The following is a 113,621-nucleotide window of genomic DNA, read 5'->3' on the forward strand; positions in this document are numbered from 1 at the left end:
GGGGTGCCGGTGCAGCGCCGCCACCCGCCCCGGCATCCGCTCGATGACCAGCGTGCAGTTGTCCGGGTCCGCCGCGATCAGCCTCGGCACCCGCACGGGCGGGCGGTGCCGGACGAACGACCGGTACGCCGCTATTTCGTGGCGGATCCGCTCGGCCCACGCGGGGGAGTGGTCCAGTAAACACTTGGCGACGGCCGTGCTGCGTCCGGTCGTACCGACCAGGAGCACGGATCGTCCGCTGCGGCGCAGCACCTGTACCGGAGCGAACTCCGGGCAGATCCGGTGCACCGACGCGATCGCGGTGCGCAGCTGGGCGCCCTGGGGGCCGGACAAGTCGAGTCTCCCGCTGAGCGGTTGGGTGCCGGGCCCCGGCGCCCGCCGCGTCCTGGCTGCGCCGAGCGCGGGGGCCGCCGGACGTGCCGCGGGTTCGAGGTAGGGGCCGCTGCCTGCCGGGCGGGAGTACAGCGACCGGGGTGGGGCGGACACGGAGGACGATGCTGCGTACATGGGCGAAACAGATCCCTTCGTGTGCCTGCGACGACAGTGCGCTGCCCGGCCCGGCACCTCGGGTGCACCCTGGGGAGTGTCCCTCGGGAACCGGGTCGGGGTGGCGCGTTCCTACCTGACACCCGATGCCCAGTGGCACACCATCTGGCGAACCCTGGCGAACCCTGGCGAATAGTCGCCCGGCAACTTGCACCGGGCTACTGTCAACTCAGCCGAGAACCTGGGGGCTTGACGTGAGCGGACAACCCAACACCCGACTTTCGGACCTGTTCGGCCTGGCCGGCTGGTCCAAGGGTGAACTCGCGAGGCTGGTCAACCGGCAGGCGGCGGCCATGGGCCACCCCCAGCTTTCGACCGACACCTCACGGGTGCGGCGTTGGATCGACATGGGAGAGATCCCGCGCGATCCGGTTCCGCGGGTGTTGGCGGCCCTGTTCACCGAGCGTCTCGGCCGTGTCGTGACCATCGAGGACCTCGGTCTGGTCCGGCACGGGCGTACGGGGAAACGGCAGGACGCCGGGAGTGTGGAACATCCCGACGGTGTGCCGTGGGCGCCCGAACGGACCGCGGCGGTCCTCACCGAATTCACGGGAATGGACCTCATGCTCAACCGACGCGGCTTGGTGGGTGCGGGCGTCGCGCTCACCGCAGGATCCGCACTCAGCAGCGCCATGTACGACTGGCTGCACACCGATCCCACCCTCTCCGCCGACGCTCCCGACTACGACAATCCCCTGCATGCCGACCCCGCTGGGTTCGACCGCTACGAGGCAGCCCCCATCGGGTCGCAGGAGATCGAGGAACTGGAGCGCTCGGTCGAGGTGTTCCGGGCCTGGGACGCCGCCCGCGGCGGCGGGCTGCAGCGCAAGGCAGTCGTGGGCCAGCTCAACGAGGTGGGCGGCATGCTCGCCTACCGTCACCCCGACCATCTCCAGCGGCGCCTGTGGGGCGTCGCCGCCAACCTCGCCGTTCTCGCGGGCTGGATGTCGCACGACGTCGGCCTCGAGCCCACGGCCCAGAAGTACTTCGTCATCGCCGCCCACGCGGCCCGTGAGGGCGGCGACCGGCCACGCGCCGGGGAGGCGCTCTCCCGAGCGGCTCGCCAGATGGTGCACCTCGGCCGGCCCGACGACGCACTCGACCTGATGAAGCTCGCCCAGTCCGGTTCCGGTGAAGAGGTGCTGCCGCGCACCCAGGCGATGCTCTACACCATCGAGGCCTGGGCACAGGCGTCGATGGGCAAGGGGCAGGCGATGCGCCGCACCCTCGGCCAGGCGGAGGACCTCTTCGTCTCCGACCGGGGCGACGTGCCGCCGCCGAGCTGGATGCAGATGTTCAGGGAGGAGGACCTGTACGGCATGCAGGCCCTCGCCTACCGCACGCTGGCCGAGCACGAGCCGGGAGCGGCCGCACACGCCCAGCACTACGCGGAGAAGGCCCTGGCTCTCAGGGTCGACGGCAGGCATCGGTCGAAGATCTTCGACTTCCTGTCCATGGCCTCCGCCTGCTTCATCGCCGACGACCCCGAACAGGCGGACCGGTACGCACGCCTGGCCCTGATGTCGATGGGAACCAACTCCTCCCACCGCACCTGGGACCGGCTGCGCCAGATGTACCGGCTCACCGCCGAGTTCTCCAGCTATCCGAAGATCCACGAGCTGCGGGAGGAGATCAAACTGGCCCTGCCGAGGACGTCGAAGGGCGGCAACAGCGCACGGGCATAGGGGGTCCGTGCAGTTGGCGCTGATTCACATCACCGGCTGACTCACCTGTCCGGCCGACTCACGTCAGGCGACGAGGCCGACTCACGTCACCTTGGCGACGAGTACGCACGCGTCGTCCTCGCGTTCGGTCTCGCCGAACTCCTCCACGACCATCCGTACGCAGTCCTGTGCGGTCCGGGCCTCGCCGAAGCGGGGGGCCAGGTCGAGGAGGCGGTTCACGGTGTCCGTACCGGTGCGCCTGGGCACCAGCCCGTCGGTGTGCAGCAGGAGCAGGTCGCCCGTTTCGAGGGTCTCTTCGACCTGCTCGTACGAGGCACCCGAGGTCGCGCCGAGCAGGACGCCGTCCGGTGCGTGCAGACTGCGCCCCGTCCCGCCGCGGAACAGCAGCGGGGCGGGGTGTCCTGCCTGCGCCCAGGTCAGCGTGCGGGTCTCGGGGCGGTAGCGGCAGCAGACGGCGCTGCCGAGCGCGGGTTGCACGGTGGCGTCGAGTAACTGGTTGAGCCAGGACATCAGTTGACCGGGTTCGGTGCCGGCCATCGCCATGCCGCGCACGGCGCCCAGCAGCGTCGCCATGCCCGAGGTGACGGCGACGCCGTGTCCGGTGAGGTCGCCGACGCTCAACAGCGTCTGGCCGTCGGGCAGTTCGAGCGCGTCGTACCAGTCGCCGCCGATCAGCGCGCTGGTCGAGGACGGCAGATAGTGCGCCGCCAGATCCAGTGACTCGGGTCCTTGGTGCGGGAGCCGCAGGGAGCCACGCCACGGCGGCAGCACGGCCTCCTGCAGCTCGACCGCGAGCCGGTGCTCGGTCTGCGCGCGGTGCTGGTGGTGCTGCAGCGAGTCACGGGTCTCGCTCACCACCCTCTGGTTGCGGCGCAGTTCACTGACGTCCCGCAGTACGGCCCACATCGAGGCGGTGCTGCCGTCGGTGTCGAGCACGGGCTCGCCCATCATGTGCACCGTGCGCAGTTCGCCGTCCGGGCGCACGACGCGGAACTCGCCGTCGATGGGCTTGGCGTCGACGAGGCAGTCCGTGACCATCGCGGTCAGCTTCGCGCGGTCCTCGTCCAGTACCAGGGACGGCAGTTCGTCGAGGGTGAGCGGCGCAGCGGCGGGGTCGCGGCCCAGGATCTGGTACAGCTCCCCGGACCAACTCGCCTCGTCCGTCAGCAGGTTCCACTCGGCGCTGCCGACCCGGCTGAGCAGCGAGCCGCGCCGGGCGGGGCGCGGCACGGCGCGGGCGACGTGCACGTCCTCCGCGTCCGGGGCCACGGGTGGCGGACCGTCCCGCAACTGCCCCAAGTGGGCGTCCAGGTCGGTGAGTTGGTGCAGCGCCAGATCGCACAGCGCGCGCTGCCACCGCTCCTGCGGGTCCGAACCGTCGCCGTGCGCGTCCCGCCGTACGGCGTCCACGTCACCCTTGAGCCGCCGCGTCTGCGATATCAGCGCGTCGACCGAGCCGCGTCCTGGCGGCTGGGCGGCTGGGTGATCCGCAGAGAGATGGGACGGCATGAGCACTCCGATGCGGGGACGGTTCGACCGGGGCTGACGGCTTGAAGGACCGTTACGACTGTTGCACAGCCCGCGACGCCCTGTAAGGGATTTGGCAACACACGATACGGTGGTGCTTCTGGCATATGCCACAGTCTTCACGGAGTGATCGTGCGGTGCAAAGCGTGTACGTCGCCGCGCAGGTCAAGTCGTAGGCAGCGTACGTGATTTGGCGGACTGTCGAGGGGTTTGGGCGCCCACTCAGTCGCGCGTTCGACGGCTGCTTGTTCTAGGGCGTCTGGCATGCGCGGATCGGCCCGATCGAGGGGTTGTCGACGGGGTTGGAAAGTGACGCAGGTCACACAAACTCGCAAGCGCTTCCACGTAATGCAAACGGCATCTGGGAGGTCGTACAAGCACACCGGCAAATCCGGCCGACCTCCTACCGCAGTGGAGACCGACCATGGACATCAACCTCGAGCAGCCGACCCGCGGCCGGCTGATCACCGCCGAGGAGCAGGAGCTCCCCGTCTCCGCCACGTTGCGCTACAGCTCCACGGATCCCCTGGCCGTGCACCTCGACTTCCCGCCCGAGATCTCCCTCGACGGCACGGAGGTCACCTGGACCTTCGGCCGCGCCTTGCTGGAGGAGGGGCTGCGCGGCCCTTCCGGCTGCGGCGACGTGCACATCTGGCCGTGCGGACGGGGCCGCACGGTCGTGGAGTTCCACTCGTCCTACGGCCTCGCCCTGCTCCGGTTCGACACCGCCGCCCTGCGCCGGTTCCTGCTGCGCACGTACGCCGTGGTGGCCGCCGGCCAGGAGGATCTCGGCGCGGCGGTCGACCAGGGGCTGAGTTCGCTGTTCGGCAACGTCTGAGCACAACGCGCCCCGAAGGGAGCGCCGTTGGGGGGATCAGTACCGCAGGATGCCCGCGATCCCATGGGCGTCCCCCAGCATGCCGTCCGGTACGAAGCGGACGTCCGCGCCCGTCTCCAGGCACTGTTCGACGATCTCGTCCACGATGTCCTCGCGGGAGTCGAGTTCGCCGCTCTCGGCCGGCATCAGGTGGTCGCCGAGGGCGTCGCGCACCGTCACGCGGTAGTTCTCCTCGACGGCGAGCAGTCGTACGCGGCCCTCGCGGGCGCTCTGCCACACCTCGTCGACACCGGCCGCGAACGCCTTGCGGCCACGGGCCGTTTCGAGCTCCCGGGCCACGGTGTCGCTGCTCCTGCGGGCCTCGGCGGCGACCATCGGCCGTACCGCCTGCCACACGGCGTCGGGAGTGCCGTGCGCGAGACCGCCGTGCGGTACGTGCACCGCCTCCTTGGTGACGCTGCCGACCTCGTCCAGCACGGACAGCGCCGCCGGCTCGCCGGTGATGTACAAGGGCCGCGCATGGTCGCGCAGGACCATGCCCATCGCGGCGTCGGCCTCCCGCAGGAAGTGGCGGGTGCCCTCGTCGCGGAAGGTGCTCGGCATGTCGCCGATCCGCTCCTGCCGCTCGGCGTCGAAGTTCTCGAGCCGCCTGGTCAGGGGGAACCCGCCGGTCCGGTCCTCCGCGACGCGATCCGTGCCGCCGCTCCACAGGGTGACCCGGTCGGGGGAGACCGACAGCACCCAGAACGGCCGCTCCGCGGCCTGCGCGGAGACGAGGTTGCGGGTCAGGAAGGTGTCCGAGAGGACCACGCGCTCCGGCACGGCACGGGCCAGCGACCACACCTGGTGCTCGCCCGGAGCCGCGAAGATCACCAGACCGTCCTCGGCGTGTGCCAGATCCACCTCCGCGAGGGCCTGGTCGAGCTGACGGACCACGTCGGAGCGCCGTTCCCGGGTCACCGCGGGATCGGACTCCAGCTGTTTTTTGGCCTCGGCCACGACATTGCGCAGCCGGACCGGATCCTGGGCGTTTTCGGGCTCCCGGCGGTGTGTCGGCGTCAGCACGGACACGGCCGGATAGGCGCGCGGGCGCCGGAGCTCGGACAGGGTTGAAGGACTCAGGTCGTGCTCCATAACAAGCACGATAGGACCGTTTCGCCGATCGGGCATTAGGGGCAGCCGCGCCGGGCAATCGGGACAATCGTGTACGGCCGCCGGGAACAGGGTCTACGGCTGTTCTCGGCGCGCGAACTCGTCGTCCTGGCCGTCTTGGAGGTCGGCAGGCCGCGCAAGGTGCTCGTCTGTGCACCCGGGCTCGCCCACTGCGGGCTGACTCCGACCGACTCCGACGACCTGCTCTTGTGCGTGAACGCGACGTCGATGTGGCCGAGTTGCACGACCTGCCGGCCCGGCTAGCGGGACCCGTCCGCCGAGTCGATCACCGCGATGTTCCCTTGCGCCACCGCGCACAGGGTCTCCGTACCGGCGCCGTCGATCGTGATCAGGTCGCAGCGGGTGACGACGCGGGTGCGGCCGGCCCGTACCACCTGGGCGTGCGCGCGCAGGGTCTCGCCGGTGGCCGGACGCAGGTAGTCGATGGTGAACCCGGACGTGATCAGTCCCGTCCCGACGACGGTGCCCGCGGCGAGTGTCAGCGTGTTGTCGGCCGCGTAGGAGAGCACCCCGCCGTGGACGAAGCCGTACTGCTGGAGCAACTCCTCGCGGATGTCCAGTTCGAGTGTGGCCTCGCCGTCCCCGAACTCCGTCACGCGGGCGCCCAGCAGCCTGCTGAAGGGCTGCTGGGCGAGGACCTTCCTGGCAAGCTCGAGATCCATCGTCCCGCTCACGTCCTCACCTCACTTCACTGGTGAAGTGAGGGTGGCGCGGGCCGGTGCCGTCTGTCAAGATCGGCCCATGTCCGAGCCCGATCAGCGCTTTTACTTCCTGCTGCAGCGGGCGGCACACCGGCTGCGCACCACGGTCGACCGGCGCTGCCTGGCCGCCGCCGGCGTCACCACGGCCCAGGTCGGCGCGCTGTTCGCCGTACAGGACCAGCCCGGGATCACCCAGCAGGAGCTGGCCCGCACCCTCGATCTGCGGGAATCGGCCATCACCGCGCTGGTGGGTCGCCTCACCGCGGCGGGCCTGCTCCTGAAGCAGGCGCACCCGTGTGAACACCGGGCCGTGGTGCTGGAGTTGACCGAGGCCGGGGCCGCCGCCCTGGATGCCGCGCAGCCGGAGGTCGACCGCCTCAACGCGGACCTGCGGGAGTTGCTGGGAGACGACGGGTTCGTACGGACGGCGGGGGCTCTGCACCGGCTCGCGTACGGGGAGATCTGAGACGCCGAGCCGCTCAGTCGTCGTCCTCCTCCGGCCCGCACGAGCTGCCGGTCGGCGGCAGGGTGCCGTAGAGAAGGAAGTCGTCGACCTTGCCGTGGACGCACTTGGAGGACGCGTAACCGGTGTGGCCCTCGCCCTTGTTGTCGAGCACCACGGCCGAGGAGCCGAGCCGCTTCGCGGTCTCCACGGTCCAGCGGTACGGCGTCGCCGGGTCGCCGCGGGTGCCGACCAGGAGCATCTTCGGGCTGTGGACATCACGCACGTCCTCGCGGATGAAGTCGGTGCCCTTGGGGCGGCCGTAACACATCAGCAGCTCGGTGAGGCGGTAGCGGCCGAAGACGGGTGACGCCTGCTCGTACTCGGCGCGCAGTCGGCCGAGGTCCTTGATGATCCTTTCGGCGCTCGGTCGATCGGGATCGTCCGCGCAGTTGATCGCCATCAGTGCCGCCGGGAGGTTGTCGAGCGGGACGTCGTTCTCGTCGACCAGTCCGCCGCCGGCCGGCTGCCGGGTGGGAAGCACGGCTCCGCCGGACGCGAAGCCCATGACTCCGCGTGTGTCGCCGTCCTCGACCAGTTGGGCGAGCGCGCGCTCCAGGGACGGCCACAACTCCTGGCTGTAGAGCGCCTGGCTGATGGCGCCCACGAGATCCTGCCCGGTGAACTCCTGGCCGAAGTCCGTCGGCACCGGGTCCTCGTCGAGCGAGTCGACGAGCTGTACGACCTGTTCCCGGGCGTCGCGCGGATCCTGGCCGAACGGGCAGGCGATGTCCTTGGTGCACCAGTTGACGAAGTCCTCCAGCGCCGTCTGCTGTCCCTCGGCACCCGCCACGCCCTGCTCGGACATCGGCTCGGTCAGCGTGTCCACTCCGTCGAGGACCAACCGGCCGACCTTCTTGGGGAATTGGGCCGCGTACACCGCGCCGAGACGGGTCCCGTAGGAGAAACCGAGATAGTTGAGCTTCTTGTCGCCCAGCGCCTGGCGCATCACGTCCAGGTCGCGCGAGGCGTTCACCGTGCCTATGTGGGGGAGTACCGGACCCGAGTGCTTCGCGCACTCGGCGGCCGCCTTCTTCAACTGCGCGAGTACGGCCTGCGGATCGCCGGTCGCCGCGCTGTCGTCGGTCGCGGCCGAAGCGTCGCCGGCACCGTCTCCGCAGCTGACCGGTGAGGACCGGCCGACTCCGCGCGGGTCGAAGGTCACCACGTCGTAGGCGTTCGTGAGACCCATGAAGTCGTGGCCGCCGGCGCCGAGTTCGCTGACGCCCGCGCCGCCGGGGCCACCGAAGTTCAGCAGCACCGAGCCGCGCTTCTTGCCCGTCGCCCGGTAGCGGGCGAGCGCCAGGTCGAGCGTGCCCGCCTTGGGGCTGGCGTAGTCGAGGGGGACGGTGACCTTGCCGCACTGAAGGTCCTCGGGCATGTCGTCGCCCTCGCACTTGGACCACGTGACCTTCTGCTCGTAGAACCGCGTCAGGTCGGGCTCGGTACCGTCCGAGGCCACGGCGGGCAGTCCTGCGGCCACCAGGGCCAGACCCACTGCCCCGGTGACGGTGCAGCGTCGGACGGCGGGCCGCGATGACAGCTTGGCCAGCATCAATGCCTCCATGGGCGCCCGCCGGGGACCGGTGGAACGGCGCCCTCGATCACGATAAGCGGACCCCGCGGGCCCCGCCTCCGCACGAGCGGGACCGTGCGGAGTGCCCTACCCTGCGCACGCTCCGTGCGTATAGGGCAGTTTTGCTGCTAGTTCGATAACCGTGCCGCTCGATGGGGTGAAAGACCGATAAGCCATAACCCGGATGGTTCGCCCGCGTTTTATCCCGTGCGGGTGAGTGCCCGCTTCTCCGGCGCGGGTATGTGCCCGCGACCATGTCTGGAAGGCAGGGAACCTATGAGAAGGGTTACCCGAAATGGTGTGATCGCTGTTGCCGCCGCCTCGGGCGCGATGGCTCTGGCGGCTCCGGCGTTTGCCGACTCCGCTGCGGACGGTGCCGCTGCCGACTCGGCCGGCGTGCTCTCCGGCAACACCATCCAGGTCCCGGTGCACGTCCCGGTGAACGTGTGCGGGAACACCGTGAACGTGGTGGGGCTCCTCAACCCGGCCGCGGGCAACAGCTGCGTCAACAAGAGTGCAGGGGGCAAGAAGGCGGCGGGCAGCGCCGCTCACGGTCGCGGAAAGGATTCGCCGGGCGTGATCTCCGGCAACGACGTCCAGCTCCCGGTCGACCTCCCGGTGAACGTCAGCGGGAACACGGCGAACGTGGTCGGCGTCGGCAACGCGGCCGTCGGCAACGAGTCCACGAACACCTCCGGCCACCACCGCCACGCCAGGCCGGCGCCGAAGCCGTCCGCCCCGTCCCGGGCCCATCCGCAGCCGGTGACCGCCCAGCACGCCACCCCGAGCAGGCCCCTGGCCTCGCTCGCCCACACCGGCAGCGACCAGACCGTGCCCGCCGCCGTGGCGAGCGCCGCGCTGATCCTGGGCGGAGTCGCGGTCCAACGGCGCTTCCGTCCACGGGCGGAGCGCTGACCGCGCTCACACGGCGCAGGACGCAAGGCCCTGCCGGGCGGGTGACCGGCAGGGCCTGAGTCGCCGCGGCCCGCTCGGCCAACGGCTTGATCACACCTGTGACGCGCCCGGCAAGATCCGCGAGGATGCTGCGGGCGCGGTCGATCACCGCGCACCGAATCCGCCGTACCACCACGGAATGGAGCGCACGCATGACCTCCGCGGCCCTCGAAGACCTCGTCGTCACCCAGGCCGGCCCCGACGACTGGCCGCTCATCAGCGGATGGGCCGCGGACGAGGGATGGAATCCGGGAGCGGCCGACGGGCCGGCGTTCTTCGCGCAGGATCCCGAGGGCTTCTTCCTGGGCCGGATCGACGGCGAACCGGTGTCAGCGATCTCCGTCGTCAACTACGGCTCCGCATACGCCTTCCTGGGCTGCTACCTCGTACGGCCCGACCTGCGCGGCCGCGGCCACGGCCTCATGACCTGGAAGACCGCGCTGGCCCACGCGGGCACCCGTACCGTCGGCCTCGACGGAGTGGTCGCCCAGCAGGACAACTACCGACGCTCCGGCTTCGAACTCGCCCACCGCACCGTCCGGTTCACCGGAACCGCACCCGCGGTCGCGGCACCCGCGGACGTCCACGCCGTGCGGGAGACCGACCTCGCTGACATCACCGCCTACGACAGCGCCTGCTACCCGGCCGACCGCCCCCGCTTCCTGGCCCACTGGCTCACCGGCACCGGACACCGTGCCGTCGTCCGCCGCACCGACGGCCGCGTCACCGGCTACGGAGTGATCCGCCCCGGCCACGACTCGCTCCGCATCGGCCCGCTCTTCGCCGACACCTTCGAGGACGCGAAGGCCGTGTTCGCGGCCCTGACCGCCGACACGGCCGGCAGCGAGGTCGCCGTGGACGTGCCCGAGACGAACGCGGCGGGCATCGCCCTCGCCGAGGGGGCCGGCTTCACCCCTTCCTTCGAGACGGCCCGCATGTACACGGGCCCGGTCCGGCCCCACGCCCACGACCGAGTCTTCGGCGTCACGACCTTGGAGCTCGGCTAACGGGCAACCGCAGTCAGCAGCACCATGCCGGAATCCTCCTGGTCCGGCAGGGCCGGATCGGTGTCGATGCGGGTGACCGACAGGTCGCGGGTCATGCGGGCGAACACCTTGGTGACGATCTCCGGGTCCACCGGGCAGCCCGGCCAGTGGGATGTCGGCCCGATGCGGTAGGTGGGCATGTTCTCGATGAAGGCGGCCACCAGGTGGCCGCCGGGGACCACGCAGCGGACGAACGCGCGGCAGAAGTCGGTGAACTCCGTGTAGTCCTCGGTGGCGCCCTCGGCGACGAAATGCATGGAGGCCAGGTCGTATCCGGCGGGTTCCAGCTCCCTGACGTCGGCGTGGACGACGTCGACGTGGGCCAGCGCCCCGGCCGGCGTGGCGGGCAGGTCGGGGTTCAGGCGCCGGCACAGCGCGTGGAACGGCAGCCAGCTGGCGTCGGGGCCGCGGAGGATCTGGCGCTCCAGATAGGCGATGTTCCCCGCCCCCGCCTCGACGGCCTCGATATTGCGGCTCGCGGCCGCCGCGAGGATCAGGGGATACAGGTTGGGGCCGGCCCCGAACTCCACCGAGCGGTCGATGGAGCCCGGCGCGAACCGGCGGTAGAACGTGGAGTGGTGGGCGATCACCGCGGCGTCGGACCGGTGCAGGTCCCGGTACTTCTCCGCGAGGTAGTCGGCGACCGGCCAACTGTCCCAGTCGACATCGTCGTTGTGCGTCGTCATGGCCGCCTCGCTTCTTCGCCTTCAGCGGGAAACGCGCGGACAGCCGGGGCGGTGTGCCGTGCTGCCGGTTGAGGTCGAGGTCGTGGTCCGGGTCCGTGACCCGGCCCCGGAAGCCCTTCCGGTCGCGCGAGCGGTTGGGCGGCCGGCGTCACGTGGATGCCCTCCTCCGACAGGAACGCCGCGACCGCGTGGAGCTCGTCCGCGTTCGCCTGCGGGATCTCGATGATCGGCAGCCGCTGTGCGGTCGAGAGCGCGGACGGCGTGCCCGGCGAGGTGATCAAACGTCCGGAGGTCCTGCGGTACAGGAGACCGGGCCGCCCACCTGGTCTGGTTCTTCCACGATCGTAGGCATCCGGGCCGGACGGCTGCATCTCGGGAGGAGAGGACCGGAGCCGGGGGCGTCAGGCGCCTCGGCCGTGGAAGCGCCGGTGCAGGGCCCGCACCTCCTCCGTCAGCTCGGGCACCGGGCCGTCCACCACCACGTCCGGCGCGATCTCGTTGACCGACAGGGTTCGCACCGGCGGCGCGGGCACCCCCAACTCGCCCAGCCAGGAGGACAGTTGCTGCGACGACGCCACGTACACGATCCGTCCGAGGCCCACCCAGGCGTGCGCGGCGGCGCACATCGGGCAGTGCTCGCCGGACGTGTACACCGTCGCGGCCGCCCGCTCCTCGGGCGTCAGACGAGCCGCGGACCAGCGTGCCAGCTCGAACTCCGGATGCCGGGTGCGGTCGCCGGAGGCCACCCGGTTGTGGTCCTCGGCGAGCACGGTGCCGTCCTCGCCCACCAGGACCGACCCGAACGGCTCGTCGCCGGCCTCCAACGCCTCCGTGGCCAGCTCGACGCACCGACGCAGATACGGCAGTTCGACGTCCTTCACCACCATGTCGTACGGCCCTCCTCGCGACGCGATCTTCGTCGTGCAGCCTATGCGCGCCCACGGTCAGTCGGAAAGGCGTACCGGCGGGCGAGGGCCACCGTGGTGAGGGCGGCCGTGACCAGGGGGAGCGCGGTCCAGGGCAGCGCCCCGGGGCCCAGGTTCTCCAGGACCACACCACCGGTCAGCGAACCGGCGGCGATGCCCGCGTTGTACACGGTGGTCTGCAAGGACGTGGCCACGTCCGCGTGGGCGGGGCCCGAGGCGTCGACCAGCGCGGTCTGGATCAGCGTGGGCGCCCCGCCGAAGGCCACGCCCCACAGCGCGACCGAGCCGAGGAGCACCGCGGGCGCCCGGGCGAACAGGCCGAGGGCGAGCATGACGGCCGCGCACAGCGCGAGCGCGCCCAGCAGGGTGGCCCGCAGATGACGGTCGACGAGGACACCGGTGATCCAGATGCCGACCACCGTGGCCACCCCGAACACCAGCAGCACCACATCCGTACGACCGAAACCGGCGTGCGCCGCGAACGGGGCGACGTACGTGTACAGCGCCTGGTGCCCGAGGAGCAGGAACAGCGTGACGGACAGGACGGCGGGCAGACCCGGCAGCACGGCCACCCTCGCGAGCGGCACGCGCGCGTGCGATGCCTCGCCCGGAAACCCGGGCACCCACCACCGCACCCAGCCGACGAGCAGTACCGCGAGCCCGGCGAGCACCCCGAAGGCCGCCCGCCAGCCCACCGCGCCGGCCAGCGCGGCCCCCGCCGGCACACCCAGGGACAGGGCCAGCGTGATCCCGGCGAGCACGATCGCGATCGCCCGGCCGCGCCGCTCGGCCGGCACCATCCGGGCCGCGTACCCGACGAGCATCGCCCACAGCAGCCCGCCCATGCACCCGGCGACGAGCCGCGCCGCAAAGGTGAGGGCGTACGACGACGACAGCGCCACCACCGTGTTGCTCACCGTGAACCCCAGCAGCGCGCCGACCAGCACCGGCCGCCGCGGCAGCCCCCGCAGCAGCGCGGTGAGCGGGATCGCGGCCGCGAAGGAGGCCACCGCGTACCCGGTGACCAGGAATCCGACGCGCGCCTCGGAGACGCCCAGGTCCGGTGCCATCCTGGGGAGCAACCCGGCGGGGAGCAGCTCGGTCATGACGGCGGTGAAGGCGGCCGTGGACAGGGCGAGCAGCCCCGGCCACGGCAGCGGAACGGGCATGTCTGTGCCCTTGGCCATGGATGTGGTGGACATGCGACCATGCTCGGACCTTCACATCAGTGTGAAGGCAAGGGCGACTCTCGGAGGCGGTCATGAGGATCGGTGAACTGTCCCGCCGCACCGGCGTCCCCACCAGGCTGCTGCGCTACTACGAGGAGCAGGATCTGCTCGGCCCCGACCGCTCCGAGAACGGCTACCGCGACTACGGCGAGTCCGCGGTCCGGGACGTCCAGCAGATCCGCGGCCTGCTGGACTCCGGCCTGACCACGGAGATGATCCGGGTGATCCTGCCCTACCTGTCCGGCCCGGACGAGATCCTGCTGCCCGCCGACCGCCTGACCCCTCAGACCGCCGCGCTCCTGCAGGCCCACATCGACCGCATCCAGGCCCGCATCGACTGCCTGGCCCGCAACCGCGACCGATTGAGCGCGTACCTGGGGGCGGTGCGGCCGGAGGTCACCTCGTAAAGCTGTTGCCCCGGCCGCCCCTGGGTGCTGGAGTGAGCCCATGGATCATGCCGGGGTGCTAGCCCTCTTCGACCGTGACATGCGCGAAGGCGCCCAGCCGGACGGCCCCGACGCACTCGTCGAGCGGGTCGGCGGCGTGGTCCGCCACGTCGCCTCGGAGCGCGGGTGGAACGGCGTGGTCTGGTCCGACCTGGACGAGACGGGCGCGGACGCGGCGATCGCCGAGCAGATCGCGTACTTCTCCGGGCTGGGCCGCGAGTTCGAGTGGAAGCTGTACGGGCACGACCTGCCGGTGGATCTGGGCGGGCGGCTCAGGGCCGCCGGTTTCGAGCCCGAGCCCGAGGAGACGCTGATGATCGCCGAGGTCGCCAACCTCGACCTCGACGCCGGGCCGCCCGAGGGCATACGTCTGATGCCGGTCACCGACGCGGCGGGCGTCGACCTGGTGGCGGACGTGCACGAGAAGGCGTTCGGCACCGACGGATCCCGGCTGCGGCACCAACTGCTGGCCCAGCTGACGGGGGAATCGGACACGGTCGTCGCCACCGTCGCCCTCGCCGGCGACGTGCCGGTGAGCGCTGCCCGAATGGAGCTGGTGCCCGGCACCCGGTTCGCCGGCCTGTGGGGCGGCGGCACCGTCGAGGCCTGGCGCGGCCGCGGGGTCTACCGCGCCCTGGTCGCCCACCGGGCCCGCGCCGCCGTGGAGCGCGGCTACCGCTACCTCCAGGTCGACGCCTCCAGCCAGAGCCGCCCCATCCTCGAACGCCTCGGCTTCGAGCCGCTGACCACGACGACGCCGTACACCTACGTGCCGTAGAGAGACGTTGTACAGGGACGTGCCGTCGAGACCTGCCGGGTCGGTCCAGACCGAACGCGTCCGCCAGTGAGTCGATCCGGGCCGTGAACAGGGTGCCCCCGTCGTGGCCCATGCCTTCGAACCGGCCGGACATCTCCAGGCCGATCGCCCCATGCAGGTGTGCCCGGGCGAGCACGGGCCAGGCCAGTGCGACCCCGTCCGATCCGCCGGACGCATGCGTCCGCGACCACTGCACCGACGCCGCTCGCCGCGACCGTGGGCGCCACCCTGAACCGGTACGGAGAGTGGCTCGCGCAGCGGTGACGCCGGCCACGCCCGCCGGGATGTCACATCCGCGGCCATCCGATCCGTCGCATCGTCATGACGACGAATCCGAAGAACCAGAGCATCCTCCTCGCGGGGGCGAGCGGCATCCTCGGCGGTCACATCACCCGCGCTCTGACCGAGGCCGGCCACAAGGTCACCGGCCTCGGCCGGGGGCAGGGGAACGACGTCCGTGCCGACCTGATGGATCGCGACGCGCTGCTGCGCGCCGTCGACGGACGGCACTTCGACACCGTCATCCACGCCGCGACCGCCCTGCGCAAGGCGCCCATGCGCCACCGCGACATGCACGCCACCGACGCGCTGCGCATCGCCGGCACCGCCCACCTCGTGGAGGCCGCGCAGGCCACCGGCGCCGACCGTTTCGTGAGCGAGTCGATGGTCTTCGGCTACGGCTACGGAGACTTCGGCGACCGAGTGATCACCGAGAACGACCTCTTCGGCCCGCACGGCACCACGGCGGAGCTGGAACGGCACGTCGAGGGCATGCGCGTCAAGGAACAACTCACCTTCGAGGCAACCGGGTTGGCGGGCATCTCGCTGCGCTTCGGCCTGTTCTACGGCCCGGGCGGCACCGAGGCCGTCCTGGCCATGCTGCGCAAGCGGCAGCTGCCCGCCCCCGACGACCAAGGCCGGGTCCTGCCGTGGATCGAGCTCACCGACGCGGCGCGTGCGGTGGCCGCCGCGGTCGAACACGGCCGCCCCGGCCAGGCGTACAACATCGCGGACCGGACGCCGCTCGGGTTCCGGGGCCATGTCCTGTGCGTGGCCGAGGAGTTCGGCCTGCCCAGGCCGATGACCGTGCCACGGTGGATGACGAAGCCGATGTCGTACGCGCACACGATCATGGCGACGAACCTGCGGGTGTCGACGGAGAAGGCGGAGCGGGAACTCGGCTGGACGCCCCGCTACCCCTCCAGCAGCGACGGTCTCGCGGCGCTGGCGGCCCCGGCGCTGAAGGCCTGACCGCGGCCGGGCGAGGCGCTCGTGCGCCCCGCCCAGGCCCGAAACGGTTGCTGTGTCACCAGGGTTGTTGCGTTACCAGGATTGTTGAGTCATCACGGCCGCTGTGTCAGCGGCGCGCCTTCGACCGGTCCAGCGCGGTGACGCCGAGCGCGGCGAGACCGATCTGGATGAGCCACTCGATCCAGTCGACGCCGTTGGTGTCGGCCACGTCGAACGCGTTGGCGATCGCCGAGCCGATCAGCGCGGCCACGATGCCGACGAGGATCGTCAACAGGATGCCGATGCGCTGTCGCCCCGGGACGACGAGCCGGCCCAGCAGACCGATGACGATGCCGATCACGATGGCACTGATGATGCCTGAGATCTCCATCTCCGCCCCTCTTTGTCAAGGCCCCCGCACTAACCGGATGCCCCCTGGAGACGGGGACAGTCCGTTCCGCTTCAACCACGGGCAAATGCCGGGTCAATCTCGGGTTCGGTGGGCCCATTGATGCCTGTTCACGCCTCCTTCTGCCATGTACGGTTCAACCGATCGGCCGCACGGCACTCGTCCGGTCGAATGTCTACGCGCGCAGATGTCCTGTGTCTACGCGCGTAGTAACAGGTCCCGCACGCACCGCACCGCTCTTCCCCCACCCCACACGGAACACGGAGGTACGCCGGATGCGTGGACTCACCAGATCCCGCCACAGACTCACCACCGCCCTGGCCGCGTTCGGGCTGCTCGCCACGGGCGCGGCAGCTCAGGCCACCGCCACGGCCACACCCGCCCACGCGGCCACGACGCACCGCGTCCTCTTCGACGACGGTCACGCCGAGGAGGCCGGCAACGCCGACTGGATCATCTCCACCAGCAAGCCCGACCCGCTCTCCCAGGATTCCTCCCCGTCCGCCGAGACGGACTGGACCGGCGCGCTCTCGTCGTGGGGCGTCGCCCTCCAGAAGACCGGCGACTACAGCCTCAAGACCGCCACGAGTGCCCTCACTTACGGCGGCTCGTCCACGACCGACCTGTCGAACTTCGACACCCTCGTCCTGCCGGAGCCCAACACCCTCTTCACCACCGCCGAGAAGACGGCGATCATGACCTTCGTCAAGAACGGCGGCGGACTGTTCATGATCTCCGATCACACCGGAGCGGACCGCAACAACGACGGTGAGGACGCGGTCGAGATCCTCAACGACCTGATGACCAACAACAGCGTCGACTCGACCGACCCGTTCGGCTTCTCCATCGACACACTGGACGTCAACTCCGGCTACCCGGCCGCGATCAGTGACAGCAGCGACCCCGTGCTGCACGGCTCCTTCGGCACCGTCACCAAGAGCCTCATCGCCGACGGCACGACAGCCACCCTCAAGCCGTCCGACAACTCGGCCGTCAAGGGCCTGGTGTACCGCAGCGGTTACTCGGGCAACACCGGCGCCTTCTTCGCCACCAGCACCTTCGGCAGCGGCCGCGTGGCCTTCTGGGGCGACAGCTCGCCGATCGACGACGGCACCGGACAGTCCGGCAACACCCTCTACGACGGCTGGAACGACACCGGCGCCACCAACGCCGCCCTCGCCCTCAACGCCACCGCCTGGCTCGCCGGCGACGGCACCAGCGGCGGCGGCGACGGCGGCGGTTCCGGCACCTGCACCGCCGCCCAGCTCCTCGGCAACAACGGCTTCGAGTCGGGCAACACCACCTGGAGCGCCTCCAGCGGCGTCATCACCAACTCCAGCAGCCAGTCGGCCCGTACGGGCTCCTACTACGCCTGGCTGGACGGCTACGGCTCCGCCACCACCGACACGCTCTCCCAGTCGGTGACCATCCCGTCCGACTGCACCACCGCCGCCCTGAGCTTCTACCTGCACATCGACACGGCGGAGACCACCACCAGCACGGCCTACGACACGCTCAAGGTCCAGGTCCTCAACAGTTCGGGCACCGTGCTCGGGACGCTGGCGACCTACTCCAACCTGAACGCCGCCGGCGGCTACACCCAGCGCAGCTTCAGCCTGGCGAGCTATGCCGGCCAGACGGTCACCCTCAAGTTCACCGGTACCGAGGGATCCACCCTGCAGACGTCCTTCGTCGTCGACGACACGGCACTCAACGTCAGCTGACGCTCTGGGGCCCGGTTTCGGCCGGGCCCCAGGCGGTCATCCCGCCGGGACCGTCTGTTCCGGCGTGTTCCAGCCGGAGACCCGCACCCGCGGCACCGACCCGTGCAGATCCGCCGTCCGGTACGTGGCGGTCAACGTGGCCGTCTCGCCGGGCCAGAGACCGACCTCGTTGTCCGACCACTGGACGGGCAGCACGGGCTTCCCCTGCGCGTCGACGAGATGTACGTCCGTGAGCAGGGACGGCGTCTTCCCGCTTCCCGTGTTGCGCACCGTCACCGTCGTGGTGGCCGTCCCGCCCGACGAGTCCGTCGACGCCGTCGCCGACACCGGCACCTGCGCCATCGCACTCAGTCCCTTGAGATCGGCGTAGCTCGTCGTCGGCGTGTAGTACCAGTCGGTGTTGGCCCAGTCGAGCGTGTCCGGTTTGGTGGACAGCCAGTAGACGTTCCGGCTGACCTCCTTGCCGGAGGCGTCGGTCAGGGTCAGGCGTGCCAGATACGTCGTCGACAGCCCGGTCACCGACGCCGGCAGGGTGAGCGCGGTGCTGTGCGCGCCGTCGCCGCTCACCTTCACCCCGGTGACGGTCTTGTCGTACTTCTGCGTGCCGTCGGGGTTGAACAGCGTGGCCCGGGCCGTGAGTCCGGAGGCGGCCGAGTGCCGGTTGTTGACGACGGCCACGGAGCGGTCGTCGTACGAATACTGCACGTGCAGCGGCTCGTTCGCCTTCTTGGCCCCGAAGTAGGCGCCGCCCTGGTCGAGGTAACGGTCCATCAGCTGCCAGTGCAGCGAGGTCCAGCCGCTGTTGAACATCCAGTAGACGACGCCGGTCGAGGGCTTCGAGGAGTCGGTGGCGTTGCGCTCGTACGCCTCGAACTGGGCGCGCACGTTCTCGTACTGCGCGAGCTGCGCCTTCCTGACGTAGTCGGCCAGGCTCGTGGGGGCGCCGTAGCGGCCGTTGAGGGCGTCGTCGTAGAGCTTGAGGGTGCCGAAGGTCGACGACGGTGAGCGGTGGTACTGCTTGGCGTCGGGGTTCTTCCAGAGGGTGTCGAGTTCGGCCGGGGTCATCATGCGGCGCAGGGTGTCGAAGGTGGGGATGTCGGGGCCCGCGCTGGTCTCGGAGTTGAAGCCGGTGGCGCCGCCCTCGCGTTTGGCGTACCAGTAGTTGGGCGGGATCCAGTCGTACGGGCCCGTCATCTTCATGCCCGAACTGCCCAGCTGTGGCGAGGAGTTGTCGGATGCGGCGGCCACCACCGGGGTGGGCCAGTCGGCCGCCTTCAGGGCGTCGAGGTAGTTCTTCTCGATCGTCGCGTCGGGTGCGAAGTCGCTGCCGATGAGGAAGGAGATCACGCTCGGGTGGTCGCGCAGCCGGGCGGCCTCGGCGGCCATCGACGCCTTGGCGACCGGGTAGTCGGCGGCGGTCCACTTGTCGCCGGTCTCACTGCCGTTGACCTGGCCCTCCCACTTGTCGCAGCACTCCCAGCCGGGCAGCGTGAGGATGCCGTAGCGGTCGGCGAGGTCGAAGAACTCGTCCGGTTCGAGGTGGCCTTCGAGGCGGATGGTGTTCAGGCCCAGGTCGAGGGCGTACTTCAGCCGGTCCTCGACGTACGACCGGTCCCAGCGCAGGAACTCGTCCGGCGACCAACCGCCGCCCTTGATCAGCAACTTGCGGCCGTTGATGCGGTATTGGCGCGCCCCGTCGGAGTTCAACGGCGCCTGCACGTCCCGGATGCCGAAGGTCTGGTGTGCGGTGTCCGAGACGGATCCGGAGACGGAGGCGCTGAGCTTCAGGTCGTACAGGGGCTGTCCGCCCATGCCGGCCGGCCACCACACCTTCGGCGCGGCCAGGTGCAGGCCGGAGACGTCCGACGGGGTGAACGTGACGGTCTTCGTCTCGTGGGCGGCCAGCGTGACGTTCTTCTCGAACGTCGTCGTGCCGATGCTGCCGGAGACCGTGGTCGTCGCCGGGGTGCCGGAGTCGTTGCGGGCCTGGGCCTTCACCGTCAGGTCGGCCGAGGCCAGCGAGGGCACGTCCAGCTTGGTCACGACATGTGCGTCGCGCAGGGCGACCGGGCCGCCGCGGCGGACGAGGACGTCGCGGACGATGCCCATGTTCTCGTCGGGCGGCGGCTGGAGCCAGTCGATCCAGCCCATGGTGAGGTTCTTGTTCGGATCGTTCGGCTGGATCCGGAAGGCGACGGTGTTGGCGCCGGAGCGGACGAGGGAGGTGACGTCCAGCTCGTGGTCGGTGTAGGCGCCGGTGACGTCCGTCGTCGTGGCGACCTGCTTGCCGTTGACGTAGACGTCGGCCGCCGAGATCACACCGCTGAAGTCGAGGTAGGTGCGCTCGGAGGTGTCGGCGACCGTGAAGTCCGAGCGGTACCACCAGGGGACCTCGAAGTCGGCCCTGGGGATCTTCTGCTGGTTCGTCGAGTAGAACGGGTCGGCGTAGACGCCGTTCGCCAGCAGGGCCGCGAGGACGGTGGAGCGGGGCCCGGCCGAGTACCAGCCGGTCGCCGGATAGCCGGAGGAGGAGACGTCGGACGCCGGGGCGGAGACCTTGGCGGTCGACTGGATCGTGTAGCCGGACAAGGCGGTCGTGGCGCCCGGCGCGGAGGCGACCCTGGTGGGCCGGTGCGCCGGGGCGGCACGGTGGTCGTGGTGGGGATCGGGGTCGGCCCAGGCGCTGGTCGTCAGCGAACCCAGCAGACCCAGAACTACGGCGGCCGTGGCGAGACGGTGTCCGTTCACGGAGGCTCCAGCCCCTTCGTAAAGTTAGGAAACTTTACTAACGGCGGTCACGGTAGGGCGCCGAGTGAGCGGTGTCAATCACCGCGGCCCCTGCGCGAGTTGGTCAGGACGCGGCCGACCGGCGCTCGAACACCAGGTCCCGCGCGGTCCCGAGCGCCGTGGCCACCGCGCCCAGCAGCACCGCGTCCTCGCCGAGCCGGCTGGGCACCACCTTGGGCCGCAGCGGGGTGAGCGCCCGGAGGTTGTCGCGCACCGGGTGGAGCAGCAGGTCCACGCTGTGGCCCACCCCGCCGCCCAGGACCACGAGGTCCGGGTCGAGCACGGCCGCGGCGGCCGCCACGGTGTGCGCGATGCGCTCGCCCTCCAGCTGAACCGCCTTGACCGCGGCGTCATTTCCGTGCCGGGCCGCGTCGAACACGGCCTTGGCGGTGAGCTGCCCGCGCATGCCGAACCTGCGCGCCGCCTCGACGACGGCCACCCCCGACACGGCGTCCTCCAGCCGCTCGGGCTTCTGCTGCCCCGGCCACGGCAGGAACCCGATCTCCCCGGCCAGGCCGTGCGCCCCCGTGAACAGCCGTCCGTCACTGACCACGCCCATGCCGAGACCGGTGCCGATCAGGATGTACGCGAAGAGCCGACTGCCCGCGCCGACGCCGTACGTGTACTCGCCGAGCGCCGCGAGATTGGCGTCGTTGTGCACCTCCAGCGGGACGCCCAGTTCCTCGCGCATCCGGTCGAAGAGCCCGGCGCGCCCCCAGCCCGGCAGGTGCATCGCGTAGCGCACCCGGCGCTGCTTCTCGTCGTACACGCCGGGTGTGCCCACCACCGCGTGCACCACCTCGTCCGCTGCCAGGCCCGAGCCGCCGACCACCTGTCGGGCCGTGGTCACCACCAGGTCGGCGATCGCGCCCGAGCTGCGGGCCCGGTTGCGTACGTCGGACCGGGCGACGACGGTGCCGTCCAGGTCGGCGACGGCGACCCGCAGCCAGCTGCGCCCGACGTCGATGCCGAGGACGTGACCGGCCGCCGGATCCGGCGCGTACAGGACGGCGGTGCGGCCGCGCTCGGGTGCGAGGGTGCCTACCTCGTGGACCAGCCCGGCCGTCTCCAGTGCGGCCAGTGCGCTGGAGACGGTCGGCTTGGACAGGCCGGTCTCGCGGGCCAGTTGGGCGCGCGACGCGGCGCCCCCGGTGCGCAGCCGGTCGAGCAGCAGCCGTTCGTTGGTGCTGCGCAGTCGCCGGCGGTTCCAGGGCTGTTGCTGCTGGTCTGTGGCGTCACTGGCGGGCATCGCACCATTCTCACGTATCGGTCTCACGTATCGGATGGGACCTCTTGACGCATCAAGTAAGGCTCCTTAACTTTATCGCCCAACAGCCTCGCCGGGCGAGCCAACGGCTGGCCGGCGCCGCCCGGTGCTTCAGGAGTCCCCATGTCCGGTAGTCCGCCACCCAACGGTGGTTTCGTCCGTCGCGTCGGCCTGTTCCAGGCCACCGCCATCAACATGAGCCAGATGTGCGGCATCGGCCCGTTCGTCACGATCCCGCTCATGGTCGCCGCGTTCGGCGGCCCGCAGGCGGTGATCGGCTTCGTCGCCGGCGCGGTGCTCGCGCTCGCCGACGGACTGGTGTGGGCCGAGATGGGCGCGGCGATGCCCGGTTCCGGCGGCAGTTACGTCTATTTGCGCCAGGCCTTCCAGTACCGCACCGGCCGGCTCATGCCGTTCCTCTTCGTGTGGACGGCGATGCTGTTCATTCCGCTGATCATGTCGACCGGTGTGGTCGGTTTCGTCCAGTACCTCGGGTATCTGGCCCCCGACCTCGGCCAGACGTCCGGCGACCTGATCGGCCTCGGCATCATCGTCCTGGTCGTAGTCCTGCTGTGGCGGGGAATCGAGCACATCGCCCGGATCACCGCCGTGATGTGGGCGGTCATGATCACCTCGGTCGTGCTGGTCATCCTGGCCGCGGCCACCGACTTCAGCGCGCACCTCGCCTTCACCTACCCGGCGCACGCCTTCGACCTGGGCAGCGACCACTTCTGGCTCGGCTTCGCCGGCGGCCTGACCATCGGCATCTACGACTATCTCGGCTACAACACGACGGCCTACATGGGCGCCGAGATCAAGGACCCCGGACGTACGCTGCCGCGCTCGATCATCTTCTCGATCGTCGGCATCATGGCGATCTACCTGCTGTTGCAGATAGGCACGCTCGGCGTGATCGACTGGCACCGCATGACGGACGCGAAGGACATCGCGTCCACCTCGGTGGCCTCGGCCGTGCTGGAGAAGACCTGGGGCAAGGGCGCGGCCGACACGGTCACCGTCCTCATCCTGATCACGGCCTTCGCCTCGGTCTTCACCGGTCTGCTGGGCGGTTCGCGGGTGCCGTACGACGCGGCCCGCGAGCGGGTCTTCTTCCGCCCCTTCGCCAAGCTGCACCCCAAACACCGCTTCCCGATGCTGGGTCTGGCGACGATGGGCGTGATCACGGCGGTGGGCTTCCTGATCGGCCGGCACACGGACCTCGCGACACTGATCCAGCTGCTGACCACGGTGATGGTGATCGTCCAGGCGCTGGCCCAGATCGTCGCCCTGACGGTGCTGCGCAGGCGCCAGCCGACACTGCGTCGGCCGTACCGCATGTGGCTCTACCCGGTGCCGAGCATCGTCGCCTTCGTCGGCTGGTGCGTGATCTACGGCTACGCGGACAAGAACTCGCCGGGCCGCCATCCCATCGAATGGTCGCTGGCCTGGCTGGCCCTGGGCTGCGTGGCGTACGTGCTCTGGGCACGCTTCGAGAAGGTGTGGCCGTTCGGCCCGAAGGAGATCACCGAGGAGTACCTGCACCCGGCGGAGGCGGACCCGGAGCCGGCGGGCACGTGAACCGGCCGCCTCAACCGCCGTACGTGCGCTAGAGTCTCGTCATCCGTGAAGCCTTCCCGGCCGGACGCATGTCCGCCCGGGGAGGCTTTTCTCATGCCCGGAAATCGATCGATCTCTTGCGGGGGAGCCCCCATGTCCGACATGTTCGTCCGTCTCGCGACCGCCGAAGACCGCCCCACGGTGGAGCGACTGTGGCTGATGTTCCGTCATGACCTGTCGGGATTCATGGGTCAACTGCCCAACCCCGACGGGACGTTCCGTAGCGAGCGGGTCGACGCGGCCTTCACGGAGGCCGGTTGGGTGCCGTACCTGTTCGTCCGCGAGACACGGCCCCTCGGGTTCGCGTTCGTCCGCGGGCTCACCGGGCCGACACGCGTGCTGAACAGCTTCTTCGTGGTGCGCGGCGCGCGCCGCGAGGGTATCGGCATCCGGGCGGTGCGCGAGGTGGTGCACCGGCACCCCGGGTCTTGGGAGATCGCCTTCCAGTACGACAACGAGCCCGCGGTCCGTTTCTGGCGCCGTGTCGCCGCCGAACTCGCCCCGGACGCCTGGTCGGAGGAGGCGCGGCAGGTCCCCGACCGTCCCGATCTCCCGCCGGACGCGTGGATCTCGTTCCGGCAGGACCCTCGGACCGGTGCCGACCTACCAGCACAACCCAGCTAGGTGGTGCGGAGGCTCCACGTCTGCAGCGCGACCGTGCGTCCCCGCGACTCGCGCCGTATCCGCGGATCGTCCGTGATCGCGAACCCGGCGGTCCGGGCGACCGCCCGGCTCGCCGCGTTCTCGGCGTCGATGCACAACACCACGCGCCGGGGCCCGAGTTCCCGGACGACGTAGTCGGAGATCAGGCGCACCGCCCGTCCTGCCAGGCCTTGTCCGCGGTTAGCGGCCCCGACGCCGTACGCCAGTTCCACGTCCCGTGTGTCGGCCGCACTGCGGAACAGGAGCACTTCGCCCAGCGGTCGGATGCCGTCCGTGGTGATGGCCAACTGCAGTTTGTTTCCAGTCGACTTGCCCTCCTTGGCGGAGGCGAGGTAGGCGCGGGCGGCCTCCGTGTCGAAGGGGGATGCCACCGGCGTCCAGCGGGCGATCTCGGGGTCGTCGTAGAGCGCGACCAGTCGGGGGACGTCGTCGTCCGACCAGTCGCGCAGGTGGATGCCGTACCCCTCCAGTCGAAACACCGACGGAAAGACGAAACTCCCGTTGCTGTCCATGAGTTGATCCTGCCTCGGGTACGGCATCGGGCCAAGCGGACGGCCGCGCCGGTGGGCGTGGGGGCGATGGGCGGTAGGCGGAGTGCGGGGAGCGCGCGTTCCCGCTCAACCGCCCCCCGTGGGGGACAAAGAGCAGCTCGTGCGCCGTCGGCCTTGACATGCAGGCAATTGCCTGCATAACGTTGAGTGTGCAATCAGGGAGTGACTCCGGGATGGACAAGGTCTTCAAGGCGCTGGCCGACGAGACGCGCAGACGACTGCTGGACCGGCTGCACGAGCAGAGCGGTCAGACGCTGGGCGAGCTGTGCGGGCACATCGCCATGACCCGCCAGTCGGTGACCCAGCATCTGGGCGTCCTGGAGGACGCCAACCTGGTCAGCACGGTGCGGCGGGGGAGGGAGAAGCTGCACTACCTCAATCCGGTCCCGCTCCACGAGATCCAGGAGCGGTGGATCGACAAGTTCGAGCGCCCGCGTCTGAGCGCGCTCAGCGCCGTGAAACGACGAGCCGAGGAAGCCACCATGAGCGACAAGCCCGCATTCGTCTACGTCACCTACATCCAGAGCACGCCCGACCAGGTCTGGGAGGCGCTCACCGACGCGGACCTGACCGCCGCCTACTGGGGCCACCGCAACGTCTCGGACTGGCAGCAGGGCTCACGCTGGGAGCACGTCCGCACGGACGGATCCGGCATCGCCGATGTCGTCGGCACCGTCGTCGAGAGCGAGCGCCCGACCCGCCTGGTCACCACCTGGGTCGATCCCGAGAACGAGGGACAGGAGGACAAGTACTCCCGGGTCACCTTCGACGTCACGCCGCACGAGGACATCGTCCGCCTCACCGTCACCCACGAGGACCTCTGGGACGAGGGCGCGCTGGCCGACGTCTCCGGCGGCTGGCCGGCGGTGCTGTCGAACCTCAAGTCGCTGCTGGAGACGGGCAGTCCACTGCCGCAGCAGCCCTGGTCGGTTCCCGGTCACTGAGGGACGGCGGAGCAGGGAAGGGCCGGTCCGCGCGGTGTGCAGACCGGCCCTCGTGTCGTCCTTTCCCGGCGTGGTCCTACGGCTTGGGGGTGCTCCTGGCCGCCGTCATGGCGCACATCAGCCCCAGGATCACGGCGAGCGCACCGATGATGATGTTGTTGAGGATGACCCCGGCGTCCGGGCTGTCACCGACGACCCAGGGCGCGACGATCATCCAGATGCCCACCGCGCAGAACGCCCAGCTGAGGCCGTACATGCGCTCGGGAGCCCGGGTGAATCCGAGGGCCAGCAGGCCGATCGCGATGCCGACGATCAGGTTGTGCGTGACGAGCGCCGGCTGGCTCGTCGTGTAGTGGAGTATCCACGGGGATACGGCGCAGTACAGACCGAGAAGGAACACCGGTCCGTCCACGAGCGCCACATCGCGACCGCCGAGCATACGGGCGTACCGCTCCCGCATTTCGGACGCATCGGGATGGGTGGTTATGTCACCTCTGGTGGGCGAGACGTTGGCCATGACTCGTCTCCTTTGACTCGCAGGCCTGACCGCGTCTGGTGCGGTATGCGGGTAAGCGCCGCGTACGTACATTCTGCGCTTATTTCATCTTTATGTGTAGAGGTGGCGGGGTTCCGTGCGGCTGAAGGGCGCCCGCGGGACCGTCGTCGGTCGAGCCCCCGCGCACGCCTGAACCGGGCAAGGCCGTCCGAGAGGTCGACGACCGGGTCCGGGTAGTCGATGGCGGTACGGCCTGGGCGCCGGAGCCGCCAGGGCCGGCGCACGGCGACGTGACATGTCTCGTGCGATCGAGGGCAGACGAGTCCTACCGGAGTCGTATCGACAAGTCGCTGGTGGAGGTGCTGCCGCTATGGGCGCGAAGGTGTTGGAGCGGTTTCCTGCGGGAGCTCCGCGCGGATCGTGGCCGGCGGAGGAGTACGCGGCCAGGCGCCGCGCCGAGGGTCAGCCCGCGACGGTGATCATGGACCTCAAGTCGGACGCGTTCCTCGTGGTGGTCCCGGTCGACGACGACTGACCGGATACGCCATCACGTCAGCGTTCCGCCCAACTCCCGTGCCCGGCGCACGAACACCTCGTACAGGTCCTGCGCCGCCCGCGGCACCGACTCGGCCCTGCGGCGCTGCAGCATCAGCAGCACCCGTGTCGTGTCGCCGGCGATCGGCCGGTGGGTGATCGTGCCCTGCCGCTCCAGCGGATCCCCGATGACGCTGAAGTCCGGCAGGACCGTCGCCCCGAGTCCCTCGGCGACCATCAGTTTGCCCATCTCGGCGCCGTCGGTGGAGTACGAGAAGGACGGGCCGCGGCCGTGCAGCAGCCGGTGCACGTAGCGGTGCATGACGTAGCCGGAGCGCATCGCGATCACGGGCTGGGCGAGCAGGTCGTCCACCGTCACGGCGGTCAGCGAAGCGAGCGAGCTGTCGGGGCGGACGCACACCACCGGCCGCCCGCGCAGCAGTTCCGTGGACTCGAAGCCGGCGGGCACGTCGTCGCCGTCCAGGTGATTGACCAGCCCCAGGTCGAACCCGCCCTCCGACAGGGCCCGGTGGATCTCCGTCTGCTGCGCGGCGACCACCTCGACCTGCGTGAGCGGATGCGCGGCGCGGAAGTCCCGGACGACCGGAATGAGCAGCGGCACGGTCGCCGCGTTCACCGTGCCCACGCGCACCATGCGGCTGATGCGGTGCTGTTCGCCCGCCGCCGACCGCAACCGGTCCACCGCGTCCAGCACATTGACGATGTGCGGCAGCAGTTCCCGGCCCTCCGCGCTCATCGTCGCCCCGGACCGCTTGCGTTCCAGGAGGTCGACTCCCAGCTCGCGTTCCAGATTCCGCACCGTCTCGCTCAACGCGGGCTGGGAAAGCCGCAGTTCCTCCGCGGCCCGGCGCAGCGATCCGAGCCGGGTCACGGCCGCGATGTATTCCAGTTGTTCTGTCCGCACGACCAGCAGAATGCGTCCGATTTCGCGAGCGGTTCAAGGGTTTCCCTGTCACACGTTCGTGAAATTCAATGGTCCGCGATACGAGACCGGTCGGGTTTTCCTTGACGGTCCTCGACGTCGGCTGCCACGATCTACGACATGAAGATGCGACTGGACCTCACGCGGCGACGCCATGTCGACCTCGCGCGCGTCTCCAGTGCCTCCTGTTGCCCCGCGGCCTGATCCCCTCCCGATCCGCCGCGCACCTCTCCCACGCCACGCCTGTCGTCGTCCTGCAGCCGTGCGCCGTGATGTCACCTGTCCGCCCGAATTCCGAGCGTTGTCGCGCCCGTTGAATTCGGCGTTCCCGAGAGCATTCCGCAACAGGAGTTCCGCATGTCCCGAGCGCCCGTGAAATTCGCCTACTGGGTTCCCAACGTGAGTGGGGGACTCGTCACCAGCAGGATCGAGCAGCGCACCGACTGGGGGTACGAGTACAACCGCGAACTCGCCGTCCTCGCCGAGAACAACGGCTTCGACTACGCCCTCAGCCAGGTCCGCTACATGGCCAGCTACGGCGCCGAGTACCAGCACGAGTCGACCAGTTTCAGCCTCGCCCTCCTCCTCGCCACTCAGCGCCTGAAGGTCATCGCAGCCGTCCACCCCGGCCTGTGGCACCCCGGCGTCCTCGCCAAGCTCGGCGCCACAGCCGACCACCTCTCGAACGGCCGCTTCGCCGTCAACGTCGTATCCGGCTGGTTCAAGGGCGAGTTCACCGCCCTGGGCGAGCCCTGGCTGGAACACGACGAGCGCTACCGCCGCTCCGAGGAGTTCATCCAGGCGCTGCGCCAGATCTGGACCGAGGACCACACCGAACTCGCCGGTGACTTCTACCGGTTGCGCGACTTCTCCCTCAAGCCCAAGCCCCTCAACACCCCCGAACGCCCGCACCCGGAGATCTTCCAGGGCGGCAACTCCACCGCCGCCCGCGCCATGGCCGGCCGGGTCTCCGACTGGTACTTCTCCAACGGCAAGGACTTCGACGGAGTCGTCGAGCAGATCGACGACGTACGGGCAGCGGCGGCCCAAGTCGGCCGCAGCGCACCGAAGTTCGGCCTCAACGGCTTCCTCATCGCCCGCGACACCGAGGCCGAGGCACGCGACACCCTCCGGGAGATCGTCGCGAAGGCCGACACCGAGGCCGTCGAGGGCTTCGGCGCGGCGGTCAAGCAGGCCGGCCAGTCCACCGGCGACAAGAAGGGCATGTGGCAGGACTCCTCCTTCGAGGATCTCGTCCAGTACAACGACGGCTTCCGTACGGGGCTCATCGGCACCCCCGAGCAGATCGCGGAACGCATCGTCGCCTACAAGAAGCTCGGCGTCGACCTCCTTCTCCTCGGCTTCCTGCACTACCACGAGGAGGTCGAGTACTTCGGCAAGCGGGTGCTGCCGCTGGTGCGTGAACTGGAAGCCCAACTCCCGGACTCCGAGGCCGAGTCCGTCCCCGTTCACGCCTGACCGCGCCGCGCCACGAGAGAGGTCGACACGCATGAGCACCGCAACGCCCACCGACTGGCAGACCCGCCCCGCCCCGCAGACCGCCCAGGACTGGATCGCCCGCGCCGCCGAGATCGCGGCCGTCCTCGCCACCGACGCCGCCGAGCGCGACCGCGCCGGAGCCACCCCGTACGCCGAGGTCCAGCTCCTCAAGGACGCCGGCCTCGTCACCCTGCTCGGCCCCACGGAGCACGGCGGCGCGGGCCAGGACTGGCCCACCGCCTACCGCGTCGTCCGCGAGGTCGCCAAGGCCGACGGTTCCATCGGCCAGCTCCTCGGCTACCACTACCTCTGGTTCTGGGCCGCCCGACTGGTCGGCACCCGCGAACAGTGGGAGCAGGTGGAGGCCGAGGCGAGCCGCAACCGCTGGTTCTTCGGCGGAGCGGTCAACCCCCGCGACAAGGACGTGGTCGTCACCGAGGACGGCGACGACCTCGTCTTCACCGGCCGCAAGTCCTTCTCCACCGGCAGCAAGGTCTCCGACGTCACCGTCCTCGAAGGCGTCCTGGAAGGCACCGACCAGCACGTCTTCGCGATCGTGCCGTCCGGCAGCGAGGGCCTGACCTTCCACGACGACTGGGACAACATCGGCCAGCGGCTCACCGAGAGTGGCGGCGTCACCCTCGACGGGGTGCGCACGCCGTGGTCGTCGGCGGCCGGCTACATCGACAAGGTCTTCCAGCCGCGCGTCTACAACACCCTCAACGTCCCCACCATCCAACTGGTCTTCGTCAACTTCTACTTGGGCATTGCGGGCGGAGCCCTGGAGGCGGCCGCCGGCTACACCCGCACCAAGGCGCGGTCCTGGCTGCACGGCGGCTACGAGCGCGCGGTCGACGAGCCGTACGTCATTGACACCTACGGCGACCTCACCGCCAAGCTCTGGGCGGCCGAGGCCCTCGCCGACGCCGTGGCCGCCGAGGGGCAGAAGCTGCACGACGACCCGGACGCGGTCACGCCCGAGACCCGTGGCGCCTTCGAGGTCCGGGTCGCGGCGATCAAGGCCCGTGCCACCGACGTCGCCCTGGAGATCGGAAACCGCATCTTCGAGGTGACCGGCGCTCGTTCCACCGCCACGGCCGAGGGCCTCGACCGCTTCTGGCGCAACGTCCGCACCCACACCCTGCACGACCCCGTCGCCTACAAGCGGCGCGAGGTCGGCCGCTGGGTCCTCGAGGGCGAACTGCCCGAACCCACCTGGTACTCCTGACGCTTCCTTCGGGGCGCCCGCCTGGCGCGGGCGCCCCGCCTCCCTGAAAGAGGACCCATGGCCACCGTCCTGTCCGTCTCCGGCAGCCCCTCCGCCTCCTCCCGCACCAACCGCCTGCTGCGCCACCTGGACAAGAGGCTGATCGCACAGGGCCACGAGGTGATCCCGCTCGACGTGCGCACCATCCCCGCCGAGGCCCTGCTCGGCGCGGACTTCAAGCACCCCGCGATCGTCGAGGCCACCGAGCTCTTCGCGCGGGCCGACGGCGTCGTCGTCGGCACCCCCGTCTACAAGGCGTCGTACTCCGGCGTCCTCAAGGCGTTGCTCGACCTCCTCCCGCAGTACGCGCTGAGCGGCAAGACCGTGCTGCCACTGGCCACCGGCGGCTCCACCGCCCATGTCCTGGCCATCGACTACGCGTTGCGCCCGGTCCTCAGCTCCATGGGAGCCGGCCACATCGTGCAGGGCTGGTTCACCCTCGACAAGGACATCACCGTGCACGAGGACGGCTCCCTGGGCGTCGCGCCGGGAGCCACCGAGGCCCTCACCCAGGTGGTCGACCAGTTCTCGACGGCCCTGGGCCGCACCCCGCTGCTGGCCGCGGCGAGCTGAGCGCGGTGTCCGCCCATGTCATCGCCGACGACGCGGAGGCCCTCGCGGTGGCGGCCGCCCTGGCCGAGGGCTTCCGCGCCGGCGCCTCCGCCCGGGACGCCGAACGCAGGCTTCCGCGCGAGGAGTTGGACCGGCTCTCGGCCTCCGGACTGCTCGCGGTCACCGTCCCCGCCGAACACGGCGGCGCGGACGTCGGCGCGCTGACCCTCGCCGAGATCTTCCGGCTGCTCGCCTCGGCCGACGGCAGCCTCGCCCAGATCCCGCAGAGCCACTTCGCCTACGTCAATGTGATCCGCCGTCAGGGCACCGAGGAGCAACGGAAGTTCTTCTTCGCCGAACTGCTCGCAGGTCGCCGTTTCGGCAACGCCCAGTCCGAGGCGGGCACCAAACACGTCCAGGACATCCGCACCCGCCTGGAACCGCAGCCGGACGGCTCCTACCTCCTCACCGGAGTCAAGCACTACTCCACCGGGGCCCTGTTCGCCGACTGGATCCCCGTGCTGGCCCGCGCCGAGGACGACAAACTGCATGTCGCCTACGTTCCCGCGGGCGCCCCCGGTCTCACGGTGATCGACGACTGGGACGGCCTGGGCCAGCGGACGACGGCCAGCGGCACCGTCCGCCTCGACGGCGTCCCGGTGCCGGGCGACCGAGTGCTGCCGCATCACTTGACCTTCGAGGGGCCACAACTCCACGGCGCCGTGGCCCAGTTGCTGCACGCCGCCATCGACGCGGGGATCGCGGCGGGCGCGCTCGCCGAGGCTGCGGAGTTCGTGCGGACGAAGAGCCGGCCGTGGTTCGAGAGCGGTGTCGAGACGGCCGCCGAGGACCCGCTGCTGATCCAACGCTTCGGTGAACTCGCCCTGCGGACAAGGGCGTCGGAGGCGCTGCTGCGCGAGGCCGCCCGTGCGGTCGACACGGCGCGCGCCGACCTCACCGACGACACGGCGGCCGAGGCGTCCATCGCGGTCGCCGCGGCGAAGGTGCAGGCCGCGCAGACGGCGGTCGAGGTGGCGAGTGCCCTGTTCGAGGTGTCCGGCACCCGGGCCGCGCTCAACTCCCTGAATCTGCACCGGCATTGGCGCGACGCCCGCACGCACACGCTGCACGATCCGGCCCGCTGGAAGATCCAGCACATCGGCCGGTACGTGCTGAACGGCACCCGCCCACCCCGCCACGGCCTCCTCTAGCGACACAGCAACACAGCGATACAGCGACACCTCGGATCGGAGACCCCACGTGTCCCTCACCTTCCACTGGTTCCTCCCCACCAACGGCGACAGCCGCCACGTGGTCGGCGGCGGCCACGGCACCCCGGCCACCGCATCCGGACGGGACCGGCCACCGACGGTGGCCTACCTGAGCCAGATCGCCCGCGCCGCCGAGGACCTGGGCTTCGTGGGGGCGCTCACCCCGACCGGCGCCTGGTGCGAGGACGCCTGGCTGACCACCGCCATGGTCAGCCAGAACACCGAACGCCTGAAGTTCCTGGTCGCCTTCCGTCCCGGCTTCGTCTCGCCGACGCTCGCCGCCCAGATGGCGTCCACCTTCCAGCGGCAGAGCGGTGGAAGGCTGCTCCTCAACGTCGTCACGGGCGGGGAGAGTCACGAGCAGCGGGCGTACGGCGACTTCCTCGACAAGGACGCCCGGTACCGCCGTACCGGCGAATTCCTGCAGATCGTCAGGGAGTTGTGGGAGGGCAAGACCGTCGACCTGCACGGCGAGCACCTCCGGGTCGAGGACGCGAAGCTGGCCCGGGTGCCCGACCCGGTCCCCGAGGTGTACTTCGGCGGGTCCTCGCCCGTAGCCGGTGAGGTCGCCGCCAAGTACGTCGACAGTTACCTCACGTGGGGTGAGCCGCCCGCCCAGGTCGCCGAGAAGATCGCCTGGATCCGGGGGCTCGCGGCCAAGGAGGGGCGCACCTTGCGCTTCGGTATCCGGCTGCACGTCATCACCCGCGACACGTCCGAGCAGGCGTGGGCGGAGGCGAACCGCCTCCTCGACGGCTTCGACCCGCAGACCGTGAAGTCCGTACAGGCCGGACTCGCCCGCAGCGAGTCCGCGGGGCAGCAGCGGATGCTCGCCCTGCACGGCGGCGGCAACCTCCCCCACTCTCGGCTTCGCTCGAGCGGGGGGACCCCCACCGGCCTCGAGATCCACCCCAACCTCTGGGCAGGCATCGGCCTGGTGCGCGGCGGCGCGGGCACCGCCCTGGTCGGAAGCCACGACGAGGTCGCCGAGCGGATCAAGGAGTACCACGCCCTCGGCATCGACGAGTTCGTGCTCTCCGGCTATCCGCACCTGGAGGAGGCGTACTGGTTCGGCGAGGGCGTCCTGCCGCGCCTCGCCGCGCAGGGACTGTGGAAGCACCCGTTCGGCACGCAGGCCGCGTCCTCGGCGCAGGTGCCGTTCGCGAGCTAGGGGCCCGTCACACCTTGCCACCGAAGAAGACCTGCACCTCCCGGATGAGTCCGTCCCGGACGGTGATTGCCTCGACATTGCGGTACCGGCCGCCCGTGGTCAGCTCGTACTCGTAGTAGACGAGTACGAGCTCCTCGTCGGCGGGGGTGACGTGCAGCAGCTGCTGCTCCTTGAACCGGTCCGCGGTCGGGAAACACCGCTCGAAGAAGGCTGCCTTGTCGATGCGATCGTCCCGCGGACTGGTGAAGGAGAAATCATCGGCGTAGAGAGCGAAGGCCGCCTCGCGGTCCTGCGAGCGGTAGTACCGAAACGCCGCTTCGACGACGTCCGTAGGACTGTTGATCATGAGGGCTCCTGGATCTCCGCGAGCGCGTCGAGGTGTGCCCGCCGTACCACCGACGTCTGCCCCTGTACCAGCAGGAACATCCCCTCACGGGCCAACCGCTGGGCAGGATGGCGTACGTCCATGGTGCGGCCGCCCCCGGCCACGACCGCCGCGGTCGTGGCCGCGCGCATGAGGTCGTACGACCGTGTCCTGAGCGCCAATCGCCCCTCGACACGCTCGTGCGGTACGGAATGATCGGCAAGTTCGTACGCCTGCCGCCGCACCTCGTCGAGACGGCCGCGCAGCCCCCGAGCCGTCTTGGCCTCCCCGGCGTCCTCCAGGACGCGCAGCGCGGCGTACGCCACCCCGAAGACGGCCGGGGACGTGTTCGTGCTCCGGGGCAGGTCGACGAGGGCGAACTTCTCCTGCGGGGTACGCAGCACCACGGCCTCCTCGGGCAGCCACAGGCCGCCCAGCTCCAGGGAGACCGTGCGGGCGGCCGTGAGGGCCGCCAGCCGCATCGGCTCCGAGGCGCGCAGTCCCGGCTGCTCGCGCGCGTCGGCGAACGCGAACACGATCTCGTCCGAGTCGGTCACGCCCGCGAGAAGCATCACGTCGTTGAGACCCCAGCCCGTGTACCAGGGCACGGTGCCCTCGAACCGCCAGCCGTCCCGCTCCGCCGTGGCCCGCACGGGGACGCGGGGGAAGGCGCGGACATGGGCGTAGGCGATGCCCGCCAGCAGCTCGCCGGTCGCCAGCGGCCGCAACAGCCGCTCCCGCACGGGGAGTTCGGACTTCGCGAGCAGTCGCACCGGAGTGTGGTGCTGGGTCTGCACGAACCAGGTCGAGCAGCACGCCCCGGCCAGGATCTCCTGGATCTCCCGGGCCACCGAGTCGGGCGCGCCCGCCCCGCCGTACTCCTCGGGTGCACTCACCCCCAGCAGTCCCGACCGCCTGATGGCCTCGATGTGGCTCAGGGGCACGCCCTCCTGGTCGACCCGCGCCGCGTTCGGGGCGAGAAGGTCGTCGGCGAGAGCCTGGGCGGTGGGGACCAACGGGTGCGATGCGGCGGTCATGAAAAAGATTCTCCCGATCTCGTCGTGCGCGGTGTCGATCCGGGGGTGCGCCGTTCGTGTAGGAGGTGAGAGAACGACACGATGCCAAGGAGGACGACATGCAGTACTACCTGCTCAGCGTGGTCACGCCGAGCGACGGAACGCCGCCCGAGCCCGAGGCCATGGCGGAGATCGTCCGCAACCTCGACACCTTCCACGCGGAACTGCGCCAGGCCGGCGCCTGGGTCTTCGCCGGCGGTCTGCACGGCCCCGACACGGCCACCATGCTGCGGCCCGGCGACGGCGACGTGCTGATCACCGACGGGCCGTACGCCGAGGGCAAGGAGTACCTGGGAGGCATCTGCCTGATCAAGGCGGCCGACCTGGACGCCGCCCTGGAATGGGGCAGGAAGGCGGCCCGGGCGACCACGCTGCCCATCGAGGTCCGCCCGTTCGTGCACCAGGCCGAAGCCTGATGCCTGCACCCGTCGACGTCGCGGCCGTCTTCCGGGCGGAGTACGGCCGCGCCGTCGCCGTCCTCGTCCGCTTCCTCGGCGACATCGACCTCGCCGAGGAAGCGGTGCAGGACGCCTTCACCACGGCCGTGCAGCGCTGGCCGGAGACCGGTGTGCCGCCGAGCCCGGCCGGCTGGATCATCACCACCGCGCGCAACCGCGCGATCGACCGGCTGCGCCGCGAGTCCTCCCGCGAGGCCCGCCACGCCGAGGCCGACCTGCTGCGCACCCCCGACGCACCGGCAGAGGAGGGCCCCGTGCGCGACGACCGGCTCCGCCTGATCTTCACCTGCTGCCACCCGGCGCTCGCCCCCCAGGCCCAGGTCGCCCTGACCCTGCGCCTGCTCGGCGGCCTCACCACGCCCCGGATCGCCCGCGCCTTCCTCGTGCCCGAACCGACCATGGCCCAGCGCCTCGTCCGCGCCAAGGCGAAGATCCGCGACGCCCGGATCCCATACCGGGTGCCCCGCGACGCCGACCTGCCGGACCGGCTGAAGGGCGTCCTGGCCGTCGTCTACCTGATCTTCAACGAGGGCTACGCAGGCACCCCCGAGCTGTGCGCGGAGGCCGTACGCCTCGGCCGCCTCCTGTCCGAGCTCATGCCGGACGAGCCCGAGGCCACCGGCCTGCTCGCGCTGATGCTCCTCGTCGACTCGCGCAGCCCCGCACGGCTGGACGAGCACGGCGGACTGGTGCCGCTGCCGCAGCAGGACCGCGACCGCTGGGACCCAGCACTGATCGCCGAAGGCCAGTCACTGGTCCGCCGCTGCCTGCGCCGGGACCGGCCGGGGCCGTACCAGATCCAGGCCGCCATCCAGGCCGTCCACAGCGACGCGCCCACCGCGGCCGCCACCGACTGGAGCCAGATCCGGCAGCTGTACGACCAGCTCATGGCCCTCGCACCGAGCCCGGTCGTGGCCCTGAACCGCGCGGTCGCCGTCGCCGAGACCGAAGGGCCCCGACCGGCCCTGGACCTCGTCGACACGCTCGACCTCAATGGCTACCACGTGTTCCACGCCGTCCGTGCAGACCTGCTGCGCCGCCTGGGTCGCGACACCGAGGCGGTACGGGCGTACGAGGCGGCCATCGCCCGTACGGAGAGCGCGGCGGAGCGTGCCTTCTTGGAGAGGCGGCGGCAGGAGCTCGTCCGCTCGTGACGGGGCGACAGCGGAAAGTAGTCCGACCGGCACCGGAATTTATTTTGGTGTATGAAAGGTTGGCATATACACCCGACCGTCGGGACCGAGACCGCACCCGTGCGCCGCAAGGCCGTAGATCCGCAGCGAGGCATCGTGAACCACCCCGCCCCCGAGCAGCCCGCCGACATCGTGGCCCGGTTGCGCGCCACCTTCCGTACCGGTCGCACCAAGCCCGTCGAGTGGCGCACCACCCAACTGCGCCGACTGCGCGAGCTGCTCACGGAGAAGGGGCCCGACCTGGCCGCGGCCCTCCACGCCGACCTGGGCAAGAGCTCCACCGAGGCCCACCGCACCGAGATCGACTTCACGGTCCGCGAGATCGACCACACCCTCGACCACCTCGCCGACTGGCTGCGCCCCGAACCCGCCCCGGTCCCGGCCCATCTCGGCGCCGACGCGAGCGCCTGGACGCAGTACGACCCCCTCGGCGTCGTCCTCGTCATCGCCCCCTGGAACTACCCCGCCCAGCTCCTGCTCGCCCCGCTGGTCGGCGCACTCGCCGCGGGCAACGCGGTGGTCGTCAAGCCCAGCGAGATGGCCCCCGCCACCTCCGCCGCGATCGCCCGCCTGCTGCCCGCCTACCTCGACACCGACGCGGTCGCCGTCGTCGAGGGCGGCATCCCGGAGACCACGGCCCTGCTGGCCGAGCGCTTCGACCACATCTTCTACACCGGCAACGGCACCGTCGGCCGCATCGTCATGCGCGCCGCCGCCGAGCACCTCACCTCGGTCACCCTCGAACTCGGCGGCAAGTCCCCGGTGTTCGTCGACCGGGACGCCGACCTCGACGTCGTCGCGGACCGGCTGGCGCGCGGCAAGTTCCTCAACGCCGGCCAGACCTGTGTCGCCCCCGACTATGTCCTGACCGACCCGGCCACCGCCGCCGCCCTGGAGCCCGCGTTCACCCGCGCCGTCGAGGCCCTGTTCGGCACCGACCCGTCGGCCTCCGGCGAGTACGGCCGGATCATCAACGAGCGGCACTTCGACCGGCTCGCCGGCCTGCTCGACTCGGGCCGCGTGGTCGTCGGCGGCGGCAGTGACCGTACGACGAAGTACATCGCGCCGACCGTCCTGGCCGACGTCGACCCGAAGTCGCCGGTCATGCGGGAGGAGATCTTCGGCCCGATCCTGCCGGTCGTCACCGTGCCCGACCTGGACGCGGCGATCGACTTCATCAACGACCGCGACAAGCCCCTCGCGCTGTACGTCTTCTCCGAGTCCGACGAGACGCGCGGCCGGATCGCCGCCGAGACCTCCTCGGGCGGCCTCGGCCACGGCCTGCCGCTGGCCCATCTCACTGTCTCCGACCTGCCGTTCGGCGGCGTGGGGGAGAGCGGCATGGGCAGCTACCACGGCCGCTACTCGATCGAGACGTTCAGCCACCGCAAGGCGGTGCTGGAGAAGCCTCTGAGCTGAATGAGGCGAAGTGAATGCCCGGTCGTGCTCGCGGCCGGGCATTTTTCGCACCACAATATCGTCCTCCGCTTATATAAGTGGTAGCTGATACAGTGCTCACATGCACGCTTTCGATGTGCTCGGAGACCCGATACGACGACGGATCCTGGAGCTGCTGGCCGACGGGGAGATGACCTCGGGCGCGGTCTGCGAGGTCATCGGGGAGGAGTTCGGGATCTCGCAGCCCGGGGTGTCGCAGCATCTGAAGGTGCTGCGGGAGAACGGGTTCGCGACCGTGCGCCCCGAAGGAACCCGGCGGCTGTACGCGGTCAATGCCGAACCGTTGCAGGACATCGACGCCTGGCTCGACCGCTTCCGCCGCTTCTGGACCCCGCACCTGGACGCGCTGGTCACCGAACTGGCCCGCGGCAAGCGCGCGCGCCGACTCCGCGACGCCGACGAAACCCCGAGGAGCACCCCATGACCGACGTGACCCATGACATCAGCGACGTACGCCGGCAGGTCGGCACGCGCACCTTCAAAGCGGGCGAGGCACGTGTGGTGACCGTGACCAGGTCCTACGACGCCCCGCTCGACGACGTGTGGGACGCGTGCACGAACCCCGAGCGCATTCCCCGCTGGCTCCTCCCGGTGTCGGGGGAACTGCGGCTGGGTGGCCGCTATCAGCTGGAGGGCAACGCCGGTGGCGTGGTCGAGCGCTGCGAGCCACCCACGAGCTTCTCCGCGACATGGGAGTACGGCGGCGAGACCAGCTGGATCGAGCTCAACCTGACGGCCGAGGAGGGCGGCACACGCTTCGAGTTGCAGCACATCGCCCACGTCGACGACACGAAGTGGGCGGAGTTCGGCCCGGGCGCGGTCGGCGTCGGATGGGACCTGATGGTCAGGGGGCTATCCCTGCACCTCGCCAGCGGCGCCGCCGTCGACGCGAAGAAGTTCATGGCCTGGATGGGCTCGGACGAGGGCCGACGGTTCATGACATCCAGCAGCGAGGCCTGGTACGCGGCGAACGTCGCGGGTGGCGAGGACGAGAAGACGGCGCGCGAAGCGGCGGACCGGACCACGGCCGCGTACACGGCAGCGGACGAAGGTGAGGGCCCCGGCCAGGGCGACGCGGGCTAGCACGGGACATCCGGCTGCCGCAGGCGATCCCACCAGTCACGGGACACTCGGCTGTTCGCAGGTCATCCCGCAGATCATCCAGCTGGTCACAAGACATCCGGTACGGGCGGGACTTCGGTCCCGGAGGCGCCCGGCGCGCAGTGCGCGCCGGGCGCCTCTGTGCAACTTCCCGTTCGGGAACGTCGATTGACTGGTCTACACCCTTGACTGGTACAGACCAACGCGGTTGAGTGTGGCTCCACACCCCCCACCACGGCCGCCCCCACGCCGTGGCCGGTATCACCGGCGCGTGCGCTCAAGGTCGGGCGCCGGCCCGACCTTGTCCGGGTGCGGCCGTGCTCCGCAAAGGAGTTGATCCCCTGATGAGGCGCCGCATCACCGCAGCCCTGTCCTCACTCGCTCTCGGTGGCGCCGTCCTGGCGCTCCAGCCGGCCCCCACCGCATCCGCCGCCGGATTCGTCGTCAGCGAGGCGCAGTTCAACCAGATGTTCCCGAGCCGGAACTCCTTCTACACCTACAGCGGTCTCACCGACGCGCTCAACGCGTACCCCGGCTTCGCCAACACCGGCAGCGACACCGTCAAGAAGCAGGAGGCCGCGGCCTTCCTCGCCAACGTCAACCACGAAACCGGCGGTCTGGTCTACGTCGTCGAGCAGAACACCGCCAACTACCCCACGTACTGCGACTGGAGCCAGTCCTACGGCTGTCCGGCCGGCCAGGCCGCCTACTACGGACGCGGCCCCATCCAGCTGTCCTGGAACTTCAACTACAAGGCCGCCGGCGACGCCCTCGGCATCGACCTCCTCAACAATCCCAACCTGGTCCAGAACGACGCCTCCGTCGCCTGGAAAACCGGCCTGTGGTACTGGAACACCCAGTCCGGCCCCGGCACCATGACCCCCCACAACGCCATGGTCAACAGCGCCGGCTTCGGCCAGACCATCCGCTCCATCAACGGCTCCCTCGAATGCGACGGCAAAAACCCCGCCCAGGTACAGAGCCGCGTCGACGCCTACCAGCGCTTCAGCCAGATCCTCGGAGTGTCACCGGGCGACAACCTCTACTGCTGAAGGCCCCAGACAGCGGGGCGCGGGCGCAGGGTGTCATGCACCTGATCATCCGGGACGTGACGCGGACGAAGGTCACCACCCTGCGCACCCCCCACGCCCCGCTCGCCACGACCGCGGCTCTGACCACCGCGGTCGTGGCACCCCCGGCCAACGCGACGCCAGTTGTGCGAGACTCCGCCGATGACCTCCGAAACGATCACCGCGGACGCCGCGGGCACGTGGAAACTCGCCGATCTGACCGTCAACCGCATCGGCTTCGGAGCGATGCGACTGACGGGCAGCGCCGCTTTCCATCTCGGGACGCCGAGCGACCGCGAGCGCTCGATCACCGTGCTCCACAAGGCGATCGACCTCGGCGTCAACCACATCGACACGGCCGCCTTCTACTTCTCGCAGCTGCGCTCCGCCAACGAACTCATCAACAGCGCCCTGGCCCCGTACCCGGACGACCTCCTCATCGCCACCAAGGTCGGCCCCTACCGCGACTACCACGGTGAGTGGGGCACCTCGGCCCGCCCCGACCAGCTGCGCGGGCACGTCGAGGAGAACCTGCGCCAACTCGGCCGGGATCACCTGGACCTGGTCTATCTGCGCCGTATGCGCCAGGACTCCGTGGCCGAGCACTTCGGCGCGCTGGCCGAGCTGCGCGAGGCGGGCCTGATCCGCCACCTGGGCCTCTCCGACGTGGAGCCCCAGCACCTCGCCGAGGCGCAGGCGATCGCGCCGGTGGTGGCCGTGGAGAACCGCTACGGTCTGGACTCCCACAACCCGGCCACGGACGAACTCCTGCGTCTCTGCGGCGAGCAGGGCATAGCCTTCGTGCCGTTCTACGCAGTGGCGGGACAGAGGGGGCCGCAGGCCGCGGCCGTCACCGACGGCGAAGAGGTGCTCGCCGTCGCCCGCGCCCACGACGCGAGCCCCACCCAGATCCGGATCGCCTGGACGCTGCACCAGGGCCCGCACGTCCTCGCCATCCCCGGCACCGGCAACCCCGACCACCTCGCCGAGAACGTGGCCGCCGGCGCGCTCCGTCTCACGGACGACGAGCTGACCCGGCTCAACGCGCTGCATCGGGCGGCGGATTGACGATCCGGGTACGGCGGGGGCGGCCGCCTCAGACCGCCCACACGCCGTCCCGCATCACATGCCGCCCGCGCAGCTCGTGCTCACCGTGCCACGCCTGCACCGCGCGCGGCCGCACCCGGAAGAACGCGTACGCCGCGCTGATCCTGATGGGATCCCACCCGGTCTTCGCGACGAACGCGGCGGCCGCCGCGGCCGGCAGGTCCCGGCCCTCCTGCCCGTCGAAGCACTCCACGTCCCCGTCGACGAGCACCACGTCCTGCGTGTCCCCGAACGCCAGCCGGGTGCGCCCGCCGTCGCGCAGATTGCGGCCCGTGGGATTGGTGACCCGGGTGGACATCCAGACGGACTCCCCGTCCCAGACGAACCACAGCGCGACCAGACACGGCAGCCCGTCACCGTCGGCGGTGGCGACCCAGATGTCCAACTCCCGTTCCAGTCGGGCCAGTACGTCGCGCTTGCGCTGCGCAGGACTGCGGGGCGGCTCGGTGATCTTCATGACGGGGACGCTACCGGCCCGTCGGTGATCGCACCTCGGGCCGCGGCCCTAGGCCTCCCGGCCTCCTCCGTCAGTTGCCGTGCCCGACGTTTTACGTATAACCTCTCCCGTCAATCGCCCCCTCCGAAAGGCCACGATGAGACGCATCGCCCTGGTCACCCTCGTCGTCGACGACTACGACGAGGCGATCCGCTTCTACACCGAGGCCCTCGGATTCCGGCTCGTCGAGGACACGCCTCGCCCGGACGGCTCCCGCTGGGTCGTCGTCGAGCCGGGCACCGGGGCGCAGGCCACCGGGCTGCTGCTCGCCAGGGCCAAGGACGAGGCGCAGCGCGGCCGGGTCGGGGACCAGACCGGCGGGCGCGTCGGCTTCTTCCTGCACACCGACGACTTCGCCCGCGACCACGCCCGCATGCTCGCCGCCGGCGTGATCTTCCTGGAGGAGCCGCGCCACGAGCCGTACGGCTCGGTCGCCGTCTTCCAGGACCTGTACGGAAACCGCTGGGACCTGCTCCAGCCCGCGACCGACTGAGAGCCGGTGGCAGACCCCGCCCGGGCGCGCGTCGTCCGGCCGGGGCCCCACCACCCGCTCTCCGCCACCACCCCGCCCCACCTGCCGAGGAAACACCGCCATGACCGCGCCCCGCATCGACATCGACACCCTCCGCCGCCTGCCCAAGGCCGTCCTGCACGACCACCTCGACGGCGGCCTGCGCCCCGCCACCGTGGTGGAGCTCGCGGACGCGGTCGGCCACACCCTGCCCACCACCGACCCGGACGAGCTGGCCGCCTGGTACTTCGAGGCCGCCAACTCCGGTGACCTGGTGCGCTACATAGCCACCTTCGAGCACACCCTCGCCGTGATGCAGACCCGCGAGGGCCTGCTGCGCACCGCCGAGGAGTACGTCCTCGACCTGGCCGCCGACGGTGTCGTCTACGCCGAGGTGCGCTACGCCCCCGAGCTGAACACCAACGGCGGGCTGACCCTCGCCGAGGTCGTCGAGACCGTCCAGGAAGGTCTTGCGGCGGGCATGGCCAAGGCGGCGGCCGCCGGCACCCCGGTCCGCGTCGGCACCCTACTGTGCGGCATGCGGATGTTCGACCGCGTCCGGGAGGCCGCCGACCTGGCCGTCGCCTTCCGCGACGCCGGTGTCGTCGGCTTCGACATCGCCGGCGCCGAGGACGGCTTCCCGCCCGCCGACCACCTCGACGCCTTCGAGCACCTGCGCCGCGAGAGCGTCCCGTTCACCATCCACGCCGGTGAGGCGCACGGCCTGCCCAGCATCCACCAGGCCCTTCAGATGTGCGGCGCCCAGCGCATCGGCCACGGCGTGCGCATCACCGAGGACATCGTGGACGGCAAACTCGGCCGTCTCGCGGGCTGGGTCCGGGACCGCCGTATCGCCCTGGAGATGTGCCCGACGTCCAACCTCCAGACGGGCGCGGCCACTTCGATCGCCGAGCACCCGATCACGGCCCTGAAGGACCTCGGCTTCCGCGTCACCCTCAACACCGACAACCGCCTGGTCTCGGGCACCACCATGACCCGCGAGATGTCCCTGCTGGTGGAGCAGGCGGGCTGGACGGTCGAGGACCTGCGCACCGTCACGGTGAACGCCCTGAAGAGCGCGTTCATCCCGTTCGACGAGCGCAAGGCCCTCATCGAGGACGTCGTCCTGCCGGGCTACGAAGCAGCGCTCTGAAGCAGCCCCCGTACATAGCCGGCCTGTCCGACGTGCTGCAGATCGTCGGACAGGACGCTGATGAGCCGCACGCCCAGCGTGACCGGCGGATCCCAGCGTTCGTCGACGACGCGCTCGAAGTCCTTCGCGGCCAGCGCGCGCAGAGCTTCGAGGCTCTGCGCGTGTACGGCGTCGTAGTAGCCCGTCAGAAGGTCGCCGGAGTCGACCCGCACCTTGGCGACCTTGGCGGGGCTGTGCCCGTATCCGGTGTCGCGGCGCGGCAGGTCAAGACCGAAGCGCTTCTCCCAGTCCTGGGTGAGCCACACCTGATCGAGCCCGAAGGCGTCGGCGACGTGGTCGTCCTGGACGCGGGTGAGGTGCCAGACCAGCCAGGCGATGGAGTTGGCCTCGTCGGAGGGGCGGGCGCCGAGGGCGTCCGGGTCGAGGCCCTCGACCACGGCGTGGACTTCTTCCTGGATGCGGTTGTACGCGTCGATGAGGATGTCCTTGGCATGCATGCATCCACCATCGCGCATCACGGACCGTCGTGCGTGCCCTGTTCCAGAAGCGCCATCAGCGCGCGGGCCGCCGGGCTGGTCGCCTGCGGCGGCGGCAGCAGGGCCACGGTCTCGTAGACCGTCTCGCCGGTGCCCTTCACGGGCAGGGCGGTGAGCGTTTCCCGCTTGTGCCGGAAGTGCCGGGGCACGACGGCGACGCCGAGGTTCTCGTCCACCAGGTCGAGGAGGCTGTGCACGTCGTTCACCTCCAGCGCGACGGTGCGCCGTACGCCCGCTGCGGCGAAGGCCGTGTCCGTGGTGCGGCGCGGACCCCAGTCCGGGTGGAAGTCGACGAACACCTCACCGCCGAGGTCGTCCGGCGTGACGGCCGCGCCGCCGGTCGCCAGCCGGTGGGTGGGGTGGCACAGCACCGTCATCGGCTCGGCGGTCAGCGAGACCGAGCGCAGCTGGTCGGTGTCCGCCTGCGTCCGGTAGGCGAAGGCCAGGTCGAGGCGCCCGGCCGCGACCTCCTCCGCCAGCGCGCCCGAGCCCGTCTGCCGCAGCCGTATCTCCACATCCGGATGAAGGCGGCGGAACGCGGCCAGCAGCCCCGCCACATGCACCCCCGCGATGCACTGCTCGGTGCCCAGCGCGAGCGTGCCGCGCAGCACGCCCTGCACGGCGGCGACAGCCTCGTGCGCGGACCGCACCTGCGCGAGGATCCGCTCCGCCTCGCCCAGCAGCGCCCGCCCGGCCTCCGTGAGCGTGACCCGGCGGGTCGTCCGTACGAACAGGGGGGTCTGCAACTCCCGCTCCAGCGCCCGGATCGAGGCCGACAGGCCCGACTGGGACACCATCAGCCGTTCCGCGGCCCGGGTGAAGTGCTGGTCCTCGGCGACCGCGACGAAATGCTGAAGATGGCGTAGTTCCACGATTGAGAAGACTATCCGCTGAGTTCCATCGGATTCTCCTGTTGGACCACTGCCCGCAGGTCGCGAAAGATGGGGTACCGGTTTCCTCAACCGTCATTCGTGTGCCAACCCCTCTGGAGTCGCGTTGTACACCGCACACCCCGACCGCTACGCGGACCTGCCCTACCGGCGCACCGGACGCAGCGGCCTCAAGCTCCCCGCGATCTCGCTCGGCCTGTGGCACAACTTCGGTCCCGACCGTGCGGTCGAGACCCAGCGGGCCATCCTGCGCCGCGCCTTCGACCTCGGCGTCACGCACTTCGACCTGGCCAACAACTACGGCCCGCCGCCCGGCGCCGCCGAGTCCGCGCTCGGTGGGTTCCTGAAGTCGGACTTCGCGCGCTACCGCGACGAGCTGGTGATCTCCACCAAGGCCGGCTACCTGATGTGGCCCGGCCCGTACGGCGAGTGGGGCTCCCGCAAGTACCTGCTGTCCTCGCTGGACCAGAGCCTGACCCGCATGGGCCTGGACTACGTCGACATCTTCTACTCGCACCGCCCCGACCCGGAGACTCCGCTCGAGGAGACGATGGGCGCCCTGCACTCGGCGGTCCAGCAGGGCAAGGCGCTGTACGTCGGCATCTCCAACTACTCGGCAGAGCAGACCCGCGAGGCCGCCCGCATCCTCGGCGAGCTGGGCACCCCGCTGCTGATCCACCAGCCGCGCTACTCGATGCTCGACCGCCGCCCCGAGGACGGGGGCCTGCTCGACGCCCTCGACGAGCTGCAGGTCGGCTCCATCGTCTTCTCCCCGCTGGAGCAGGGCCTGCTCTCCTCCCGCTACCTGGACGGCATCCCGGAGGGTTCGCGGGCGGCGAGCGACAGCCCCTTCCTGAACTCGGACGCGGTCACCGAGGACCTGGTGGGCCGGCTGCGCGCCCTCGACGAGGTCGCCAAGGGCCGCGGCCAGACCCTGGCCCAGCTGGCGCTGGCCTGGGTGCTGCGCGGCGGCCGGGTGACCTCCGCGCTGGTCGGTGCGAGCAGCGCGCAGCAGATCGAAGACAGTGTCGCGGCCACCCGCAACCTGGACTTCGACGCCGACGAGCTGGCCCGCATCGACGCGATCGTCAAGCCGTAAGCCGCTCGCTGACCTCCCAGAGGCGGGCCGCCGCCTCTGGGTCGACGACGTACGGGAGGACGCCCGGCGTCTCCGCACCCGCGCGCCAGGCGGCCTCGTCCGCCTCGGCCACCAGCGGGCTGACGTCGCAGTTCTCGCAGTAGACCCCGCCCAGTCCGGCCAGTCGGGGGCTGGTGGCGCACCAGACGCTCGTGGCCGCTCCCTGCGGGACGGTCTTGAGCTGGCGGGCGGGGTCGCGTACGGGCCGGCCGTGCTCGTCGAGGACGCCGGCCGCCCGGACCACCTCCGCGGAGACGTGCTTGGCGAGACCGGTGTCGACGATCGTGCCCGGGTGCACGGAGAAGGACCGCACCCCCTCGGCCCGCCCGCGCCGGTCCAGTTCCACGGCGAAGAGCGCGTTGGCCGTCTTCGACTGGCCGTAGGCGGCGAACGGCTCGTAGGGCCGGTGCTCGAAGTGCAGGTCGTCGAAGTCGACGCCGCCGAAGCGGAATCCGCGCGAGGACACGGCCACGACCCGTGCCTCGCCGGCCGCGACCAGCGCGGGCCACAGCCGGTCGACCAGCTGGAAGTGCCCCAGGTGGTTGGTGGCGAACTGCGCCTCGTACCCGCGCGCGTCCCGGGTCAGCGGGGTCGCCATGATCCCAGCGCTGTTGACCTGGATGTGCAGCGGACGGCCGGAGGCCAGGAACTTCTCGGCGAAGGCGTCGATCGACGCTGGGTCCATCAGGTCGAGATACTCGACCTCGGCGCCGGGCACGTCCTTCAGTGCGGCTCGTGCCCGCTCCAGGTCCCGCGCCGGTACGACGACCTCGGCGCCGGCGGAACGCAGCACCCGGGCCGTCTCCAGTCCGATGCCCGAGTAGCCGCCGGTGACGACGGCGACCTTGCCGGTCAGGTCGACCCCCTTGATCACCTCCTCGGCGGTGGACGCGGCGCCGAAGCCGGAGGACAGGGGGCGCTGTGCGGTGGTCATGGTGCGTATCTCCTCAATGTGAGCCGACTCAGCCACCGTAAAGTCGCGGATCCGTACGATGAATACTTGAGAGTTCGCACTACTTGCGTGATAGTTCGAGCATGTCCGCAGACCCCCTGTCCGACGCCCTCGCCGTCGCCGACGCCCGCAGCGTGTTCTCCGGTGGCTTCACCGCCGGCGGCTCCTGGGCGATCCGGCTGCGCGGCCGCGACAGGCTCAAGGTGAACGCCGTGGTGCGGGGCGGCTGTCTGCTGGTCCGCGAGGGCGGCGGGGAGCCGTTGAAGCTGTCCGAGGGTGACGTGGTGGTCTCCGACGGGCGGCAGCCGTACGTCCTGTGCAGCGCGCTCGGCGTCGAGCCGCTGGACTCCGACGAGGTCACCGTGGACCCCGTCACCTGCACGGCCCGGCTCGGTGACGGCACGGACGAGGACGTCGTCTGCGTCTCCGGGCACATCGACCTGAGCCGGGACAGCGGCGAACTGCTGCGCCGGGCGCTGCCGGAGCTGATCCACGTACGGTCCCACGCGGCCGAGGCGCCGGTGCTGGGCTGGTTGATCGGGCAGCTGGCCGAGGAGATGACGGCGCGCCGGGCCGGCGTCGAGTTCGCCTCGGACCAGCTGGCCCAGCTGATGTTCGTGCAGGTGCTGCGGGTCTGCCTCGCCGAGTCGGAGGGGTTGCCGCCGGGCTGGCTGCGCGCCCTCGCCGACGAACGGCTCGCGCCGGCCCTGCGTCTGATGCACGGCGACCCGGGCCACCCCTGGCAGCTGGAGGAGCTCGCCAGGGCAGCCGCGATGTCCCGGACGACCTTCGCCGTACGGTTCAAGGAGGCGTCCGGCGTGCCACCGCTGACGTATCTGCTGAACTGGCGCATGAGCCTGGCCGCCCGTGCCCTCAGACAGGACGCGACCCCCGTCGCGGCCCTCGCGCGCTCGGTCGGCTACACCTCAGAGAGCGCCTTCAGCAACGCCTTCAAACGCACGGTCGGCGTGGCGCCCCGGCGCTACCGGGAGGCGGCTAGGAGCTGATCCGCTCCTCCAGGCGCACGGTGACCGTGTCGCCCTCCGCCTTGCCGATGGCCTTGCGGATGTCGGCCTTCACCGGCAGCTTGTGCGTGCCGTCCCCGAGGGCCATGAACGAGCTGCGGAAAGGGTGTCCGTCGATGGTGCCGCGGACCTTGACGAGCCCGCGGGTGCCGAAGAACTCCGCGCTCTTCGGCCAGACGAGGTAGGTCCAGCCGCCCTCGTTCGGGCTCTTGCGCAGGACGGCCGTGAACTCCTCGTCCAGCTTGGCGGTCGTGGTCATGGTGGTTCCTCCGCTCGCGGTGGTCAGGTACTGAAGAGACCACCGCGAGCGCGGAAACTCATCGCGGAACTCAGGCCCCGGCGGGCACCCGGTCCAGAAAACCGAGCACGGACCGGATACGGCCCTCCGCGTCGAGCGTGATCACGTCGAAGCCGGCCACGGGAGCCGAACCGTCGGCCTCGCTGACCAGCTCCCAGGAGAAGCGCGCCGTGTCGTGGTGGCCGTCGACGGCACCGCTCGCCCTGAAGGCGAACCCCGGGAACTGTGCGTGCGCCGCCGCGATCACGGCCGCGATCTGTTCGTGCCCGCTGACGTCGGCGAGGGGGTCGGTGTAGCTGCCGTTCGTCGTCCAGGCGGCGGCCACCGCCTTCGCCAGCTCCTCCGGCTCACCCGCGTTCCAGGCCTCGAAGTAACGGGCGACGGCGTTCTCGTATCGGTCGGTGTTCACGGGCATGGGAAATCAGCCTCCGTCGAGGTGGTGTCTGCTGGTCAGGACGCGGAATCACGCTTTCGGCGACCCGGTAGGGCAACCATGCCCGCAGTGCCCGATGCCGTCGATTACCCCTCGGGTAATGACCGAACTCGCAGGGTTCCGGCCAACTATGCCTGTGAATATGCCAGGAGACTGGCCGGAAAGTCGTGGTGACAGTGATTCAGTAGTGAACATACTCAACAGTTGAGGGACTTCACGGCGAGCGAAGACGCCGTCACGCACAGCACACGAGCCGCATCGAAAGCGAGGACAGCCGGCAGGCGAACGAGCAGCGGGGGAGCGAAACGTGCACGACGAGTTCTTATGCCACGTCACGGCCTACGGCACCTGTGGAGGCGAGCGGATCGGAGTGCCTTTAGGCACCTATCGAGCCCCTACCCTCGCCCTCGCGCTGTGGTGGATGCGTGACCGTGCGAACTGGATGGCCGACCGCCTCGATCCGCAGCCGGAGGCGGAGCACTTCCCGCCGAGCTCGCTCGTCCCCGTCGCCGACACCGTGCCGGACGTGCCGGCCGTGCTGCGGGCGTGGTGCAGCGATGTCGCCCAACAGGAGCTGGCCGCCGACGAGTTGGCCGCCGGACACCTGGTGCGGATCGCCATGAGGGACGAGACCACCGAGTACGAGCTGATGGCGGAGTCCATCGACGCCCTGCGCATGCAGCGGACCCTCCCGGGACTCGTCCTCCCCGTCGGCTGATCGTCGGTGGAGTCGGCCGCGCCGGGCGCATATGGGGGCGAATCGGTAGAATTCTCGGCATGGCAGAGCGGCCGGTCGCGCCGACCGCGCCCGAACTCGTCGTGGAGACGGAGGCGGGCTCCACGGTGATGAGTCCGGGACGCGACTACCTCGTCGGACGTGACCCGTTGAGCGACATCGTCATCGACGACTCACGGGTCTCGTGGCACCACGCGGTGCTGCGCCATCACGCCGACCACTGGACCCTCGAGGATGCGAACAGCACCAACGGCACCTTCGCCGACGGCCGCCGCGTCCAGGAGTGGGGCGTGGGTCCCGGGAGCGTCATCCGCTTCGGCAACCCGGCGGACGGCCCGTGCGCGGTACTCGTCGACCGGTCGCCCCCGGCTCCGGAGCGCCCGTCCGCCGTCGCGGCGGTCTCGATGCCCGGCCTGACCGGCACCTTCCGGCAGCCCACCAACGTACGGCCACTGCCCGCGCGCACCGTGCGCATCGGCCGCGGCGCCGACAACGACCTCGTGATCGACGATCTGGGCGTCTCCCGCCGGCACGCCGAGCTGCGCGCCCTGCCCGACGGCACGTACGAGATCGCCGACCTCGGCAGCCACAACGGCACGTTCCTCAACGGCTCTCCCGTCACCGTCGCCCCGATCGGCCCCGGTGACATCGTCGGCATCGGGCACTCCGCGTTCTGCCTCGTCGGCGACCAGCTGCAGGAGTACGTCGACACCGGCGAGGTCTCGCTCGACGTGCAGGACCTCACGGTGGCCGTCGACCGCGGCCGCAAGACCCTGCTCGACCACGTGTCGTTCCCGGTGGGGGAGAAGTGCCTGCTCGCGGTCGTCGGGCCGAGCGGCGCCGGCAAGTCCACCCTGCTCAACGCGCTCACCGGCCAGCGTCCCGCCGACCACGGCACCGTGCTGTACGACGGTCGTGACCTCTACCGCGACTACGCCGAGCTGCGTCAGCGCATCGGCCTCGTCCCGCAGGACGACATCCTGCACGCCCAGCTGACCGTCCGCAGCGCCCTGTCGTACGCGGCCGAACTGCGCTTCCCGCAGGACACCGCGAAGGCCGAGCGCCGGGCCCGGGTCGACGAGGTCATCCGCGAACTGGGCCTGGAACAGCGCGCCGACCAGCACGTGCACAGCCTGTCCGGCGGGCAGCGCAAGCGGGTCAGCGTGGCCCTGGAGCTGCTGACCAAGCCGTCGCTGCTCTTCCTGGACGAGCCGACCTCGGGCCTGGACCCCGGTATGGACCGCTCGGTGATGCACATGCTGCGCGGCCTCGCCGACGACGGCCGGACCGTCATCGTGGTCACCCACAGCGTGCTGAGCCTCGACGTGTGCGACCGGCTCCTGGTGCTCGCACCCGGCGGCAGGATCGCCTACTACGGCCCGCCCGACGACGCCCTCGCGTTCTTCGGTTTCGAGCAGTGGCCGGAGGCCTTCGAGTCCTTCGAACGGGACCACGACCGCGACTGGGCGGGCGACTTCCGCTACTCGCCCTTCCATCGGCACTACGTCACCGAAGCGACGGCACAGCCCCCCGTGCCCCGCTCGGACCCGGTCGTGATCACCCCGCCGCCCCGGCCGCGCAGCCGGGGCGCCCAACTCGGCACGCTGGTGCGCCGCTACACCGCGGCGCTCGCAGCCGACCGCACCTTCCTCGCCATCATGATCGCCCTGCCGTTCGTGATGGGCGCCATGGCCCGCGCTCTGGCCGGCAGCAAGCTGACGCAGGAGACGGCCATGAACGCGCTGCTCATCCTCTGCGTCGGCGGAGTCCTCACCGGTGCGGCGAATGCCGTGCGCGAGCTCGTCAAGGAGCGCACCATCTACCAGCGCGAGCGGGCGGTCGGCCTGTCCAGATCGGCGTACCTGATGTCGAAGGTCGTCGTGCTGGGCACGATCACCGTGCTGCAGGCCGTGGTCCTGACTCTCGTCGCCCTCCTCGGCGTCGACCTCAACGCGCCCGGCGGCGAAGGCGTGTTGATGCCGCCCCTTGTCGAGATCACCGTCGCCGTCGCCCTGTTGGCGTTCACGGCGATGATGCTCGGCCTGCTGGTGTCCGCGCTGGTGCGCAAGGAGGAGGTGACGATGCCGCTGCTGGTGCTGCTCGCCATTGTCCAAGTCGTGTTCTGCGGCGCCCTGCTGAAACTCCACGGCGTGCCCGGCCTCGAGCAGCTGTCCTGGCTGGTGCCCGCCCGATGGGCGCTCGGCGCGATGGCGGGCACGGTCGGGCTGGCGCGGATCGTGCCCGGTGAGCTGACCGGCGATCCCCTGTTCAAGCACTCGGCCGGGGTGTGGCTGCTGAACATCGCCATGCTGCTGGTGCTCTCGGCCGTCTTCGGGTTCCTGGTGTCCCGGCTGCTGCGCCGGCACGAACCCGCCGTGATGCGGAAGTAGGGGCCGCGATGACGACCCCCGGCTTCCGGCCCACGCACGTCGTCCCCCAGCGCGGCATGCCCGCCTGGGAGGCCCCCGACCCCGGCCGTCCCACCGTGCCCCTCGACCCGCTCCTGCCGGTCCAGCTCGTCGAGCGGCGCGGCGACTGGGGGCACGTCCTGTGCGCCAACGGCTGGTCCGCCTGGGTCGACGGCCGCTTCCTGGTCGCCGTACCCCAGGACCCGCCCGCCACCGGCGGCCCCCAGGCCCGCACCGCCGACCCGCGCCCCTTGCTCGCCGGCGCCGAACAAGCCCTGGCCCGCTACCGGGCCGCGGTCGAGGAACTGGCCCGCGGCGGCCTCGACGGCGAGTCCTTCCGCGGCCGTACGCAGGGACTGCGGATCGGGATCGTCGTCGACGGCGAGTCCGTGTGGCTGTACGACACCGAGCAGGGGCGGTGGGTGTACGGCGATGGGGCGCGCCTGAGCACGTACGCCACGGACGAGGATCCCCGCGCCGCAGGGGCGGACCACGGCCACGCCCCCACCCAGGTGGTGACACCCGATGGCCCGTGACGCGAGCCTCTTCTCGGGCCGGCCCTCCGAACTGGTCGGCAGGCAGGTCGCGAGCTACCGCATCGAGCGCGAGATCGGCCGCGGCGGCATGGCCGTCGTCTACCGCGCCCGCGATCTGCGCCTGGACCGCACCGTCGCCCTCAAACTGCTCGCCCCGGAACTCGCCCGCAACGACACCTTCCGCCTCCGCTTCACCCACGAGTCCCGGGCGGCCGCCGCGATCGACCACCCGCACATCGTGCCGGTCTTCGAGGCGGGCGAGACGGACGGCGTCCTGTACATCGCCATGCGTTATGTCGAGGGCAGCGACCTGCGTCATCTCCTCGACCGGCGGGGCCCGTTGGCGCCCGCCGTCGCCCTGCGCATCGCCGCGCAGGTCGCCTCCGCGCTCGACGCGGCCCACGAGCACGGGCTGGTCCACCGGGACGTGAAACCCGGCAACATCCTGGTCGCCCGCGGCACCGACAGCGACCATCCCGAGCACGCCTACCTCACCGACTTCGGCCTGACGAAGAAGTCGCTGTCCCTGACCGGCTTCACCACGGTCGGCCAGTTCGTCGGCACCCTCGACTACGTGGCTCCGGAGCAGATCTCCGGCCGGCCCGTCGACGGACGCTGCGACGTCTACGGCTTCGCCTGTGTCGTCTACGAGTGTCTGGCGGGCCGTCCGCCCTTCCGGCGCGACGACGACATGGCCCTGCTGTGGGCCCACCAGTACGCCGAACCGCCCCCACTGAGCGAGTCCCGCCCCGACCTCGGCGCTCGGGTCGACGCCGTGTTCGCCCAGGCGCTCGCCAAGAGCCCGGACGACCGGCACGACTCGTGTCTCGCGTTCGTGGCCGCCCTACGCACGGCTGTCACCGGCACGCCGGTGTCCGACCATCCGCCCACGGAGGTGGACCTGCGGGTGGCTGCCGCCGGAGAGGAGCGGCTGGAGCCGCCGCCCCGGTGGGCCCAGCCGGTCTTCCGGAGCCGGAGTTGAGGGTTTTGTTGGACGGGCAGTAGCCAATCCGCCGGCCGGTGGGGGCTTGTCGCGTCCACGCGGCGGACCGTTCAGACCTCCTGGCCCAGCCCTCCGAGCGGCACCCGCCGTGCCACCACCTTGCGGCGGCAGATGCGCCAGCCTGTCTCGGTGCGTCGCACCACGTCCTCGTACGTGACCGATCCGCACGAGCCGTCCGCCATGATTCCCAGCCCCTTGGAGCGGGCGCGGAGATTGCCGTCGGTGGTCTCCTCGATCACCACGTTGGTCACGTGATGTGCCAGGGGGTTCTTCGCGCCCAGGGCCAGCGCGGCTTCCTTGAGGGCGGTGAGCCCGGTGAGCTCGCCCTGGCCGAAGTCCGACACGTCGTAGACGACGTCCGCGGTGAACACCTCGTCCGTGCGGTCCAGTTCCCCGCCGTCGACCAGATGGCCGTGCAGTGCGATCAACTCGGTGACGGCCAGACGGTCTTCGAGAGCCAACGCCATGTCGTGCCCTTCTCTTGGCTGATCGCACACTCCCACGGACCGCCTCACCGCTCCTACCCCTTTTCCGTTTCCGTCTCGCCACGCCGCCGCACCGGCCTGGCCAGCAGTGCGCCGAGGAAGCCGGTCACCAGCCCCCACACCAGGGCGAACCCCAGGGCGGTCCACACCTTGGGCTTCAGGAACAGTTCCCCGGACAGATCCCCGCCCAGGTCTCCGATGCCGAGCACCGACAGCCCGTAGTGCGCGGAGATCCGGCCCACCAGGCAGATCATGAGCACCGTCAGCGCGAGCGCGACCGCCATGTGCAGGGCGTGCTGCCAGGGCCGCATCCGGGCGGGGGAGCGGGCCGCCATGACGAACGCGGCGGCCAGCAGCAGTACCGCGTCGACCGCCACGAGCCACCACACCCGGCCGTCGTAGTCGGAGAGGGTGCTCAGGTTGAGCGTGGAGACGTCCTTGGTGCGCAGCACCTCGTCGAGCACGTGCGGCATGGGCAGCCCGAAGGGCCCTTGCACCCGGCCGGTCCAGGTGGCACCGAGACCGAGCGTGAGCGCGAGCCAGGCCAGGTTCGGCATGCCCAGCAGGATCACGGCGAGCGTCTCGACCCGGTGACCGCGGGTCGCCGCGACGATCAGGCCGACGACGATGCCCAGGGCGACGAACGCGAGCAGCAGGACGACCATGGCGTACGCGGCCGGCCGTACCGACTCCTGGAAGCGCAGCAGCCGCCCCGGCAGCGGCGCCCCGCGCGACACGAGCAGCGCCAGCACCAGCACGCCCGCCAGCCACAGCACACCGAAGACCAGGGTCAGCGGCACGTCCGTCGTGAAGCCCACCTTCGGCGACACCCCGAACAGGTCGCCGAGGTCGCCGGCGGCCCCGTCGCCGAGGGAGAGCGTGAAGGTCTGGCGGGCGCCGAGGGCCAGGCCGATGAGCGCGAGCAGCCACAGGACGGCGACCCGGGCGGCCCAACCGGCCAGTTCCGGGGCGCCGGCGACCGCCCGGTGCCGGAGCGGACGCAGGAAACCCGCGGCGAGGACGAGGGCCCCGGCCAGCGTGACGGACAGCGGGATCACGGTGAGTCCGGCCGCTGACTCGGCCAGCGCGCCGGCGTTCCCCGAGAGCTCGATCGTGCCGCCGACGGCCGTGACGACGGTCGCCGCGACGACCCGGGGGAACGCGCCGTCCGGGAGATCCCCGGCCCCGGCCGCCCACAACCCCAGGGCCGCGACCACCCCCATGACGATCAGCGGGGCCAGCACCGCTGCCAGGGCCTGTACCCAGCCGTGGCGGGCGCCGGCCGGGGCGGAGGGGGATCGCGGGGTCACTCTCGCCACGCTAAGCAGCACCCGCGTGCCCCGCCCGCCGGGAGGGCCGTCCGCGTCCGCTTGCGGGCAGCGCGGGACCGGGGCACACAATAGGTTCGCGATGTCAGAAAGCGGCGTAAATCGGGGCAGGCCGCAAGGAAACCGCGTCGGGAAGAAGAGCTCGTGAGCGTCGAACCGCCGTCCTCCGGCCGCCCCACAGGACCTCCCTCGGGCCCGCTCTCGGGCCCCTCCCAACCTCCCTCGGGCCCGCCCTCGCAGCCACCGGACAGCGGCGGCGGCACGCCGTCGCCCGAACCCCGCCGCCCCTGGTGGAAGTCCGCGCCCCGGGTCGCGGTGCTCACCACGGTGGTGGTCGCCGCCGTGGTCCTGGGCCTCGTGTTCAGCCGGTCCGACGGCAGCGGCTCGGGCAAGGGCGGGGAGGTCTTCCTGCAGGCCGCGGGCAAGACCGGCCCCGACCCGTTCACGGAGTCCACGGCCAAGGACAGCTCGGCCCCGCCGGTCTCCGCCTCCCCGGCCACCGAGTCGGCACCGTCGAACGCGGTACGGGGCGTCGACGGAGGGGCGCCCGGACTGTACGGCGGCAGCCGCAACGTCTCCAGCTGCGACGTCGAGAAGCAGGTCAAGGCGCTCCAGGCGACCCCCGCGAAGAACAAGGCGTTCGCCTCGGTCGCCGGCGTCGGCCCGTCCCAGGTCCCGGCCTACCTGCGCGCGCTCACCCCCGTGCAACTGCGCATGGACACCCGTGTCACCAACCACGGCTACCGCAACGGCGCCGCCACCAGCTACCAGGCCGTCCTGCAGGCGGGCACAGCCGTCCTCGTCGACGGCCACGGCGTGCCCCGCGTGCGCTGCGCCTGCGGCAACCCGCTGACGCCGCCCGTCGCCCTGCAGACCACGCCGAAGCCGACCGGCGGCACCTGGCCGTCGTACCGCTCCTCGAACGTCGTCGTGGTCACCCCCGCACCGCAGATCATCAACATCTTCGTCATCTACGACCCCGACCGCCACGAATGGATCGCGCGGCAGAGGGGCGACACGGGCCACCACGACCACAAGACCGAGCCGCCGGTGAAGCCCTCGCCGTCGGTGAGCGTGTCCACGCCGACGGGACCCTCGTCCCCGTGCGTGTCCTCGCCCGACGCGAGCAAGGGCACACCCACCCCTTCCACGAGCCTCTGCCCGCCGACGTCGACCGCCCCGTCCTCGTCGTCGCCGTCCTCCTCCTCGCCGAGCTCCGAACCGCCCTCCAGCGAGCCTGAAACGAGTCAGCCGGAGTCGGCCTCGTCCTCGGCTCCCGGGGCGCCGCTCGCCTCCGGCACGACAACCACGGAGACCACCTCGACCTAGGCCGCTGCCCCGTACAGTGCTGAGGAGTCGACCACCACATCACCGGCGGAGTGAGTCGAAGCGGACACATCGGCCGACAAGGGGGACTGCGGCGCGCGGCTCGGGGTAGCAGCACTGATGCAGCAGCGTCCGGCCAGGCCGGCTTCCGAGAGAGAAATGCATGATCGAGCACGTGGGCGGGGCAGTGATACCGACTGGTTTCGACGTGCCCGTGGAACCGCTACGGCGGGCGGCGCACTACACCGGCGAACCGGGATGCATCGCCGAGGCACGCTCCTTCGCCGCGCACTTCGTGGACCAGCTCAGGACCGAGTGGTGCGCCAAGATCGACGACCGCGCCGAGGACGGTGTGCTGCTGGTGGTGAGCGAACTCGTCACCAACGCGGACCGGCACAGCAACGGACCGTACATCCTGGAACTCGAGGGCACCTACGGCTCGGTGACGGTGTGCGTCTACGACAGCAGCGCTGCCCTGCCGCGCCGCTTCCCGAGGGACCCCGAGCGGGTCGGCCGACACGGTCTGGAGATCGTCCACGCACTGGCTACGCGCGTCACCGTCGAGCGGGTGCCGGTCGGCAAGCGGGTGTGCGCCGTGGTGGTCCTGAACGGCGAATGACCGCCGAAGTCGCCTCAGCCTGCGACTTCGGCGGTCACGGACGCGTAGGTCAGTCCCTGTCGCTCACGTCCTCAAGCTTCCTCACGCGCAGCCGAGTTCGCCCAGCATGCCTTCGCGCAGTCGCGCGATGATCCGCTTGATCAGCCGGGACACATGCATCTGCGAGCAGCCCAGCCGTTCGCCGATCTCCGCCTGCGTGGCCTCCTCCACGAACCGCATATGGATGATCTGCCGGTCGCGCTCGCCGAGTTCCGCCATGAGCGGAGCGAGCGACTGGAAGTCCTCGACGAGCCGCAGCCCGTCCTCCTCCACGCCGATGAAGTCCGCGAGCACCGCCTCGCCGCTCTCCTGCCCGTCGCCGGTGAGGGCGGCGTCCAGGGACGAGGAGTTGTAGCCGTTGGAGGCGATCTGTGCCTCGACGACCTCGTTCTCGGGGATGTTCATCAAGGTGGCGAGCTCGGGAACCGTCGGCTCCCGGTCCAGCCGGCTGGCCAGTTCCTCGCGCGCCTTGGCCAGCTCGACACGCAGCTCCTGCAGCCGGCGCGGTACGTGCACCGCCCAGGTGGTGTCACGGAAGAAGCGCTTGATCTCGCCGACGATGTACGGCAGCGCGAACGAGGTGAACTCGACCTCGCGGGACACCTCGAACCGGTCGATCGCCTTGATCAGGCCGATCATCCCGGTCTGGACTAGGTCCTCCATGTCGTCGCCGCGCCCCCGGAAGCGCCCGGCGGCGAACCGCACAAGCGAGATGTTCATCTCGATGAGCGTGTTGCGCGCGTACTGGAATTCGTGCGTGCCCTCCTCGAGTTCCGAGAGGCGCTGGAAGAACTGACGGGACAGCTCCCGTGCGTCACGAGGGGCCACGGAGCGCGGCTCCTCGATCCCCGGCAGTGGTCCATCACCCGTGCTGGTCCCGGCGGTCCTCTCGACGACCTTTGCCTCCGACCGTTCCACGGCGGTGTCCATTTCTCCCTCTCCCACGAAGTCAGGGTTCGACATCTGTCTACGTCCGGTCTTCTGGATGCGGGTACCCGCCCTGAGCCGGTGCATGCCCGTCGCAGGCGAGGCGGCGCAAATTGCCGCACCCGCGTGATTCACCCAGGGCAGAACGCCGATCTCTTCCCATCGGGGCGAGGGAATCTAGTCTGAACAGGTGAGCAGCCAAGCGCCGAACGAAGCCCGAGTCATTGAGCTGCGCCGCCCGCAGGGCGTGCGCCCCGTCGCGTCTCCTCCCGCGCGCCAGGCACCCACGGCCCCCGCGCCCCCTCCGCCCAAGGAACCCCTGTGGCGTGATCTGGTCGGCGACGTGCTGCGGCGCGAGCGGCTGGCCCAGGAGCGCACCCTCAAGGACGTGGCCGACGAGGCCCGGATCTCGATGCCGTACCTCTCCGAGGTGGAGCGCGGCCGCAAGGAGGCCTCCTCGGAGGTCCTCGCGGCCGCCGCCCAGGCCCTGGGACTCGGGCTCGGCGACCTGCTGTCGCTGGCGCAGGGCGAGCTCACCCGGATCAGCAGCCGGCGGCCCCAGAGCAGCCGCCGGACGTCCAGCTCGCCGTACAACGGACTGTGCCTGGTCGCCTGACCGTGTCGTCCGCCGCCGGACCGGCGCCTCAGACCCCTACGAGGCGTCGGCTCAGCACCTCGTCGGCCAGGCCGTACGTCACCGCCTCCTCGGCGGTGAACACCTTGTCGCGGTCCATGTCCGCGCGCAGCGTCGCGATGTCGTGGTGGGTGTGGCGCGACAGCACCTCCTCGACCTGCGAGCGGATCCGGACCATCTCCTTGGCCTGGAGGGCCAGGTCGGAGAGCGCGCCCTGCCGGCCGCCGCTGGCCGGCTGCCCGAGCAGCACACGCGCGTGCTCCAGCACGAACCGTCGCCCGGGATCCCCGCCCGCCAGCAGTACGGCCGCGGTGGAGGAGGCCTGGCCTACGCAGAACGTCGAGATCGGCGCCTGCACGAACGTCATCGTGTCGTAGATCGCCATGAGTGAAGTGAACGAGCCGCCGGGCGAGTTGATGTAGATCGCGATCTCGTTGTCCGGGGCCGACGACTCCAGATGGAGGAGTTGCGCGATGACGACGTTGGCCACGCCGTCGTCGATCTCGGTGCCGAGGAAGATGATCCGCTCGGACAGCAGCCGGCTGAACACATCGGAGGAACGCTCGCCGTGCGCGGTGCGCTCGACGACGTACGGAATCGTGTAGTTCCCCATGTCACAGCCCCATCCGTCGCTTCGAGCCGGCCGGGCGTACGTCCGCGAGGGACTCCACGACCCGGTCCACGATGCCGTACTCCCTTGCCTCCTCGGCCGTGAACCAGCGGTCGCGGTCGCCGTCCCGGGAGATGGTCTCCGGCGTCTGGCCGGTGTGTTCGGCGATGAGCCGTTCCATGGTCCGCTTGGAGTGCTCCAGGTTCTCCGCCTGGATCTCGATGTCGGCGGTGGTGCCGCCGATGCCCGCCGACCCCTGGTGCATCATGATCCGGGCGTTCGGCAGGGCGTACCGCTTGCCGGGCGCTCCGCCGCAGAGCAGGAACTGGCCCATGCTGGCCGCGAAGCCCATGGCGAGCGTCGAGACGTCGTTGGGGATGAGCCGCATGGTGTCGTAGATCGCGAGGCCGGCGTGCACCGAGCCGCCCGGGCTGGTGATGTACAGGCTGATGTCGGTGCGCGGGTCCTCCGCGGACAGGATCAGCAGCTGGGAACAGACCCGGTTCGCGGAGACCTCGTCGACCTGGGTGCCGAGGAACACGATGCGCTGGCCGAGGAGTTGGGCCGCGAGATGGTCGTCGAACCGGCTGGGTGCGGTGTCGCCCTCCTCCGCGCGGGGCCAGAGCGGGGTGAGTGGAGTCATGGTTTCTCCTGTCGCTGTCGAGCGGTGATGCCTCGACTCCACTCTTGGCCCAGGTCCGCCCGCCGATGCGGTTTCTCTGCCCGCGGCAGATTCGCCAGCGGCAGAGCCCGCCCTCAGCCTTTCTCGCGCAGCTGCCGGAAGAACTCCCGTACGTCGTCGACCAGCAGGTCCGGCTCCTCCATCGCCGCGAAGTGGCCGCCCCGGTCGAGCTCCGTCCAGCGCACGATGTTCTCCGTCCGCTCCGCCTTGTGGCGGAGCGGGATCTGCGGGTCACCGGGGAAGGACGCGACCGCGGTCGGGGCGGTCGAGGGTTCGTGCGGGGCGGCGATGCGGTCGCCCTTGGCGTGGGCGCGTTCGTAGTAGACGCGGGCGGACGAACCCGCCGTGCCCGTCAGCCAGTACAGCATCACGTTCGTGAGCATCTGGTCCCGGTCGACGGCCTCCTCGGGCAGTTCCTCGGAGTCCGTCCACTCCTGGAACTTCTCGACGATCCAGGCGAGTTGGCCGACCGGCGAGTCCGTGAGGGCGTACGACAGGGTCTGCGGCCGGGTGGACTGCACATGGAAGTAGCCCGTCCCGTTCCGGGACCACGTGGACCACCGGTGCCACGAGGTGAGGGTGCGCTCCCGCTCCTCGGGGCTCAGCGCTGCCAGCTCCTCGGGAGTCGGCTCGGTGGTCGCCTGCCCGCCGGGCAGCAGGTTGAGGTGGATGCCGATGACTCGGTCGCAGTGGACGCGGCCCAGCTCACGGGAGATCCCCGCGCCCCAGTCGCCGCCCTGGGCGCCGAACCGGTCGTAGCCCAGGCGCGCCATCAGCTCGAAGACGTCATGACCGCGATGCTAGTTCCGAACGGTGTAGCGGCCACCTGGATTAATCCGCCGCCCGACCGATGAGTTCCGCGGCGAGGATCGGTCGACACAGGTGACCGCATTCCACGCCCCAGGAGGTACGCATGACCACCGATGGATTCACCACGTGTCTCTGGTTCGACGGCCAGGCGGAGGAGGCCGCCCACTTCTACGTCTCGGTCTTCAAGAACTCCAGCGTCGGAAGGGTGTCCCACTACACCGAGGGCGCCATGCAACCGGCCGGCACGGTGCTGACCGTCGAGTTCACCGCCAACGGCCACAGGTTCGTCGCGCTGAACGGCGGCCCCCAGTTCAAGTTCACCGAGGCGATCTCCTTCCAGCTCTTCTGCGCGAACCAGGAGGAGATCGACTACTACTGGACCAAGCTCACCGAGGGCGGCGGCGAGCCCGGTCCCTGCGGCTGGCTGAAGGATCGCTACGGCGTGTCCTGGCAGGTCATTCCGGAGCGCCTCGACGAGATGATCAGCGACCCGGACACGGCGAAGTCGTCCCGCGCGATGCAGGCGATGCTGAAGATGCACAAGCTCGACATCGCCGCCCTGGAGAAGGCCTACGCGGGCGAGTGACCGTTTTCGACCCACCCTCCGTGTGACGGCCGGTCCGCCCTCCGCAGGGGAGAGGGCGGACCGGCCGCACCCGCTCGTCCGTTACGCGGATGAGGCCTGCGCCAGTTCCGCCACCTCGGCGGCGCTCAGCGCCCTGCCGTACACCCGGAAGTCGTCGACCGTACCCTTGAGGTACGGATCGGCGTACTGCGACCTGCCGAGATATCCGGTGCGGATGTGGTTGCCGAAGTGCCGCGGCTCGACGGTGACGGTCGCGTTCCGGCCGACTTCGGCGCCGTCGACGTACAGGACGGCAGTCCCGTCGCCGTAGGCCACCGCCACGTGCACCCAGCGGTCGGCGGGCAGCGGGTCGGCGTCGATGCGCTGCTCGGCGCCACCGCCGCCGGCGGTGATCGCGTACCGCAGGGTGCCGTCGCCGCTGAGCGGGGTCAGGAACATGTTCGCCGTGACGCCGGTGCCGAGGTCGAAGATCCGGCTCCAGGCCCCCGGTTGCCCGTCCAGCCGTACCCATGCGGCGAGGGAGTACGCGGAGGCACCGGCCAACAGGTCCTCGGCGAGGGCGACATGGCCATCCGTGCCGTCCAGGGCCACCGCCCCGCCGAGCCGCCCGGACGTCAACCATGAGGCCCCGCCGACCAGTTGGGCCGCCTTGCCGTTGCCGGTCGCGTCGGCCGCGGCGGTGCCCGACGTCTCGTCGAAACGGTGCCAGGCGGCGAACTCCGGGGGAGGGGGCGGGGGTTGGCCGGTGAGCCAGTACACCGAGTAGTGCTGGTGGTGGACGCGGGCGATCGGCAGCAGAGTGACGTCCTCGCCGTCGGCGCGGGCGGTGAAGCGCAGCGGGTTCGACGACTCCTGCCGTACGGAATCGATGTCGAGGCGCGGCAGCCAGGCGTTCGCGCTGTCGCCGTACGCCCCCGCCAGGACCACCGGGCCGTGCAGCACCGCCTGGACGTCGGGATCGTCGGGGGTCGCCTCGACGACCGTGCGCATCGGCAGGGACACCTCGACCCGGTCGCCGGTGCGCCACGCGCGCTCCAGGGTGAGCCAGGTGCCGGGCTTCGGGCGGTCGGGCAGCGTACGGCCGTTGAGGGTGGCGCGGGCGCCGGAGGCCCAGGTCGGGACGCGGACCCGCAGCCGGTGCGTGGCGCTCCCGGCGGTCACCGTCAGCGTGGTGGTGGAGCTGTCGGGGAAGCCGGTGGTCTGCCGCCAGGTGATGCCCTGCTCGCGCCAGACGACCTGCGACGGTACGAAGAGGTTGACCAGCAGGTCGCGGTCGTCGTGCGTGTAGATCGTGTCGGCGAACTTGGCCTGCGTCTCCATGCCCGTGCCGTGGTCGCAGGAGAAGTTGTCGTAGTCGGTCGAGTAGACGTCCGGGTCCGTGCCCATGAAGGACGGCTGGCGCTTGAACGAACCGGGCGCCAGGCCGGTGTAGTAGATGTTGAAACCGTGCGCGGAGTCCGGGTCCTGCTCGCCCAGCATCTGGTTGAACAGCGCGCGCTCGTAGTAGTCGAGCAGTTCGGTGCGTTCGGGCGTGTGGAAGTGCAGCAGCCGGGTCAGCTTCAGCATGTTGTAGCTGTTGCAGTTCTCGCAGGTGTTGTCGGACAACTGCCCGGCGACGACGTCCGGTTCGTGGAAGGCCTCGCCGTTGCTGTTGCCGCCGATGACGTACGAGTGGTGGTCGGTGACGATCTGCCAGAAGTTCGCGGCGATGGTGCGGTAGCGGTCGGGCAGGCCCTCCTCCCACAGCCGCAGGGCGCCCACCATCTTCGGGATCTGCGTGTTGGCGTGCAGCCCGGCGAGCCGGTCCTCGTTGCGTGCCAGCGGGTCGAAGACGCGGGCGTGGGTGAAGCGCTCGGCGACGTCGAGCCACTTGCTGTCGCGGGTGAGGGCGTGCAGATCGGCGAGCACGTCGTTCATGCCGCCGAACTCGGTCTCCAGCACCCGCTGCATCTGCTCGTACGACAGCTTCGCGGTGCGCGCGTCGACCCAGCGGGCCTGTTGGAGCACCACGTCCAGGGCCTGGTCGTTCCCGGCCAGCCGGTACTGCTCGACCAGCCCGGCCATGATCTTGTGGATCGTGTAGTACGGCGCCCACACCCCGGTCCCGGCCTCCAGCCGGTCGAAGAAGCTCTCCGGGTAGGCGGACAGGTACCCCTTGCCGTAGCCGGCGGCAGGTGAGGCGGCCTGGCACTTGGCGAGTTCCGCGACGAGGGTGCGGCCCTTGTCGCGCAGGGCCGTCTCGCCGGTGCCCGCGTGGGCGAGGGCGAGTCCGGAGAGCAGATGGCCGGTGGAGTGGCCGCGCAGCTCGACGCTCGGCCCCTCCCAGCCGCCGCAGGGCTGGGCCGTGCTGGGCAGACCGACGTTGGTGCGGAACGTGTGGAGCAGCCGGTCGAGGTCGACGAAGCGCAGATAGGCCGAGTTGCGGCGCTGGTTGTCCCGTAAGGGACCGTCCAGCAGGGTCACCGCGGTGAGCGGGAAGGGCCGCGCCTGGGCCACGGCGGCCGGGGCGGCTCCGGTGGCGGCGTGCGCCGTCCCTGTGCCGGCGAGGGCGAGGGCCGTCGAGGCGGTACCGGTGGCGGCGAGGAACTGACGTCTGCCGAGGGGTGGGGTCATCACCAATGTCCTTCGCATGTCGAAGAGTTGGGGCGGCGGTGTCCCTCCACCACTCCACTCTGGTTCGAAATACCGAATGTTGTGCGACATGCTGTGCGCGGGACACGCTATGCGTCCGCTGTGTGATGTCAACAGTGCCCGGAGGGGCGGAAGTGGCCCGCGGTGGGATCAGGTCTCGCCGCCGTGGCCTCGCGAAGTCGCCGGCTCGCCGGGCCCGGACGCCCGTCACTCGTAACCGCTGCGTTTCCGACGTTAATTTCCGCGCCCGAAGGGTTGGCGTGAAACCGTCTGCTGGTTATCGTTCACGCACTTCACTCAATCGTTCCGCTGAACGAATAGCGAGAGGGGCGGTCGGTCCATGTCCGACATCCACCACCCGGGGCGCCGGTCGGTGCTCGCGGCGGGCGCCGCCTCCGTGGCCTCGCTCGGCGCCTCCTGGCTGCTGTCCGGCTGTACGGGCGCCTCGGCCGCTCCCGTGCTGCCGGCCGCCGCCGTGCGGGGCGCACCCGACCGTGGCGGCACCCTGCGGATCGCCCGTCCGCCGGCCTCCGACGCCGAGACCCTCGACCCGGCGAGCGCCCTGTCCGCGTACGAATACCTGGGCGCCCTGTACAACCGGCTCGTCCGCGTCGGCGCCGACGGTGAGCTCGCTCCTGACCTCGCCGAGTCCTGGGAGTCGGACAGCAAGGCGCGCACCTGGACCTTCCGGCTCCGCAAGGGCGTCACCTTCCACGACGGCCGCGCCTTCACCTCCGCCGACGCCGCGTACACGCTGCGCCACATCCTCGACAAGGCGACGGCGTCCCCGCAGGCGGCCGTGCTCGCCCCGCTCGTGGCTCCGGACAAGCTCCGCACCCCCGACGCGCACACCCTCGTCGTCCCGCTGAAGACCCCGAACGCCGAGTTCCCGAGCCTGCTGACGCACTACAACTGCTACGTCATCCCCGACGGGAGCGCGAAGGGGATCGGCCGCACCGGCATCGGCACCGGCCCCTTCAAGCTGGAGTCGTTCGCACCGGCCGGCCCCGGCCGCATCACCGCGTACGCCGACCACTGGGCGGGCCGCCCCGTCCTCGACGCGATCGCCTTCTACTCGGTCGCCGACATGTCCGCCCGCTCAAATGCCTTGTTGGCAGGGCAGGTTGACTTGCCCTCCCAGACCAACCTCGACTTCGCCACCGCCCGCGTCGTCGCCGCCTCGGACCGCGCCACCATCACCCGCGTCAAGGACGCGCAGTGGTACGTGCTGCCGATGCTCACCACCGAGAAGCCCTTCACCGACGTCCGCGTCCGCCAGGCGATGAAGCTCGCCTACGACCCCGAGCACGTGGTGCAGGTCGCGCTGCAGGGCGCGGGTACGGCCGGCTGGGACAACCCGGTGCCGCCGAGAGACCCGGCGTACATCTCCGCGCACCCGAAGCACGACCCGGACAAGGCACGGTTCCTGCTGAAGAAGGCAGGGCACGAGGGGCTGGCCGTCGACCTGTACACCTCCTCGTACGACCCCCTCTTCACACCGATGGCGCTCGCCTACCAGGACTCGGCGAAGCGTGCCGGCATCCGCATCCGCGTCAAGACGGCGTCCGCGGACTCGTACTACACACAGATCTGGATGAAGAAGCCGCTGATGGCCACTTACTGGTTCACCGGGCGGCCCGTCGACCAGCTCTTCACCCAGATCTTCCGCAGCGGCTCCTCGTACAACGAGACCGCCTGGTCCGACAAGAACTTCGACGCCGTCCTGGACCGGGCGCGCGCCGAGACGGACGACTCGAAGCGCCGTGAACTGTACGGCGAGGCACAGACGTTGGTGATCGAGAGGGGCGGGGCGATGACCCCGATGTTCGCCGACCGGCTCGTCGGCATCTCGCGCAAGGTACGCGGATACGCCGAGCACGGCTTCGAGTTCGACTACCTCGGCATCGGCCTGAAGGGGGCGTGAGCATGCTTTCCTTCGTCGCCCGCCGGATCGCGGCCGCCCTCGGCACGCTCGTCCTCTCCTCCGTGCTGGTCTTCCTCTCCGTCCAGGCGCTGCCCGGCGACGTCGCCACCCAGGTCCTCGGCAAGGACGCGACCCCGGCCGCCGTCGCCGACCTGCGCGGCAAGCTCGGACTCGACCAGCCCGCCTGGGAACGGTACTTCGACTGGATCAAGGGCGCCCTGCACGGCGACTTCGGCACCTCCCTCGTCTCCGCGAAGCCCGTCGGCGCCGAAGTCGCCCAGTATCTGGGCAACTCCGCGCTCATCGCCCTGATCACCATCCTGTTCGCGGTGACCGGCTCGGTGCTCCTGGGCATCTTCGCCGGGCTGTACCGCGACCGCTGGCCCGACCACGTCATCTCGACCGTCAGCCTCGTCGGCATGAGCGTCCCCGAGTTCGTCGTGGCCACCGTCCTCGTCCTGTGCTTCTCGGTCGCCCTGCCCTGGTTCCCCGCAGTCGTCCTCTACGGCCCGGACGCCACCGTCGGCCAACTCCTGCCCGCCGTATGGCTGCCGGCCCTCGCGCTCGCCGTGGTGATGGCCGCCTACATCGTCCGCATGGCCCGCACCTCGGTGATCGACGTGATGGCCGGCGAGTACGTCACCACCGCCCGCCTCAAGGGCCTGTCCACCTGGCGGGTCGTCACCCGGCACGCCCTGCCCAGCGCCCTGCTGCCCACCCTGCACGTGATCGCGCTCAACGTCGCCTGGCTCGCGGGCGGCGTCGCCGTCGTCGAGAACGTCTTCAACTACCCGGGCATCGGCAAGCTGATGCTCTCCTCGGTGCAGAACCGGGACCTGCCCGTCATCCAGGCCATCGCCCTGATCAGCGCCGTCGTCTACGTGGTGTGCAACCTCGCCGCCGACGTCGGCGCCATGGCCCTCAATCCCAGGCTCCGCACCCGAGGGAGGACCCGATGACCACGCTCGACACCACCCCGGTCGCCGTCCCGGCCCCGCGCGCCGCCCGCGCCTGGCGCACCCTGCGCTCCTCACGCACCGCGGTCGTCGGCCTCGCGATCGTCGCCGTCCACGTCGTGATCGCGCTGCTGGCCCCACTGCTCACCTCCTACGACCCCATCGCGGGCGACGCCTCGCACGCTCTGCTCGGCCCCAGCTGGTCGCACTGGGCGGGCACCGACCAGTACGGGCGCGACGTCCTCGCCCGCGTGCTCTACGGCGGCCGGTACGCGCTCGGCGTCTCCGTCGCAGCCACCGTCCTGACCGTCGCCCTCGGCACGGTCGTCGGCTGCGCGGCCGCCCTGCGCGGCGGCTGGTTCGACGACGTGCTGGGACGGGTGCTGGACGCGGTGCTGTCCGTGCCGTCGATCCTGGCGCTGCTCGTCGTCGTGACCGCGCTCGGCACCGGCCCGGCGGTCATCGTCCTCGCCATCGCCATCGTGTCCGTCCCCCAGGTCGTGCGGGTCGTGCGCGGCGCCGCCCTCGCGGTGGTGCCCGCCGACTACGTCACCGCGGCCCGCGCCCGCGGGGAACGCACCTGGTCGATCCTGCGCCGCGAGATCCTGCCGAACATCACCGACATCGTGTGCGTCGAGTTCGCGATGCGTACCTCCTGGGTCGTCCTGCTGATCTCCTCGCTGTCCTTCCTCGGCTTCGGTGCCGACCCGCCGACCCCCGACTGGGGCCTGATGGTCGCCGAGAACCGCACCGCCATCACCGTCGTCCCGATGGCGAGCCTCGCGCCGATCATCGCCCTGGCCACGTTCGTGGTCGGGCTCAACCTCGCGGCCGACGGCCTGTCCAAGGCGTGGGGCGTCGACCGGATCAGGGAGGGCTCCTGATGACCCCGATCGTCTCCGTCAACTCCCTGTCCGTGGCCTACCGATCGGGCGGCCTGGACATACCCGTCGTGCACGACGTGTCGCTGGAGGTCGCCGCCGGGCGCACGCTCGCGCTGGTCGGGGAGTCCGGCAGCGGCAAGTCGACCCTCGCCGCGACCCTGCTCGGGCATCTGCGGCACGGCTCCCGGATCACCGGCGGCTCCGTGCGGGTGGACGGCCACGACGTCTTCGCCCTGCCCGCGCGGGAGTTGCGGCGGCTGCGCGGCGGGACGGTCGCCATGGTCGCCCAGAACGCGGGCCACGCGCTGACGCCCTCCATGCGGATCGGCCGGCAGATCGAGGAGGCGGGCGGCGACCTCCCCGTCGTCGACCTGCTCGAACAGGTCCGGCTGCCCCGCCCCGCCGAGCTGGCCCGCCGCTACCCGCACGAGCTGTCAGGCGGCCAGCAGCAGCGCGTCGCCATCGCCATGGCCATCGCCGCCCGCCCCAAGGTGCTGGTCCTCGACGAGCCGACGACCGGCCTGGACGTCGTCACCCAGCGGGGCGTGCTCGACCTGATCGCCGCCCTGCGCGACGAACTCGACCTGGCGGCCGTGCTGGTGAGCCACGACCTCGGCGTCGTCGCGCACCTGGCCGACGAGGTGTGCGTGCTGCAGTCGGGCCGGGTGGTGGAGTCGGCGCCCACGCGGACACTGTTCGCGACGCCGCAACAGCCGTACACCAAGCGGCTGTTGGCGAGCGTGCCGCGGCTGGACGACTCCGGACTCGCGGTCGTGGGGGAGACGGGGGAGCGCGAGATCCGCCCGAAGGCCCTCGTGCCCGACGACTCGCCCGTCGCCGTGTCCGCCCGTGATGTCACCGTCGACTACGGCACCTCCCGTGCCGTGGACGGCGTCTCCTTCGAGGTGCGGCGCGGCGAAGTCCTCGCCCTCGTCGGCGAGTCGGGCAGCGGCAAGTCGACCCTGGCCTGGGCCCTGGCCGGCCTGCGCACCCCGTCCGGCGGCACGATGACCCACGAGGCGGGCGACCTGGCCCGGCCCGCCCAGCGGCGGCCGATGCCCCTGCGGCGCCGGGTGCAGCTCGTCTTCCAGAACGCGGACACCTCGCTCAACCCCCGCCGCTCCGTGGGGGACGCGGTCCGGCGTCCGCTGCGCTTCTTCGGCACGGTGGCAGGCCGCGGCGAGGCGGCCGAGCGAGCCCGGCGGCTCATCGCCGACGTACGCCTCGACCCCGCTCTCGCCGACCGGCTGCCCGCCCAGCTCTCCGGCGGACAACGTCAACGCATCGGCATAGCAAGGGCGTTGGCGGGTGAACCGGACGTACTGATCGCCGACGAGATCACCACCGCCCTGGACGTGTCCGTGCAGGCCGACGTCCTGCGCCTCCTGGACGACCTGCGCCGGGAACGCGACCTGGCCTGCTTGTTCATCAGCCATGACCTGGCGGTGGTCCGCGGCATCGCGGACCGAGTCGTCGTCCTGCGGGACGGCGTGGTGGTCGAGGAGGGAACGACGGAGGCCGTCTTCGCCGCCCCCGGACACCCCTACACCCGTCAGCTGATGGCGGCGGCCCTCGAACCCGACCCGGACGCACAGCCGTTGACGGAGGAGGTCCACGACTGGGCCGACGCGGCGGAGCCGGACGACCTGTGGACCGACCACGGTCATGGTCACCGCGTCCGGCGCTGGCGCCCCGTCGACACCCCGACCGACTCGACTGCCTCGAACACCTCGATCGCCGAAGGAGTTTTGTGAAGTACCGCGACCGGTTCGAGCGCCAGGTCGTCCGTGAGGACGTGTGGATCCCCACCCGGGACGGCCGGACCCGGCTGCACGCGCGCATCTGGCGCCCGGCCGACGCCGGGACCGACCCCGTGCCCGCACTGCTCGAATACCTCCCGTACCGCAAGAGCGACTGGACCGCACCGCGCGACGCCCAGCGCCACCCCTGGTACGCAGGCCACGGCTATGCCTCCGTCCGCGTCGACATCCGCGGCCACGGCGACAGCGAGGGCACACCCGGCGACGAGTACGACGCACAGGAGCTCGCGGACGGCGTGGACGTCGTCAACTGGCTTGCCGCACAACCCTGGTGCACGGGCAAGGTCGGCATGTTCGGCATCTCATGGGGCGGCTTCAACTCCCTCCAGATCGCCGCCCTCGCTCCCGAACCGCTGAAGGCGATCGTGACGGTCTGCTCCACCGACGACCGCTACGACAACGACGTCCACTACACGGGCGGCGCCGTCCTCGGCATCGACATGCCCGCCTGGGCCGGCACCATGCTCGCCTTCGCCGCCCGCCCGCCGGACCCGGCGAGCGTCGGCGCCGACCGCTGGCTGCCCATGTGGCGCGAGCGCCTCGACGCCCTCGAACCCTTCCTGCACACCTGGCTGGAGCACCAGCAGCGCGACGACTACTGGAAACACGGCAGCGTCTGCGAGGACTACGCGGCGATCGACGCGGCCGTCCTCGCGGTCGGCGGCTGGAACGACCCGTACCGGGACACCGTGCTGCGGCTCGTGGAACACCTCCCCGGCGACCGGGTGCGCGGGATCGTCGGCCCCTGGTCGCACCAGTACCCCGACCGCGGCCTGCCGCCCGGCCCGGCGATCGGCTTCCTCCAGGAGACACTGCGCTGGTGGGACCAGCACCTCAAGGGCATCGACACGGGCGTCATGGACGAGCCGCTGTTGCGTGCCTGGCTCAACGACCCCGTCCCGCCCGCGCCTTCGCACGAGGAGATGCCGGGCCGCTGGGTGAGCGATGACAAGTGGCCCAGCCCCAAGGTCACTTGGGACGCGCGGCCGCTCGGCGAAAGCCGTGATCCCGTCCTCGTACGCTCCCCCCAGCACACCGGCCTCGACGCCGGCCGCTTCTTCCCCTTCGGCAACGCGGCCGACCTGCCGCCCGACCAGCGCGAGGAGGACGGGCGTTCCGTCTGCTTCGACTCCGCGCCGCTCACCGAGCGCGTCGAGATCCTCGGCCGACCGCGCGTCCGGCTCCGGCTCGACAGCACCACCCCGCGGGCTCATGTCATCGCCCGTCTGTGCGACGTCGCCCCCGACGGCTCGTCCACGCTCGTCACCCGGGGCGTGCTCAACCTGCTCAGTCGACAGGGCCGCGAGCACGCTGTCGCCTGGGCTCCGGGGACGTACGAGGACGTCGAGTTCGAGCTCAACGGCATCGGCTACGCCTTCCCGCCCGGCCACCGCATCCGGGTCGCCGTCTCCGACGCGTACTGGCCCTGGGTGTGGCCGCACGGCGAACGCGGCGCACTGCACGTCGTACCGGCCGACAGCGCCGTACTCCTGCCTGTGCGCGAAGCCGTCGATGAGCCGGCCGTCCTGTTCGAGGAACCCGAGCAGGCGGTGCCGCTGACGGTGACCTACGACGCGCCCGCGCAGCCACGGCCCGAGCGCCTGGTCACGCACGATGTCGCCAAGGGCGAGTGGACGCTGGAGGTCGACCCCGGCTACGGGGGCTCGCGGACGTATCCCGACGGGCTGCGTTACGAGGAGAGCGCTCTCGAGACGTACGCCATCCGCAGTGACGACCCGCTGTCCGCGCGAGCCGTCTCCGAGTGGCACATCCGGTTGCGGCGCGGGGACGACTGGGACGCTGAGATCATTACCTGGACGGAGCTGCGGGCCACGGCCGCGGACTTCATCATGGGCAGTCGCGTCGAAGCAAGGGCGAACGGAGAGACAGTGGCCAAGCGCGCATGGCACCGCACCACCCCGAGGACGTCGGGATGACGGCGGCCAAGCAGCCCCCGCAGGCCGCGAAGGCCCCGCGCCGTGCCGTGGCCGCCGCCGACCGGACCCGCCAGCCGACCGAGGTGCGCCGGCGTCTCATCGTCGAGGCGGCCGTCCCGCTGATCGCGGAGCGCGGTTACGCGTCGGTGGGCGTACGCGACGTGGCCGCGGCCGCCGGGGTGTCCGTCGGCACCGTCACCTATCACTTCGGCAGCGTGCAGGAGATCCTCTCCGAGGCCATGGTGCTGCACATCGAGCGGTACTACGCGGCGCTCAGCGAGGCCGCCGAGCGGGCGACCAGCGCGGCCGAGGCGCTCAGGCTGCTCGTCGACGCGCTGTTCACCGAGGACACCGACCGGCACTGGCGGATGTGGTTCGACTACTGGAACGCCGGCGAACAGGGTACGGACGAGGCCTTCGCACGCGGACAGGCCGAGCGGTACGAGGCCTGGCACCGGCAGATCCTCGAACTGGCTGAACGGGGCGTTGCCGACGGCGAGTTCGCGTCCGGTGACCTCGACGGTTTCACGGTCCGCTTCGCCGCTCTCGCCGACGGCCTCGCCCTCCAACGGCTGCGCCAGACACCCCCGTTGAGCACGGACGAGGCCCGGCTTCACCTCAACCGGCTCATCGAGCACGAACTCGTTCCGCGATCACCCGTGTGATCTCGCGGGTGATCCGCAGGATGCCGGGGGAGCGCACCGGGCACGGCTTCGGCGTGGACGTCGTCGGAGCCAGGCAGAAGTGCAGGTAGTCCTTGCCGGTGTGCAGCGCGGTCCGGTCGCGGTCCGGCTGGGTGCAGTCGTCGGGGTGTTCGTGCTCGTAGGAGGTGCACGGCAGGTACTGGGTCCAGGTGTAGCGGGCCCCGGCGGGGCTCACCGTGGCGCCGGCGTCGGCGACGAGGTCGCCCGAGGCGGCCGCCTGCTGCTCGTACATCTCGTTCACGCGCCGCACCCGGTCGGGCGTGATCGGGTCGGGCCCCTGGAGCACCCATACGATCCGCGGTCGCTTGTCCCCGCCGGCCGCGGCGATCTGCTGGGTGAGTCGACGCAGGTCGGCCTTGTAGCGTGTGAAGTACTTCTGCTGCGAGGCGTTGTAGGTGATGCCGTCCATGCACCACGTGTAGCCCCACGCGTTGCCCCAGAACTGCATCACCACGTAGTCCGGATGCTGCGCGCGGACCAGCGCGGCCGCCTTGTCGGCGTCCGGCACCAGCGACTTCTTCCCGGTGCCCTCCAGGTAGTCGCACAAGGTGGTGCCCGAGTAAGGGGCGCTCGCGTACTTCGCCTTGAGGTCCCGGCGGAGCTCCTGCCCCAGCACGTTCTGGGCCTCCATCCCGAGCGAGTCGCCGAGATAGAGCACACGGGGCGCGACGGCGGGGACGCCGGGGGAGGCCGGTGCGCGCTGGTGGGTCGTCGTGGCGGACACTCCCGGTACGTCGGGGGAGGGTGGTGCCTCTTCCGGCCCGGACGACGGGTCGCCGCACGCGCCGAGCAGCAGCGCTCCGGTCAGCAGCACCCCCACGATCCACGGCTTCCGCATACGGCAACTCCTGCCCCGGCAACCGAAAACGGCTCCCCAGGCAAGCACAGCCGGGTCCAAGGCGGAAGACACGGGAGTGAGTTCAGGCCCCGTCCAGCCGCTCCATGAGGTCCAGCAGATCGGTCAGGGGCAGCGGTTTGGCCAGGTGGGCGTCGAACCCCGCCGCCCGGGACAGGGCACGGTCGGTGCTCCGGCTGAATCCGGACACCGCGATCAGGCGCAGCTGGTCGCCGTCCGGCCGCGCGCGTACGGCACGGGCGACCGCGTAGCCGTCGATGTCCGGCAGGCCCAGGTCGCACAGGACGACGTCGAAGGGGTGGGCCTCGGTGGCAGCGAGGGCGTCCCGGCCCGTGTGCACCGCCGTGACGTGGTGGCCCTGGCGTTCCAGCAGAGTGCGGTAGGTCGCGGCGAGGTCCGCGTTGTCCTCGACGATCAGGAGGGACAGCCGGCGGTGGGTGGTGTGGGCGGCCGGCGGCCGGGACTGCCGGGGGCTTGCGGAGTCGGTTGTCGGCAGCAGCACCGTGAAGGAGGCGCCCTTGCCCGGCCCGTCGCTGTGCGCGCTGATCCGGCCGTCGTGCAGCTCCACCACCGTTCGCGCCACCGCGAGCCCCAGCCCCAGGCCCTCGGGGGTGTCAGGACCGGCCGGAGCCGCCCGCATGAACACCCCGAACAACTCCTCGGCCTGCGCCGGTTGGAAGCCGATCCCGTCGTCCCGCACCGTCAGCCGGGCCTGTCCGTCCGCGGCCGTCAGGCCCACCTCGGTGTGGCCGCCCGGCCGGGTGTACTTGAGCGCGTTCGACAGCAGGTTCGTCAGCACCTGGGCCAGCCGCAGCCGGTCGCCGTCCACCAGCACCGGTTCGGCCGGCAGCACGACACCGAGCGTGCGGCCCTCGTGCCCGAACAGGCCCCGGATGTCGGCGCACGCCCCGTGCACCACGGACCGCACGTCGACCGCGTCCCGCACCAGTTCCAGCCGCCCGGTCACCGCCCGCGTGCCGTCCAGCAGATCGTTGCTCATCCGCGCCAACGTGCCCAACTGCCGCTCCAGGACGGACAGCGCCGGATGGCCGTCCGGCATGTCGAGGGCCAGCAGCTCGGTGGCCGCGGTGGCGGCGGCGAGAGGGTTGCGCAGCTCGTGCGAGAGCGTGGCGATGAACCGGTCCTTGGCCCGCTGCTCCTCCCGCAACCTGCGGCCCGCCGCGTCCAGTTCGTGATTGGCCCGGCTCAACTGCTCGTTCACCTCGCGGATCTCCCGCGCCCGCACGAACAGGTCGATCTCCATGCCCTCGGCCCGCATCTGCGCATCGGCGACGGCCCGCTGCTGCTCCCGGCCGACCCGGCGCAGATGCACGAACTCGGTGACGTCCTCCACCCGGTGGATGACGTACGCCACCTGCCCGTCCTCCCCGAGCACCGGCGCGTTGACGGGACTCCAGTACCGCTCGTCGAAGCCGCCCTCTTCGCCCTTCGGGATGTCGTACCGCTGCAAAGCCATCGTGTCCGTGCGGCCGCTCGCCACCACCGTCTCCAGGGAACGGCGCAGATTGGCGACGCCGTCGGCCGACGGGTCCTGCGGGTTGTCGGGAAACACGTCGAAGATGCGCTTCCCGACGATGCTCCGCTCCGTGCGGGTCGCCGTGAGGTAGGCCCGGTTGACCTCGACGATCGTGAAGTCGGGGCTCAGGATGAGCAGCGGCGACAACATTGCGTCGAACAGGCCCCGGAAGTCCGGGACATCGGGCGGGACGTCGGGCATGGTCGGACCTCCGCGGCCGAAGCGGGAACTCAGGGATCGAGGCGGTAGCCGTAGCCGCGGACCGTAGTGATCCGTGGCGCGGGACCGGGCAGCCCCGTGAGCTTGCCGCGCAGCCGGTACACGTGCTCCACCACGGTCGCGGCCTGCTGCCAGGACGAGCCCCAGATCCGCTCCAGCAGCTGTTCCGCCGAGAACACCCGGCCCGGTGCGGCGGCCAGCATCTCCAGCAGCGCGTACTCCTTGGGGCGCAGCGTCAGCAGGACGCCGCCGACGGACGCCTGGCGGGCCGCCGAGTCGATGCGCAGCGCACCGACCTGCAGCACGCTCGGCAGCTCCTGCGGCTGCGAGCGGCGCAGCACGGCGTGGATGCGGGCCACCAACTCCCGTTGTGAGAACGGCTTGACCAGGTAGTCGTCCGCGCCGATCTCCAGGCCCGCCACCCGGTCGGCCTCCGCGGCGCGGCCCGACACGACGATGACCGGCAGCCGACTCGTGGACCGCAGCGCGCGCAGCAGTTCCAGGCCGCTGCCGTCCGGCAGCCCCAGGTCGAGGACGGCGAGATCGATGCCGCCCTCGTACAGGGTGGCCTTTCCGGCGCGCGCGTCCATGGCCCAGGTGACCGTGAAGCCCGCGCGCTCCAGATAGGAACGGCACATCAGTGCGAAGTCGGGGTCGTCCTCGATCAGAGCGAGGTGCGGACGCATTCCGCATCACCCGGCCCATCTGCCGTCCGCTCGTTGTGTCGCTGATGAGCAGGCGTTGATGCCCCGACCATGTGGCGAAGGTAGAACAGAAAATGCCCACGGTTCAAGGGGGAGCCGCCCGGGGGAGTTCCGGCACGGGCTCGTGCGATGCGGGGATGCCACAGACACCGCACGAGCCCGCGCCGGAACGTGCGCCCGGCGCGGGCTGATACCTCCGGCGTGACCGCGCGGATCGGACCGCGACCGCGGGTGTCAGATGCGGTCGGCGGCGATCAGCAGGTACTGGAAGCTGCCGTTCTTGTACGCGGACAAGAACGTGTCCTCGATGCCCGTGACCAGGTGGTCGGCCTCACGGCGCAACTGCCAGTAGGGGATGGCTTCGGCGGTGAGGTCCTCGACGTGGACGGGGACGAGACGGTGGCGGGCCATCGCGCGGAAGTACTCCGAGCGCGGGTGGATGTCGCAGATGTAGTGGGCGTTGATGAGGGACACCTCGCGGGAGGCCCGCCCGTAGGCGTCGTTGTAGCAGCCGGTGATCACCACATAGCGCCCGCCGCGGCGCAGCAGCCGGGCGTGCTCGGCGAACAGCAGGTCCAGCTCGACGTACATGGTCGACTCGTTGTTCCACGACGCCGCGTACGCGCCGGTCGCGAAGCCGGTGTCGAGCATGTTGCGGTGGTGGTAGCGGACACGGTCGTCGATGTCCCGTTTGCGGGCCTGCTCGCCCGCGAACTCGGCCTGTTTGGCCGAGATCGTCACGCCGTCCGCGTGGCAGCCGTACCGCAGATGCGCCACGACACTGCCGCCGCCGCGCCCGCAGCCGGCGTCGAAGACGCGGTCGGCGGGGGACAGCGGGCCGAGGTGGCCGGCGAGGAGTTCGGCCTGGGCGTGTTCCAGACGGTGCAGTTCGGTGGTGATCCGCTCCCGCCGCAGGGCAGGCTCGGCCTCGTCGAGCACGGACCGGTCGGCGTCACCGATGCCGTAGTGGTGGTGGTAGAGGTCGTCGATCTTGCCGAGTTCGAGGTTGACCGGGTTCTCCTCGGCGTTCCAGTAGGCCGCGACGCGGTTCTGGTACGTGGAATGGGTCGGCACCGGTGCCGCCGTGGTGTCGGCGTGGGGGGCGATGGTCAACGATGACTCCTCTTGGTGCGTTCTGACGGAACGTCAGCAGAGCGGGCTGGAGCAGGTGTTACCAGTAGTTGGGCAGGTGGTAGCGGTGGGTGTTGGTGGCGTGCCACTCGTGGTTGCCCGCCACCCAGTCGGACAGCCCCCGGGCGTAGCGCTCCACGAGGGGTGAGGTGGCGGACAGGAGGGCGGACTCGTCCTCGAACGCCGCCATGATCTCGTTGTGGATCTCGACGGACTTCAGATAGGCGGCCTTCAGCCCGCACCGCTCGTTGGCGGCGACGACCTGCGGCAGGTTGAGGTGGGTGGGGTCGCTCGCCAACTCCTTGGTGAAGGAGTACAGGTCGTTGACGATGGTGGTGGCGTTGCAGGCGAGTGCGGTGATGCGCTGGATCTCCGGGCGGGCGTAGACGGCCTCCGGCAGCTCGTAGCCGTCCACGGCGTCGACGATCGACAGACAGGGGCGGAAGTTGTTGAACTGCCGCATCACCAGGTACTCCCACACCTGCGGCACATACCGGATCTCCGCCCACGCGGCCTCGCCGAGATAACCGAGGTGCAGCCTGGCCATGTCGTGCACGAACCGGTCGGTCTGGCTGGGCGTGGCGAGGACGGCGTAGTCCTTGAGCGCCCAGTGGTACGAGCGCAGCGGTCCGTCGGCCTGCATCCCGTGCTGCCACTGCTCCTGCAGCGCGGGTGTGCCGTGGAAGGGGTCGAGCGCCGACTGGGCCAGGACCAGCCGCCCGCCGAGGCCGCGGCGGGCACCGCCCCTGCCCTCGTCCTCCTCGCAGTAGCAGCTGTCGACGAGGTTCTCGGCCAGCAGGAACTTGCCGGCGGCGGTCAGTCGTTCCAGGTCGGCCGCCGTCGGGTGCTGGAGCACCACGGCCCGGCCGAACTGAAAGCCCGAGAAGTCCCCCGACCAGGCCGCGGGGAACAGGTCGAGGCCATGGGCCCAGGCCTCCAGCCTGCGGTCGACCTCCTCGACCTTCTCCGGGTCGGCGGGGGCGACCTGTCGGCATCTGAGCCCGGGGATCGCCCCGCCGCGCCGGGTGCGCACGGTGCGGGCCAGATCGGGCGGCCCCGGCAGCGAGGGCGAGGAAGCGGGCGCGCTCATTCCGTACTCCACCCTCAGTCGGCCGTCCGGCCGAGCTGGACGTTCTCCAGGATCCCGGCCGCGTCCGGCACGAGGATGGCCATCGAGTAGTAGGCGGTCACCAGGTAGCGGATGATCGCGGCCGTGTCGATGCCCATGAACCGCACGTTCAGGCCCGGTTGGAACTCGTCCGGGATGCCCGTCTGGTACAGGCCGACGACACCCTGGTCGGACTCTCCGGTGCGCAACGCGATGATGCTGCTGGTGTGCTGGCCGCTGATCGGGATCTTGTTGCAGGGGAAGATCGGGACCCCGCGCCAGGCGGGAATCTCATGCCCCTCGACGTTCGCCGTGCCCGGCACCAGGCCGCGCCGGTTGCACTGCCGGAAGAAGGCGGCGATCGCCTTCGGATGGGCGAGGAACACCTTGGTCTTACGGCGCATGGCCAGCAGTTCGTCCATGTCGTCCGGGGTGGGCGGGCCGGTGAAGGTGCTGATGCGCTGCCCGTAGTCGACGCTGTGCAGCAGCCCGAACTCCCGGTTGTTGACCAGCTCCCACTCCTGGCGCTCCCGGATCTCCTCGATGGTCAGGCGCAGTTGCTGTTCGGTCTGGTTCATCGGGTTGTTGTAGAGGTCGGCGATCCGGGTGTGGACCCGCAGCACGGTCTGGGTGAGCGACAACTCGTACTCGCGCGGGGCGAGTTCGTAGTTCACGAAGCCGCCGTTGAGCGTCGTCTCGCCGACATGGCCGGCCTGCACGGGGACGTCGGCCTCGCCCTTGCGGTTCATCGGCAGCTTCTGCCGCGCCGCGAACGCCTCCAGGTGCGCGGCCAGCGACGGCACCCGGTCGGTGAACTCCCTGACGACGTCCCAGGGCAGCACCAGCACCACGCCGGCCGTCTCCGCCCGCACCGAACTCAGCCACAGCGGGTCGGGCTGACCGATGGCCTCGTCGCCCATCTGGTCGCCGTCGGCGACGACCCCGATGATCTCCTCCTCGCCGTACTTGCCCGCTGCGTACCGGGTGAACCTGCCGTGTACGACGAGGTAGGCCTCCGTGACCGGCTGCCCGGACTCGAACAGCACCTGTCCGGCCCGTACTTCGCGGACCCGGAACCGGGTGGCGACCTCCTTGAGGACATCGGTGTCCGAGTAGCCGCGCAGCACCGGCAGTTCGGTGAGCGTCTCGGGGATGACCTTGATGTCGTCGGCACCGTTCTGCTCGAACTGCACGCGTCCGCGCCCGATGCGCAGCTGCAGGCGCCGGTTGACCCGGTAGGTGCCGCCCTTGACGTCCACCCACGGCAGCGTCCGCAGCAGCCAGCGCGAGCTGATGGCCTGCATCTGCGGTTCGGACTTGGTGGTCGTGGCGAGCTGGCGCGCCGCCTGGGTGCTGAGACTGGTCAGCTGCCCCTCGCCGTCGGGGTCGGGTGCGAGTTCGTCGGTGGCGGGTCCGGGGGCGCTTTCGGGGGCGGACACATTCCCTCCCTGGGTTGTACATGCCGATGTACAGGGGTGATTACGGGGGCGAGTGCACGAGTGACTGCAGGAGTGGGCGGAGTGGTCAGGAGTGAGCGGAGATGAAGGCGACGACGCAGCGGCTGACAAGTACGCACCGCATGTACAAGGCAAACAGCCGCGATGGTGCCCTGGTACGGCGCGAAGGGGGCGGCTTCACGTCCCGGAGGTGCAAACCAGGCGATCGAGGCAGAACACCGGGCAAGGTGTGATCCCACGCCGGTCGCCTCGCCCCCACCTCCGGCGCGTGGGCCGCACCACCGCCCCACCTGTGCTTACGGCGCGCGACCGGAACGTATGAGCGGCCGGAGGACGCGGAGGCAGCCCGGTGCAAGGTTGCCGAGAGACCCGGCGTACGGAGCCGGGCGGGCAGGCGCAGTGCGTGCCCCGCGCCCCGATGCTCACGACAGGTCGTTCACCAGTACCGCCGCCCCGTCGAAGCGGCCTGCCTTGAGGTCCCGTAGTGCCTCGTCGGCCCGGGTCAGGGGATAGGTGTGCGTCGTGGCGTGGACGCCGTGGCGGGCCGCGAGGGTGAGGAACTCACGAGCGTCCTCACGGGTGTTGGAGGTGACGCTGCGTATCTGCTTCTCGTAGAACAGCTCGGTCTCGTAGTGCAGTGGCGGGGTGTCGCTGAGGTGGATGCCCGCGATCGAGAGGATCCCGCCGCGGTCGAGGGCCCGGAGCGCGACCGGGACCAGGTCCCCGACCGGCGCGAACAGGATCGCGCTGTCCAGGGGCTCGGGCGGCATGGCGTACGCGTCCTGCGCGGAGGCCGCGCCCAGGTCGAGCGCCAGTCGTCGTGCCGCCGCCCCGCGCGTCAGGACGTGGACGGTGGCACCCTCGGCCAGCGCCACCTGCGCACACAGGTGGGCGCTGCCCCCGAATCCGTACAGACCGAGCCGTCCGCCCGGCGGCAGCGCCGCACGGCGCAGCGCGCGGTAGCCGATGATCCCGGCGCACAACAGCGGCGCGAGAGCCACGTCGTCGAGGGCGTCCGGCAGCCGGTGGGCGAAGGCGGCGGGCACGGTCGTGTACTGCGCGTAACCGCCGTCGGCGTCCCAGCCCGTGTACCGCGAGGACGGGCACAGGTTCTCGGCCCCCCGCGCGCAGTACGCGCACGTGCCGTCCGTCCGGCGCAGCCACGCCACGCCCACCCGGTCCCCGACGGCGAAGCCGCCGACGCCCGCCCCGAACCCGGCCACCACGCCCACCACCTCGTGCCCGGGCGTCACCCCCGCCCGGTGCACCGCCAGGTCCCCCTCGGTGACATGCAGGTCGGTCCGGCACACCCCGCACACGCTCACCTGCACAAGGAGCTCGTCGTCCCCGGGAACCGGCACCGGCTTCTCGACGAATCGCAGGCCTCTCTGCTCCACCGGCCCCGGTGTCACCACCGACCACGCGCGCATCGTTGCGTCCGACATCCCGCACCCCGTCCGTCGCCTCGAAGACCCTCCCCGTCCAGTCTGAAACGGACCGAAGCGTTCGGCGCGCGCTTCGGCGGGCGGATGACTAGCGTGAGAAATCGGACCATCCACCGATTCGGGAGAGGGCCGCAGTCATGGCCGTACAACCAGAGGGAACCCCCTGTTGGGCCGATGCGATGTTCGGCGACGTCGAGGGAGCCAAGAGCTTCTACGGTGACGTCCTCGGCTGGACCTTCGGCGAGGCGTCGACGGAGTACGGCAACTACACCCAGGCCTACGTGGACGGGAAGGCGGTCGCCGCTGTCGTACCGCCGATGCCGGGCCAGGAGGGCCAGTCGCAGTGGTGCGTCTACCTCGCGTCGCCGGACGCCGCCGCCACCGCCGCCAAGATCCGTGAGAACGGCGGCGAGGTCCTCATGGAGCCCATGCAGGTCGGCGACTTCGGCACGATGTGCCTGGGCCGCGAGCCCAGCGGCGCCGTGTTCGGCGTGTGGCAGGCGGGCACCCACGAGGGCTTCGACGTGACCGCCGTGCCCGGTGCCTACGGCTGGGCCGAGGTCTTCACCCGCGAGCCCGAGAGGGCGGACGCGTTCTTCACCGCCGTCTTCCCCTACAAGGCACAGCAGATGCAGGACCCATCGGTCGACTACCGCATGTTCAACGTCGGCGACAACACCGTCCTCGGCCGGATGAAGATGACGGACGAGTTCCCGCCCGAGGTGCCGTCCTACGTCAACCTGTACTTCGTCGTCTCCGACTGCGACGACGCCGTGGCCAAGGCGACGAAGCTCGGCGGCATCGCCCGCTTCGGCCCGATGGACAGCCCCTTCGGCCGGTTCGCGGCGCTCAGTGACCCGCAGGGCGCGAGCTTCTCGGTGATCGACATCGCGAGGACCGAGGGAGAGGTACCGAAGGCGACGGACGTCTCCTAGACGGACATCTCCTGGAGGTACATCTCCTCGTCGGCCGTCTCCTGGACGGACGTCTTCGGGATCGTGCGGATCGTGGTCGAGGGCCCTGTCCGCCCGTGGCATGATCGAGGCCATGCGTGAACGTGTGGTGGCCGCGTGCGACGGGGCTTCGAAGGGAAATCCGGGTCCGGCGGCCTGGGCGTGGGTGGTCTCCGACGACTCCGAGACCCCGGCCCGCTGGGAGGCGGGGCCGCTCGGCAAGGCCACCAACAACGTCGCCGAACTCACCGCGCTGGAACGCCTGTTGGCGGCCACCGACCCGGGCGTACCGCTCGAGGTCCGCATGGACTCCCAGTACGCGATGAAGGCGGTCACCTCCTGGCTGCCCGGCTGGAAGCGCAACGGCTGGAAGACGTCCGCCGGCAAGCCGGTCGCCAACCAGGAGCTGGTCGTACGCATCGACGAGCTGCTCGACGGCCGCTCGGTCGACTTCCGCTACGTGCCCGCCCACCAGGTCGACGGCGACCCGCTCAACGACTTCGCCGACCGCGCCGCCAGCCAGGCGGCGAAGGTGCAGGAGCCCGCGGGCAGCGACCTCGGCTCACCGGAGCCGCCGCCCTCCCCGGACACCCCGAAGTCGGGTGCCCCGCGCCGCAAGGCCGCGGCGTCCGGGCAGCGCGGGGGCTCGTCGTCCCGCACCATCAAGGCGAAGTTCCCCGGCCGCTGCCTGTGCGGTCGTTCCTACGCGGCCGGCGAGCCCATCTCCAAGAACACGCAGGGCTGGGGGCACCCCGAGTGCCGTACGGCGGAGGCCGTCTAGGGACGTTCTTTCGCACCCTGACCTGCCGAACAACTGCCGTGTCCCGGCCGCCGGTCAAGTGTCGAAGGTGTTGTGCGCGACGCTGTCCGGCGGGGCGGAGGTTCCTTTGTCATGCACGCAACAGTTCTCCGCGTGACGGTCCGTGTGACCGATCTCCTCTGGGTGAATTGTCATTCACCGACTATGGTGAATGGAAATTCACCCCTTCTTTTGCCGCATCGCCGCTGGAGTGCCGATGGATCAGCCAGGCCCGATACCCCGGATCTCCGCGACGGGATCGCTGCGCGACCGGCTCGCGATTCCGGTGCTGGCGTTCGGCGGCATCCTCATGGCTGTCATGCAGACCGTGGTCGTGCCGCTGCTGCCGGACCTGCCGCGGCTGACGCACTCCTCGGCGGGCGCGGTCTCCTGGATGGTCACGGCGACGCTGCTGGCGGGTGCCGTGCTCACCCCGGTACTGGGCCGGGCCGGTGACATGTACGGCAAGCGCAGGGTGCTGACGTCGGCTCTCGTCCTGATGACCGTCGGCTCGGTGATGTGCGCCTTGTCGTCCGACATCGTCGTACTCATCACGGCCCGCGCCCTGCAGGGTGCGGCCGCCTCCGTGGTGCCGCTGTCGATCAGCATCCTGCGCGACGAACTGCCGCCGGAGCGCCGGGGATCCGCGGTGGCGCTGATGAGTTCCACCGTCGGCATCGGTGCCGCCCTCGGCCTCCCGCTGGCCGCGCTGGTCGTGCAGTACGCCGACTGGCACACCATGTTCTGGCTGACCAGCGCCCTCGGGGCGCTCGGTGTGGCGGCGGTGTGGTGGGCGGTGAAGGAGTCGCCCGTGCGGGAGCCCGGCCGGTTCGACGTGACGGGCGCACTGGGGCTGGCCGCCGGACTCGTGTGCCTCCTGCTGGGCGTCTCCCAGGGCGGACAGTGGGGATGGGGCAGCACGCGCGTCGTGGGCCTGTTCCTCGCCGCCGTCGTCGTCCTGGCCCTGTGGTGGTGGCAGCAACTGCGCACCGCACGGCCGCTGGTCGACCTGCGGCTGGTCACGCGGCCGCGGGTGGGCCTGTCCCACGTGGCGGCGCTGCTCACCGGATTCGCCTTCTACGCCAACTCCCTGGTGACCGCCCAGCTGGTGCAGGCGCCGAAGGCCACCGGGTACGGGCTCGGACTGTCGATCGTGGAGACCGGCCTGTGCCTGCTGCCCGGTGGCGTCACCATGCTGCTGTTCTCGCCCCTGTCGGCCCGCATCTCAGCGTCGCGCGGCCCGCGGATCACGCTCGCCCTCGGGGCCGCGGTGATCGCCTGCGGCTACGCGGTGCGCATCGCCGACAGCCGCGACCTGTGGATGATCATCCTCGGTGCCACAGTGGTGGCAACCGGCACCACCCTCGCCTACTCCGCCCTGCCCACCCTGATCCTGCGCGCCGTCCCGGCCGAGCAGACCGCCTCCGCCAACGGCGTCAACGTCCTGATGCGCACGATCGGCCAGGCCGTCTCCAGCGCCGCCGTGGCCGCGGTACTGGTCCACCACACGAGTCCGATCGGTGGAATTCCGGTGCCCACGCTGGACGGCTATCTGCTCGCCTTCGGGATCGCCGGCGCGGTGGCCCTGGCGGCCAGCGCCGCGGCCCTGACCATCCCCGGCGACCCCCCGACGGGCGAGACACGCCGCGGCCGCGGTCGCGCCCGGGAGCCCCGCGACGAGGCTCTGGAGGGAGCATGAGTGCCGTGAGCACTTCTCCCACCGCGTCCGCGCCCTTCCGCCGGGACGCCGAGGCGACCAAGGCGGTCATTCTCAGGGCGGCCCGTTACCTGCTGGCCCGGCAGGCCCACGCCGACATCACGCTGAAGGCGGTCGCCGAACGCGCCGGTGTCAGCCCGCCGTTGATCCTGAAGTACTTCGGCAACAAGGACGCCCTCTTCGCCCGCGTCATGTCCTTCGAGACCGATGCCGACGCCCTGCTGGACGCCCCGCTGGACGAGCTCGGCCGGCACATGGTGCGGCACGTGCTGGTCAGCCAGTCGCAACAGGGCGCCGATCCGCTCGTCCGCATCGTGTTCGCGCCCCTGCACGCCGCACAGGGCGACATCCTGCGCGGGAACTTCCGCACCCAGGTGACCGAACGCCTCACCGAACGCCTCGACGGCCCCGACGCGGGCCTGCGCGCGGAGCTGGCCGTCGCGAACCTGCTCGGCCTCGGGGTGATGTACGGCATCGCGCGTGGCGCCCAGGTGCGGGGCGCCCCGTTGGAGGAGGTCGTCGACCGCTACGCGCCCGCGGTGCAGGCGCACCTCACTCCGGGCGGAGGAATCCCGCGGTCGTAGTCACGAAGCGTTCGGGGTCGTCGAGGCACGGGACGTGGCACCGGTAACCGCTCATTGCAGCAACCGGTCGAGGAACCCGTTCCCGAAGACATGGTGCGGGTCGAAGCGGTCCAGGACGCCGGCCGCCTGCCCCCACGCCGCCTCGCCGAACGACGCGGGCACCGCCGTGCCCAGCACCTCCTCGTCGCTCCAGGCGGCCTCGTCCGTGTAGGCCCAGCCCTTGGACCACTCGACCCTGGTGAGCGCGTGCTCCCCGTCGAACGTGCGCAGCAGGAACTGTTCGAGCTCCCGCAGGAAGGCCTCCGCGTACGGCGTACCGGGCAGCGTCAGGACGTCCAGCCACACCGCCGTGTCCCACTCCGGGTGCGCGCTGCTCGGCCGCAGCGCCGACAGCAACGGGGCGCTGGCACCGTCGAGTTCGGCGTCGGCGGGGTCGTCGAGGCCGGTCACCCGGATCTCGACCGAGCCGTTGACCGGGAAGCGGCCCAGCGCCGCGTACGCGGAGAGCCGCTCGCGGTAGAAGGACGTGAACTCGGCGACCACGCGCTGCACTTGGGCCCGGGTGGTGAGCACGGCGTAGCCGTTCGCGTTGATCCGGAGCGTGGTGGGCCTGAGATAGAGGAGGGTGTTCTTGGAGGGCCCCCAGAGGTCGGCGGACAGCGTCGCCACGAGCCCGAGCGCCGCCACGTCGAACTGCGCGTTGCCCAGCACCGGAGCCAGATACCAGGCCGCGTCCGAGGTCATCCGCCCGACCAGGTCCGCCACCACGGTCGGGACGTTGTCGGAGAACGGGTAGTTGTACGGCGACGACACACGCCGCGAGGTGAGCGGCCGGGTCGGCGCCACACTCCACACCTTGAACCAGGGGAACTCGGTGAAGGCGAACCAGATCGCCTCGACGCGCCCCGACTCGTCGAGGTAGCTCGCGAGGGTGCGCCCGTCGGCGCCGGGCGCCGCGAAGAGTTCGGCGGCCGGGATGTCCGTACGGCTCACGCACCGGAGGTTGACATTCGCGCCCACCCGTAGCACGACCTCGGTCACCAGCGAGCGGCCGAGGTGGGTGAGCAGAGCCGCACAGTCCGCCTCGTCGCGGTGGTACGTCCGCAGCACGTACCCGCCGGAGCCCTCGTCCCACACGACCGCCGTCAGGGACAGCACCAGATTGCTGAGCGAGCCGTACGTGTGCCCGGGCAGCCGCTGTTCGCCCCGCGCCGGTACGGCCGTGCCGTGCGCGTCGATGGCGAGCGCGCCGCCCAGGGTGAGATCGCCGGGAGCGGGCGCGGCGGTGACGCCGAGGCCGTGCTCCTCCAGGTAGGTGAGCAGGGCTTCCAGGGTGACGCCGGTGCCGGCGCGCACCGCGGTCGTCGAGTCGAGCGACAGGCCGGTGAGATGAGGGGCGGTGTCGACCAGGAGGACGGGGGCGTCCCCCGCGGTGCCCGCGGTGATCGTCAGTGGGGACCAGCCGTGGGCGGAACCCCGGGCACGTACCCTCCAGCCCTGCCGCCAGGTCCAGTTGACGACCTCGACCACCTGGTCCGGGCCGGTCGGCGCACAGGCCCACAGTCCGTCGGCGGTGATCTCGCCGACCCAGTTGCGGTACGCCGAGCGGTACAGGGCGACGCCCCCGGGGAAGTCCGGGAGCTCCTGCGCCGCGACCGCCGGATCGGCCGCGATCAGGACGGGAACGGCGGCCAGCGCGGCCGCGCCGAGCAGGAAGCTCCGGCGGCTCCAGGACGGGTCTTCCGACGCCACGGACGGTAAGTTGCTCGCTGAACGATCAGTCACGTGCTCACGCTAGGGGCGCGTTGACACAATCCGGTTTCCTGTCGAATCCGTTCACTCGTGTGAGTGAACGATTCACAGGTGGCGCACCGGAGCGGTCGGTTCCGCGACCGGGAGTGACGGATGACAGACTGACGCCATGGACGAGCGCACATTCGGTAGGTCGGGTCAGCACGCATCCGTCGTCGGTCTCGGGACGTGGCAGTTGGGCGCCGACTGGGGAGACGTCGACGACAAGGAAGCCCTGGCGGTGCTGGAGGCGGCGGCCGAGACGGGGGTGACCTTCTTCGACACCGCCGACGTGTACGGCGACGGGCGCAGCGAGCAGACCATCGCCGCGTTCCTGAGCGGCAGGCCGGACCTGCACGTGCTGGTGGCCACGAAGATGGGCCGCCGCGTCGACCAGATCCCGGAGAACTACGTCCTCGACAACTTCCGTGCCTGGAACGACCGTTCGCGGCGCAACCTCGGCGTCGACCGCATCGACCTCGTACAACTCCACTGCCCGCCCACGCCCGTCTACTCCACGGACGAGGTGTTCGACGCCCTGGACACCCTGGTCGAGGAGGAGCGCATCGCGGCGTACGGAGTCAGCGTGGAGACCTGCGCGGAGGCCCTGACCGCGATCGCCCGGCCGAACGTCGCGAGCGTGCAGATCATCCTCAACGCGTTCCGCATGAAGCCGCTGCGCGAGGTCCTGCCCGCCGCCCAGGAGGCCGGCGTCGGCATCATCGCCCGTGTCCCGCTCGCCTCCGGCCTGCTGTCGGGCAAGTACACCAAGGACACCGTCTTCCCCGAGAACGACCACCGCACCTACAACCGGCACGGCGCGTCCTTCGACGTGGGCGAGACCTTCTCCGGCGTCGACTACACGACGGGCGTCGAGGCCGCCGCCGAGTTCGCCGCCCTGGCCCCCGAGGGGTACACCCCGGCCCAGCTCGCGCTGCGCTGGATCGTCCAGCAGCCGGGCCTGACCACCGTGATCCCCGGCGCCCGCTCGCCCGAGCAGGCGCGCGCCAACGCGGCCGCCGCCAAGCTCCCGCCGCTCGACGACGGGACGCTCACCGCGATCCGCGACCTCTACGACCGCCGGATCGAGGACCAGGTCGAAGCCCGCTGGTAGCTCCGCTCACGGCTCCAGGAGCAGGTGCCACTCCTGCTCCTGGTCGCCGGAGACCGATGCCTGGTCCTGTGCCGTGAAGGCGTGGACGAGCGTCTCGCGCGCCGTCGCCACCGCCTCCGGGGAGCCCTGCACGGTCAGCGTCACCGCCCCGGACAGATGACGGCCGGCGGCGGGACCGGGCCCGGACGGCCCGCCCGGCGGATCGTGCTCGAACCTCGCCGTGTGGATCGTGAAGCCCTCGGCGGCGGGAAGCTCCTCCTGCGACCTCCCGAAGGTGGGCGCGGGAGGCTCCTCCTGCGACCTCCCGAAGGCGGGTTCCAGGACCCGCACGACCGCGCGCGCGTCGGCGACGGTGCCACCGCTGACGGTGATCGTGAGCTCTGTACCGGACATGGTCGTCGGGCTCCTCGGGTGGTCGTCGTACGCCTTACGCCCCGGGTAACCCCCTGGTCATCGCCCAAACGGCGGCCGATCCCCGCACGGCCTGGTCCAACGTGCGCGAAACGGGGAACCCGGTGCGGGGAAGGCATCCGGGGCGACCGAGCCGGGAGGAATCGTGCCGGCCACGAGAAGCGGTGACGACGTGAACGAGTGGGGGCGGCGCGAGACCGAGGAGGAGAGAGCCGACCGGCAGTGGGGCGAGCTGATCCAGGAGGTCAGGGTCGCCCAGACCGGGGTGCAGATCCTGTTCGGCTTCCTGCTCACCGTCGTGTTCCAGCAGAAGTACGACTCGCTGGAACAGACCGACAAGACCATCTACATCGTGACCGTGGTGCTGGGCGCCGCCGCGACCGGGGCGCTGATCGGACCTGTCTCGCTGCACCGCCTGGTGTCCGGGCAGCGGGTCAAGGCAGCGGCCGTCGAGTGGGCCTCCCGGATGACCTTCGTGGGCCTGCTGCTCCTCCTCGCCACGATGACCTCCTCGCTCCTGCTGATCCTGCGGGTCGCGACCGACAACCACGCCGTGCCCTGGATCGTCACGGGAGTGGTCGCGTGGTACGCGCTGTGCTGGTTCGTGGTGCCGATGTGGACCCGGCGGCACCGTACGACGACGAAGTGACGCCCAGCGCGTCGAGCTGCCGGTCGTGCAGGCGGGAGAGCACCAGCACCGAGACCGTGGCGCCGATCAGCGCGCAGAACATGTCCCACTGGGTGTCCCATACATCGCCCTGCGTGGCCAGGAACGCGTCCGCGGAATGCCCGCCGGTCACCGCCGCCAGCCACTCCAGCATCTCGAACACGGCGCTGAAGGCGAGGCACGCGCACACGGTCAGCGGGGCCAGCCAGCGACTGCCGCGCAGCGGCGAGGTGCGGCTGAGCAACTCCCGTACCAGCACGGCCGGGACGAAGCCCTGCATGAGGTGACCGAAGCGGTCGTACGGATTGCGGTCCAGGCCGAAGACGTCCCGCACCCAGTCACCCAGCGGCACCTGCGCGTAGGTGTAGTGGCCGCCCACCGCCAGGACCAGCGCGTGTACGGCCAGCAGACAGCACAGCAGGTTGGTCAGCGGGAAGCGCCGCCAGGTGAACACCACCAGCGGCAGCCCGACCAGCACCCACACCGTCTCCAGGAACCAGGTGGTGCGATCGCGCGGACCCCAGGCCGACACCGCGAGCCCCACGACCACGACGGTGGCGAGCACGGCGGGCAGCTGCCGTCGCGGGACGGCGGAGTGCACAACAGCAGTCATGGGAGCTCCCTTTTCGTGGGAGCCCCCATGCTGGTCGAGCGGGTGGGCGGCGGCATGAGTACGGCTACTCAGCCCCGCCCGGTCGAGATCCTCAGCCCTTGTCACCGCGCAGCGTGGTCAGGCACATGACGATGGCCTGCTGGAGCTCCTCCAGACGCTGGACCATGTCGTCCTCCACGAACTCCTGCACATCGTCGAAGGTCAGCTCCTCGAACGCCTTCGTCGCCTTCTGCAGGCTGCTGTAGAACTTCGTCCGCCGCTCCTGGACGCGCAGTTCGGGATCGGCCTCCACGGTCTCGGCCACGAGGGACTTCAGGGTGTCGTAGGCCTCGGTGGCCCACTCGCCGGTGTCCTCGTCCTCCTCGAGTTCGTCGATGAGCGACAGATGCCGCTCGGCCTCCTGGCGCAGGTCGACCGGCGCGTCGATGGTCTGCCCCGCGGGGGTCTTGACCTGGCCCGACTCGGCGATCTGGCGCACGTATCCGATCCGGTCCGCCGCCCGGCTCTCGGTGGCGACGGCCTTCTTCAGGTCGTCGGTGCGTACGACGTCGCGCGCCAACTCGGCCTGCAGCTCCGGGTCTTCACGCACGCGGTCGAGCAGCGCCTGGCGCGCCGCCCGGGCGGTGGAGGGGTCGGCGAGGATCGCGGCACGCAGGGCGGTGGGGTTCTCGGCGACTTCGAGGGCCTTCGTCGGCCGGATGCCCTCGGCCTCGGCGGCCTCGGCGATGGCGGTGCCGCGCTCGGAGGTGGCGCTGTTGCGGGAGACGTAGTAGGTCAGCCACACGTCGGAGTCCGGCAGCTCCACCTCCTGGCCCGGCGCCAGCGCCTCGAAGTGCGGGACCAGGCCGTCGTCGGCGGCCCGGTCCCACGCCTTGTAGTAGCGCATGACGCGCTCCGCGGAGCACCCGGCCAGCTCGGCGAACTCCTTCGCGGACACCTTCGGCGTCTCCTCCGCGCCCTGACCGCCGGGCCGAACGCTGCGCGCCACCATCAGTCCGAAGGCCCAGCCTCCGGTCCGCGCATAGACCCCGAACTCGCGCGCGTCCCGCGCGACGAGGTCGGACAGCGGGACGGGGGACGTCTCGGACGGGACGATCGCTAGGGTCACGGATGACTCTCCTGTGCAAGCTGGTCGGGCTGCAGAACTGCAGACCGGCAGCCTATCGGGACCCATGGTCGACGTTTCGGCCATCCAGTGCCGCACGTCGGCGACGGACGCCAACCGCCGCCCACCACATGCTCGTTGGGTTTCCCACCGGAGCCCGGCCCGGGCCGCCGCACACATGGCCGACCACCCGGGAGAGGATGCCCTCATGAGTGCTCGCCCGCTGTCCTCCAGCACCCCCGCCGCCCAGGGTGTCGACGCCGCCGGCGTCCACGCCTTCCTCGACGCCCTCGAAAGCGCCCCGGACATCGAACCGCACAGCCTGATGATCATGCGGCACGGCCGGCTCGTGGCATCCGGCTGGTGGGCGCCCTACGCGCCCGAACGCCCGCACCTGCTGTACTCCCTCAGCAAGAGCTTCACGGCAACGGCCGCCGCGCTCGCCGCCGCCGAGGGGCTGCTCCGCCTCGACGACCCGGTGATCTCCTACTTCCCGGAGTTCGAGGCCGACATCACCGACCCGCGCAGCCGCGCCATGCTGGTACGGCATGTGGCGTCCATGTCCAGCGGCCACGAGGCCGAGACCCTCGACCGGGCGCTCGCCACCGACCGCGCGGAACTGGTACGCGGCTTCCTGCTGCTGCCGCCCGAGCGGGAGCCGGGCACCGTCTTCGCCTACAACCAGCCGACGACCTACACCCTGGCCGCGATCGTGCAGCGGGTCACGGGGCAGCCGCTGACCGAGTACCTCCGCCCGCGCCTGCTGGATCCGCTCGGCATCTCAGAGGCGGCCTGGCAGTGCGACCGGGCCGGTCGTGAACTGGGCTTCAGTGGGCTGCACGCCACCACCGACGCCATCGCCCGGCTCGGGCAGCTGTATCTCCAGGACGGGGTGTGGGAGGGCGAGCGGCTGCTGCCCGAGGGGTGGGTGGCCGAGGCCACGCGCCCGCACATCGGCAACGGCGACGGTACGGCCGCGGGAGCACGGTCGGACTGGCAGCAGGGCTACGGCCTGCAGTTCTGGACCTCCCGGCACGGCTACCGCGGCGACGGTGCGTACGGGCAGTTCTGCCTGGTGCTGCCCGAGCACGACGCCGTGATCGCCACGACCGCGGCGACCGAGCAGATGCAGGAGACGCTCGACCTGGTGTGGCGGCACCTGCTGCCCGCCTTCGGGCCCGAACCGCTCTCGGGCCGGGAGGACGAGGACGCGGCCCTGCGGGCGCGGCTGGCGCGGCTCGCGCTGCCCCCGGCCCCGGGCAAGCCCGCACCGCCGGAGCGGGCGCAGACCTGGTCCGGCGTCGAGTTCACGCCGTACGACGGAGTCTGCGCGGACCAGCCGAAGCTGACCGGGGTCGGTGTGCGTGCCGATGCGGACGGCTGGGCGCTGCGGCTCACCGAGGGCGGGCACCCACTGGACCTGCGGGTCGGGGAGGCCGGATGGGCCGTCACCGACGCGCCGCTGCCCACCGCGGTGAGCGGCGGATGGGCCGATGCCGACACCCTCGCCGTGGACATCGTGTTCCTGGAGACACCGCACCGCCTGGCCGTGACCTGCTCGCTGCCCGACCGGACGTTCACGGCCCGATGGCACACGACTCCGCTGAACGGAGTTCCGCTGCGCGCCATGTGTGCGCCCCGGCCCTCAGCTTGACGGCACCCGGAAGGTCCGCAGGAAGGTGTCGAGCGCCGTCTGGTTCGCGGAGTCGTCCCAGTCGGCCGCCGGGGTCGTCCAGCGCAGCGAGAATCCGTGGCCGCCGCCGAGGAGGAATCCGCGGCCGAAGGTCTGCACCCGTGTGCCGTCGACCTCCGAGATCCACTCCATGTCGGCGGCCTTGTGGCCCTGGTAGGTCGTCGCCTTGATCTGGCCGATCCGCTGGTACTCGCCGTCCTGCTTCAGACCGGGCTCGACGTCGTCGCGCCAGACGGCGACGGGATCCGTGCCGACGCGCTCGCTGTAGGTGACCGCGAGGGTGCGCGGGTCGCCGTCGGCGCCGAAGAACACGCGGTACGAGAGGTCGTCGACGCGCGAGGTGTCGAGCCGTTTCCAGTCCTTGGGAAGGGCGATGGAGAAGCCCTCCGGTGCGGTGTAGCGGTGGAAGCCGGCGGGGAGGGCGGTGCCCGACGGGGACGGGGAGGGCGGCGGCGACGAAGGGGAGGTCGGGGACGTGCTGGGCGTCGCCGACGTGGCCGGGGCGGAGAAGCCGCCCTCGGCGCCCGCGCCGGGTGCGGAGGTGGCGGACGCCGACGGCTGGGGTGCCGCCCCGGACTCGGACGTCCGGGTGCCGGGCAGTTGATGGGTGGCGGCCAGCGCGGCGACCGCCACGGTGACGACGGCCAGGGCCGTCCCCGCCGCCATGCTGCGTCTGCTCCACCCGGGGGCGGCATGGCAGGCGGCGGTGTAGACGCCGCGCAGCCGGGGCCGTGGCATGGCGCCCGCGAGTGCGTCGGGATCCTCGGTCAGAACGCGGGTGAGGGCCTCGCGGACCACCGAACGGGTCAGCCGCTCCCGGGAGTTCTTGCGCAGCAGCCCCTGCACGGTCGGGGTGAGGGGCCCGGCGTGCACGGGCGTGCGCAGCGGCAGCCGGTCCACACCCTTCAGCGTGGTCTCGGGCCGGTCCCGGTCCCTGAAGGGCGGGCGGCCCTCGACCATCGTGTAGAGGATCGCGCCCAGCGCCCACAGGTCGGCCGCCGGTCCGATGCGTTCGTCGCGGGCCTGCTCGGGGGAGGCGTACGACGGCGCGGTGAGCCGCGGTGCCAGGGTCGCGCCGGCCAGGCCGAAGCCGGTGACCACGACCGAACCGTTGTCCCGTACGAAGACCTGGCCCGGGCTGAGTTCGCCGTGGGTGATGCCCTCGCCGTGCGCCGCCTCCAGCACGTCGAGCAGCTCCAGCCCGATCCGGGCCGCCCGCACGTAGTTGAACGTGCCCTGCTGGGCGATGAGTTCGGCGAGGGGGACGGCGTCGATCCATTCCGTGACGGTCCACAGGGTGCCGTCCTGTTCCACGGCGTCGACGACCGTGGCGACCGCGCCGGGACTCATCAGCCCCATGGTTTCGGACATGCGGATGATGCGGGCGGTCGCCCGCGGCGCGGTCTCACCGTCCGGGTCGTCCGGGAGGTCTATCTGCGTGAGGAGATAGGGGCGTTGGACATTGACGTCCTTGCCGTACCAGCAGATCCGGTTCGTCTCGCGGTGGACGACATCGACGAGCCGGTACCTTCCGGCGACCAACTCGTGCGTGAAGACATGCGCCTTGACCATGGTCATCCCTCGTCGAACCCCTGGGTCTCACCTTTCACAGAGGTACGGGGAGGGTGACGGGGTGTGTTCAAAGGATCCGCAAATCATTGGCGTCCGCAGGCATTTGTTCATGCTCCGTTGCGTGAATTCGAGGAAGTCCCCATTGATTGAACGGAATTCAGACCGCCTGCTTTCCGGGGACGGGCGAGACAAACTCAGCGCAGTCCGAAGCGCTCTGCCCAGTCCATGACATCGCGGGTCGACGCGTTGCCCCCGCACACCACCAGCCCGAGCCGCGCGCCCTCCCCGACCCGCTCCAGGACCTGCCGGGCCGCGGGCAGCAGACAGCCGGCCGCGGGTTCGGTCCACACCTTGGCGTGGTCGGCGAGGTCGAGCGTGCCCCGCACCGCCTCCCGGTCCGGCACCACGAGCACCTCGTGGACCAGCGCGGACACATGGTCGTACGTCAGTTGCGAAACGGCCGGCGCGCTGAGCGTGGTCACGATGGACGACAGGGACACCGGCACCGGGCCGCCCGCTGCCAGCGCCTGCGACATGGCCTGGGCGCCCTCGGTCTCCACGCCCCAGATCCGTACGTCCGGCCGCAGGTCCCGCAGCGCCGCCGCGACACCTGCGATCAGTCCGCCGCCCCCGATGCTGACGACGACGTCGGTGAGGTCGCCCGCGTCGGCGGCGAGCTCCAGCCCTACGGTGCCCTGTCCGGCGATGACCACCGGGTCGTCGAAGGGGTGGACCAGCGTCAGCCCCTCCTCCTGCAGCCGCGTCATGAGCGCGAACGCCCCGCCCATGTCGTCGGTCAGCCGCACCTGCGCGCCGGCGGCCTCCGCGATCTCGACGGCCCTGACGGGTGCCGAACGCGGCATGACCACCGTGGCCTTCACGTCGAGGGCGGCGGCCATGACCGCGAGCGCGATCCCGTGGTTGCCGCCGCTGACCGCCACGACACCGGCGGCCCGCTCGGCGTCGTTCAGCGAGAGCAGCTTGGCCGTCGCGCCGCGCGCCTTGAACGAACCGGTGCGCTGGAGCAGTTCGAGCTTGACGGTGACCGGGGCGCCGAGCAGCGCGGTCAGCCCCGGGCTCGACAGCGTCGGCGTACGCACGACGTGCCCGGCGATATGCCCGGCCACGGCTTCGATCTCGGAGACCCCGATCAAGACATCCACCTCACCTTTTCCGGCACGACGCGAGTGCCCGCACCGCTTCGCACCCTGACGTGAGAGCCGGCGTAGGTCAAACACAATTGGGGCTTGGCGGCGGGGGAGGGGCGGCGGTCTTTTCGGCGGCTGGTGCGGGTCCGGGTGGGAGGTGGGGGGAGGTTCCGGTGCCCGCCGTGCCCCGTGCGTGGAGGTTTTCGGCCTCTGCCGCAGCCTGCACGGGGAGTTCCCGCCGCCCGCCGTACCCGGTATGAGGAGGCCCTGGCGCCGGCTACGCCCGATACGAGGAGTCCCCGGTGTCCGCCGCCGCACCCGCCACGAGGAGCCCCCGACGCCCGCAGCAAACCGTGCGAGGAGCCGCCCGCACCCACCACCCCGTCAGAGTTCTCGCCGCACCAAATACCCGAGCAGCGACCGCAGTTCGTCCACGGCCCCCGTCTCCAGGGCCGCGTCCGCGAGAGCCGTTTCCACCGCGGTGATGTGGCGTCGTGCCTCGGTCAGCGCAGCCGAACGGCCGCCCGTCGTCTCGATCAGCGTGGCCGCCTCCTCGGGGTCGCCGCCCGCTTCCAGCATCGTGGCGAGGCGCAGGGCGCCGGGGGTGTCGGAGTCGAGTGCAGCCAGTACCGGGAACGTCTTCTTCCGTTCCCGCAGGTCGCCGTGGACGGGCTTGCCGGTGACCGTGGGGTCGCCCCAGATGCCCAGCACGTCGTCGATGACCTGGAAGGCGATCCCGAGGTGGCGTCCGGCGCGGTCGAGGCCGTCGACCACTGCGGGCGCGGCGCCGCCGAGCAGGGCCCCGAGCGCTGCCGCGCAACCGAGCAGCGCGCCCGTCTTGTGCTCGGCCATCGACCGGTACTCGTCCGGCCGCACCCGCTGCGGCCCCTTCCACGGGCGTGTGGTGAACAGCAGGTCGTCCGCCTGGCCACGCACCAGGTCACCCAGCGCCACCGACAGCACCCGCACGGCCTGCGGCCCGCCCGGCGCCGCGGCGAGGGTCTCCACAGCCAGCGCGAACAGCGCGTCGCCCGCGAGGACGGCGGGTCCGGTGCCGTAGGCCTTCCAGACGGTGGGGCGGCGGCGCCTGGCCGCGTCGCCGTCCATGATGTCGTCGTGCAGGAGGGAGAAGGTGTGCACCAGCTCCACCGCGACCGCCGCCGGCACCCCGGCGCACCCGGACGCCCCCGCCGCCTCGGCGCCGAGCACCGCCAGGGCCTGCCGTACGCCCTTCCCGCCGGACGCGACGGCCGGCGCACCGCCCACCTCGCACCAGCCGAAGGAGTACGCGGCCATCTCACCCACCCAGGGGTGCATCCGCGCGACGGCCTCCACCAGCGCGGGCCGCACCAACTCCCGGCAGCGGTCGAGGACTTGGGGAGCATCGACCGGCGCCCGCAGCGCCGAGGGAAGCGTCGTCACCGTACGTCCTCCGCGCGGATACCGAACTCCTCCTGCGCCCGCGCCACCATCTCCCGCGCGTGCCGCAGCCCGATCCGCTCCAACTCGCGGGCCAGGTCGCCGAGTTCGGCCGCCGTCTCGGCGCGGTCGCGGCCCAGCCGGGCCAGTGACTTGGCCAGCCCGAGCCGCGCCAGTGCCTCACCGCGCGGCTCGCTCATCGCACGGAACTCCGCGAGCGCCTGCTCGTACAGGTCCCGCGCCTCGGCGTAACGCCCCGCCCGGTACAGCACGTTGCCGCGCATCTTGTGGTTGTAGGCCAGCGCGCTGGACAGCGTCATCGCACGGCAGGTCGTCTCCGCCTCGGACAGCAGCGCGAGCGCCCGCTCGACGTCTGAGTCCCGCACGGACACGATGTCGGCCAGACCCCGCAGCGCCCAGGCATGACCGCGCCGGTCGTCGGCGCGCCCGGCTATCTCGGCCGCCTCCTCGAACAGGGCGTACGCGATGTCGTACTCACCGGTGTTGCGATGGATCTGCGCGATGCCTTCCAGCGCCCACACCGTGTGCCGCGCCTCGCCGCGCCGCCGGGCCTCCGCCAGCAACTGCTCGTGCAGCCTGCGGACGGCCTCGTAGTCGCCCTGGATGCGACCGGTCTCGGCGAGTCCCGCGAGCGAGTAGCCGCGTACGACGACGTCGCCGCCCCGTTCGCCGAATTCGGCCGCGAGCCCCAGCAGCCGCCAGGCCAGCGGGAAGGCCCCACGCTGCCGGGCCAGGGTGCCGCCGCTCCACAGCGCCCAGGCCATCGCCGCCGTGTCCCCGGCCTCGCGGGCCGCGCGGTAGCTCGCCTTCCACGCCCGGTCGGCGTCCCCGACCTGGCCCAGCCGGCGGTGCGCCTCGGCGACCGCGAGTCCGGAGCGGGCCACCTCCCCTTGCTGCCCGGCCTGCTCGGCAGCTCTCAACTCCCGGGTGCCGGCGGCCAGTACGTCCGTCAGCGAGGAGTTCACGGAAAGGGTGGTGAGGGCGCCCTGGTACTCCGGGGCGAATGCCTTGCCGTACATGGATCCCTTTCGGTCTGTATACACACCATCTCTACATGCCGTGTATACATAGCGTGTATAGCGCGTCGAAATGTGGCCCTGACCCAAAGGGCCAGGGCGCTACCTGCTGTGGATCAAGACGTCGTTGTCGCCGGAGAGGTTGCTCGTGAGGCGCAGATCACTTCATGGGACTCAGTGCTGCTGCGCCTTCTGCGGAGTCGCCTCGCTCGGCCGCACGACCACGTACCCCTCGCCCTGCAGCATCAACTGCACGGCCTCCCCGGAGCCGCCGCGCAGCATCGATCCGATGGACTGCGACCGGTGCAGCGAGGTCTGCAGACCCGCCGTCCAGCCGACGACCGCGTCCGTGTCGACGTACACCGGGAACTGCGGCGAGACCGGGATGACCAGCGGATTGCCCTCGCACACCAGGCCCAGCCTGCCCTGGCCCGTGAAGACGCTGTTGAACAGGCCGCCGCCGGCGATACCCGCGCCCTTCACCGTCGCGATCCGGTACGACAACGAGGCGTCGAAACACAGGACGTTGCGGCCGTTGACGGTGAACTCGTCGCCGGGCTCGACGTCGACTATGAAACAGTTCTGCGCCTCGTGCGCGAACCAGGTCTCGCCCTGCCCGCGCACCGCCATGAGAGGCAGCCCCTCGCCGGTGACCGCGCGCTTGAGCATGCCGCCCACGCCCTGGCCCTTGCGCTCGAACTGGAGGTTTCCGCGGTAGGCGATCATCGCCCCTTGGCGGGCGAGCATCTCGCCGTTCACCGCGTACTTGATGCATTTGGCGTTCTCGACGGTCATGCCCGCTTCGGTGGCCGGCTGGACCATGTGCTCACTGGAAAAGAGGGAACCCTTCATGCGGGCATCCTGTCCCGGAAGATCTCGTTCCGCCAAGATCGCGGGGTGGGTCGGTTTCGGTGGTCACGCGCCGAACAACTGGGTCCAGTACGTTCCTGCCGGGCCGCCGCCCGCGAGGCCGATCCCGATATGGGTGAAGTCGGGTTTGAGGATGTTGGCGCGGTGGCCGGGGCTGTTCATCCAACCGTCCACGACCTCGGCGGGGGAGCGCTGGCCGCAGGCTATGTTCTCGCCGATCGAGCGCCTGCGCGCGCCCGCTGCGGCGGCCCGGTCCCAGGGCCGGCTGCCCTCGGGAGACGTGTGGGAGTAGAAGGCGCGGGCCACCATGTCCGCGCTGTGCGCCTGCGCCGCGGTGGTGAGCAGGGCGTCGGCGGCCAGGGGCGGCAGACCGGCCCTGGCGCGCTCCCGGTTGGTGAGGTCGACGACCTCGGCCGCCGTCCGCGCCAGATCACCCGGGGCGAGGGGCCTGGCCCACAACGCGGTCCAGTACAGGTCGCCCGAGCGGCCGTCGGCGACGTACGCGAGGCCGGCGTGTGTGAAGGCCGGGTCGCACAGGGTGCGGCTGGGCTGCTCGTCGCCCAGGCAGTACGCGACGAACTCGGCGGGCGTACGCGGGCCGGAGACCAGGTGCTCGCCGACGGTGAGATACGTGTATCCGGCGGCCGTGACGCGCTGGTAGACGGAGACGCCGTCCCGGCCCTCGACACCGAGCTGCCCTGCCGCGGCCATGGCGGCGGCATGCGCGCAGGCCGCGGACGTCAGACGGGCGTCGAGCGCGACGGGCGGCGAACCGGCCCCGGCGCGCGCGGAGTTGACCAGCCCGAGGTAGCCGTCCGGGTCGGGGGAGGGCGGCGGTGCGGTGGGTCCGGCCGCGGCGAAGGAGCGGGGACGGGCCCTGGGGATCTGGGACGCCGGGGTCCTCGACCGGGCTCCGGCACTCGGTGGCGTGGGTGGCGTCGGAGGCGTGGGCCGGGACGGCGGAGTGGGTGGGGTGGGGGACTTGGGGCGAGACGGTGGCGTCGGAGGTGCCGGAGGCGTGGGTCGGGACGGTGGCCTCGGAGGCGTCGGGGGTGTGGGTGCCGCAGGCCGGCGGGCCGGCGACGATGCCCGGCCGGCAGGAGTCCGTGGCTTCGGCGACGAGGGCCGCAGTCCTTGCCCCGCCTGCGTCGCCGCCCCGGCCGTATCGTCGAGGACGTCCACGCCGAAGTCCCGTGCGAGACCGGCGAGTCCGTCGGCGTATCCCTGCCCGAGGGCCCGCAACTTCCAGCCGCCGCCCCGCTGGTAGATCTCCGCGAGCAGCAGCACCGTCTCCTGCCGTGGGGGAGGTGGGGCGAACCGGGCGAGTGTGCGGCCGCCCTGGGCCGAGACGTGGAGCGTGGGGGCGGGAAGCCGGCCAAGGGGAGTGTCGGGCTCGGCCGCGCTGATGACCACCGTGACCCTGGTGGCCCCGGAGCGCAGCCGCGGCGGGTCGACGGTGAGTGTGTCGCCGCTCAGTCGGGTGCCCGGGGCGGACGGCTGGTTGTAGAACACGAAGTCGCCGTCGCCCCTGACCTTGCCCCCGTCGTCCGTGATGAGTGCGGACACGTCGAAGGGGCCAGGCACCCGGACGGTCACCGCACCGTCCGGAAGGGGCATGTTGCCCCCGGGGACCAACTCGCTCATCGCGCCGCCCTGGTGTCGTCGTTCGCGCCCCGCAGGGCTCGTCCGGACAACGTTCACCAGGGCACACGGGTTCCCGCCGGGTCAGTCCCGGACGGCCCTCGCGGCGGCGTCCTCGGAGTGCTCGACGACCGCGGCACTGCGCCGTACCTTCGCCTTCTTGCCGCAGAACGCGGACTCCAGCGTGCCCAGCATCGTGTTGTACACGCCATCGTTGTTCGACGTCGTCGCGAGCGACGTGAGGCTGCGCCGGCCGTCCTTCGAGGCGAACGCGTAGGTGTAGAAGCCCTGGACGGTGCCCGTGTGCCCGTACACCGAGACCCCGCACGACAGATCACGGCGGCGCAGCCCCAGCCCGTACGCCTGGGTGCTGTTGACCGGCGTCATGCGCTCCATCTGCTTCAGTTGCGAGGGCGCCGTCAGCCGGCCGCCGAGCAGGGCGGAGAGGAAGGTGTTGAGGTCCCGCGTGCTGGAGATGACCGCGCCCGCGCTCTGTGCCCAGGACACCGTCTGCTCGGTGGCGTCGACCAGGGGCGCGCCCGCCTTGTCCGGGGTGAGATACCCCTTGGCGTGGCGGCCGGGGATCTTCTTGCCGGGGTGGACGTAGAGGGTGTCGCGCAGTTTCAGCGGCTTGATGATGCGGTTCTCGTACGCCGTCTTCACGGAGTGTCCGGTCAGCTTCTCGATGAGCAAGCCGGCGACGACGAAGTTGGTGTTGGAGTACGAGTACGCGGCGCCGGGCGCGTTGGTCCGCGTGTGCTTCAGCGAACGGTCCACCAGCTGACGGAGGGTGAAGACCTTGGTGCGGACCGCCTCGAACCCGGAGACCGTCTTCGCGAACATGTCGTTCGTGTAGTCGTACAGGCCGCTGCGGTGACTCAGCACCTGCCGCACCGTGATCCGGCGGTCGGGCAGCAGCCCCGGCAGATAGCGGTCGACCGAGGCGTCGAGGTTCAGCTTGCCCTCTTTCGCCAGTTGCATCAGCACGACGGTCGAGAAGGTCTTGGTGACGCTGCCGATGCGGAACCTGTCGGCGTTGCTGATGGCCCGTCCGCTCTTTCGGTCGGCGACGCCGGCGACGGCCCATCGGACCGAGCCGTGGTCGTCGATCCGTGCCATCGCGCCGGGTGCGCCCTGTGCGACCGCGGTGCGCAGAGCGCCGTGAAGGGCGGTGAGATCGGGCTTCGGGAGTGACCCGGTCGGTGCGGCGTGGGCGGGAACCGCGAGGAGGGAGAGCACGACCGTTCCCAGGACCGCGCTCTTGGATGCGAGATGGGTCACATGCACGTGAGGCAACTTTCTTCCGTCTCGTCACATCTCCACAGTCGACGCACAGTTGGTCACCAACTGATCACTGAGTGGCGAGGATTTGCAAAGTATTGCCATGTATCGCACGGAAAGCGATATTTTAGTCTTTACATGTACATGACTCGTCCGAAAGGGTTTCGTCCTGGGGCCCGACCAGCCCCCATGGCGCTCAACAGGGCCATGCGTCAAGGCGGTTGGTGATCCCGGCCGCCTTGCAAGGAAGGAACCCTCATCAGTGCGTAGACCGCACATACGCAGCGTGGCGGTCGCCGTCGCCGTGACGACGGCCGCTACGGGCCTTGCGGGCACCGCCATGGCGGGCCCCGACACGGGGGCGGGGCATTCCGCTGCCAGCGCCGACAATTCGGCCGCGTCCGTGGTGAAGGCGGCCCGCGCCGCAGCCTTCGCCCACGCCTCGGTGACCGGCGTCGCTCAAGGCGACGAACTGCAGGCCGAGGACGTCATGATCGACCCGGAGGGCGCCCGGCACGTCCGGTTCACCCGGGCCCATCAGGGGATGCAGGTTCTCGGCGGCGACCTCGTCGTCCACCTCACCAAGCAGTTGACATACGCGGGCGTCACGCGAGCCGCCGACCACACCGTCAAGGCCGACGCCGCCACCGCCGCCAAGCTGTCGGCCGGACAGGCCGAGCAGAAGGCGGCCACGGTCGCCAAGGGTGACGCGGGCACCGCCGAACTCGTCGTGGACGCCCGCGACGGCGCGTCCGCCCTCGCCTACCAGGTGCGGGTCAGCGACAGCGGCACCGCCGAGGGCGGCGGTTCCCGGACGGTCGTCGTCGACGCCGTCACCGGCAAGGTGCGCAGCAACACGCCCGACAGCGACGAGTTCTTCTCGCCCGAGCTGCTCGACACCCTGCGCGAGCGCGGCGAGAAGCTCGACCCCGCCACGGGCATCGGCTCGCAGTCCGCCGGACTCACGGCGTCGTCGGCGTCATCCGCGGCCGCCGCCACCCGCTACCCGTCGACGGCCAACGGCACCGGCAAGTCCCTCTTCGTCGGCAGCGTCCCGCTGAAGACCACCCGGACGGCCCGCACCAGCTACCTCCTCAAGGACCCCACCCGCTGGGGCACCGAGACCCGGGACGCCAAGGGCCAGGAGCTGGAGAACTTCGCCCGCGGCAAGAAGATCACCACCACCAACGACGTCTTCGGCAACGGCGCCACCACCAGCCGGAACAGCGCCGCCGCAGACGCCCAGTACGGCGTCACCAAGACCCTGGACTTCTACAAGAAGACCTTCGGTCGCAAGGGCATCGAGAACAACAGCAAGGGCGCCCGCGCCATGGTCCACTTCGGCAACAAGGTGGCCAACGCGTTCTGGGACTCGACCTGCGACTGCATGCTCTACGGCGACGGCGACGGGGACATGTTCAAGAAGCCGCTCGTCGTCCTCGACGTGACCGGCCACGAGCTCACCCATGGCGTCGTGGACGCCACCGCCAAGCTGGAGCCCACCCGCGTCGACGCGCAGGGCAACCAGTACGGCGAGCCGGGCGCGCTGAACGAGTCCCTCGCGGACATCTTCGGTTCCAACGTCGAGTTCTTCACCAACAACGCGAAGGACAAGCCGGACTACCTGATCGGCGAGAAGCTGGGCCTCGCCCAGAAGTTCCTGCGCCGCCTCGACCACCCGTCCCTCGACAAGCTCGAGGGCACGATCGACTACTGGTCGGCCCAGGCGTACGACGCCGAGGTGCACGCAGGCTCCGGCGTCTCCTCGCACGCGTACTACCTGCTCGCCGAGGGCAGTGGCCACAAGACGATCGGGGGCGTCAAGTACGACTCGCCGACCTATGACGGCTCGACGGTCAAGGGCATCGGCCGCACCAAGGCCACGGCCATCTTCTACCGGGCCCTGACCCGCTACATGGTCTCCACGACCGACTTCCACGACGCGCGCGTCGCGACGCTGAAGGCGGCCAAGGACCTCTACGGGGCCAGTAGCAACGAGTACCAGACGGTGAACAAGGCCTGGTCCGCGGTCAACGTCACCTCGGCCAACACCCCGGCCGCGCGCCGCTGACCGCAGCGCGAGGACACCGGTCCGGGCGCCCGTGCAAGCGGGGTGCCCGGATCAGATCCACTGCTTCTCCACCTCCTGCGACACCGAGAACACGGTGTCGCAGGAGGGGCAGCGCCCCTCGCCGAAGACATACGTAAGGGCCCGGGCGACCTCTGTTTGTCCCGCTGCGACCGCCTCGCCGTACAGCCGCGCCCCCAGTCCCGACAGCCGCTCCGGCGACGCCGGCGTCAACTCCCCGTGCGCTTCGGTAGTCTCCGGCTCCGGTTTGCCCACGTAGTCCCCGGCCGACACGAACGTCCCGTAGCTGCCGAACGCGACGTACAGGCCCTCCTCGCACTCCGGGCACTCGACCTCGAACTCCTCGCTGTTCACGCCCTGCAGAGCCTCGGACCAGACGCCGACGCCCTCGAAGGCGAGGACGGACTGGAGGAGGTTCACGAAGAGGGGCGCCGAATGGCCGGGCGTGGCCAGCAGTTCGCGGGTGACGTCGAGCAGCTCGCCGATCTCCTGTCCGTGCTGCGGACGGCGCGGGTCGGCCTCGTATCCCGTGATCGCCCCGGCCAGGATCACGGCCTGGAAGGGCTCGCCCTGTGCGCGGCCCCGCGCGATGTCCGCCAGCACGGGCAGCGCGGCCCAACTCGCCTCGTACACGGACCCCTGATGGCACAGCGCGGACCACAACTCGCTCCACACCGCGTCGTCCTCGGTGCCGCCGAGGCGGGCGAAGAGCGCGGGTATGTCCTCGGCCGAGCCGTAGGCGTGGGTCAGCTCGCGCCAGTCGATCGTCGTCATGCGCGTGATGGTGCCATCCGGCACCGACACAGCTGGATCAGAAGTCAACAGCGTCACCTCACGCGTCATTTGAAGGCCACTGGAACCTCACAGTCAACCTTCAGGCGATTCCTGTCTCTTTTATTGACAGCGGAAAATAAGGGCCCTAGGTTCCCGGCCATGCGCTCGACCCCGCCTGCCGAGACGTTCCCGGCCCACACGCCGGCCGCCTCGCAGATCTTCACCACGGTTCTGTCCCAAGGGCCCCTCACCCGGCTGGAGGTGGCCCGGCGGGCCGGGCTGTCCGCGGCCGCCGTCACCAAGGCGGTCCGTCCGCTGCTGGCGGCCGGCTATCTGGTGGAGGCCGCCGACGAGGAGGCCCGCCCGGCCCTCGGACGGCCCGCGAGCCTGGTGCGTGTCGACGGCGGACGGGCGCTGTTCATCGGCGTCAAGGTGACCGGCGACGAGCTCATCGGCGTGCTGACCGACCTGTGCTGCCGTATCCGCCTCGCCCGGCGCGTCCCCCTGACGGACCGGGCGACCGAGGCGGTGCTGGCCCCGATGGCGGAGCTGGTGCGCGAACTGCTCTCCGAGGCCGAGGACTTCGGCGCCCCCGTCCTCGGCCTCGGTGTCGCCGTCTCCGGCGACGTCGACCGCACCGAAGGCGTCGTCCGCTATTCGCCCTTCCTCGACTGGCGGGACGTCCCCCTCGCCGAACTCGCCGCCAAGACCACGGGGTTGCCCGTCACCGTCGACAACGACGTACGCGCGCTGACCGTCGCCGAGCAGTGGTTCGGGGCCGGCGTGGGGCTGTCCGACTTCGCCGTGGTGACGGTCGGCGCGGGCATCGGCTGCGGCCTCGTGGTGCACGGCCGGGTGATCGCCGGTGCGCACGGTGTCGCCGGCGAGATCGGCCATGTAACCGTCGACCCGGCGGGGCCGCCCTGCCACTGCGGCAACCGCGGCTGTGTGGAGTCGATCGCGGGGGACGCCGCGATCGTCCGCCGGATCCGCGAGACCACGGGCATCGAGGTCGCCGACACCGCCGAGGCCGTGGCGCTGGCCCACCAAGGAGTCGCCGGAGCACGCGAGGCGTATGCCAGGGCGGGCGAGGCGATCGGCCGCGGCATCGCCACCGTGGCCAACCTCCTCGGCCCCGAACGGGTGATCATCTCCGGCGAGGGCCTGGCCGCCCACGACCTGTTCGCCGAGCAGATCCGCGACGCCTTCGCCGCGGCCGCCTTCGGTTCCGCCGCCGACTGCGACGTACAGACCCGCCCGCTTCCCTTCGAGGAATGGGCACGCGGGGCCGCGGCCACCGCGATCCAGTCCTTCATCACCCCCGACGACCCACGACCGAGCCGCTGAACCAACTCCCCCTGGAGGTACGACCCATGCGGTCATCCTCGTACTCCGTCATGCCCGCACGCACCCTGAGAGCCGTGGTGGTCCTGGCCCTCGCCGCCGGTGCCGTCACCGTCGCCCCCGCGGCCCGGGCCGAGACCACCGCGCCCGCTCAGGCCGCCAAACCCTATATGGGCTGGTCGAGTTGGAGCATGCAGTCGTCCAAGTACCCGGGCCTCAACCCGGACGGCGACTACAGCTACCTCACCGAGGCGAACGTCACCAAGCAGACCGACGCCCTGGCCGCCAAGCTGAAGAAGTACGGCTACGAGTACGTCAACATCGACGCCGGCTGGTGGCGCGACAACGCCTGGAAGCCCGAGTACGACCAGTACGGCCGCCAGAAGGCCGACCCGAAGCGCTTCCCCAGCGGTATGAAGGCCGTCGCCGACCGCATCCACGAGAAGGGCCTCAAGGCCGGCATCTACCTGCCCGCAGGTCTCGAGAAAGAGGCGTACGGCGACGGAAAGACGCCGATCTGGAACGCCGGCGACTGCACCACCGCCGACATCGTCTACTCCGACCTGCGCACCACCAACGGCTGGGACAGCTCCTACAAGCTCGACTTCTCCCGGCCCTGCACGCAGAAGTACATAGATTCCCAGGCTCAGTTGATCGCCGGCTGGGGCTACGACTTCCTCAAGCTCGACGGCGTCGGGCCCGGTTCCGGAAAGAGCGGCGACCAGTACGACAACGTTGCCGACGTGGCCGCCTGGAACAAGGCGATCGCCGACACCGGCCGCCCCATCCACCTCGAACTGTCCTGGTCCCTGGACATCGGCCATGCCGCCGACTGGAAGAAGTACTCGCAGGGCTGGCGCATCGACACCGACGTCGAGTGCTACTGCAACACCCTGGTCAGCTGGGAGAACTCCGTCGACGACCGCTGGGACGACGCCCCCGGGTGGACCCGCCACGCCGGCCCCGGCGGCTGGAACGACCTCGACTCCCTCGATGTCGGCAACGGCGCGATGGACGGCCTGACCAAGGCCGAACGGCAGAGCTACGCCACGCTGTGGGCCATCGCCAAGTCCCCGCTCTACACCGGCGACGACCTCACCCGCCTCGACTCCTACGGCCTGTCCCTCCTGACCAACAAGGAGGTCATCGCCGTCAACCAGGGCGACACACCGCCCGCACGCCCGGTCACCCCGTCCGACCCGCAGCAGGTGTGGGCCGCGAAGAACCCCGACGGCAGCTACACCGTGGCCCTGTTCAACCTCGCCGACAGCCCCGCCGCCGTCTCCGCGAACTGGGCCACCCTCGGCTTCACCGGCAAGGCCGCCGTCCGCGACCTGTGGAACCACGAGAACCTCGGCACCTACAAGGACAAGGTCACTCAGGCCCTGCCCGCCCACGGCTCCCGCCTGTTCACCGTCACCCCGCACGGCAGCGCGCTCGCCTTCACCGGCTACGAGGCCGAGTCACCGTCGAACACCCTCGCCGGCAACGCCTCCGTCGCCGACTGCTCAGCCTGCTCCGGCGGCAAGAAGGTCGGCAACCTCTACCTCGGCGGCAAGCTCACCTTCAACGACATCGTCGTCCCCAAGGCCGGCACCTACCAGGTGAAGATCTCCTACGTCAGCGGTGACGCCCGCTCCGTCGACATCTCCGCCGACGGCGGCGGCGCCACGCACCACAAGTTCCCCTCCACCGGCGACTGGGGAACGGCCGAAACCGTCAGCGTGCCGTTGACCCTCAAGGCCGGCTCCAACACGATCACCCTCGACAGCGGCAACAGCTACGCGCCGGACATCGACCGGATCGACGTGCCGAAGTCATCCTGAACGCCCCTCCAGGAGCCGCCATGAACACCGATCCGTCCCACCTGCTGCCCAGACGCAACCTGCTCGCCCTTGCCGCGACGACCGGAGCGGCCCTCGCCACCCTCCCGGCCTTCACCGCCTCCGCCGCACCTGCACGGCCCGACAACTCGGCCTCGTACGAGAGCAGTTCACAAGACACGCTCTGGTGGCAGACCCCCGCCGGCGACAAGTCCATGATCGAACAAGGGCTCCCCGTCGGCAACGGCCGCCTCGGCGCCCTCGCGAGCAACGACCCCGGCCGCGAACTCCTCCTCGTCACCGACGCCACGATGTGGACCGGCGGCCTCAACGACGAGCTGGACGCGGACGGCCAATTCCCCTACGAGCGCGACAACTTCGGCTCCTTCACGCTGCTCGGCCGGCTCACCGTCGACATCCCCGACCACGATCTCGGCGCCGTCTCCGGCTACCGCCGCACCCTCGACCTCGCCCGGGGCGTGGTGACCACGTCGTACGTCCGCTCCCGCGTGACCTACGAGCGGCAGATCTTCGCCAGCCGCCCCGACGACGTGATCGTCCTCCACTTCACCCAGAGCGGAGGCGGCCGCTACACCGGCACCGTCACCCTGGAGGGCATGCACGGCGAGGGCGCCTCGGTCGCGTTCGGTGCCGCGTTCCCCAACGGCCTGAAGTACGGAGCCGCCGTCACCGCGTACGGCACCGGCGGCCGCGTCACCGTGAGCGGCTCGCACATCGCCTTCGACGGGTGCAAGGACCTCACCGTGGTGGTGAGCGGCGGCACCAACTACGCGCCGGACGCGGCCAAGGGCTACCGCGACCCCTCCCTCGATCCCCGGAAGCTGGCCCGCACCAAGGTCCGCGACGCCGCCGCCCACTCGGCGGACACCCTGCTGCGCACCCATGTCGCCGACCATCGCGCCCTGTTCGGGAAGTTCGACATCTCGCTCGGCACGTCGTCCGCCGAGCAGCGCGCCCTGGACACCTGGGAACGGGTCAAGGCCCGGACCGGGAACGGCGATCCCGACCCCGAACTCGAAGCCGCCTACGTGCAGTTCGGCCGCTACCTGATGATCTCGGGCTCGCGCGGCAGCCTGCCACTCGGCCTCCAGGGACTGTGGCTCGACGGCAACGACCCGGCCTGGATGGGCGATTACCACACCGACATCAACATCCAGATGAACTACTGGATGGCCGACCGCGCGGGCCTGTCCCCGTGCTTCGACGCGTTCACCGACTACTGCGTCGCCCAGGTCCCCTCCTGGACCGACCTGACCCGCCGCCTGTTCAACGACTCCCGCAACCGCTACCGCAACTCCAGCGGCAAGAACGCCGGCTGGACCGTCGCCATCTCCACCAACCCCTACGGCGGAGGCGGCTGGTGGTGGCACCCCGCCGGCAACGCCTGGCTGTGCAACACCCTTTGGGAGCATTACGAGTTCACGCAGTCGCAGTCCCATCTGAAGAAGATCTACCCCCTCCTCAAGGGCGCCTGCGAGTTCTGGGAGGCACGGCTGCTCACCACCACCCTCCCGGGCACCTCCCGCGAGGTCCTGATCGCCGACAGCGACTGGTCGCCGGAACAGGGCCCGCTCGACGCCAAGGGCATCACGTACGCCCAGGAACTGGTGTGGTCGCTGTTCGGCCATTTCTGCACTGCGGCGGCCGAACTGAAGTGGGACAATACGTACGCGGCGACGATTTCTGGCCTCCGCAAACGGCTGTACCTTCCGCAGGTGAGCCCGAAGACCGGCTGGCTGGAGGAGTGGATGTCCCCGGACAACCTCGGTGAGACCACCCACCGGCACCTGTCCCCGCTCATCAACCTGTTCCCCGGCGACCGCATCCGCCCCGACGGCTCCACCCCGGCCGACATCGTGGCCGGCGCCACCGCCCTGCTCACCGCGCGCGGCATGGAGAGCTTCGGCTGGGCCAACGCCTGGCGCAGCCTGTGCTGGGCCCGCCTGAAGAACGCCGACAAGGCGTACCAGCTGCTCGTCAACAACCTCCGCCCCTCGACCGACGGCAGCAACGGCACCGCCGCCAACCTCTTCGACATCTACGAACTGGGAGAGGGCAACGGCGTCTTCCAGATCGACGCCAACTTCGGCACACCGGCGGCCGTGATCGAGATGCTCCTGTACTCCCGCCCGGGCCACGTGGAACTGCTGCCGGCGCTGCCGGACGCCTGGGCGAAGTCGGGCTCGGTGAAGGGCATCGGGGCCCGTGGCGGCTTCGTCGTCGACCTGAGCTGGCGGGACGGGAAACCGACAGAGGTGCGGATCCGCAGCGTGGGCGGCCGCACCACGACGGTGGCCCACGGTGACGCCTCACGGTCCGTGACCCTCGAACCCGGCGGCTCCGTCACGCTGAAGGACCTCGGCCGGTGAGGGCGCGCTTCGCGCGAGCAGGCCGGCTCGGCGCCCTTCTGCTGCTGGCCGGTGCCGTCCAGGCCACGCCCGTGCAGGCGTCCGACGACCACCCCGAGTTCGCCGTTCTGGGAGCGCCCGCGGACCATCGCGAGATCGTCACCTGGGGCGCGAGCGCCGACCGTATGGACAACGCGGTGGCCGACCGCGGCTACCGGCTCGTCGTCCACACCAGCGCGGCGGGCAGCGACCTGCGGATCCGGCTCTCCAACGCCTTCGGGGACCGGCCGGTGACCTTCGACAGCGCCTACGCCGGCATCCAGCAGGACGGCGCCGCACTGGTCCCCGGCAGCAACCGCCGGCTGACCTTCGCCGGAGCCCGCTCCGTCACCGTCCCCGCGGGCGCCACCGCCCTCAGCGACCCCCTGCCCGGCAGACTCCCGGCCGCGAGCAATCTGGTGGTCAGCATCCACTCACCGGACGCGGCGGGCCCCGCGACCGGACACTGGATGGCCATGCAGACGTCCTACGCGACCGAGGGCGACCACACCGCCGAGGAGAGCGCCGCGAACTGGACGGAGCCGATCGGCTCCTGGTTCTACCTGGACGCCGTCGCCGTACGCCCGCCCGCGGGCACCGGAGCGGTCGTGGCCCTCGGCGACTCCATCACCGACGGCTGGCAGTCCACCACCGACCTCGACCGCCGCTGGCCCGACTACCTCGCCCGCCGGCTGCAGTCCGCCGGCACCCACGTCAAAGGCGTCGCGAACGAGGGGATCTCAGGCAACAAGGTCCTGGCGGACGGCGGCGGTCAGAGCGCCCTGAAGCGCCTGCAGCGCGACGTCCTCTCCCAGCCGGGCGTCCGCACCGTCTTCCTCTTCGAGGGCGTCAACGACATCAAGGCCCACACGGGCGTCACCGCCCAGGACCTGATCGCCGGCTACCGCGAGGTGGCCGAGCGGGTCCACGCGGCCGGCAAGTGCGTCGTCGGCGCGACCGTCGCCCCGTTCAAGGGCTGGTCGGAATGGGACCAGGCCGGCGAGACGGTACGCCAGGAGGTGAACGAATTCATCCGCGACAGCGGGGAGTTCGACGCCGTCACCGACTTCGACCACATCCTGCGCAGCCCCTACGACCCCGAGCGCATGCTTCCCGTCTTCGACGGCGGCGACCATCTGCACCCGGGCGACAAGGGCATGCAGGCCATGGCCGACGCCGTCGACCTCAAGAGCCTCGACTGTGCCGCCCCGCATCCCGGCGACTGAGGTCAGCCCGATGCCGTCGGTTCCGGTGCGATCAGCCCCTCCCGATACGCGATCGCCACCGCCTCCGTACGGCTCGAAGCGCCCAGCTTCGCCAGGATGTTGGAGACGTGGACGCTCGCCGTCTTGCCGGTGATGAACAGCTCCTCGCCGATCTGCCGGTTGCTGCGGCCGCGGGCGAGGAGCCGCAGTACGTCCTGCTCGCGGGCGGTGAGTGGCGAGGTGCGCTCCCCGTCCGACGGGGCGTGGGCGAGGCGGCCGCGGCGCACCAGGCCGTCGATCCGCTCCAGCAGGGGCGCCGCACCGAGCCGCTCGGCCACGGTTCTCGCCTCGCGCGCCTGCGTGGCCGCCTCCTCGCGCCGCTCGGCCACCAACAGGGCTTCGGCGAACCGCACTTGGCAGCGGACCCGCTCGTACACATCCCCGAAGTCGAACGCGGTCACCGCCTTCTCCCAGGCCGCCGCGTCCGGCCCGGACACCGCCCGCACCCACTCCGCCTCGGCGCGGGCCAGCCAGGCCAGCCCCTCGGGGCCCTGCGGGGTGCCGCCCTTACCGCGCCGGGCCGTCTGGCGGGCCAGCTCGACCAGTTCGTCCGCGGTGTCCTTCCAGCGGTGCGACTCGCCGCCCGCCGAGCGCAGCTCCACGGCCGCGTCGGCCACGGCCGACAGGGCGAGCGCCGCGAGCCTGACCGAGGAGTCGGGGCGGTGCCCGGCGTCGTCCGTCAGCGCGCCGACCGTGGCGCGTGTCCGCTCCACCGCCGCCTCCGGCTCACCCCGCAGCACGGCGGCCTCGGTCAGCGCGATACCTGCGACCAGCGTGGCCATCCAGTCGAAGGGCCCCTCCAGCAGACCCCGGGCCCGCTCGACGGCACTCAGGTCGCCCCGGGCCAGCGCCACGTACAGCACGGGCCCCATCGCATAGCCACCCGCCGACGGCAGCACGGCCGCATCGGCAGCCGCGGCCCGGACACACTCGTCCCAGCGGCCCAGCGTGTACAGCACCAGCAGATGCAGATAGCGGATCTCCAGCGGATACGGCGACGACAGCAGCCCCGCCCGGCGGGCGCGGTCCAGGCCCTCGGTCACCCACGGCAGACAGCCCTCGAGGTCGCCGGACTCGAAGCAGCCGACGGCGAGGTTGAACAGGGCGCGCATCTCCACCGGCGCGTTTCCCGCCTGCCGGGCCAGTTCCCGGGCCTCCTTGAGCCGCTCACGGCCCTCGGCGGTGCGCCGCCCGCCGCCGTCCAGGATGGCCAGCGAGACCAGGAGGTCGGCCTGCGCGTCCAGCACCCGCAGCTGCTCGGCGACGCGCAGGGCCTGATGGGCGACCCGCAGCGCCGTCTCGTTCTCCCCGATGTGGCGTGCCGCTATGACATGCGTGGCCGCCGCCCACACCCAGGTCCTGGTCGGCGGCTCGGCCGGGATCATGGCCAGCGCCTCGCTGCTGTAGGCGAACGCGGCCGTCAGGCTGTCGACGCCCATCAGATTGCCGGCCAGCGTGTACCGGACCCGGGCGGCGAGTTCGGAGTCCGTGTCCTGGCCGATGCTCGCGAGCGCGGCCCGGGTGAGGGACACCGCCCGGTGCGAGTCACCGGCATGGGCGGCCGCCGCCGAGGCGCGCAGCGTGAGCGTCACCCGGTCGACTCCGTCGCCCGAGGGGCGGGCCGCCGCATCCACCGACGCCCACAGGTCGAGCGCGGTCTCGAGGTGCCGTAGCTCCTCGGCGGGCGCGCCCACCCGGTCGGCGTGCCCGGCAGCCTCCAGCGAGGCGGACAGGGCCTCGGCCAGGTCATGGCTCTCGCGGTAGTGGTGCGCGCGCTCCGCGGCGCTCTCGCCGGGGTGCCCGCGCCCGGTGAGCAGCCGGGCGAACGCGCCGTGCAGCCGCGCCCGTTCCCCCGGCAGCAGATCCGCGTACACCGCCTCCCTGGCCAGAGCGTGCCGGAAGGCGTAGGTGTCGGCGGCGGCGGGGATCAGGAGCTGTCGGCCGATCGCCTCGCGCAGCGCCGCCTCCAGCTCGTCCTCGGGGAGCCCGACCGCGTCACGCAGCAGGTCGTGCTCCACGCGCCGCCCGGCGACGGCAGCCGTGCGCAGCACCTGCTGGGCGGTGTCGGACAGCTGCTCGATGCGGATGAGGAGGACGTCGGCAAGGCCGCTCGGCACGCCACCCGCCTCCGTGTCCGTGGCCGCGAGCAGCTCCTCCGCGTAGAAGGCGTTGCCCTCGGCGCGCTCGACGATGCCGCGGACCGTGGCCTCCGGGAGCGGACGGTCCTGCAGCGCGTGCACCAGCCGGGTCACCTCGGCGTCGGCCATGGGCCGCAGCTCCAGGCGCTCGACGGCGGGCAGTCGCACCAGCTCGGCGAGGAGGGGGCGCAGGGGGTGGCGGCGGTGCAGGTCGTCCGCACGGTACGAGGCGAACACCGCCAGCCGGTGCGTCGGCGCACCGCCCGCGGGCCGCTGCAGAATCCCGCGGCTGAGCAGGAACCGCAGCAGGTCCCGTGAGGACTGGTCGGCCCAGTGCAGGTCCTCCAGGACCAGCAGCAGCGGAGCGATCTCCGACAGATCGGCCAGCAGCCCCGCCATGCCCTCGAACAGCCGCAGCCGCCCTCCCACGTCCCGCGCGGCGTCCGTGCCCGCACCCAGCAACCGGTCCACCACCGGGTGCGCGGC

Annotated in this window: 105 protein-coding genes and 1 pseudogene (2 of these 106 cut by a window edge); 57 read left to right on the forward strand and 49 right to left on the reverse strand. The window is 70.9% G+C overall.

Annotated elements, in window-relative coordinates:
- On the reverse strand, window positions 1-507 hold the 5' portion of the coding sequence (locus OG303_RS45885; protein WP_405875976.1) for an aminoglycoside phosphotransferase family protein. It extends 636 nt beyond the left edge of the window; the window shows 507 of its 1,143 coding nt (coding positions 1-507); its start codon is at window positions 505-507; its stop codon lies off the left edge, out of view.
- Window positions 508-740: 233 nt separating this feature from the next.
- On the opposite strand from OG303_RS45885, the gene OG303_RS45890 reads away from it, so the two are divergent.
- Window positions 741-2,231, forward strand: a complete 1,491-nt coding sequence (locus OG303_RS45890; protein WP_405875977.1) for a hypothetical protein — start codon at window positions 741-743, stop codon at window positions 2,229-2,231.
- Window positions 2,232-2,312: 81 nt separating this feature from the next.
- On the opposite strand, the gene OG303_RS45895 is transcribed toward OG303_RS45890, so the two are convergent.
- Window positions 2,313-3,740, reverse strand: coding sequence for a PP2C family protein-serine/threonine phosphatase (locus OG303_RS45895; RefSeq protein WP_405875978.1), 1,428 nt, complete (start codon window positions 3,738-3,740; stop codon window positions 2,313-2,315).
- A gap of 442 nt (window positions 3,741-4,182) precedes the next feature.
- Between OG303_RS45895 and OG303_RS45900 the strand changes: the two genes are divergently transcribed.
- Complete coding sequence (locus OG303_RS45900) at window positions 4,183-4,596, forward strand: SsgA family sporulation/cell division regulator (RefSeq protein ID WP_405875979.1); 414 nt, start codon at window positions 4,183-4,185, stop codon at window positions 4,594-4,596.
- 36 nt (window positions 4,597-4,632) lie between these two features.
- Here OG303_RS45900 and OG303_RS45905 read toward each other — a convergent pair whose 3' ends face one another.
- On the reverse strand, window positions 4,633-5,730 hold the full coding sequence (locus OG303_RS45905) for a chemotaxis protein (protein ID WP_405875980.1): 1,098 nt from the start codon (window positions 5,728-5,730) through the stop codon (window positions 4,633-4,635).
- Between the two features lie 69 nt (window positions 5,731-5,799).
- Here OG303_RS45905 and OG303_RS45910 point away from each other — a divergent pair, with 69 nt between their 5' ends.
- On the forward strand, window positions 5,800-6,012 hold the full coding sequence (locus tag OG303_RS45910; RefSeq protein WP_405877913.1) for a hypothetical protein: 213 nt from the start codon (window positions 5,800-5,802) through the stop codon (window positions 6,010-6,012).
- Here OG303_RS45910 and OG303_RS45915 read toward each other — a convergent pair.
- Window positions 6,009-6,431: a PaaI family thioesterase gene (locus OG303_RS45915; RefSeq protein ID WP_405877798.1), complete on the reverse strand. Its 423-nt coding sequence runs from the start codon at window positions 6,429-6,431 to the stop codon at window positions 6,009-6,011. The two genes, OG303_RS45910 and OG303_RS45915, sit on opposite strands and share 4 nt — an antisense overlap.
- Window positions 6,432-6,510: 79 nt before the next feature.
- Between OG303_RS45915 and OG303_RS45920 the strand changes: the two genes are divergently transcribed.
- Window positions 6,511-6,936, forward strand: a complete 426-nt coding sequence (locus OG303_RS45920; protein WP_405875981.1) for a MarR family winged helix-turn-helix transcriptional regulator — start codon at window positions 6,511-6,513, stop codon at window positions 6,934-6,936.
- A gap of 13 nt (window positions 6,937-6,949) precedes the next feature.
- Here the strand turns inward: OG303_RS45920 and OG303_RS45925 are convergent, their stop codons facing one another.
- Complete coding sequence (locus tag OG303_RS45925) at window positions 6,950-8,527, reverse strand: alpha/beta hydrolase (protein ID WP_405875982.1); 1,578 nt, start codon at window positions 8,525-8,527, stop codon at window positions 6,950-6,952.
- A 297-nt stretch (window positions 8,528-8,824) separates the two neighbouring features.
- On the opposite strand from OG303_RS45925, the gene OG303_RS45930 reads away from it, so the two are divergent.
- Both OG303_RS45930 and OG303_RS45935 read left to right on the forward strand, forming a co-directional pair.
- Window positions 8,825-9,463 carry a chaplin gene (locus tag OG303_RS45930; RefSeq protein ID WP_405875983.1) on the forward strand — a complete coding sequence of 213 codons (639 nt, stop codon included), beginning with the start codon at window positions 8,825-8,827 and terminating at the stop codon, window positions 9,461-9,463.
- A gap of 191 nt (window positions 9,464-9,654) precedes the next feature.
- Window positions 9,655-10,509 carry a GNAT family N-acetyltransferase gene (locus OG303_RS45935; RefSeq protein WP_405875984.1) on the forward strand — a complete coding sequence of 285 codons (855 nt, stop codon included), beginning with the start codon at window positions 9,655-9,657 and terminating at the stop codon, window positions 10,507-10,509.
- Here the strand turns inward: OG303_RS45935 and OG303_RS45940 are convergent.
- From OG303_RS45940 to OG303_RS45950, 3 genes are all read right to left on the reverse strand, one after another.
- Window positions 10,506-11,234 (reverse strand): class I SAM-dependent methyltransferase, encoded by a 729-nt coding sequence (locus tag OG303_RS45940; RefSeq protein ID WP_405875985.1) that lies wholly within the window; start codon window positions 11,232-11,234, stop codon window positions 10,506-10,508. The genes OG303_RS45935 and OG303_RS45940 overlap by 4 nt on opposite strands.
- A 401-nt stretch (window positions 11,235-11,635) precedes the next feature.
- A complete protein-coding gene (locus OG303_RS45945; protein WP_405875986.1) occupies window positions 11,636-12,121 on the reverse strand; it encodes a nucleoside deaminase in 486 nt (161 codons plus the stop codon).
- A gap of 41 nt (window positions 12,122-12,162) precedes the next feature.
- On the reverse strand, window positions 12,163-13,362 hold the full coding sequence (locus OG303_RS45950; protein WP_405875987.1) for an MFS transporter: 1,200 nt from the start codon (window positions 13,360-13,362) through the stop codon (window positions 12,163-12,165).
- Between the two features lie 59 nt (window positions 13,363-13,421).
- On the opposite strand from OG303_RS45950, the gene OG303_RS45955 reads away from it, so the two are divergent.
- The 3 genes from OG303_RS45955 (at window position 13,422) to OG303_RS45965 (ending at window position 15,903) form a co-directional block, all read left to right on the forward strand.
- Entirely contained in the window at window positions 13,422-13,796 is a 375-nt protein-coding gene (locus tag OG303_RS45955) for a MerR family transcriptional regulator (RefSeq protein WP_405875988.1), read from the forward strand.
- Window positions 13,797-13,836: 40 nt separating this feature from the next.
- Entirely contained in the window at window positions 13,837-14,613 is a 777-nt protein-coding gene (locus OG303_RS45960; protein ID WP_405875989.1) for a GNAT family N-acetyltransferase, read from the forward strand.
- A 360-nt stretch (window positions 14,614-14,973) separates the two neighbouring features.
- Window positions 14,974-15,903, forward strand: coding sequence for an NAD-dependent epimerase/dehydratase family protein (locus OG303_RS45965; protein ID WP_405875990.1), 930 nt, complete (start codon window positions 14,974-14,976; stop codon window positions 15,901-15,903).
- A gap of 106 nt (window positions 15,904-16,009) precedes the next feature.
- Here OG303_RS45965 and OG303_RS45970 read toward each other — a convergent pair whose 3' ends face one another.
- On the reverse strand, window positions 16,010-16,273 hold the full coding sequence (locus tag OG303_RS45970; protein WP_405875991.1) for a GlsB/YeaQ/YmgE family stress response membrane protein: 264 nt from the start codon (window positions 16,271-16,273) through the stop codon (window positions 16,010-16,012).
- A gap of 293 nt (window positions 16,274-16,566) precedes the next feature.
- Between OG303_RS45970 and OG303_RS45975 the strand changes: the two genes are divergently transcribed.
- Window positions 16,567-18,015, forward strand: a complete 1,449-nt coding sequence (locus OG303_RS45975) for a hydrolase (RefSeq protein WP_405875992.1) — start codon at window positions 16,567-16,569, stop codon at window positions 18,013-18,015.
- A 36-nt stretch (window positions 18,016-18,051) separates the two neighbouring features.
- Here OG303_RS45975 and OG303_RS45980 read toward each other — a convergent pair whose 3' ends face one another.
- A complete protein-coding gene (locus OG303_RS45980) occupies window positions 18,052-20,763 on the reverse strand; it encodes a glycosyl hydrolase 2 galactose-binding domain-containing protein (protein ID WP_405875993.1) in 2,712 nt (903 codons plus the stop codon).
- Window positions 20,764-20,866: 103 nt separating this feature from the next.
- Window positions 20,867-22,051 carry an ROK family protein gene (locus tag OG303_RS45985; protein WP_405875994.1) on the reverse strand — a complete coding sequence of 395 codons (1,185 nt, stop codon included), beginning with the start codon at window positions 22,049-22,051 and terminating at the stop codon, window positions 20,867-20,869.
- 141 nt (window positions 22,052-22,192) lie between these two features.
- On the opposite strand from OG303_RS45985, the gene OG303_RS45990 reads away from it, so the two are divergent.
- Window positions 22,193-23,647, forward strand: a complete 1,455-nt coding sequence (locus OG303_RS45990) for an APC family permease (RefSeq protein ID WP_405875995.1) — start codon at window positions 22,193-22,195, stop codon at window positions 23,645-23,647.
- 132 nt (window positions 23,648-23,779) lie between these two features.
- On the forward strand, window positions 23,780-24,310 hold the full coding sequence (locus OG303_RS45995) for a GNAT family N-acetyltransferase (RefSeq protein ID WP_405875996.1): 531 nt from the start codon (window positions 23,780-23,782) through the stop codon (window positions 24,308-24,310).
- Here OG303_RS45995 and OG303_RS46000 read toward each other — a convergent pair.
- Window positions 24,307-24,861 (reverse strand): GNAT family N-acetyltransferase, encoded by a 555-nt coding sequence (locus OG303_RS46000; RefSeq protein ID WP_405875997.1) that lies wholly within the window; start codon window positions 24,859-24,861, stop codon window positions 24,307-24,309. The genes OG303_RS45995 and OG303_RS46000 overlap by 4 nt on opposite strands.
- 212 nt (window positions 24,862-25,073) lie before the next feature.
- Between OG303_RS46000 and OG303_RS46005 the strand changes: the two genes are divergently transcribed.
- The gene (locus OG303_RS46005; RefSeq protein ID WP_405875998.1) at window positions 25,074-25,844 is read left to right on the forward strand and encodes an ArsR/SmtB family transcription factor; all 771 of its coding nucleotides are present in this window, start codon (window positions 25,074-25,076) and stop codon (window positions 25,842-25,844) included.
- A gap of 76 nt (window positions 25,845-25,920) precedes the next feature.
- Here the strand turns inward: OG303_RS46005 and OG303_RS46010 are convergent, their stop codons facing one another.
- The gene (locus OG303_RS46010) at window positions 25,921-26,361 is read right to left on the reverse strand and encodes an SPW repeat protein (protein ID WP_405875999.1); all 441 of its coding nucleotides are present in this window, start codon (window positions 26,359-26,361) and stop codon (window positions 25,921-25,923) included.
- 349 nt (window positions 26,362-26,710) lie between these two features.
- Here OG303_RS46010 and OG303_RS46015 point away from each other — a divergent pair, with 349 nt between their 5' ends.
- Window positions 26,711-26,875, forward strand: coding sequence for a hypothetical protein (locus tag OG303_RS46015; RefSeq protein WP_405876000.1), 165 nt, complete (start codon window positions 26,711-26,713; stop codon window positions 26,873-26,875).
- A 12-nt stretch (window positions 26,876-26,887) separates the two neighbouring features.
- Here OG303_RS46015 and OG303_RS46020 read toward each other — a convergent pair whose 3' ends face one another.
- A complete protein-coding gene (locus OG303_RS46020) occupies window positions 26,888-27,799 on the reverse strand; it encodes a LysR family transcriptional regulator (protein ID WP_405876001.1) in 912 nt (303 codons plus the stop codon).
- 144 nt (window positions 27,800-27,943) lie between these two features.
- On the opposite strand from OG303_RS46020, the gene OG303_RS46025 reads away from it, so the two are divergent.
- The 6 genes from OG303_RS46025 (at window position 27,944) to OG303_RS46050 (ending at window position 33,578) form a co-directional block, all read left to right on the forward strand.
- Window positions 27,944-28,021, forward strand: a complete 78-nt coding sequence (locus OG303_RS46025) for a putative leader peptide (RefSeq protein ID WP_353962852.1) — start codon at window positions 27,944-27,946, stop codon at window positions 28,019-28,021.
- A 153-nt stretch (window positions 28,022-28,174) separates the two neighbouring features.
- Window positions 28,175-29,296, forward strand: coding sequence for a dimethylsulfone monooxygenase SfnG (gene sfnG, locus OG303_RS46030; RefSeq protein ID WP_405876002.1), 1,122 nt, complete (start codon window positions 28,175-28,177; stop codon window positions 29,294-29,296).
- Window positions 29,297-29,327: 31 nt separating this feature from the next.
- Window positions 29,328-30,545 carry an acyl-CoA dehydrogenase family protein gene (locus OG303_RS46035; RefSeq protein ID WP_405876003.1) on the forward strand — a complete coding sequence of 406 codons (1,218 nt, stop codon included), beginning with the start codon at window positions 29,328-29,330 and terminating at the stop codon, window positions 30,543-30,545.
- Window positions 30,546-30,602: 57 nt separating this feature from the next.
- Window positions 30,603-31,157, forward strand: a complete 555-nt coding sequence (gene ssuE, locus OG303_RS46040; protein ID WP_405876004.1) for an NADPH-dependent FMN reductase — start codon at window positions 30,603-30,605, stop codon at window positions 31,155-31,157.
- A 5-nt stretch (window positions 31,158-31,162) separates the two neighbouring features.
- Window positions 31,163-32,347 carry an SfnB family sulfur acquisition oxidoreductase gene (locus OG303_RS46045; protein ID WP_405876005.1) on the forward strand — a complete coding sequence of 395 codons (1,185 nt, stop codon included), beginning with the start codon at window positions 31,163-31,165 and terminating at the stop codon, window positions 32,345-32,347.
- A gap of 49 nt (window positions 32,348-32,396) precedes the next feature.
- A complete protein-coding gene (locus tag OG303_RS46050) occupies window positions 32,397-33,578 on the forward strand; it encodes an LLM class flavin-dependent oxidoreductase (RefSeq protein ID WP_405876006.1) in 1,182 nt (393 codons plus the stop codon).
- A gap of 7 nt (window positions 33,579-33,585) precedes the next feature.
- Here OG303_RS46050 and OG303_RS46055 read toward each other — a convergent pair whose 3' ends face one another.
- Both OG303_RS46055 and OG303_RS46060 read right to left on the reverse strand, forming a co-directional pair.
- Window positions 33,586-33,924: a nuclear transport factor 2 family protein gene (locus tag OG303_RS46055; RefSeq protein WP_405876007.1), complete on the reverse strand. Its 339-nt coding sequence runs from the start codon at window positions 33,922-33,924 to the stop codon at window positions 33,586-33,588.
- Window positions 33,921-34,979, reverse strand: coding sequence for an acyl-CoA dehydrogenase family protein (locus OG303_RS46060; RefSeq protein WP_405876008.1), 1,059 nt, complete (start codon window positions 34,977-34,979; stop codon window positions 33,921-33,923). Before OG303_RS46060 ends, OG303_RS46055 begins: the two co-directional genes overlap by 4 nt.
- Before the next feature lie 98 nt (window positions 34,980-35,077).
- On the opposite strand from OG303_RS46060, the gene OG303_RS46065 reads away from it, so the two are divergent.
- The 7 genes from OG303_RS46065 (at window position 35,078) to OG303_RS46095 (ending at window position 41,366) form a co-directional block, all read left to right on the forward strand.
- A complete protein-coding gene (locus OG303_RS46065) occupies window positions 35,078-35,434 on the forward strand; it encodes a YciI family protein (protein ID WP_405876009.1) in 357 nt (118 codons plus the stop codon).
- Window positions 35,434-36,630: an RNA polymerase sigma factor gene (locus OG303_RS46070; protein ID WP_405876010.1), complete on the forward strand. Its 1,197-nt coding sequence runs from the start codon at window positions 35,434-35,436 to the stop codon at window positions 36,628-36,630. Before OG303_RS46065 ends, OG303_RS46070 begins: the two co-directional genes overlap by 1 nt.
- Window positions 36,631-36,765: 135 nt before the next feature.
- Complete coding sequence (locus OG303_RS46075; RefSeq protein ID WP_405877800.1) at window positions 36,766-38,088, forward strand: aldehyde dehydrogenase family protein; 1,323 nt, start codon at window positions 36,766-36,768, stop codon at window positions 38,086-38,088.
- Between the two features lie 100 nt (window positions 38,089-38,188).
- Entirely contained in the window at window positions 38,189-38,551 is a 363-nt protein-coding gene (locus OG303_RS46080; protein ID WP_405876011.1) for an ArsR/SmtB family transcription factor, read from the forward strand.
- Window positions 38,548-39,210, forward strand: a complete 663-nt coding sequence (locus OG303_RS46085) for an SRPBCC family protein (protein WP_405876012.1) — start codon at window positions 38,548-38,550, stop codon at window positions 39,208-39,210. The genes OG303_RS46080 and OG303_RS46085 overlap by 4 nt, the downstream gene beginning before the upstream one ends.
- Before the next feature lie 362 nt (window positions 39,211-39,572).
- Window positions 39,573-40,280, forward strand: coding sequence for a chitinase (locus OG303_RS46090; RefSeq protein ID WP_405876013.1), 708 nt, complete (start codon window positions 39,573-39,575; stop codon window positions 40,278-40,280).
- Between the two features lie 180 nt (window positions 40,281-40,460).
- A complete protein-coding gene (locus OG303_RS46095; protein WP_405876014.1) occupies window positions 40,461-41,366 on the forward strand; it encodes an aldo/keto reductase in 906 nt (301 codons plus the stop codon).
- Window positions 41,367-41,394: 28 nt separating this feature from the next.
- On the opposite strand, the gene OG303_RS46100 is transcribed toward OG303_RS46095, so the two are convergent.
- Window positions 41,395-41,862 carry a pyridoxamine 5'-phosphate oxidase family protein gene (locus tag OG303_RS46100; protein WP_405876015.1) on the reverse strand — a complete coding sequence of 156 codons (468 nt, stop codon included), beginning with the start codon at window positions 41,860-41,862 and terminating at the stop codon, window positions 41,395-41,397.
- A 136-nt stretch (window positions 41,863-41,998) separates the two neighbouring features.
- Between OG303_RS46100 and OG303_RS46105 the strand changes: the two genes are divergently transcribed.
- On the forward strand, window positions 41,999-42,394 hold the full coding sequence (locus OG303_RS46105; protein WP_405876016.1) for a VOC family protein: 396 nt from the start codon (window positions 41,999-42,001) through the stop codon (window positions 42,392-42,394).
- Between the two features lie 100 nt (window positions 42,395-42,494).
- Window positions 42,495-43,565 carry an adenosine deaminase gene (locus OG303_RS46110; RefSeq protein ID WP_405876017.1) on the forward strand — a complete coding sequence of 357 codons (1,071 nt, stop codon included), beginning with the start codon at window positions 42,495-42,497 and terminating at the stop codon, window positions 43,563-43,565.
- On the opposite strand, the gene OG303_RS46115 is transcribed toward OG303_RS46110, so the two are convergent.
- Entirely contained in the window at window positions 43,547-44,062 is a 516-nt protein-coding gene (locus OG303_RS46115) for a DinB family protein (protein WP_405876018.1), read from the reverse strand. The two genes, OG303_RS46110 and OG303_RS46115, sit on opposite strands and share 19 nt — an antisense overlap.
- Before the next feature lie 17 nt (window positions 44,063-44,079).
- Entirely contained in the window at window positions 44,080-44,973 is an 894-nt protein-coding gene (locus tag OG303_RS46120; protein WP_405876019.1) for a LysR substrate-binding domain-containing protein, read from the reverse strand.
- Between the two features lie 124 nt (window positions 44,974-45,097).
- On the opposite strand from OG303_RS46120, the gene mgrA reads away from it, so the two are divergent.
- Window positions 45,098-46,090 carry an L-glyceraldehyde 3-phosphate reductase gene (mgrA, locus tag OG303_RS46125; protein WP_405876020.1) on the forward strand — a complete coding sequence of 331 codons (993 nt, stop codon included), beginning with the start codon at window positions 45,098-45,100 and terminating at the stop codon, window positions 46,088-46,090.
- Here the strand turns inward: mgrA and OG303_RS46130 are convergent.
- Window positions 46,080-47,063 carry an oxidoreductase gene (locus tag OG303_RS46130; RefSeq protein WP_405876021.1) on the reverse strand — a complete coding sequence of 328 codons (984 nt, stop codon included), beginning with the start codon at window positions 47,061-47,063 and terminating at the stop codon, window positions 46,080-46,082. The two genes, mgrA and OG303_RS46130, sit on opposite strands and share 11 nt — an antisense overlap.
- 101 nt (window positions 47,064-47,164) lie before the next feature.
- On the opposite strand from OG303_RS46130, the gene OG303_RS46135 reads away from it, so the two are divergent.
- On the forward strand, window positions 47,165-48,088 hold the full coding sequence (locus OG303_RS46135; RefSeq protein ID WP_405876022.1) for an AraC family transcriptional regulator: 924 nt from the start codon (window positions 47,165-47,167) through the stop codon (window positions 48,086-48,088).
- Here OG303_RS46135 and OG303_RS46140 read toward each other — a convergent pair.
- Both OG303_RS46140 and OG303_RS46145 read right to left on the reverse strand, forming a co-directional pair.
- Entirely contained in the window at window positions 48,078-48,365 is a 288-nt protein-coding gene (locus OG303_RS46140; RefSeq protein WP_405876023.1) for a DUF1905 domain-containing protein, read from the reverse strand. The genes OG303_RS46135 and OG303_RS46140 overlap by 11 nt on opposite strands.
- Before the next feature lie 70 nt (window positions 48,366-48,435).
- Window positions 48,436-48,819: a nuclear transport factor 2 family protein gene (locus OG303_RS46145; RefSeq protein WP_405876024.1), complete on the reverse strand. Its 384-nt coding sequence runs from the start codon at window positions 48,817-48,819 to the stop codon at window positions 48,436-48,438.
- Between the two features lie 325 nt (window positions 48,820-49,144).
- Here OG303_RS46145 and OG303_RS46150 point away from each other — a divergent pair, with 325 nt between their 5' ends.
- Genes OG303_RS46150 through OG303_RS46165 form a run of 4 tightly spaced genes read left to right on the forward strand, consistent with a single transcriptional unit; the run spans window position 49,145 to window position 53,499 of the window.
- Entirely contained in the window at window positions 49,145-49,555 is a 411-nt protein-coding gene (locus OG303_RS46150) for a hypothetical protein (protein ID WP_405876025.1), read from the forward strand.
- A 59-nt stretch (window positions 49,556-49,614) separates the two neighbouring features.
- Window positions 49,615-51,963, forward strand: a complete 2,349-nt coding sequence (locus OG303_RS46155; protein ID WP_405876026.1) for an FHA domain-containing protein — start codon at window positions 49,615-49,617, stop codon at window positions 51,961-51,963.
- An 8-nt stretch (window positions 51,964-51,971) separates the two neighbouring features.
- Complete coding sequence (locus OG303_RS46160; RefSeq protein WP_405876027.1) at window positions 51,972-52,517, forward strand: hypothetical protein; 546 nt, start codon at window positions 51,972-51,974, stop codon at window positions 52,515-52,517.
- Window positions 52,507-53,499: a serine/threonine-protein kinase gene (locus OG303_RS46165; RefSeq protein ID WP_405876028.1), complete on the forward strand. Its 993-nt coding sequence runs from the start codon at window positions 52,507-52,509 to the stop codon at window positions 53,497-53,499. The genes OG303_RS46160 and OG303_RS46165 overlap by 11 nt, the downstream gene beginning before the upstream one ends.
- A gap of 71 nt (window positions 53,500-53,570) precedes the next feature.
- On the opposite strand, the gene OG303_RS46170 is transcribed toward OG303_RS46165, so the two are convergent.
- Together OG303_RS46170 and OG303_RS46175 are read right to left on the reverse strand one after the other, a co-directional pair.
- Window positions 53,571-53,987: a nuclear transport factor 2 family protein gene (locus OG303_RS46170; protein WP_405876029.1), complete on the reverse strand. Its 417-nt coding sequence runs from the start codon at window positions 53,985-53,987 to the stop codon at window positions 53,571-53,573.
- A gap of 53 nt (window positions 53,988-54,040) precedes the next feature.
- Window positions 54,041-55,315: a streptophobe family protein gene (locus OG303_RS46175; RefSeq protein ID WP_405876030.1), complete on the reverse strand. Its 1,275-nt coding sequence runs from the start codon at window positions 55,313-55,315 to the stop codon at window positions 54,041-54,043.
- Between the two features lie 162 nt (window positions 55,316-55,477).
- Between OG303_RS46175 and OG303_RS46180 the strand changes: the two genes are divergently transcribed.
- Window positions 55,478-56,662 (forward strand): DUF6777 domain-containing protein, encoded by a 1,185-nt coding sequence (locus tag OG303_RS46180; RefSeq protein ID WP_405876031.1) that lies wholly within the window; start codon window positions 55,478-55,480, stop codon window positions 56,660-56,662.
- A gap of 160 nt (window positions 56,663-56,822) precedes the next feature.
- On the forward strand, window positions 56,823-57,278 hold the full coding sequence (locus OG303_RS46185; protein ID WP_405876032.1) for an ATP-binding protein: 456 nt from the start codon (window positions 56,823-56,825) through the stop codon (window positions 57,276-57,278).
- 81 nt (window positions 57,279-57,359) lie between these two features.
- On the opposite strand, the gene OG303_RS46190 is transcribed toward OG303_RS46185, so the two are convergent.
- Window positions 57,360-58,247 (reverse strand): RNA polymerase sigma factor SigF, encoded by an 888-nt coding sequence (locus tag OG303_RS46190; protein WP_405877802.1) that lies wholly within the window; start codon window positions 58,245-58,247, stop codon window positions 57,360-57,362.
- A gap of 187 nt (window positions 58,248-58,434) precedes the next feature.
- On the opposite strand from OG303_RS46190, the gene OG303_RS46195 reads away from it, so the two are divergent.
- Entirely contained in the window at window positions 58,435-58,860 is a 426-nt protein-coding gene (locus OG303_RS46195) for a helix-turn-helix domain-containing protein (protein WP_405876033.1), read from the forward strand.
- A 28-nt stretch (window positions 58,861-58,888) separates the two neighbouring features.
- Here the strand turns inward: OG303_RS46195 and OG303_RS46200 are convergent, their stop codons facing one another.
- From OG303_RS46200 to OG303_RS46210, 3 genes and pseudogenes are all read right to left on the reverse strand, one after another.
- Window positions 58,889-59,491, reverse strand: a complete 603-nt coding sequence (locus OG303_RS46200) for a ClpP family protease (RefSeq protein WP_405876034.1) — start codon at window positions 59,489-59,491, stop codon at window positions 58,889-58,891.
- 1 nt (window position 59,492) lies between these two features.
- Window positions 59,493-60,131 carry an ATP-dependent Clp protease proteolytic subunit gene (locus OG303_RS46205; protein WP_405876035.1) on the reverse strand — a complete coding sequence of 213 codons (639 nt, stop codon included), beginning with the start codon at window positions 60,129-60,131 and terminating at the stop codon, window positions 59,493-59,495.
- A gap of 113 nt (window positions 60,132-60,244) precedes the next feature.
- A pseudogene (locus OG303_RS46210) lies at window positions 60,245-60,949 on the reverse strand (alpha/beta fold hydrolase); the annotation flags it as partial.
- A gap of 134 nt (window positions 60,950-61,083) precedes the next feature.
- On the opposite strand from OG303_RS46210, the gene OG303_RS46215 reads away from it, so the two are divergent.
- Entirely contained in the window at window positions 61,084-61,566 is a 483-nt protein-coding gene (locus OG303_RS46215; protein WP_405876036.1) for a VOC family protein, read from the forward strand.
- Window positions 61,567-61,647: 81 nt separating this feature from the next.
- On the opposite strand, the gene OG303_RS46220 is transcribed toward OG303_RS46215, so the two are convergent.
- The gene (locus OG303_RS46220) at window positions 61,648-64,179 is read right to left on the reverse strand and encodes a beta-L-arabinofuranosidase domain-containing protein (protein ID WP_405876037.1); all 2,532 of its coding nucleotides are present in this window, start codon (window positions 64,177-64,179) and stop codon (window positions 61,648-61,650) included.
- A gap of 358 nt (window positions 64,180-64,537) precedes the next feature.
- On the opposite strand from OG303_RS46220, the gene OG303_RS46225 reads away from it, so the two are divergent.
- From OG303_RS46225 to OG303_RS46250, 6 genes are read left to right on the forward strand one after another with little or no spacing between them, the layout of a single operon-like run.
- Complete coding sequence (locus OG303_RS46225; protein ID WP_405876038.1) at window positions 64,538-66,121, forward strand: ABC transporter substrate-binding protein; 1,584 nt, start codon at window positions 64,538-64,540, stop codon at window positions 66,119-66,121.
- Between the two features lie 2 nt (window positions 66,122-66,123).
- The gene (locus OG303_RS46230) at window positions 66,124-67,080 is read left to right on the forward strand and encodes an ABC transporter permease (protein ID WP_405877804.1); all 957 of its coding nucleotides are present in this window, start codon (window positions 66,124-66,126) and stop codon (window positions 67,078-67,080) included.
- Window positions 67,077-67,961 (forward strand): ABC transporter permease, encoded by an 885-nt coding sequence (locus OG303_RS46235; protein WP_405876039.1) that lies wholly within the window; start codon window positions 67,077-67,079, stop codon window positions 67,959-67,961. The genes OG303_RS46230 and OG303_RS46235 overlap by 4 nt, the downstream gene beginning before the upstream one ends.
- Window positions 67,961-69,715, forward strand: coding sequence for a dipeptide ABC transporter ATP-binding protein (locus tag OG303_RS46240; RefSeq protein ID WP_405876040.1), 1,755 nt, complete (start codon window positions 67,961-67,963; stop codon window positions 69,713-69,715). Before OG303_RS46235 ends, OG303_RS46240 begins: the two co-directional genes overlap by 1 nt.
- Complete coding sequence (locus OG303_RS46245) at window positions 69,712-71,718, forward strand: CocE/NonD family hydrolase (RefSeq protein ID WP_405876041.1); 2,007 nt, start codon at window positions 69,712-69,714, stop codon at window positions 71,716-71,718. Before OG303_RS46240 ends, OG303_RS46245 begins: the two co-directional genes overlap by 4 nt.
- A complete protein-coding gene (locus OG303_RS46250; RefSeq protein ID WP_405876042.1) occupies window positions 71,685-72,383 on the forward strand; it encodes a TetR/AcrR family transcriptional regulator in 699 nt (232 codons plus the stop codon). The genes OG303_RS46245 and OG303_RS46250 overlap by 34 nt, the downstream gene beginning before the upstream one ends.
- Here the strand turns inward: OG303_RS46250 and OG303_RS46255 are convergent.
- The 7 genes from OG303_RS46255 to OG303_RS46285 form a co-directional block, all read right to left on the reverse strand.
- Complete coding sequence (locus tag OG303_RS46255; protein WP_405876043.1) at window positions 72,346-73,260, reverse strand: SGNH/GDSL hydrolase family protein; 915 nt, start codon at window positions 73,258-73,260, stop codon at window positions 72,346-72,348. The genes OG303_RS46250 and OG303_RS46255 overlap by 38 nt on opposite strands.
- A gap of 82 nt (window positions 73,261-73,342) precedes the next feature.
- Entirely contained in the window at window positions 73,343-75,016 is a 1,674-nt protein-coding gene (locus OG303_RS46260) for an ATP-binding protein (RefSeq protein WP_405876044.1), read from the reverse strand.
- A 29-nt stretch (window positions 75,017-75,045) separates the two neighbouring features.
- On the reverse strand, window positions 75,046-75,720 hold the full coding sequence (locus tag OG303_RS46265; RefSeq protein WP_405876045.1) for a response regulator transcription factor: 675 nt from the start codon (window positions 75,718-75,720) through the stop codon (window positions 75,046-75,048).
- A gap of 252 nt (window positions 75,721-75,972) precedes the next feature.
- Complete coding sequence (locus OG303_RS46270) at window positions 75,973-76,851, reverse strand: geranyl diphosphate 2-C-methyltransferase (protein ID WP_405876046.1); 879 nt, start codon at window positions 76,849-76,851, stop codon at window positions 75,973-75,975.
- Between the two features lie 58 nt (window positions 76,852-76,909).
- Window positions 76,910-77,959: a family 2 encapsulin nanocompartment cargo protein terpene cyclase gene (locus OG303_RS46275; protein WP_405876047.1), complete on the reverse strand. Its 1,050-nt coding sequence runs from the start codon at window positions 77,957-77,959 to the stop codon at window positions 76,910-76,912.
- 14 nt (window positions 77,960-77,973) lie between these two features.
- Entirely contained in the window at window positions 77,974-79,416 is a 1,443-nt protein-coding gene (locus OG303_RS46280) for a family 2B encapsulin nanocompartment shell protein (protein WP_405876048.1), read from the reverse strand.
- A gap of 440 nt (window positions 79,417-79,856) precedes the next feature.
- Window positions 79,857-80,864, reverse strand: a complete 1,008-nt coding sequence (locus OG303_RS46285) for a zinc-binding alcohol dehydrogenase family protein (RefSeq protein ID WP_405877806.1) — start codon at window positions 80,862-80,864, stop codon at window positions 79,857-79,859.
- Window positions 80,865-81,016: 152 nt separating this feature from the next.
- Here OG303_RS46285 and OG303_RS46290 point away from each other — a divergent pair, with 152 nt between their 5' ends.
- From OG303_RS46290 to OG303_RS46305, 4 genes are all read left to right on the forward strand, one after another.
- Window positions 81,017-81,814, forward strand: a complete 798-nt coding sequence (locus tag OG303_RS46290) for a VOC family protein (RefSeq protein ID WP_405876049.1) — start codon at window positions 81,017-81,019, stop codon at window positions 81,812-81,814.
- A gap of 100 nt (window positions 81,815-81,914) precedes the next feature.
- Window positions 81,915-82,613 (forward strand): ribonuclease H, encoded by a 699-nt coding sequence (locus OG303_RS46295; RefSeq protein WP_405876050.1) that lies wholly within the window; start codon window positions 81,915-81,917, stop codon window positions 82,611-82,613.
- A gap of 235 nt (window positions 82,614-82,848) precedes the next feature.
- Complete coding sequence (locus OG303_RS46300) at window positions 82,849-84,330, forward strand: MFS transporter (RefSeq protein ID WP_405876051.1); 1,482 nt, start codon at window positions 82,849-82,851, stop codon at window positions 84,328-84,330.
- Window positions 84,327-84,932 (forward strand): TetR family transcriptional regulator, encoded by a 606-nt coding sequence (locus OG303_RS46305; RefSeq protein WP_405876052.1) that lies wholly within the window; start codon window positions 84,327-84,329, stop codon window positions 84,930-84,932. Before OG303_RS46300 ends, OG303_RS46305 begins: the two co-directional genes overlap by 4 nt.
- A gap of 51 nt (window positions 84,933-84,983) precedes the next feature.
- Here OG303_RS46305 and OG303_RS46310 read toward each other — a convergent pair whose 3' ends face one another.
- A complete protein-coding gene (locus OG303_RS46310) occupies window positions 84,984-86,684 on the reverse strand; it encodes a cholesterol oxidase substrate-binding domain-containing protein (protein WP_405876053.1) in 1,701 nt (566 codons plus the stop codon).
- 169 nt (window positions 86,685-86,853) lie between these two features.
- Between OG303_RS46310 and OG303_RS46315 the strand changes: the two genes are divergently transcribed.
- Window positions 86,854-87,837, forward strand: coding sequence for an aldo/keto reductase (locus OG303_RS46315; protein ID WP_405876054.1), 984 nt, complete (start codon window positions 86,854-86,856; stop codon window positions 87,835-87,837).
- A gap of 6 nt (window positions 87,838-87,843) precedes the next feature.
- On the opposite strand, the gene OG303_RS46320 is transcribed toward OG303_RS46315, so the two are convergent.
- Complete coding sequence (locus OG303_RS46320) at window positions 87,844-88,230, reverse strand: hypothetical protein (RefSeq protein ID WP_405876055.1); 387 nt, start codon at window positions 88,228-88,230, stop codon at window positions 87,844-87,846.
- A gap of 160 nt (window positions 88,231-88,390) precedes the next feature.
- On the opposite strand from OG303_RS46320, the gene OG303_RS46325 reads away from it, so the two are divergent.
- Entirely contained in the window at window positions 88,391-88,897 is a 507-nt protein-coding gene (locus OG303_RS46325) for a DUF6328 family protein (protein ID WP_405877808.1), read from the forward strand.
- On the opposite strand, the gene OG303_RS46330 is transcribed toward OG303_RS46325, so the two are convergent.
- Window positions 88,815-89,528: a DUF2238 domain-containing protein gene (locus tag OG303_RS46330; protein WP_405876056.1), complete on the reverse strand. Its 714-nt coding sequence runs from the start codon at window positions 89,526-89,528 to the stop codon at window positions 88,815-88,817. The genes OG303_RS46325 and OG303_RS46330 overlap by 83 nt on opposite strands.
- 91 nt (window positions 89,529-89,619) lie before the next feature.
- A complete protein-coding gene (locus tag OG303_RS46335) occupies window positions 89,620-90,636 on the reverse strand; it encodes a hypothetical protein (RefSeq protein ID WP_405876057.1) in 1,017 nt (338 codons plus the stop codon).
- 205 nt (window positions 90,637-90,841) lie between these two features.
- Between OG303_RS46335 and OG303_RS46340 the strand changes: the two genes are divergently transcribed.
- Window positions 90,842-92,287: a serine hydrolase domain-containing protein gene (locus tag OG303_RS46340; RefSeq protein WP_405876058.1), complete on the forward strand. Its 1,446-nt coding sequence runs from the start codon at window positions 90,842-90,844 to the stop codon at window positions 92,285-92,287.
- Here the strand turns inward: OG303_RS46340 and OG303_RS46345 are convergent.
- From OG303_RS46345 to OG303_RS46375, 7 genes are all read right to left on the reverse strand, one after another.
- Window positions 92,279-93,904: a serine/threonine protein kinase gene (locus tag OG303_RS46345; protein WP_405876059.1), complete on the reverse strand. Its 1,626-nt coding sequence runs from the start codon at window positions 93,902-93,904 to the stop codon at window positions 92,279-92,281. The two genes, OG303_RS46340 and OG303_RS46345, sit on opposite strands and share 9 nt — an antisense overlap.
- A 188-nt stretch (window positions 93,905-94,092) precedes the next feature.
- Window positions 94,093-95,052 (reverse strand): threonine/serine dehydratase, encoded by a 960-nt coding sequence (locus tag OG303_RS46350; RefSeq protein WP_405877810.1) that lies wholly within the window; start codon window positions 95,050-95,052, stop codon window positions 94,093-94,095.
- Window positions 95,053-95,430: 378 nt separating this feature from the next.
- On the reverse strand, window positions 95,431-96,468 hold the full coding sequence (locus tag OG303_RS46355; protein WP_405876060.1) for a polyprenyl synthetase family protein: 1,038 nt from the start codon (window positions 96,466-96,468) through the stop codon (window positions 95,431-95,433).
- Window positions 96,465-97,505, reverse strand: a complete 1,041-nt coding sequence (locus OG303_RS46360; protein ID WP_405876061.1) for a tetratricopeptide repeat protein — start codon at window positions 97,503-97,505, stop codon at window positions 96,465-96,467. The genes OG303_RS46355 and OG303_RS46360 overlap by 4 nt, the downstream gene beginning before the upstream one ends.
- A gap of 171 nt (window positions 97,506-97,676) precedes the next feature.
- Window positions 97,677-98,354, reverse strand: coding sequence for an AIM24 family protein (locus tag OG303_RS46365; protein ID WP_405876062.1), 678 nt, complete (start codon window positions 98,352-98,354; stop codon window positions 97,677-97,679).
- Window positions 98,355-98,417: 63 nt separating this feature from the next.
- Window positions 98,418-100,016, reverse strand: a complete 1,599-nt coding sequence (locus OG303_RS46370) for a CAP domain-containing protein (protein WP_405876063.1) — start codon at window positions 100,014-100,016, stop codon at window positions 98,418-98,420.
- An 81-nt stretch (window positions 100,017-100,097) separates the two neighbouring features.
- Window positions 100,098-101,309, reverse strand: a complete 1,212-nt coding sequence (locus OG303_RS46375) for a serine hydrolase domain-containing protein (protein WP_405876064.1) — start codon at window positions 101,307-101,309, stop codon at window positions 100,098-100,100.
- Between the two features lie 247 nt (window positions 101,310-101,556).
- On the opposite strand from OG303_RS46375, the gene OG303_RS46380 reads away from it, so the two are divergent.
- A complete protein-coding gene (locus OG303_RS46380; protein WP_405876065.1) occupies window positions 101,557-103,365 on the forward strand; it encodes a M4 family metallopeptidase in 1,809 nt (602 codons plus the stop codon).
- Between the two features lie 51 nt (window positions 103,366-103,416).
- On the opposite strand, the gene OG303_RS46385 is transcribed toward OG303_RS46380, so the two are convergent.
- Window positions 103,417-104,157: a hypothetical protein gene (locus OG303_RS46385; protein ID WP_405876066.1), complete on the reverse strand. Its 741-nt coding sequence runs from the start codon at window positions 104,155-104,157 to the stop codon at window positions 103,417-103,419.
- 159 nt (window positions 104,158-104,316) lie between these two features.
- Here OG303_RS46385 and OG303_RS46390 point away from each other — a divergent pair, with 159 nt between their 5' ends.
- From OG303_RS46390 to OG303_RS46405, 4 genes are read left to right on the forward strand one after another with little or no spacing between them, the layout of a single operon-like run.
- Window positions 104,317-105,504, forward strand: a complete 1,188-nt coding sequence (locus OG303_RS46390) for an ROK family protein (protein ID WP_405876067.1) — start codon at window positions 104,317-104,319, stop codon at window positions 105,502-105,504.
- Window positions 105,505-105,530: 26 nt separating this feature from the next.
- Window positions 105,531-107,327, forward strand: a complete 1,797-nt coding sequence (locus OG303_RS46395; protein WP_405876068.1) for an alpha-galactosidase D — start codon at window positions 105,531-105,533, stop codon at window positions 107,325-107,327.
- A gap of 20 nt (window positions 107,328-107,347) precedes the next feature.
- Window positions 107,348-109,714 carry a glycosyl hydrolase family 95 catalytic domain-containing protein gene (locus OG303_RS46400; protein ID WP_405876069.1) on the forward strand — a complete coding sequence of 789 codons (2,367 nt, stop codon included), beginning with the start codon at window positions 107,348-107,350 and terminating at the stop codon, window positions 109,712-109,714.
- Window positions 109,711-110,958, forward strand: a complete 1,248-nt coding sequence (locus OG303_RS46405; RefSeq protein WP_405876070.1) for an SGNH/GDSL hydrolase family protein — start codon at window positions 109,711-109,713, stop codon at window positions 110,956-110,958. The genes OG303_RS46400 and OG303_RS46405 overlap by 4 nt, the downstream gene beginning before the upstream one ends.
- A 2-nt stretch (window positions 110,959-110,960) precedes the next feature.
- Here OG303_RS46405 and OG303_RS46410 read toward each other — a convergent pair whose 3' ends face one another.
- Window positions 110,961-113,621: the 3' portion of an AAA family ATPase gene (locus OG303_RS46410; protein WP_405876071.1), read on the reverse strand. It continues 294 nt past the right edge of the window; only the last 2,661 of its 2,955 coding nucleotides appear in the window; its start codon lies off the right edge, out of view; it ends in the stop codon at window positions 110,961-110,963.

The sequence above is a fragment of the Streptomyces sp. NBC_00005 genome (genome assembly GCF_045160215.1).
Lineage (GTDB): Bacteria > Actinomycetota > Actinomycetes > Streptomycetales > Streptomycetaceae > Streptomyces.

Bases quoted from the DNA above. Each gene is read 5' to 3' on its own strand.
- OG303_RS45895 (WP_405875978.1), bottom strand. From the start codon at position 3,740: ATGCCGTCCCATCTCTCTGCGGATCACCCAGCCGCCCAGCCGCCAGGA.
- OG303_RS45900 (WP_405875979.1), top strand. From the start codon at position 4,183: ATGGACATCAACCTCGAGCAGCCGACCCGCGGCCGGCTGATCACCGCC.
- OG303_RS45905 (WP_405875980.1), bottom strand. From the start codon at position 5,730: ATGGAGCACGACCTGAGTCCTTCAACCCTGTCCGAGCTCCGGCGCCCG.
- OG303_RS45915 (WP_405877798.1), bottom strand. From the start codon at position 6,431: ATGGATCTCGAGCTTGCCAGGAAGGTCCTCGCCCAGCAGCCCTTCAGC.
- OG303_RS45920 (WP_405875981.1), top strand. From the start codon at position 6,511: ATGTCCGAGCCCGATCAGCGCTTTTACTTCCTGCTGCAGCGGGCGGCA.
- OG303_RS45925 (WP_405875982.1), bottom strand. From the start codon at position 8,527: ATGCTGGCCAAGCTGTCATCGCGGCCCGCCGTCCGACGCTGCACCGTC.
- OG303_RS45930 (WP_405875983.1), top strand. From the start codon at position 8,825: ATGAGAAGGGTTACCCGAAATGGTGTGATCGCTGTTGCCGCCGCCTCG.
- OG303_RS45935 (WP_405875984.1), top strand. From the start codon at position 9,655: ATGACCTCCGCGGCCCTCGAAGACCTCGTCGTCACCCAGGCCGGCCCC.
- OG303_RS45940 (WP_405875985.1), bottom strand. From the start codon at position 11,234: ATGACGACGCACAACGACGATGTCGACTGGGACAGTTGGCCGGTCGCC.
- OG303_RS45945 (WP_405875986.1), bottom strand. From the start codon at position 12,121: ATGGTGGTGAAGGACGTCGAACTGCCGTATCTGCGTCGGTGCGTCGAG.
- OG303_RS45950 (WP_405875987.1), bottom strand. From the start codon at position 13,362: ATGTCCACCACATCCATGGCCAAGGGCACAGACATGCCCGTTCCGCTG.
- OG303_RS45955 (WP_405875988.1), top strand. From the start codon at position 13,422: ATGAGGATCGGTGAACTGTCCCGCCGCACCGGCGTCCCCACCAGGCTG.
- OG303_RS45960 (WP_405875989.1), top strand. From the start codon at position 13,837: ATGGATCATGCCGGGGTGCTAGCCCTCTTCGACCGTGACATGCGCGAA.
- OG303_RS45965 (WP_405875990.1), top strand. From the start codon at position 14,974: ATGACGACGAATCCGAAGAACCAGAGCATCCTCCTCGCGGGGGCGAGC.
- OG303_RS45970 (WP_405875991.1), bottom strand. From the start codon at position 16,273: ATGGAGATCTCAGGCATCATCAGTGCCATCGTGATCGGCATCGTCATC.
- OG303_RS45975 (WP_405875992.1), top strand. From the start codon at position 16,567: ATGCGTGGACTCACCAGATCCCGCCACAGACTCACCACCGCCCTGGCC.
- OG303_RS45985 (WP_405875994.1), bottom strand. From the start codon at position 22,051: ATGCCCGCCAGTGACGCCACAGACCAGCAGCAACAGCCCTGGAACCGC.
- OG303_RS45990 (WP_405875995.1), top strand. From the start codon at position 22,193: ATGTCCGGTAGTCCGCCACCCAACGGTGGTTTCGTCCGTCGCGTCGGC.
- OG303_RS45995 (WP_405875996.1), top strand. From the start codon at position 23,780: ATGTCCGACATGTTCGTCCGTCTCGCGACCGCCGAAGACCGCCCCACG.
- OG303_RS46000 (WP_405875997.1), bottom strand. From the start codon at position 24,861: ATGGACAGCAACGGGAGTTTCGTCTTTCCGTCGGTGTTTCGACTGGAG.
- OG303_RS46005 (WP_405875998.1), top strand. From the start codon at position 25,074: ATGGACAAGGTCTTCAAGGCGCTGGCCGACGAGACGCGCAGACGACTG.
- OG303_RS46010 (WP_405875999.1), bottom strand. From the start codon at position 26,361: ATGGCCAACGTCTCGCCCACCAGAGGTGACATAACCACCCATCCCGAT.
- OG303_RS46015 (WP_405876000.1), top strand. From the start codon at position 26,711: ATGGGCGCGAAGGTGTTGGAGCGGTTTCCTGCGGGAGCTCCGCGCGGA.
- OG303_RS46025 (WP_353962852.1), top strand. From the start codon at position 27,944: ATGCGACTGGACCTCACGCGGCGACGCCATGTCGACCTCGCGCGCGTC.
- sfnG (WP_405876002.1), top strand. From the start codon at position 28,175: ATGTCCCGAGCGCCCGTGAAATTCGCCTACTGGGTTCCCAACGTGAGT.
- OG303_RS46035 (WP_405876003.1), top strand. From the start codon at position 29,328: ATGAGCACCGCAACGCCCACCGACTGGCAGACCCGCCCCGCCCCGCAG.
- ssuE (WP_405876004.1), top strand. From the start codon at position 30,603: ATGGCCACCGTCCTGTCCGTCTCCGGCAGCCCCTCCGCCTCCTCCCGC.
- OG303_RS46055 (WP_405876007.1), bottom strand. From the start codon at position 33,924: ATGATCAACAGTCCTACGGACGTCGTCGAAGCGGCGTTTCGGTACTAC.
- OG303_RS46060 (WP_405876008.1), bottom strand. From the start codon at position 34,979: ATGACCGCCGCATCGCACCCGTTGGTCCCCACCGCCCAGGCTCTCGCC.
- OG303_RS46065 (WP_405876009.1), top strand. From the start codon at position 35,078: ATGCAGTACTACCTGCTCAGCGTGGTCACGCCGAGCGACGGAACGCCG.
- OG303_RS46070 (WP_405876010.1), top strand. From the start codon at position 35,434: ATGCCTGCACCCGTCGACGTCGCGGCCGTCTTCCGGGCGGAGTACGGC.
- OG303_RS46080 (WP_405876011.1), top strand. From the start codon at position 38,189: ATGCACGCTTTCGATGTGCTCGGAGACCCGATACGACGACGGATCCTG.
- OG303_RS46085 (WP_405876012.1), top strand. From the start codon at position 38,548: ATGACCGACGTGACCCATGACATCAGCGACGTACGCCGGCAGGTCGGC.
- OG303_RS46090 (WP_405876013.1), top strand. From the start codon at position 39,573: ATGAGGCGCCGCATCACCGCAGCCCTGTCCTCACTCGCTCTCGGTGGC.
- OG303_RS46095 (WP_405876014.1), top strand. From the start codon at position 40,461: ATGACCTCCGAAACGATCACCGCGGACGCCGCGGGCACGTGGAAACTC.
- OG303_RS46100 (WP_405876015.1), bottom strand. From the start codon at position 41,862: ATGAAGATCACCGAGCCGCCCCGCAGTCCTGCGCAGCGCAAGCGCGAC.
- OG303_RS46105 (WP_405876016.1), top strand. From the start codon at position 41,999: ATGAGACGCATCGCCCTGGTCACCCTCGTCGTCGACGACTACGACGAG.
- OG303_RS46110 (WP_405876017.1), top strand. From the start codon at position 42,495: ATGACCGCGCCCCGCATCGACATCGACACCCTCCGCCGCCTGCCCAAG.
- OG303_RS46115 (WP_405876018.1), bottom strand. From the start codon at position 44,062: ATGCATGCCAAGGACATCCTCATCGACGCGTACAACCGCATCCAGGAA.
- OG303_RS46130 (WP_405876021.1), bottom strand. From the start codon at position 47,063: ATGACCACCGCACAGCGCCCCCTGTCCTCCGGCTTCGGCGCCGCGTCC.
- OG303_RS46135 (WP_405876022.1), top strand. From the start codon at position 47,165: ATGTCCGCAGACCCCCTGTCCGACGCCCTCGCCGTCGCCGACGCCCGC.
- OG303_RS46140 (WP_405876023.1), bottom strand. From the start codon at position 48,365: ATGACCACGACCGCCAAGCTGGACGAGGAGTTCACGGCCGTCCTGCGC.
- OG303_RS46145 (WP_405876024.1), bottom strand. From the start codon at position 48,819: ATGCCCGTGAACACCGACCGATACGAGAACGCCGTCGCCCGTTACTTC.
- OG303_RS46155 (WP_405876026.1), top strand. From the start codon at position 49,615: ATGGCAGAGCGGCCGGTCGCGCCGACCGCGCCCGAACTCGTCGTGGAG.
- OG303_RS46160 (WP_405876027.1), top strand. From the start codon at position 51,972: ATGACGACCCCCGGCTTCCGGCCCACGCACGTCGTCCCCCAGCGCGGC.
- OG303_RS46165 (WP_405876028.1), top strand. From the start codon at position 52,507: ATGGCCCGTGACGCGAGCCTCTTCTCGGGCCGGCCCTCCGAACTGGTC.
- OG303_RS46170 (WP_405876029.1), bottom strand. From the start codon at position 53,987: ATGGCGTTGGCTCTCGAAGACCGTCTGGCCGTCACCGAGTTGATCGCA.
- OG303_RS46185 (WP_405876032.1), top strand. From the start codon at position 56,823: ATGATCGAGCACGTGGGCGGGGCAGTGATACCGACTGGTTTCGACGTG.
- OG303_RS46190 (WP_405877802.1), bottom strand. From the start codon at position 58,247: ATGGACACCGCCGTGGAACGGTCGGAGGCAAAGGTCGTCGAGAGGACC.
- OG303_RS46200 (WP_405876034.1), bottom strand. From the start codon at position 59,491: ATGGGGAACTACACGATTCCGTACGTCGTCGAGCGCACCGCGCACGGC.
- OG303_RS46205 (WP_405876035.1), bottom strand. From the start codon at position 60,131: ATGACTCCACTCACCCCGCTCTGGCCCCGCGCGGAGGAGGGCGACACC.
- OG303_RS46215 (WP_405876036.1), top strand. From the start codon at position 61,084: ATGACCACCGATGGATTCACCACGTGTCTCTGGTTCGACGGCCAGGCG.
- OG303_RS46220 (WP_405876037.1), bottom strand. From the start codon at position 64,179: ATGACCCCACCCCTCGGCAGACGTCAGTTCCTCGCCGCCACCGGTACC.
- OG303_RS46225 (WP_405876038.1), top strand. From the start codon at position 64,538: ATGTCCGACATCCACCACCCGGGGCGCCGGTCGGTGCTCGCGGCGGGC.
- OG303_RS46230 (WP_405877804.1), top strand. From the start codon at position 66,124: ATGCTTTCCTTCGTCGCCCGCCGGATCGCGGCCGCCCTCGGCACGCTC.
- OG303_RS46235 (WP_405876039.1), top strand. From the start codon at position 67,077: ATGACCACGCTCGACACCACCCCGGTCGCCGTCCCGGCCCCGCGCGCC.
- OG303_RS46240 (WP_405876040.1), top strand. From the start codon at position 67,961: ATGACCCCGATCGTCTCCGTCAACTCCCTGTCCGTGGCCTACCGATCG.
- OG303_RS46250 (WP_405876042.1), top strand. From the start codon at position 71,685: ATGGCACCGCACCACCCCGAGGACGTCGGGATGACGGCGGCCAAGCAG.
- OG303_RS46255 (WP_405876043.1), bottom strand. From the start codon at position 73,260: ATGCGGAAGCCGTGGATCGTGGGGGTGCTGCTGACCGGAGCGCTGCTG.
- OG303_RS46260 (WP_405876044.1), bottom strand. From the start codon at position 75,016: ATGCCCGACGTCCCGCCCGATGTCCCGGACTTCCGGGGCCTGTTCGAC.
- OG303_RS46265 (WP_405876045.1), bottom strand. From the start codon at position 75,720: ATGCGTCCGCACCTCGCTCTGATCGAGGACGACCCCGACTTCGCACTG.
- OG303_RS46275 (WP_405876047.1), bottom strand. From the start codon at position 77,959: ATGAGCGCGCCCGCTTCCTCGCCCTCGCTGCCGGGGCCGCCCGATCTG.
- OG303_RS46285 (WP_405877806.1), bottom strand. From the start codon at position 80,864: ATGCGCGCGTGGTCGGTGGTGACACCGGGGCCGGTGGAGCAGAGAGGC.
- OG303_RS46290 (WP_405876049.1), top strand. From the start codon at position 81,017: ATGGCCGTACAACCAGAGGGAACCCCCTGTTGGGCCGATGCGATGTTC.
- OG303_RS46295 (WP_405876050.1), top strand. From the start codon at position 81,915: ATGATCGAGGCCATGCGTGAACGTGTGGTGGCCGCGTGCGACGGGGCT.
- OG303_RS46300 (WP_405876051.1), top strand. From the start codon at position 82,849: ATGGATCAGCCAGGCCCGATACCCCGGATCTCCGCGACGGGATCGCTG.
- OG303_RS46305 (WP_405876052.1), top strand. From the start codon at position 84,327: ATGAGTGCCGTGAGCACTTCTCCCACCGCGTCCGCGCCCTTCCGCCGG.
- OG303_RS46315 (WP_405876054.1), top strand. From the start codon at position 86,854: ATGGACGAGCGCACATTCGGTAGGTCGGGTCAGCACGCATCCGTCGTC.
- OG303_RS46320 (WP_405876055.1), bottom strand. From the start codon at position 88,230: ATGTCCGGTACAGAGCTCACGATCACCGTCAGCGGTGGCACCGTCGCC.
- OG303_RS46330 (WP_405876056.1), bottom strand. From the start codon at position 89,528: ATGACTGCTGTTGTGCACTCCGCCGTCCCGCGACGGCAGCTGCCCGCC.
- OG303_RS46340 (WP_405876058.1), top strand. From the start codon at position 90,842: ATGAGTGCTCGCCCGCTGTCCTCCAGCACCCCCGCCGCCCAGGGTGTC.
- OG303_RS46345 (WP_405876059.1), bottom strand. From the start codon at position 93,904: ATGACCATGGTCAAGGCGCATGTCTTCACGCACGAGTTGGTCGCCGGA.
- OG303_RS46360 (WP_405876061.1), bottom strand. From the start codon at position 97,505: ATGTACGGCAAGGCATTCGCCCCGGAGTACCAGGGCGCCCTCACCACC.
- OG303_RS46365 (WP_405876062.1), bottom strand. From the start codon at position 98,354: ATGAAGGGTTCCCTCTTTTCCAGTGAGCACATGGTCCAGCCGGCCACC.
- OG303_RS46370 (WP_405876063.1), bottom strand. From the start codon at position 100,016: ATGAGCGAGTTGGTCCCCGGGGGCAACATGCCCCTTCCGGACGGTGCG.
- OG303_RS46385 (WP_405876066.1), bottom strand. From the start codon at position 104,157: ATGACGACGATCGACTGGCGCGAGCTGACCCACGCCTACGGCTCGGCC.
- OG303_RS46390 (WP_405876067.1), top strand. From the start codon at position 104,317: ATGCGCTCGACCCCGCCTGCCGAGACGTTCCCGGCCCACACGCCGGCC.
- OG303_RS46395 (WP_405876068.1), top strand. From the start codon at position 105,531: ATGCGGTCATCCTCGTACTCCGTCATGCCCGCACGCACCCTGAGAGCC.
- OG303_RS46400 (WP_405876069.1), top strand. From the start codon at position 107,348: ATGAACACCGATCCGTCCCACCTGCTGCCCAGACGCAACCTGCTCGCC.